Annotated in this window: 104 protein-coding genes and 1 tRNA gene (1 of these 105 cut by a window edge); 49 read left to right on the top strand and 56 right to left on the bottom strand. The window is 60.4% G+C overall.

Translation table 11 applies throughout. The features are described 5' to 3' along the window. The 3 genes in view from QVF59_RS07395 to QVF59_RS07385 are tightly spaced (at most 12 nt apart) and all read right to left on the bottom strand, a layout consistent with a single transcriptional unit that may run on beyond the window. A protein-coding gene (locus QVF59_RS07395; RefSeq protein ID WP_287878466.1) for a complex I 51 kDa subunit family protein crosses the window boundary here: on the bottom strand, positions 1-279 show its beginning. It extends 972 nt beyond the left edge of the window; only the first 279 of its 1,251 coding nucleotides appear in the window; its start codon is at positions 277-279; its stop codon lies off the left edge, out of view. A gap of 12 nt (positions 280-291) precedes the next feature. Beyond that, complete coding sequence (locus QVF59_RS07390) at positions 292-1,914, bottom strand: FAD-dependent oxidoreductase (protein WP_287878465.1); 1,623 nt, start codon at positions 1,912-1,914, stop codon at positions 292-294. Further along, complete coding sequence (locus QVF59_RS07385; RefSeq protein ID WP_287878464.1) at positions 1,911-2,558, bottom strand: 2Fe-2S iron-sulfur cluster-binding protein; 648 nt, start codon at positions 2,556-2,558, stop codon at positions 1,911-1,913. The genes QVF59_RS07390 and QVF59_RS07385 overlap by 4 nt, the downstream gene beginning before the upstream one ends. A gap of 426 nt (positions 2,559-2,984) precedes the next feature. Here QVF59_RS07385 and QVF59_RS07380 point away from each other — a divergent pair, with 426 nt between their 5' ends. Further along, on the top strand, positions 2,985-3,926 hold the full coding sequence (locus tag QVF59_RS07380) for an AEC family transporter (protein ID WP_287878462.1): 942 nt from the start codon (positions 2,985-2,987) through the stop codon (positions 3,924-3,926). A 124-nt stretch (positions 3,927-4,050) separates the two neighbouring features. Here QVF59_RS07380 and QVF59_RS07375 read toward each other — a convergent pair whose 3' ends face one another. Continuing rightward, positions 4,051-4,236 carry a hypothetical protein gene (locus QVF59_RS07375; protein WP_287878461.1) on the bottom strand — a complete coding sequence of 62 codons (186 nt, stop codon included), beginning with the start codon at positions 4,234-4,236 and terminating at the stop codon, positions 4,051-4,053. A gap of 146 nt (positions 4,237-4,382) precedes the next feature. Then, the gene (locus tag QVF59_RS07370) at positions 4,383-5,054 is read right to left on the bottom strand and encodes a GntR family transcriptional regulator (RefSeq protein ID WP_287878460.1); all 672 of its coding nucleotides are present in this window, start codon (positions 5,052-5,054) and stop codon (positions 4,383-4,385) included. A 149-nt stretch (positions 5,055-5,203) separates the two neighbouring features. Here QVF59_RS07370 and QVF59_RS07365 point away from each other — a divergent pair, with 149 nt between their 5' ends. The 3 genes from QVF59_RS07365 to QVF59_RS07355 are packed head-to-tail and all read left to right on the top strand — an operon-like array spanning position 5,204 to position 8,323. Beyond that, positions 5,204-5,944 carry an SDR family NAD(P)-dependent oxidoreductase gene (locus QVF59_RS07365; protein ID WP_287878458.1) on the top strand — a complete coding sequence of 247 codons (741 nt, stop codon included), beginning with the start codon at positions 5,204-5,206 and terminating at the stop codon, positions 5,942-5,944. Beyond that, a complete protein-coding gene (locus QVF59_RS07360; RefSeq protein ID WP_287878457.1) occupies positions 5,937-6,995 on the top strand; it encodes a phosphotransferase in 1,059 nt (352 codons plus the stop codon). The genes QVF59_RS07365 and QVF59_RS07360 overlap by 8 nt, the downstream gene beginning before the upstream one ends. Continuing rightward, positions 6,992-8,323, top strand: a complete 1,332-nt coding sequence (locus QVF59_RS07355; RefSeq protein WP_287878455.1) for an aspartate aminotransferase family protein — start codon at positions 6,992-6,994, stop codon at positions 8,321-8,323. The genes QVF59_RS07360 and QVF59_RS07355 overlap by 4 nt, the downstream gene beginning before the upstream one ends. A 9-nt stretch (positions 8,324-8,332) precedes the next feature. On the opposite strand, the gene mdcH is transcribed toward QVF59_RS07355, so the two are convergent. The 8 genes from mdcH to QVF59_RS07315 all read right to left on the bottom strand — a co-directional run bounded on the left by mdcH (position 8,333) and on the right by QVF59_RS07315 (position 15,437). Continuing rightward, positions 8,333-9,280 carry a malonate decarboxylase subunit epsilon gene (gene mdcH / locus QVF59_RS07350; protein ID WP_287878454.1) on the bottom strand — a complete coding sequence of 316 codons (948 nt, stop codon included), beginning with the start codon at positions 9,278-9,280 and terminating at the stop codon, positions 8,333-8,335. Beyond that, positions 9,277-9,930: a malonate decarboxylase holo-ACP synthase gene (locus QVF59_RS07345; protein WP_287878452.1), complete on the bottom strand. Its 654-nt coding sequence runs from the start codon at positions 9,928-9,930 to the stop codon at positions 9,277-9,279. Before QVF59_RS07345 ends, mdcH begins: the two co-directional genes overlap by 4 nt. Then, entirely contained in the window at positions 9,918-10,742 is an 825-nt protein-coding gene (mdcE, locus tag QVF59_RS07340) for a biotin-independent malonate decarboxylase subunit gamma (protein WP_159876517.1), read from the bottom strand. The genes QVF59_RS07345 and mdcE overlap by 13 nt, the downstream gene beginning before the upstream one ends. Further along, positions 10,739-11,602, bottom strand: coding sequence for a biotin-independent malonate decarboxylase subunit beta (locus QVF59_RS07335; RefSeq protein ID WP_287878450.1), 864 nt, complete (start codon positions 11,600-11,602; stop codon positions 10,739-10,741). The genes mdcE and QVF59_RS07335 overlap by 4 nt, the downstream gene beginning before the upstream one ends. After that, complete coding sequence (locus tag QVF59_RS07330) at positions 11,599-11,895, bottom strand: malonate decarboxylase subunit delta (RefSeq protein WP_287878448.1); 297 nt, start codon at positions 11,893-11,895, stop codon at positions 11,599-11,601. The genes QVF59_RS07335 and QVF59_RS07330 overlap by 4 nt, the downstream gene beginning before the upstream one ends. Positions 11,896-11,908: 13 nt before the next feature. Next, on the bottom strand, positions 11,909-12,766 hold the full coding sequence (locus tag QVF59_RS07325) for a triphosphoribosyl-dephospho-CoA synthase (RefSeq protein ID WP_159876523.1): 858 nt from the start codon (positions 12,764-12,766) through the stop codon (positions 11,909-11,911). Beyond that, positions 12,766-14,427, bottom strand: coding sequence for a malonate decarboxylase subunit alpha (gene mdcA / locus QVF59_RS07320; protein ID WP_287878446.1), 1,662 nt, complete (start codon positions 14,425-14,427; stop codon positions 12,766-12,768). The genes QVF59_RS07325 and mdcA overlap by 1 nt, the downstream gene beginning before the upstream one ends. Before the next feature lie 92 nt (positions 14,428-14,519). Further along, the gene (locus tag QVF59_RS07315) at positions 14,520-15,437 is read right to left on the bottom strand and encodes a LysR family transcriptional regulator (RefSeq protein ID WP_287878445.1); all 918 of its coding nucleotides are present in this window, start codon (positions 15,435-15,437) and stop codon (positions 14,520-14,522) included. 512 nt (positions 15,438-15,949) lie between these two features. On the opposite strand from QVF59_RS07315, the gene QVF59_RS07310 reads away from it, so the two are divergent. Next, a complete protein-coding gene (locus QVF59_RS07310) occupies positions 15,950-16,486 on the top strand; it encodes a hypothetical protein (protein WP_287878443.1) in 537 nt (178 codons plus the stop codon). A gap of 133 nt (positions 16,487-16,619) precedes the next feature. Next, on the top strand, positions 16,620-16,886 hold the full coding sequence (locus tag QVF59_RS07305) for a hypothetical protein (protein ID WP_159876532.1): 267 nt from the start codon (positions 16,620-16,622) through the stop codon (positions 16,884-16,886). A gap of 87 nt (positions 16,887-16,973) precedes the next feature. Here QVF59_RS07305 and QVF59_RS07300 read toward each other — a convergent pair whose 3' ends face one another. The 4 genes from QVF59_RS07300 to ilvA all read right to left on the bottom strand — a co-directional run bounded on the left by QVF59_RS07300 (position 16,974) and on the right by ilvA (position 20,105). Then, positions 16,974-17,432, bottom strand: a complete 459-nt coding sequence (locus tag QVF59_RS07300; RefSeq protein WP_287878441.1) for a hypothetical protein — start codon at positions 17,430-17,432, stop codon at positions 16,974-16,976. 19 nt (positions 17,433-17,451) lie between these two features. Beyond that, positions 17,452-17,691, bottom strand: a complete 240-nt coding sequence (locus QVF59_RS07295; protein WP_287878439.1) for a hypothetical protein — start codon at positions 17,689-17,691, stop codon at positions 17,452-17,454. Between the two features lie 182 nt (positions 17,692-17,873). After that, the gene (locus tag QVF59_RS07290) at positions 17,874-18,521 is read right to left on the bottom strand and encodes an HAD family hydrolase (RefSeq protein WP_287878436.1); all 648 of its coding nucleotides are present in this window, start codon (positions 18,519-18,521) and stop codon (positions 17,874-17,876) included. 54 nt (positions 18,522-18,575) lie between these two features. Continuing rightward, the gene (ilvA, locus tag QVF59_RS07285) at positions 18,576-20,105 is read right to left on the bottom strand and encodes a threonine ammonia-lyase, biosynthetic (protein ID WP_159876540.1); all 1,530 of its coding nucleotides are present in this window, start codon (positions 20,103-20,105) and stop codon (positions 18,576-18,578) included. A gap of 223 nt (positions 20,106-20,328) precedes the next feature. Between ilvA and QVF59_RS07280 the strand changes: the two genes are divergently transcribed. The 4 genes from QVF59_RS07280 (at position 20,329) to lipA (ending at position 23,437) form a co-directional block, all read left to right on the top strand. Further along, positions 20,329-21,477, top strand: coding sequence for a D-alanyl-D-alanine carboxypeptidase family protein (locus QVF59_RS07280; RefSeq protein ID WP_287878433.1), 1,149 nt, complete (start codon positions 20,329-20,331; stop codon positions 21,475-21,477). A gap of 93 nt (positions 21,478-21,570) precedes the next feature. After that, positions 21,571-21,849, top strand: a complete 279-nt coding sequence (locus QVF59_RS07275) for a YbeD family protein (RefSeq protein ID WP_059286389.1) — start codon at positions 21,571-21,573, stop codon at positions 21,847-21,849. 20 nt (positions 21,850-21,869) lie between these two features. Then, positions 21,870-22,493: a lipoyl(octanoyl) transferase LipB gene (lipB, locus tag QVF59_RS07270; RefSeq protein ID WP_045844836.1), complete on the top strand. Its 624-nt coding sequence runs from the start codon at positions 21,870-21,872 to the stop codon at positions 22,491-22,493. After that, a complete protein-coding gene (gene lipA / locus QVF59_RS07265) occupies positions 22,490-23,437 on the top strand; it encodes a lipoyl synthase (protein ID WP_159876546.1) in 948 nt (315 codons plus the stop codon). The genes lipB and lipA overlap by 4 nt, the downstream gene beginning before the upstream one ends. Positions 23,438-23,606: 169 nt before the next feature. Here the strand turns inward: lipA and QVF59_RS07260 are convergent, their stop codons facing one another. From QVF59_RS07260 to QVF59_RS07250, 3 genes are all read right to left on the bottom strand, one after another. Next, complete coding sequence (locus QVF59_RS07260; RefSeq protein ID WP_159876548.1) at positions 23,607-24,005, bottom strand: hypothetical protein; 399 nt, start codon at positions 24,003-24,005, stop codon at positions 23,607-23,609. 80 nt (positions 24,006-24,085) lie between these two features. Further along, a tRNA-Tyr gene (locus tag QVF59_RS07255) sits at positions 24,086-24,171 on the bottom strand. A gap of 77 nt (positions 24,172-24,248) precedes the next feature. Next, positions 24,249-24,917 carry a glutathione S-transferase gene (locus QVF59_RS07250; protein WP_159876550.1) on the bottom strand — a complete coding sequence of 223 codons (669 nt, stop codon included), beginning with the start codon at positions 24,915-24,917 and terminating at the stop codon, positions 24,249-24,251. Positions 24,918-25,303: 386 nt separating this feature from the next. Here QVF59_RS07250 and QVF59_RS07245 point away from each other — a divergent pair, with 386 nt between their 5' ends. Together QVF59_RS07245 and QVF59_RS07240 are read left to right on the top strand one after the other, a co-directional pair. Continuing rightward, a complete protein-coding gene (locus tag QVF59_RS07245; RefSeq protein WP_089083430.1) occupies positions 25,304-25,507 on the top strand; it encodes a cold-shock protein in 204 nt (67 codons plus the stop codon). Positions 25,508-25,644: 137 nt separating this feature from the next. Continuing rightward, positions 25,645-26,232, top strand: a complete 588-nt coding sequence (locus QVF59_RS07240; protein WP_287878423.1) for a cysteine hydrolase family protein — start codon at positions 25,645-25,647, stop codon at positions 26,230-26,232. Here QVF59_RS07240 and QVF59_RS07235 read toward each other — a convergent pair. Then, positions 26,229-26,786, bottom strand: a complete 558-nt coding sequence (locus tag QVF59_RS07235; protein WP_287878420.1) for a phospholipase D family nuclease — start codon at positions 26,784-26,786, stop codon at positions 26,229-26,231. The two genes, QVF59_RS07240 and QVF59_RS07235, sit on opposite strands and share 4 nt — an antisense overlap. Before the next feature lie 151 nt (positions 26,787-26,937). Here QVF59_RS07235 and sbcD point away from each other — a divergent pair, with 151 nt between their 5' ends. Together sbcD and QVF59_RS07225 are read left to right on the top strand one after the other, a co-directional pair. After that, the gene (gene sbcD / locus QVF59_RS07230) at positions 26,938-28,155 is read left to right on the top strand and encodes an exonuclease subunit SbcD (protein WP_287878418.1); all 1,218 of its coding nucleotides are present in this window, start codon (positions 26,938-26,940) and stop codon (positions 28,153-28,155) included. Continuing rightward, the gene (locus QVF59_RS07225; RefSeq protein ID WP_287878417.1) at positions 28,152-31,562 is read left to right on the top strand and encodes an AAA family ATPase; all 3,411 of its coding nucleotides are present in this window, start codon (positions 28,152-28,154) and stop codon (positions 31,560-31,562) included. Before sbcD ends, QVF59_RS07225 begins: the two co-directional genes overlap by 4 nt. Before the next feature lie 8 nt (positions 31,563-31,570). Here QVF59_RS07225 and QVF59_RS07220 read toward each other — a convergent pair whose 3' ends face one another. The 8 genes from QVF59_RS07220 to QVF59_RS07185 form a co-directional block, all read right to left on the bottom strand. Continuing rightward, positions 31,571-32,221 carry a LysE family translocator gene (locus QVF59_RS07220; protein ID WP_287878416.1) on the bottom strand — a complete coding sequence of 217 codons (651 nt, stop codon included), beginning with the start codon at positions 32,219-32,221 and terminating at the stop codon, positions 31,571-31,573. A gap of 66 nt (positions 32,222-32,287) precedes the next feature. Further along, complete coding sequence (locus tag QVF59_RS07215) at positions 32,288-33,043, bottom strand: AraC family transcriptional regulator (RefSeq protein ID WP_287878414.1); 756 nt, start codon at positions 33,041-33,043, stop codon at positions 32,288-32,290. A gap of 99 nt (positions 33,044-33,142) precedes the next feature. Next, positions 33,143-34,672 (bottom strand): catalase, encoded by a 1,530-nt coding sequence (locus QVF59_RS07210; RefSeq protein ID WP_287878412.1) that lies wholly within the window; start codon positions 34,670-34,672, stop codon positions 33,143-33,145. Positions 34,673-34,929: 257 nt separating this feature from the next. Continuing rightward, complete coding sequence (locus QVF59_RS07205; protein WP_287878410.1) at positions 34,930-35,745, bottom strand: alkaline phosphatase family protein; 816 nt, start codon at positions 35,743-35,745, stop codon at positions 34,930-34,932. Between the two features lie 87 nt (positions 35,746-35,832). Next, positions 35,833-36,915, bottom strand: coding sequence for an HD domain-containing phosphohydrolase (locus tag QVF59_RS07200; protein WP_287878408.1), 1,083 nt, complete (start codon positions 36,913-36,915; stop codon positions 35,833-35,835). Positions 36,916-37,007: 92 nt separating this feature from the next. Further along, the gene (locus tag QVF59_RS07195; RefSeq protein WP_287878405.1) at positions 37,008-38,057 is read right to left on the bottom strand and encodes an RNA methyltransferase; all 1,050 of its coding nucleotides are present in this window, start codon (positions 38,055-38,057) and stop codon (positions 37,008-37,010) included. A gap of 96 nt (positions 38,058-38,153) precedes the next feature. Beyond that, a complete protein-coding gene (locus tag QVF59_RS07190) occupies positions 38,154-38,783 on the bottom strand; it encodes a response regulator (RefSeq protein WP_159876574.1) in 630 nt (209 codons plus the stop codon). Continuing rightward, positions 38,780-41,182 (bottom strand): PAS domain-containing sensor histidine kinase, encoded by a 2,403-nt coding sequence (locus QVF59_RS07185; RefSeq protein WP_287878402.1) that lies wholly within the window; start codon positions 41,180-41,182, stop codon positions 38,780-38,782. The genes QVF59_RS07190 and QVF59_RS07185 overlap by 4 nt, the downstream gene beginning before the upstream one ends. 243 nt (positions 41,183-41,425) lie before the next feature. Between QVF59_RS07185 and QVF59_RS07180 the strand changes: the two genes are divergently transcribed. The 3 genes from QVF59_RS07180 to QVF59_RS07170 are packed head-to-tail and all read left to right on the top strand — an operon-like array spanning position 41,426 to position 45,992. Next, complete coding sequence (locus tag QVF59_RS07180; RefSeq protein ID WP_287878400.1) at positions 41,426-42,649, top strand: efflux RND transporter periplasmic adaptor subunit; 1,224 nt, start codon at positions 41,426-41,428, stop codon at positions 42,647-42,649. Positions 42,650-42,658: 9 nt separating this feature from the next. Further along, a complete protein-coding gene (locus QVF59_RS07175) occupies positions 42,659-44,602 on the top strand; it encodes a MacB family efflux pump subunit (RefSeq protein ID WP_502866798.1) in 1,944 nt (647 codons plus the stop codon). Positions 44,603-44,624: 22 nt separating this feature from the next. Next, on the top strand, positions 44,625-45,992 hold the full coding sequence (locus QVF59_RS07170) for an efflux transporter outer membrane subunit (protein WP_287878396.1): 1,368 nt from the start codon (positions 44,625-44,627) through the stop codon (positions 45,990-45,992). Between the two features lie 100 nt (positions 45,993-46,092). Here the strand turns inward: QVF59_RS07170 and QVF59_RS07165 are convergent, their stop codons facing one another. From QVF59_RS07165 to QVF59_RS07155, 3 genes are read right to left on the bottom strand one after another with little or no spacing between them, the layout of a single operon-like run. Continuing rightward, positions 46,093-47,631 (bottom strand): DHA2 family efflux MFS transporter permease subunit, encoded by a 1,539-nt coding sequence (locus QVF59_RS07165; protein WP_287878394.1) that lies wholly within the window; start codon positions 47,629-47,631, stop codon positions 46,093-46,095. A gap of 6 nt (positions 47,632-47,637) precedes the next feature. Next, positions 47,638-48,786 carry an HlyD family secretion protein gene (locus tag QVF59_RS07160; protein ID WP_287878392.1) on the bottom strand — a complete coding sequence of 383 codons (1,149 nt, stop codon included), beginning with the start codon at positions 48,784-48,786 and terminating at the stop codon, positions 47,638-47,640. A 35-nt stretch (positions 48,787-48,821) separates the two neighbouring features. Continuing rightward, entirely contained in the window at positions 48,822-50,243 is a 1,422-nt protein-coding gene (locus QVF59_RS07155) for an efflux transporter outer membrane subunit (RefSeq protein ID WP_287878389.1), read from the bottom strand. A gap of 120 nt (positions 50,244-50,363) precedes the next feature. On the opposite strand from QVF59_RS07155, the gene QVF59_RS07150 reads away from it, so the two are divergent. Then, positions 50,364-50,963 carry a TetR/AcrR family transcriptional regulator gene (locus tag QVF59_RS07150; protein ID WP_287878386.1) on the top strand — a complete coding sequence of 200 codons (600 nt, stop codon included), beginning with the start codon at positions 50,364-50,366 and terminating at the stop codon, positions 50,961-50,963. 70 nt (positions 50,964-51,033) lie between these two features. On the opposite strand, the gene QVF59_RS07145 is transcribed toward QVF59_RS07150, so the two are convergent. Further along, positions 51,034-51,681, bottom strand: a complete 648-nt coding sequence (locus tag QVF59_RS07145) for a GntR family transcriptional regulator (RefSeq protein ID WP_159876593.1) — start codon at positions 51,679-51,681, stop codon at positions 51,034-51,036. A 226-nt stretch (positions 51,682-51,907) separates the two neighbouring features. Between QVF59_RS07145 and QVF59_RS07140 the strand changes: the two genes are divergently transcribed. Both QVF59_RS07140 and QVF59_RS07135 read left to right on the top strand, forming a co-directional pair. Then, complete coding sequence (locus QVF59_RS07140) at positions 51,908-53,245, top strand: glutamine synthetase family protein (RefSeq protein WP_287878383.1); 1,338 nt, start codon at positions 51,908-51,910, stop codon at positions 53,243-53,245. 47 nt (positions 53,246-53,292) lie between these two features. After that, positions 53,293-54,651, top strand: coding sequence for an aspartate aminotransferase family protein (locus QVF59_RS07135; protein ID WP_287878381.1), 1,359 nt, complete (start codon positions 53,293-53,295; stop codon positions 54,649-54,651). A 12-nt stretch (positions 54,652-54,663) separates the two neighbouring features. Here the strand turns inward: QVF59_RS07135 and QVF59_RS07130 are convergent, their stop codons facing one another. Beyond that, entirely contained in the window at positions 54,664-55,242 is a 579-nt protein-coding gene (locus QVF59_RS07130) for a flavin reductase family protein (RefSeq protein WP_287878379.1), read from the bottom strand. A 118-nt stretch (positions 55,243-55,360) separates the two neighbouring features. Here QVF59_RS07130 and QVF59_RS07125 point away from each other — a divergent pair, with 118 nt between their 5' ends. The 3 genes from QVF59_RS07125 (at position 55,361) to QVF59_RS07115 (ending at position 57,455) form a co-directional block, all read left to right on the top strand. Further along, entirely contained in the window at positions 55,361-55,564 is a 204-nt protein-coding gene (locus QVF59_RS07125) for a hypothetical protein (protein WP_045844807.1), read from the top strand. Further along, entirely contained in the window at positions 55,561-56,178 is a 618-nt protein-coding gene (locus tag QVF59_RS07120; protein WP_287878375.1) for a 3'-5' exonuclease, read from the top strand. The genes QVF59_RS07125 and QVF59_RS07120 overlap by 4 nt, the downstream gene beginning before the upstream one ends. A 179-nt stretch (positions 56,179-56,357) precedes the next feature. Continuing rightward, a complete protein-coding gene (locus tag QVF59_RS07115) occupies positions 56,358-57,455 on the top strand; it encodes a linear amide C-N hydrolase (RefSeq protein ID WP_159876604.1) in 1,098 nt (365 codons plus the stop codon). Between the two features lie 28 nt (positions 57,456-57,483). Here the strand turns inward: QVF59_RS07115 and QVF59_RS07110 are convergent, their stop codons facing one another. The 5 genes from QVF59_RS07110 to QVF59_RS07090 form a co-directional block, all read right to left on the bottom strand. Next, a complete protein-coding gene (locus QVF59_RS07110) occupies positions 57,484-59,052 on the bottom strand; it encodes an HD domain-containing phosphohydrolase (protein WP_287878373.1) in 1,569 nt (522 codons plus the stop codon). A 2-nt stretch (positions 59,053-59,054) separates the two neighbouring features. Then, complete coding sequence (locus QVF59_RS07105) at positions 59,055-60,542, bottom strand: HD domain-containing phosphohydrolase (protein ID WP_287878371.1); 1,488 nt, start codon at positions 60,540-60,542, stop codon at positions 59,055-59,057. After that, the gene (locus QVF59_RS07100; RefSeq protein ID WP_287878369.1) at positions 60,539-61,693 is read right to left on the bottom strand and encodes an FIST signal transduction protein; all 1,155 of its coding nucleotides are present in this window, start codon (positions 61,691-61,693) and stop codon (positions 60,539-60,541) included. Before QVF59_RS07100 ends, QVF59_RS07105 begins: the two co-directional genes overlap by 4 nt. 143 nt (positions 61,694-61,836) lie before the next feature. Beyond that, on the bottom strand, positions 61,837-62,394 hold the full coding sequence (locus QVF59_RS07095) for an antibiotic biosynthesis monooxygenase (protein WP_287878367.1): 558 nt from the start codon (positions 62,392-62,394) through the stop codon (positions 61,837-61,839). Between the two features lie 115 nt (positions 62,395-62,509). Beyond that, positions 62,510-64,756, bottom strand: coding sequence for a heavy metal translocating P-type ATPase (locus QVF59_RS07090; RefSeq protein WP_287878364.1), 2,247 nt, complete (start codon positions 64,754-64,756; stop codon positions 62,510-62,512). A 77-nt stretch (positions 64,757-64,833) separates the two neighbouring features. On the opposite strand from QVF59_RS07090, the gene cadR reads away from it, so the two are divergent. Next, positions 64,834-65,265: a Cd(II)/Pb(II)-responsive transcriptional regulator gene (gene cadR / locus QVF59_RS07085; protein WP_159876618.1), complete on the top strand. Its 432-nt coding sequence runs from the start codon at positions 64,834-64,836 to the stop codon at positions 65,263-65,265. Between the two features lie 22 nt (positions 65,266-65,287). Here the strand turns inward: cadR and QVF59_RS07080 are convergent, their stop codons facing one another. Together QVF59_RS07080 and QVF59_RS07075 are read right to left on the bottom strand one after the other, a co-directional pair. Further along, positions 65,288-66,907 (bottom strand): methyl-accepting chemotaxis protein, encoded by a 1,620-nt coding sequence (locus tag QVF59_RS07080; RefSeq protein ID WP_287878361.1) that lies wholly within the window; start codon positions 66,905-66,907, stop codon positions 65,288-65,290. 106 nt (positions 66,908-67,013) lie between these two features. Then, the gene (locus QVF59_RS07075; RefSeq protein WP_353851333.1) at positions 67,014-67,328 is read right to left on the bottom strand and encodes a LexA family protein; all 315 of its coding nucleotides are present in this window, start codon (positions 67,326-67,328) and stop codon (positions 67,014-67,016) included. A 231-nt stretch (positions 67,329-67,559) separates the two neighbouring features. Here QVF59_RS07075 and QVF59_RS07070 point away from each other — a divergent pair, with 231 nt between their 5' ends. Both QVF59_RS07070 and QVF59_RS07065 read left to right on the top strand, forming a co-directional pair. Continuing rightward, positions 67,560-67,835, top strand: coding sequence for an HU family DNA-binding protein (locus tag QVF59_RS07070; protein ID WP_089083341.1), 276 nt, complete (start codon positions 67,560-67,562; stop codon positions 67,833-67,835). Positions 67,836-68,207: 372 nt separating this feature from the next. Then, positions 68,208-70,079, top strand: coding sequence for a methyl-accepting chemotaxis protein (locus QVF59_RS07065; RefSeq protein ID WP_159876625.1), 1,872 nt, complete (start codon positions 68,208-68,210; stop codon positions 70,077-70,079). Positions 70,080-70,198: 119 nt separating this feature from the next. Here the strand turns inward: QVF59_RS07065 and QVF59_RS07060 are convergent, their stop codons facing one another. The 3 genes from QVF59_RS07060 to QVF59_RS07050 all read right to left on the bottom strand — a co-directional run bounded on the left by QVF59_RS07060 (position 70,199) and on the right by QVF59_RS07050 (position 76,632). Beyond that, positions 70,199-71,257: a response regulator gene (locus QVF59_RS07060; RefSeq protein ID WP_287878353.1), complete on the bottom strand. Its 1,059-nt coding sequence runs from the start codon at positions 71,255-71,257 to the stop codon at positions 70,199-70,201. A gap of 20 nt (positions 71,258-71,277) precedes the next feature. Then, entirely contained in the window at positions 71,278-75,195 is a 3,918-nt protein-coding gene (locus QVF59_RS07055) for a response regulator (RefSeq protein WP_287878351.1), read from the bottom strand. Positions 75,196-75,390: 195 nt separating this feature from the next. Continuing rightward, positions 75,391-76,632, bottom strand: a complete 1,242-nt coding sequence (locus QVF59_RS07050; RefSeq protein ID WP_287878349.1) for a DEAD/DEAH box helicase — start codon at positions 76,630-76,632, stop codon at positions 75,391-75,393. A 167-nt stretch (positions 76,633-76,799) separates the two neighbouring features. On the opposite strand from QVF59_RS07050, the gene hflX reads away from it, so the two are divergent. Next, positions 76,800-78,182 (top strand): GTPase HflX, encoded by a 1,383-nt coding sequence (gene hflX, locus QVF59_RS07045; protein WP_287878347.1) that lies wholly within the window; start codon positions 76,800-76,802, stop codon positions 78,180-78,182. Between the two features lie 75 nt (positions 78,183-78,257). Here the strand turns inward: hflX and QVF59_RS07040 are convergent, their stop codons facing one another. From QVF59_RS07040 to modA, 5 genes are read right to left on the bottom strand one after another with little or no spacing between them, the layout of a single operon-like run. Continuing rightward, entirely contained in the window at positions 78,258-79,064 is an 807-nt protein-coding gene (locus QVF59_RS07040) for a TOBE domain-containing protein (protein ID WP_159876636.1), read from the bottom strand. Positions 79,065-79,066: 2 nt separating this feature from the next. After that, on the bottom strand, positions 79,067-79,621 hold the full coding sequence (locus tag QVF59_RS07035; protein WP_159876639.1) for a nitrogen fixation protein NifQ: 555 nt from the start codon (positions 79,619-79,621) through the stop codon (positions 79,067-79,069). Next, positions 79,614-80,321, bottom strand: a complete 708-nt coding sequence (locus QVF59_RS07030; protein WP_287878341.1) for an ATP-binding cassette domain-containing protein — start codon at positions 80,319-80,321, stop codon at positions 79,614-79,616. Before QVF59_RS07030 ends, QVF59_RS07035 begins: the two co-directional genes overlap by 8 nt. A 1-nt stretch (position 80,322) precedes the next feature. Then, positions 80,323-81,009, bottom strand: a complete 687-nt coding sequence (gene modB, locus QVF59_RS07025) for a molybdate ABC transporter permease subunit (RefSeq protein WP_205677534.1) — start codon at positions 81,007-81,009, stop codon at positions 80,323-80,325. Between the two features lie 3 nt (positions 81,010-81,012). Then, entirely contained in the window at positions 81,013-81,762 is a 750-nt protein-coding gene (modA, locus tag QVF59_RS07020; protein ID WP_287878337.1) for a molybdate ABC transporter substrate-binding protein, read from the bottom strand. A 242-nt stretch (positions 81,763-82,004) separates the two neighbouring features. On the opposite strand from modA, the gene alaC reads away from it, so the two are divergent. Continuing rightward, positions 82,005-83,198 (top strand): alanine transaminase, encoded by a 1,194-nt coding sequence (alaC, locus tag QVF59_RS07015; RefSeq protein WP_287878336.1) that lies wholly within the window; start codon positions 82,005-82,007, stop codon positions 83,196-83,198. Positions 83,199-83,267: 69 nt separating this feature from the next. On the opposite strand, the gene QVF59_RS07010 is transcribed toward alaC, so the two are convergent. Together QVF59_RS07010 and QVF59_RS07005 are read right to left on the bottom strand one after the other, a co-directional pair. Beyond that, positions 83,268-84,896 (bottom strand): methyl-accepting chemotaxis protein, encoded by a 1,629-nt coding sequence (locus tag QVF59_RS07010; protein ID WP_287878334.1) that lies wholly within the window; start codon positions 84,894-84,896, stop codon positions 83,268-83,270. Between the two features lie 119 nt (positions 84,897-85,015). Further along, on the bottom strand, positions 85,016-85,621 hold the full coding sequence (locus QVF59_RS07005) for a helix-turn-helix domain-containing protein (RefSeq protein ID WP_287878333.1): 606 nt from the start codon (positions 85,619-85,621) through the stop codon (positions 85,016-85,018). A 43-nt stretch (positions 85,622-85,664) separates the two neighbouring features. Between QVF59_RS07005 and QVF59_RS07000 the strand changes: the two genes are divergently transcribed. The 18 genes from QVF59_RS07000 (at position 85,665) to aroF (ending at position 105,775) form a co-directional block, all read left to right on the top strand. After that, entirely contained in the window at positions 85,665-86,372 is a 708-nt protein-coding gene (locus QVF59_RS07000; protein WP_287878331.1) for a B3/B4 domain-containing protein, read from the top strand. Between the two features lie 521 nt (positions 86,373-86,893). After that, entirely contained in the window at positions 86,894-88,066 is a 1,173-nt protein-coding gene (gene wecB / locus QVF59_RS06995; protein WP_353851332.1) for a non-hydrolyzing UDP-N-acetylglucosamine 2-epimerase, read from the top strand. 34 nt (positions 88,067-88,100) lie between these two features. After that, positions 88,101-89,672, top strand: coding sequence for a glycosyltransferase family 2 protein (locus QVF59_RS06990; protein ID WP_287878329.1), 1,572 nt, complete (start codon positions 88,101-88,103; stop codon positions 89,670-89,672). Beyond that, complete coding sequence (locus QVF59_RS06985) at positions 89,669-90,700, top strand: polymer-forming cytoskeletal protein (RefSeq protein WP_287878327.1); 1,032 nt, start codon at positions 89,669-89,671, stop codon at positions 90,698-90,700. The genes QVF59_RS06990 and QVF59_RS06985 overlap by 4 nt, the downstream gene beginning before the upstream one ends. Then, positions 90,678-91,649: a hypothetical protein gene (locus QVF59_RS06980; protein WP_287878324.1), complete on the top strand. Its 972-nt coding sequence runs from the start codon at positions 90,678-90,680 to the stop codon at positions 91,647-91,649. The genes QVF59_RS06985 and QVF59_RS06980 overlap by 23 nt, the downstream gene beginning before the upstream one ends. A 12-nt stretch (positions 91,650-91,661) precedes the next feature. Further along, positions 91,662-93,527, top strand: coding sequence for a polysaccharide deacetylase family protein (locus tag QVF59_RS06975; protein ID WP_287878322.1), 1,866 nt, complete (start codon positions 91,662-91,664; stop codon positions 93,525-93,527). A gap of 8 nt (positions 93,528-93,535) precedes the next feature. Next, positions 93,536-94,399 carry a YaiO family outer membrane beta-barrel protein gene (locus QVF59_RS06970; protein WP_287878319.1) on the top strand — a complete coding sequence of 288 codons (864 nt, stop codon included), beginning with the start codon at positions 93,536-93,538 and terminating at the stop codon, positions 94,397-94,399. After that, a complete protein-coding gene (locus QVF59_RS06965; protein ID WP_159876670.1) occupies positions 94,396-95,208 on the top strand; it encodes a hypothetical protein in 813 nt (270 codons plus the stop codon). The genes QVF59_RS06970 and QVF59_RS06965 overlap by 4 nt, the downstream gene beginning before the upstream one ends. Positions 95,209-95,494: 286 nt before the next feature. Further along, the gene (gene gyrA / locus QVF59_RS06960; protein ID WP_287878317.1) at positions 95,495-98,194 is read left to right on the top strand and encodes a DNA gyrase subunit A; all 2,700 of its coding nucleotides are present in this window, start codon (positions 95,495-95,497) and stop codon (positions 98,192-98,194) included. Then, positions 98,191-98,658, top strand: a complete 468-nt coding sequence (locus QVF59_RS06955) for a PaaI family thioesterase (RefSeq protein WP_159876676.1) — start codon at positions 98,191-98,193, stop codon at positions 98,656-98,658. Before gyrA ends, QVF59_RS06955 begins: the two co-directional genes overlap by 4 nt. Next, positions 98,655-99,095, top strand: coding sequence for a PaaI family thioesterase (locus tag QVF59_RS06950; RefSeq protein WP_287878314.1), 441 nt, complete (start codon positions 98,655-98,657; stop codon positions 99,093-99,095). The genes QVF59_RS06955 and QVF59_RS06950 overlap by 4 nt, the downstream gene beginning before the upstream one ends. 59 nt (positions 99,096-99,154) lie before the next feature. Continuing rightward, complete coding sequence (serC, locus tag QVF59_RS06945; protein WP_287878312.1) at positions 99,155-100,240, top strand: 3-phosphoserine/phosphohydroxythreonine transaminase; 1,086 nt, start codon at positions 99,155-99,157, stop codon at positions 100,238-100,240. A gap of 129 nt (positions 100,241-100,369) precedes the next feature. Beyond that, the gene (locus QVF59_RS06940) at positions 100,370-101,593 is read left to right on the top strand and encodes an MFS transporter (protein WP_287878310.1); all 1,224 of its coding nucleotides are present in this window, start codon (positions 100,370-100,372) and stop codon (positions 101,591-101,593) included. Positions 101,594-101,722: 129 nt separating this feature from the next. After that, the gene (locus QVF59_RS06935; protein ID WP_159876687.1) at positions 101,723-102,310 is read left to right on the top strand and encodes an O-methyltransferase; all 588 of its coding nucleotides are present in this window, start codon (positions 101,723-101,725) and stop codon (positions 102,308-102,310) included. Between the two features lie 4 nt (positions 102,311-102,314). Continuing rightward, complete coding sequence (gene pheA / locus QVF59_RS06930; RefSeq protein WP_159876690.1) at positions 102,315-103,388, top strand: prephenate dehydratase; 1,074 nt, start codon at positions 102,315-102,317, stop codon at positions 103,386-103,388. Between the two features lie 67 nt (positions 103,389-103,455). Next, positions 103,456-104,037: an LOG family protein gene (locus tag QVF59_RS06925; protein WP_159876693.1), complete on the top strand. Its 582-nt coding sequence runs from the start codon at positions 103,456-103,458 to the stop codon at positions 104,035-104,037. A 37-nt stretch (positions 104,038-104,074) separates the two neighbouring features. Continuing rightward, positions 104,075-104,653, top strand: coding sequence for a hypothetical protein (locus QVF59_RS06920; RefSeq protein WP_159876696.1), 579 nt, complete (start codon positions 104,075-104,077; stop codon positions 104,651-104,653). A 102-nt stretch (positions 104,654-104,755) separates the two neighbouring features. After that, entirely contained in the window at positions 104,756-105,775 is a 1,020-nt protein-coding gene (gene aroF / locus QVF59_RS06915; RefSeq protein ID WP_287878306.1) for a 3-deoxy-7-phosphoheptulonate synthase, read from the top strand. A 60-nt stretch (positions 105,776-105,835) separates the two neighbouring features. On the opposite strand, the gene QVF59_RS06910 is transcribed toward aroF, so the two are convergent. From QVF59_RS06910 to dapF, 3 genes are read right to left on the bottom strand one after another with little or no spacing between them, the layout of a single operon-like run. Further along, positions 105,836-106,405: a hypothetical protein gene (locus QVF59_RS06910; protein ID WP_159876703.1), complete on the bottom strand. Its 570-nt coding sequence runs from the start codon at positions 106,403-106,405 to the stop codon at positions 105,836-105,838. After that, the gene (locus QVF59_RS06905) at positions 106,402-107,049 is read right to left on the bottom strand and encodes a DUF484 family protein (RefSeq protein WP_287878303.1); all 648 of its coding nucleotides are present in this window, start codon (positions 107,047-107,049) and stop codon (positions 106,402-106,404) included. Before QVF59_RS06905 ends, QVF59_RS06910 begins: the two co-directional genes overlap by 4 nt. Positions 107,050-107,088: 39 nt before the next feature. After that, positions 107,089-107,919: a diaminopimelate epimerase gene (dapF, locus tag QVF59_RS06900; RefSeq protein WP_159876709.1), complete on the bottom strand. Its 831-nt coding sequence runs from the start codon at positions 107,917-107,919 to the stop codon at positions 107,089-107,091. 119 nt (positions 107,920-108,038) lie between these two features. On the opposite strand from dapF, the gene QVF59_RS06895 reads away from it, so the two are divergent. From QVF59_RS06895 to QVF59_RS06885, 3 genes are read left to right on the top strand one after another with little or no spacing between them, the layout of a single operon-like run. After that, complete coding sequence (locus tag QVF59_RS06895; RefSeq protein WP_287878299.1) at positions 108,039-108,629, top strand: TetR/AcrR family transcriptional regulator; 591 nt, start codon at positions 108,039-108,041, stop codon at positions 108,627-108,629. 44 nt (positions 108,630-108,673) lie between these two features. Further along, a complete protein-coding gene (locus tag QVF59_RS06890; protein WP_287878296.1) occupies positions 108,674-109,153 on the top strand; it encodes a DUF4442 domain-containing protein in 480 nt (159 codons plus the stop codon). 12 nt (positions 109,154-109,165) lie between these two features. Then, complete coding sequence (locus tag QVF59_RS06885; protein ID WP_287878293.1) at positions 109,166-109,978, top strand: crotonase/enoyl-CoA hydratase family protein; 813 nt, start codon at positions 109,166-109,168, stop codon at positions 109,976-109,978. A gap of 63 nt (positions 109,979-110,041) precedes the next feature. Here QVF59_RS06885 and QVF59_RS06880 read toward each other — a convergent pair whose 3' ends face one another. Continuing rightward, positions 110,042-111,244, bottom strand: coding sequence for a branched-chain amino acid ABC transporter substrate-binding protein (locus tag QVF59_RS06880; protein ID WP_287878291.1), 1,203 nt, complete (start codon positions 111,242-111,244; stop codon positions 110,042-110,044). Between the two features lie 279 nt (positions 111,245-111,523). Beyond that, entirely contained in the window at positions 111,524-112,738 is a 1,215-nt protein-coding gene (locus QVF59_RS06875; protein WP_159876720.1) for a branched-chain amino acid ABC transporter substrate-binding protein, read from the bottom strand. Positions 112,739-112,885: the final 147 nt, after the last annotated feature.

The raw sequence follows: 112,885 nt of genomic DNA, 5'->3' as shown, positions 1-112,885 counted from the left end.
GGTGCGGTCCTTGAAGGTGCCCGGTTCGTCCTCGTTGCCATTGCACACCACGTATTTGTTGTCGCCCACGGCATTGGCGGCGGCTTCCCATTTGCGCCAGGCGGGAAAGCCAGCCCCTCCCATGCCGCGCAGGTCGGCATCGGCAATCTGGCGGATGATGGTGGTGGGTGCCTGCAAGGCAGCCTGCAGGCCAAGGCCGCCGCCCTGTTGCAGCCAGGCGGATAGATCCGGGCCTACCTGTAGCGCGGGGTTGAGCAGAACCTGATTGAGTTTTTCCATGATGTTGTTCTCCTAGACGCGCGGTCCGGCGGGGCGGTGCAGCTTGAGCCGGGCTTCGCCGGGGTAGAGCAGCGGGGCTTGCTGGCTGCTGTCCAGTCCGGCAAGGGCCAGCTGGCGTTGCCAGCGGTAGACGTGTTCGATGCCGCCACGTTGCGGTGGCAGGGTGGATTTGTGACGGGCAGCCTGTGCCTGGCGGGCGGCCTGACGACCGGCGCGACGACCAAAGGCCAGGATGTCCAGCAGGGCATTGCCCATCAGCCGGTTGCGGCCATGAATGCCGCCAGTGATTTCACCGGCACACAGCAGGCCGGGGACGCTGGTCTGGCCATTGCCGTCGATGATGACGCCGCCGTTCTGGTAGTGCAGGGTGGGGTAGATCAGCATGGGTTCGCGGGTGGGGTCGATGCCGCATTTGTCAGCCAGGTGCTGCAAGGCAGGCAGGCATTGTGCCAGCTCCGGCCCCAGTGCGCGGGTGTCCAGAAACACGCCGATCTGGCCATTGCGGTCGATGCCGCGCCCGGCGGCGCATTCGCGCAGGATGGCGGCGCTTACCACGTCGCGCGGGGCCAGCTCTTCGACAAAACGCTCACCCAGACCGTTGACCAGCAAGGCCCCGCCGGAGCGGGCGGCTTCGGAAATCAGCCCGCCACGCAGTCGCGCCGGCCAGGCCACGCCGGTGGGGTGGTACTGGAAGGCGTCCATGTCACGCAAGCCGGCACCCAGCCGGTAGGCCAGCACCAGCCCGTCGGCGGTGGCGCCGTAGTGGTTGGAGGTGGGAAAGCCTTGCAGGTGCAGCCGGCCGCAACCACCGGTGGCCAGAATGGTTTGCCGGGCTGATACCACCATGAAGCGCTGGTATTCCAGGTCGTACAGCACGGCCCCGGCGCAGCTGCCGTCCTCGTGCGACAGCAGTTCCACCACCGGGCAGCGGTTGAGCTGGGTGATGGCCGGGTCCAGTTCCACGGTTTCGCGCAGCACGCGCATCATCTCCAGCCCGGTGTAATCGCGGTAGCACAGGATGCGCGGCTGACTGCAGCCACCGGCCTGCTTGTAGCGCAGCTTGCCACCATCTTCCAGCGGTTCGTCCAGGTCAAAGTGCATGCCCAGTTCGATCAGCCAGCGAATCACCCCCGGCGCATCGCTGGCCATCTGGGCCAGCAGTTGCGGGTTGGCGGCGTCGTGGCCACCGCGCATGGCATCGTCAAAGTGCTGCTGCGGGCTGTCGCTGGCAGCCAGTGCCGCCTGGATGCCACCTTCGGCCATGACGGTATTGCTGTCGCCCAGGCGCAGCTTGCTGGCCAGCATGACTTCTGCGCCGCTGCGGGCTGCGGTCAGAGCGGCAGCTGCGCCGGCACCGCCACCGCCTATCACCAGCACGTCGGTGCTGCGTTGTTCGGCTCCGGCCAGATCAAAACCGTCGATCAGCGCATTGCTTTGCAGCAGTGCGGCCAGGCGCGGGTGGCAGGGCTGGCCGCGGCTGGGGCCGATCTGCAGCAGGGTGCTGGCATTGCCGGCATTGTCGGGGTGGTATTGCGCCAGCAGTGCGCTGCGTGACAGATCGGCCGGGCGTAGTGGCGGGCGGTCATGCGCGGCCAGGTTGGCCAGTGCCTGCAGGTAGTGAATCGCGCTGCTCATACCTCGCTCCTTGTGTTGTCTGTCTGTGTGTTGATGGCCATTTCGCCACGGGCTTGTTGTTCCAGTCGGCGTAGCAGATCGCCCGGTCGCAGGTTCTGGATGGCCTGGGCGCGCCGCAGGTAAAGGCCGACATGATTGGGGCGGATGTTCTCCGGGCAGGCCAGCGTGCACAGATTGCACATGATGCAGGGATCAAACAGTGCTGCCGCTGCTTGCAGCTGGCCACTATTGGCCAAGGCAATACCTTGTTGCACCGGGATATGGCGCGGACAGGCGCGGTCACAGCCGCTGCAGTGCCGACACTGGGAGATTTCGGGGAAGGTTTGCTGTAGCTGTGGCAGTGCCTGCCAGCCGTCGCGCAGGTCGTGCGGGCGGTATCGGTGCAGGTGTTCTGGCAGGTAGTAGTCGATAAAGCTGACCTGCATGCCGTCTTCCACCACGGTTTCACAAGCCAGGCGCGTTTCGGCGCTGCGCTCGCCGGCCTTGCGGACCAGGCAGCGACAGGAGCCGCACACGCCCTGGCCCATGCAGCCGATATTGGCGGTGAGTGGCGTATCGCCTTCCAGGCGGGTATGCAGGATGGAGTTGCCGGGTGTGGCGTCCACCACCTTGCCATCTATGCTGATGCGGATGGTTTCACTCATGGGATTTTCCTCAAGCTTGGGTTGCGGCCTGCGGCGGCATGGTGTGCTGCCACTGGCCGGGCCGTTGCCTGTGCTACTGCAAGGAGCGTGCCACGCAGTGAAAATCAGCCAATACATTGAATGTAAAGAAGAAAGTATCGCTACCCGCTTGCCCGGTGGCGCGGGATCGACGGAAAACCGTGCGTCAGCCGGGCTGCGGTTTACGGAAAACCTTACGCCGGGTAGTGATTTGTGCGGTTTGGCTGCCTGAGCGGCAAAGTGCGGATTTCCGTACCTGATTGGCCGGTAATTCGCGGCTGGCCGTACTTTCAGTGTTTTGCCAATGGCATTGTTCATTTAAATCAATGACATGCAGTGACTATTGCGTGGCACGGGGCTTGCTCTGAGGTGGGCGGGAGACACATTACAGAGACAAGGAGCAAGACCATGTGGGGAACCATGAGTACAGCACTGCTACCGGTGGTGCTATTGATGATGCTGGGCTGGTTTGGCGGTCAGCGCGGCTATTTCCGTCAGGCGGATGTGGGGGTGATGGCGACCCTGGTCATGCGCTATGCCTTGCCGTGTTCGCTGTTCATCGGCGCACTGAAAACGCCGCCAGAGCGCATCCAGAACCTGCCGTTCATTCTGTGCATGACTTTCGGCTTTGTCGGCACCTATGTGCTGGCCTTGCTGGCCGGGCGTTATTACTACCGGCAGGGTCTGAAAACCAGTGCCATCCAGGCCCTGGTGTGCACCTTTCCGGATATGGCCTACTTTGGCGCGCCCATCCTGCAGCAGGTGTGTGGTCCGCAGGGTTTCATCGCCGTGCTGATTGGCAACCTGATCACCAGCTTTGTCATTCTGCCGCTTACCATCGTGCTGTGCCGCTGCGGCGAGATGTCCGATGCCGGTGCAGATGACGGCGTGGTAACCATGCTGAAGCAAAGCCTGGTAAAAACCCTGTCCAACCAGATTGTCTGGCTGCCGATTCTGGGGGTGATCCTCAGCTTCAATCACCTGCATCTGCCTGCTGCGGTACAGGAAAGCGTGGACATGCTGGCCAAGGCGGCCGGTGGGGTGTCGCTGCTGGCACTGGGCCTGATGTTCTGCGGTGAAAAACCCAGCTTCAACGGCCATGTGGTGGGCAATGTGGCGATGAAGAACTTCCTGCAACCGGCCCTGATGCTGCTGGGCATCTTCCTGTTTGGCGTGGATGCGGAATTTGCCAAGCAGGCGCTGATTGTCGGGGCGGTGCCCACCGCCATTGCGGCCTCGATGTTTGCCGTACGCAACCAGACCTATGCGCTGCATGCCTCGCACTCGGTGCTGGTGGGGACGGTAATTGGCGTATTTGGCGAGGCGGCGCTGATTTACTTCATGGTGTGATTGGCGGATGGTGTCACGCAGGCGGGCCGGCTGACTGCTCGTCATGCGTGTGCCACTGGCAGCAACAAGGCCCGGCAATGCCGGGCCTTGTCATGTGTGCCGCGCGGGAAGATGGCCGGGCCGCTTAGTGTTGTGGTGACAGCCGGATGAATAGCAAGCGCACCAGCAGGTAGGTGGCGGCATTGCCCATGGTCATCAGCAGCAGCACGGCAGGCAGCGACAGGGTGCCGATGGTGGCCAGCGGGTTGCTGCCCAGTTGGCGGGCCAGCAAGGAGGAGCAGATCAGGCTGAGCAGCAGTTTGAAGGTCATGGCAGCAGCTTTCCGTAATACAGGTGCCGCCTGTATTGCAAAAGCTGTGCCTGAAAATATTTTTTCAAGTCATTGAAAAACAAGGGTTTGTTTTGGGGTGGTATGGCGATGCGTCGGGTTTTCGTATTTGCAGGTACGGAAATCCGTCAATTTGGCGCTGGCCGGGCTTGCAGATGCAGCAGGATGCTGTGACCACCATGCAGGATGTCGTCGCCAATGGCTGCCGCCGCTGCCGGGCCGTCGTGCTGGCGGATGGCAGCCAGCACCGGGTAGTGGTAGTCGATCATGTCGCTGCCGCCTTCACGGTACACCGCCGAAATCAATGGTCCCATCTGCAGCCAGATGCGGTAGAGGATGCCTTGCAGGAAGGGCAGGCCGGCAATCTCCACCAGGGCAAAGTGAAACTGCTGGTTCAGCTCGCAGCCCTGGGCAATGTCCTGGGCGGTCATGGCCGCAGCATTGCGGCTGATGATGTGTTCCAGTCTGGCAATGGCGCTGGCGTCCGCTTTGCTGGCGGCGGTTTCGGCGGCCAGCCCTTCCAGCCGGATGCGAATGGCGCGGATTTCCAGATAGCGCTCCACTGTCATGTGGGGTACGCGGATGTCGCGCGGCGACTGCATGGTCAGCGCCTGTTCCTGCACCAGTCGCAGGATGGCATCGCGCACCGGGGTGACGCTGGTGCCCAGCTGTTCGGCCAGATCGCGGATTTTCAGCCGTGCTCCCGGCTGCAAACGGCCCTGTATCAGCGCATTGCACAGCAGCTGGTATACCGTGCTACCCAGATTGTCGTGTTCCAGTGTGTCCAGTTGGTAGTCCATGGGGCGGGGGTGCAAGTGACGGCAAAGCCGCATGGTAGCACTGCACTTGCCAGATTGAAATGCAGCAAATATGATGCATCATAAATCCGACTGACCAGGGTAGGGCTGACGGTGCTTGCCGGTTCTGCCCTCGATACAGGAGTGCCATCATGTCCCATCCCACTCGCTACATGCTGCTGACTGGTGCCAGCCGCGGTATTGGCCATGCCACGGTCAAGCTGTTCCAGGAAAACGGTTGGCAGATTTTCACCGTGTCGCGCCAGCCGTTTTCCGAGGCCTGCCTGTGGCCATCGGCCCGTCAAAGCCATGTGCAGGCTGATTTGTCCGACCTGTCCTGCCTGGACAGGCTGATTGCCGAGGTGAGAAGCCGGCTGCCAGATGGTCAGCTGCATGCCCTGGTCAATAATGCCGGCATTTCACCCAAGGGCGCGCAGGGAGAGCGGCTGGGCATACTGGCCAGCAATGCCGACGACTGGAGCCGGGTGCTGAATGTGAATCTGGTGTCTACTGCCTTGCTGGCACGCGGCTTGTTTCCCGAGCTGAAAAAGGCGCAGGGCTCCATTGTCAATGTCACCTCGATCGCCGGTTCGCGCGTGCACCCGTTTGCCGGCGTGGCCTATGCCGCCTCCAAGGCCGGGCTGGCAGCGCTCACTCGCGAACTGGCGCATGAGTTTGGCCCGCATGGCATCCGCGCCAATGCCATTGCGCCGGGTGAAATCGACACCGCCATCCTGTCGCCGGACACCGCCAGCATTATCGAGCGCGATGTGCCCATGCACCGGCTGGGGACACCACATGAAGTGGCGGAGGCTATCCATTTTCTGTGCTCCGGCCATTCTTCCTATATCAATGGCTCGGAAATCCACATCAACGGAGGGCAGCATGTCTGAAATGATGATCGACCAGCTGTTTTCCACCATGGCGGCACCGGTGGAGTGTAGTGAAGCCACTGTGCTGTTGTGGCAGCATTATGGCCTGCGTGGGGTGGCCAGCCCGCTCAATAGTGAACGGGACGCCAATTTCCACATCCGCGGTTACGATGGCCGCGAATATGTGCTGAAGCTGACTCATCCGGCTGAAGACCGGGCCGTTACAGATTTCCAGAGCCGGGCGCTGTTGCATGCGCTGGCGCGTGACCCGACCCTGCCGGTGCCGCAGCTGCTGCCACGCAGCGATGGCCAGCCTTATGCCGTGGTGAATATGGCAGATGGCAGTCAGCGCGTGTTGCGCCTGCTCAGCTATCTGGGCGGTCAGCCGCTGCATCAGCTGGTACGCAGCGCGGCGCAGCGCCGCCATCTGGGCGAAACCCTGGGCCGGCTGGACAATGCACTGCGGGATTATGTGCATCCGGCGGCGCATCATCCGCTGTTGTGGGATATCCAGCATGCCGAGAGGCTGCAGCCGCTGCTGGCTGAAACACCGGACGGGCCACAAAAAGCCGTGCTGGCCGACTGGCTGGTGCATTTCATCCAGCAGGTGCAGCCGGTACTGGGCGGCCTGCGGCGGCAGGTGATTCATAACGACCTCAATCCGCACAATGTGCTGGTCGATCCGCAAGACCAGATCACCACCGCCGGCCTGATCGACTTTGGCGACATGGTGGAAGCCCCGCTGATCAACGAACTGGCGGTGGCCTGCTCCTACCAGCTGTCTTCCAGCGCCAATCCGCTGGACACTGCCGGTGAGCTGATTGCCGGCTATCACGCAGTTTGTCCGCTGCTGGCCGAGGAAGTCGCCATCCTGTACGAGCTGATTCTTACCCGGCTGTGCATGACCGTGACCATTACTGGCTGGCGTGCAGCACGTTACCCGGAAAACAGCAGCTACATCCTGCGCAACAACGGTTTGAGCTGGGACGGCCTGCAGCGCCTGTCCGCGCTGGGGCGCGCCCGGGCCACCGACTATCTGTTCCAGCTGTGTCAGATGAAAGGACAAGCATGAATCCGCCCGATCAACGCATGGTGAATGCCTTCGACCCCGCCATGGCCCGCAGTCTGCCGGAGCGAGAACAGGCGCTGCTGCACCGCCGCCAGCAGGCGCTTGGCCAGGCCTACCGCCTGTTCTACCAGCAGCCCTTGCATGTGGTGCGCGGTGAGGGGGTGTGGCTGTACGACGCCGACGGCCAGCCGTATCTGGATGTGTATAACAATGTGGCTTCGGTGGGCCACAGCCACCCGCAGGTGGTGGCGGCCATTGCCCGTCAGGCTGCCGTGCTCAATACCCATACCCGTTATCTGAACGACGGCATCGTCGATTATGCCGAGCGCCTGCTGTCCACACTGGCCATGCCCGGCTATCAGGCCATGTTTACCTGCACCGGCAGCGAGGCCAACGACCTGGCCTTGCGCCTGGCGGGCAGCTTCACCGGCGGGCAAGGGGTGATTGTCACTGCGCATGCCTATCACGGCGTCACCAGCAGTATTGCCGCTTGCTCACCAGCCTTTGGCGATGGCGTGCCGCTGGGGCCGAACGTACGTACCGTGGCGGCACCGGATGGCTATCGCGGCAATCCGCAGCAAGTGGCCGAGCAGTTCACGCGCGATGTACAGGCTGCCATTGCTGACCTGCAGCGCCACGGCATCCGTCCGGCGGCACTGCTGGTGGACACGCTGTTTACCAGTGATGGGGTGTTTGCTGACCCTGCCGGTTTCCTCCAAGGTGCGGTGGATGCCATCCACGCTGCTGGCGGCCTGTTCATCGCCGACGAGGTGCAGGCCGGTTTCGCCCGCAGCGGCAGCCATTTCTGGGGCTTTCAGCGCCATGGCGTGGTGCCGGACATCATCACCATGGGCAAGCCGATGGGTAATGGCCACCCGCTGGCCGGGCTGATGGCGCGCGCCGACATCATCGACTGCTTTGGCGCTCAGGTACGTTACTTCAATACCTTTGGCGGCAATCCGGTGTCTTGCGCTGCCGGGATGGCGGTGCTGGATGTCATCGAGGGAGAAGGGCTGCAGCAGAACGCCCACGCTACCGGGGCTTATCTCAAGGCCGGCTTCGAGGCACTGGCAGGCAAGCATGCGCTGATTGGCGATGTACGCGGCACTGGCTTCTTTATCGGCGTGGAAATGGTGAGCGACCGGGACCACAAAAAACCGGCAAGTGCGCAGACCACTCGCATCGTCAATGCGCTGCGCGAGCGGCGCATCCTGATCAGCGCCACCGGCCCGGCAGGCAATATCCTGAAAGTCAGGCCGCAGCTGCCGTTTGGCCGGGAGCATGCCGACATGCTGCTGGCCGCGCTGGACGAGGTCTTGGCCGGGCTGTGAGGCCCGTATTCAGCCATGCTGGCCTGCATCATCCTGGCTTAGCCGGCGGGCTGCGTGTTGCAGGCTGTCCAGCCGACTGTCCGCCACCGCCATGGCTTCACCCGGTGTGAATACCGGGTGTAACAGGTGGGTGAGGGTGGAGCCGGGAGGCATCTCCAGCGCCAGCCGTGCGCCGCGCTCCCATGCCAGCCGGGCAGTGTCATGCCAGTGCACCGTGCGCGCCATATTGCCGGCCAGGTCGTCACGTATCTGCGCGGGTGTGCGCAGCACCCGTGCGGCATTGGCGCTCAGATAATCCAGCGCGGGAGCTTGCAACGGAATGTCACGCAGCGCCTGCTGCAATTCATCCGCGGGCTGCGCCAGCAAGCAGCAATGCGATGGCACGCTGATGACCAGGCGCTGACAGCGGGCCGCACCGGCTTGCAGACTTAGCTGGCTTATGCGGGCCAGCCCGTCATCGGCACCGGCTACCACCAGTTGGCGCTCGGCATTTATATTGGCCAGATACACCGGAAAACCTTCGGCCTGCACGCGGTCCAGAAGGGTTTGCAGTGCTGGCAGTTTCAGTCCGGTGATGGCGCTCATGCCATAGCCGTGCGGATAGGCTTGCTCCATCAATTGTGCGCGCAGCCGTACCAGCCGCAGTGCATCGGCAAAATCCAGCACGCCGGCACAGACTGCTGCTGCAAAAGCACCGATGGACAGCCCGCATACCATCTGCGGCCGGATATCCTGCTGTTGCAGCCAGCGCGCGCTGGCAACGCCGGCAATCAGCAGGCAAAGCTGTACTGCCACGGTGGATTGCAGTGCCGTGGCACTGTCCAGCGCTGTAGGGGGTTGTTCCAGCACGGTTGCCGCTGTCTGCAGGGTGGCGTGGCAGGCCGGATGATCAGGTAGGTGGTGCAGCATGCCGGCTTGCTGGCTGCCCTGGCCGGGAAAGGCAAACAGTACGCTCATTGTGCGGACTCCACGTTCCAGGGCATGTGCAACAAGCGAGGTCCGCTCCCGGTTTTTACCATGACCTTGCCGCCGCGCAGCCATTCCTGCAGGGCGATGCCGCCGGCTGGTGTTTCCAGCTGTATATCCACCCGGCAGCCCAGTTTTTGCGTGCGCCTGACCAGCTGGTGCAACGCTGTCATGGATGGCGGGTGTGGCGTGCGCAGCAGCAGGTCCAGATCGCTGCCCGGACCGAGTGCAGGCCAGCCGCTGGCCAGTTCGTAGCCGACACCACCGGTAATTCCCCAGTCCATCTCCAGATCATCCAGCCAGGGGTGCAGCTGCTGCAGGGCTTGCAGCGGTGGCAGTAGCCGGTAGCGCGGGTGCCGCTGCCAGTCCTGTCTTGCCGCCAGCTGTTCCGGGCTCAAGCTGCGGCAGATGGTGGCCAGTTCCACCCACAGGGCCTGACGTTGGCTGCGCAGCCGACCGCGGATGCCCACGGGAATGCGCTGGCCAGTTGCCTGATCGCGCCGGACGACAACCGGCCGGGACGGCTGCCAGTCGTCCCTCAGCCACTCCGGCAGGGCAGGGTTGTCCAGCCAGGGCCAATCGCCAGTCAGCCACAGCAGGTCGTGAGCTTGCGGCGTTGCGGGCGGACTCAGTCTTGCCATTGCTGCTGCAGTAGCTGACGCACCCGGCGCGACATGCTGCGGTTTTCCCCATGCAGCCTGTTTTCCAGCCCGCACGAGCTGTCGCTGGCGATTTCTGTCAATGCAGCGGTCAAGGCGGTGTTGACCAGATCGACATCGGCGGCATCCGGCTGGTCGGGCCGGTTTACCTTGAGCAGCCGCCACAGCATGCCCAGGCTGGCATAGCTGTGGATGTCGTAGGCCATGGGCGGGATGCTGGCGGCCAGGTTTTCCAGCGCGGCCACGCTGCGCAGGGTGATGCGCGCAGCAGCTTCCTTGCCCATGGCATGTACCATCACGTCTTCATCATCCAGTGCCAGCAGGCGGTTGGCCTGGTAGCCATGGGCCAGAAAACCGCCGGACATGGCCTTGCCGACAATCAGTCCGATGACGGCATGGCCGGCCAGCCTGGCTTCGGCATAGGCCGCTGCGGCACTGGCCAGCGACTGGTGGATGCCGTAGGCCTCTTCGCGCCGGCCATAGGCCTGGCTGGGGACGTCGATGATGGCAATGATGGCGCGTTTGTGCTGCAAGCCTGCGTCGGCCTGTACTGCATCGCGTACGGCATGCGCCAGCGACCAGCCTTCCAGCAAGCCCACTTCACCATGGCGGGCACGGGGCAAGGGGTTGTCCGGGTCTGTTACCACGGCAAGGTAGCGTGCCGGCATGCCGTTCAGGCTGGAATCGCATACTAGCAATGACGGCGGATGGCCGGCTTGCAGTGGGCTGTCACCACATAATGCGTGCAGCCAGATGTGGCCGCGCTGGCTAGGTCGGCTAGGAGTTTGTGTCATGCTGACCTCTCGGGCAGGAAGAAATGGCGGGCAGTGCTGGCATCGGCCTGTTGTGTGGTGTCCATGGCTGCCAGTCTTTGCAAATACCAGTCATGGCGCTGATGGCGTGGCGTGGCAGGCAGTCCCTGTGCCAGATATCGCTGCACCTGATCGCGGATAGTGTCGCAGTCATCCGGCAGGCAGGCATCGGCTAGGTCGCAGTGTTGGCGCTGTTCGCCACCGCTCAGGCTCCAGATGAAGGGGCGGTCGCGGCTGTCGTACTCATCGGCGCCAGCTTCCTGCTCTATCACCTGTGGACCGTTCAATCCCAGCCTGGCTTCGCGGGTGACGACAAGATAGCTGCACAGGCCGGCCGCAATCGACATGCCGCCAAAGCAGCCTACGGGGCCTGCAATCACGCCGATGACTGGCTGATAGCGGCCGAGATCCACGATGGCAGCATGGATGTCGGCAATGGCGGCAAGTCCCAGATTGGCTTCCTGCAGGCGGACGCCGCCTGTTTCCAGCAACAGCACGGCGGCGGTAGGAATGCCATGCCGGTTGTCGGCAGCAGCCTGTTCCAGCGCTCCGGCCAGCTTGGCACCGCCAACTTCGCCCATGCTACCGCCCTGAAAGCCGCCTTCCACGGCCAGTACCACCACAGGCTGGCCAGCCAGCCGGCCCTTGGCAATCACTACGCCATCATCTGCCTGCGCTACGATGCCTTGCGCTGCCAGCCAGGGGGAGTACAGCCGCTCGAACGGTCCGGCCAGCTCGCGCCAGCTGTCAGCATCCAGCAATTGGCGGGTGCGCTCGCGTGCAGTCAGTTCGATAAAGCTCTGATAGTGCAATAACTGTTCAATGGTCTGCTGGTGATTCATGCCTGCAAGCCCTCCATGGCCTGGGCCAGCCGCAGGCCGATGACGCCTGGTGTGGCACCGAAGTCGTTGATTTCCATGTGCATGGCCGCCTGCTCTCCAGTGGCAAACAGACGCTCCAGTTGAGCTTGCCAGCGGGTATGGCTGCCATCGCTGCTGCTGTTGACCAGAATCTCGATGTGGCCCGCCGGGCCGGGTTCCAGCAGGATTTCCAGATCGCCGGAGGCCACTACCCCCACCATGACGCGTTGTTTTGCCGGTGCGCTGGCCGGGTAGTGCAGATGTAGTGTTTCCATGTTTTCTCCTTGCTTAGATGCTAGCCAGCAGCGGCAGCCGATCCAGCAGTAGGGTGGCTGCCAGCAAGTCGGCGGAACCGCCGGGGGACAAGCTACGTGCCAGCATGTCGTTTTCCAGTTGATACAAGCGGCGGCGTCCGTCCAGGGTGGCTGCCCCGCCGGCATCCAGCACTGCGCTCGCACCGGTCTGCACCAGTTGCAGGCCTTGCCGGCCACCACGCGCCAGCAGGCAGGTATCATCCAGCTGGCTCATCAGCGCCAGCAGGGTGTTGATCCGGGCGGTGTTTTCGTGGTCGCCTCGGGCCCGGTGGGCGTGCAAGGCGGGCAGGGCCAGTCCGGTGAGATGAGGGAAGGCCTGTTCTGCCTCTGCCCGTGCGCCGCCAACACCATAGGCTTGGCAGGCCAGGCTGCCTTTGAGCAGCGCCACCGGCTGACTGTCATCCGGAATGCATGCCAGGGTGCTGGCGCGACTGCAGACCTGTTCTGCCTGCAAGGTGCTGCCATTCATGGCGGCAGCCGATAACAGCAGGCCCAGCGCCCAGATGGCACCGCGGTGGGTATTGATGCCGGCGGTGACGTTGAACATGCGTTGCTCGCCTTGCCGACCGATACTGCCCAGCCGTGCACGTAGTGCAGGCGTGGCTGTCTGTTGCCATGCGGCCTGCGCCATGGAGAAAAAAGCCGCTTGCAGGGTGCGGGCAGAGCGGCACATCAGGGCGAGTGTCATGTCGCGGTGCGCACCGCTGCCGCGGCGATCTACCAGGCCGGGCTTGGGGGTGAGCATCACCTCATCCAGCAGTGACTGACAGGCCAGTGCTGCCAGCTGGCTGGCAAACTGGCGGGCAAGGTCCGCTTGCGCTGATGGCTGCATTACCAGCTCCTGAAGCGTGCTGGTGGCTGATACAGGCCATCCGACCAACTGACAAGATCAGCCATGCTTTTGGCCGCCAGCAGCGAGCGGCTGGCATCACTGCGCCGTATGCCCAGGTCTTCCGGCAGTGCGATGAGGCCGGCCTTGCGCATGGCTGTGGTGGTGGCTGGCTGGTGCTGCAGGCCAATGGGTGTGACCCCGGCTATTGCGGCAAGCATCTGGCGGCGTTGCTCCAGCGACTGGGCTTTGTAGAGATAGGCAATGCCCACTTCGGTCAGGACATGGCTGACGTCGTCGCCGTAAACCATGACCGGGGCCAGTGGCATGCCGGTGTCGCGGGCGACTTGTACGGCGTCCAGGCTTTCGACAAAAGTGGGGGTCTGGCCGGATTGGAAGGTTTCCACCATCTGTACCACCAGCTTGCGGCCACGCGCCAGCAGGCTGTCGGTCTGGATCAGATCCAGCCATGCCGGAGTGGGATGGCGGCGGCCATGCGGGTCGTGTCCCATATTGGGTGCGCCACCAAAACCGGACAGTCGGCCATGGGTGACGGTGGATGAGTTGCCATCGCCGTCTATTTGCAAGGTGGAGCCGATGAACATGTCAACCGCGTATTGTCCTGCCAGCTGGCAAAACGCCCGGTTCGAGCGCAGCGAGCCATCCTTGCCCGTGAAAAAGACATCCGGCCTGGCTGCTACATAGGCTTCCATGCCCAGTTCGCCGCCAAAGCAGTGCACGCTGTCCACCCAGCCGCTTTCGATGGCCGGAATCAGTGTGGGATGGGGGTTGAGCGCCCAGTGGCGGCAGATTTTTCCCTTCAGCCCCAGTTGCTCGCCATAGGTAGGCAGCAATAGTTCGATGGCTGCGGTATTGAAACCCAGGCCATGATTGAGCGATTGAACCTGATGGCGTTCGTAGATGCCACGAATGGCCATCATCGCCATCAGCACATGTACCGGCTTGATATGGCGTGGATCGCGGGTAAACAAGGGTTCCATGAAAAAGGGCCGGTCGGCTTGAACGACAAAGTCCACCCAGTCGGCCGGAATATCCACCCGGGTGAGTTCGGCTGGGTCATCAACGATTTCGTTGACCTGCGCAATGACGATGCCGTTACGAAAAGCGGTGGCTTCCACCAGCGCTGGCGTGTCCTCGGTACTGGGGCCGGTGTACAGATTGCCGTGGCGATCGGCCTGGTAAGCGGCCACCAGCGCCACATTGGGGGTGAGGTCGACAAACAGGCGGGCATACAGCTCGATATAGGTGTGGATGGCACCAATTTCCAGGCAGCCATCCTGCAGCAATTGACCGATGCGCAGGCTTTGCGGGCCGGAAAAGGAAAAATCCAGTTTGTGGGCAATGCCGCTTTCGAAGATGTCCAGATGTTCCGGCCGGCTGATGCTGGGAATGATCATGTGCAGATCGTGTATCCGGGCCGGATCCAGCCGGGCCAGGGTGCGGGACAGGAAGTCTGCCTGTTTCTGGTTATTGCCTTCCAGTACCACCCGGTCGCCCGGGGCCAACAGCAGGTGCAGCGCATTGAGCAGCTGGCTGGCAGGCAGGATGCAGCCATCGGTCAGGGGCTGGACCAGTGCCAGACGGCGCAATTTTTCATGGCGGCGGGATTGCCAGTCGGGGCTCCGGGGAAGAGGGGCGTTCATATTGGCTCCGCATCGGTATCGGGAAGCCTTGCACGGTAGTGAGAGACTCACGGCTGATCAATCAAGCTGCTGGCTGATTTGTTAGCCTCAGGCTAATGGTGCGCGCTGGCACGGGTCAGCATGCGGGCTTCTGCCACCAGTGCCAGCAGGTTGGGGTCCCGTTCGCGGTAATCGTGAAACAGCAGTTTGATGTGCTGTGTGCTGCGCCAGGCGGGCAGTAGCGGGGTGAAGCGGATGCGCTCGGCCAGCAGGGGGCGAACCCGGCCAGGCAGCAGGCTGTAACCAATCCCGCCAGCTACCAGGTTCATCAGCGAAAAGATGTCGCCCACCCGCATCACCACCCGTGGTTCAAAGCCCGCACGCTGGCATAGCTGGTAAAAATGCAGACTGGTAGCAAAGCCGTCGTGAAGGGTGACAAAGCGTTGTTCGCGCAGGGAAGTCGGATCGAGTGGCGCGGCCCCTGGGGCTGGCAGGCTGGCGGCGCTGGCGATGAACAGTTCGTCCTGGTACAGCGGCAGGCTTTGCGTGCCGGCGGGCTGGGCATCATCCGGCATGGCAATCAGCAGGGCATCTACGGTGTGTTGCTGCAACTGGCTCAGCAATTCCCGGCTGGAACCCAGCTGCAGCTCGATATCCAGCTCCGGACGACGCAGCTTGATACCCATGATCAGGCGTGGAATGGTTTCGCTGGTGAGAGAGTAGATGGCACCTATCCTGAGTTTTTTGGTGGCCACGCCTGCCTGTTCCCGGGTGTGTCTAATGCCTTCCTCCAGCTTGTTCAGCACTTCGCTGGCAGTTTCGGCCAGTGATAGCGTGGCTGGTAGCGGGGTGAGGTTGCGGCCTTGCGGGCGGAACAGCGGGCAGCCTATGGCATTTTCCAGCGAGTGCAGGGCGCGGTGCACACTCACCGTACTGAGCCCGGTACATTCGGCAGTGCGCGCCAGATTGCCCGCGGTAACAAAGGCAGTCAGCACCTTCAGTTTCTTGAGTGTGATTTCATCATTGATCATGGTGTTTGGCCTGCTTGCTGCGATGAGGGGGGAGCCGAAGCAAGACTGCCAGATGGCGGAAGGGGGTGGCCAGTGCTCACGGTAAGGTGGCAAGGACGGCTGTGCTGCAGTGTGGAGATGGCTGACCGGAGGCAGAATAAAAATTGCCCACCCAGCAAGGGGTGGGCACAAGTTCCATAGGGATGGAGGAGGATTAACGCAGGCAGTATCCCGGTGGGCAAAAACCACGTCCAGTGCGACTTGGGTAGAGTTTGTGCCATATCAATACCGGCATGTCACATCGGCAGCCGCTGGCGGGCTGTGATGGATTTATGCAGTCGATATCAGATAAATGCATACCGATTTGAAGATTGATGATTTTCCTCGGCTCCATGGCAGCGCTACAGTGCAGTCTGGGTCGGCGCTGCCGATGTGTCCTTGTCACTTGCTTGTTGTATTGCCTGCCGCTGGTCAGGTTTGCTATGAATTCATTGCTTGCCCGTTTTTTACAGCAGGTGCATCCGGCCTATTTCATGGAATTTCCACTGTGGAGCACTGCTGCAGGGGAAATCGAGGGTGAATTCCTCAAGGTGCGGCTGGCCAGCCGTTTTGTGCCGGTGGCGGATGAAACGGGCCAGGCGCTAGGCATGCTGGCGCAGCTGCACGCTATTGCGCCGGGCGGAGAACCGATAGGCGGTGAAGTGCTGACGCGGCTGACCGGGGTGAGTGAAACCCCCGTGGTGCTGGACCGCTTTATCCGTTGCCTGCATCTGCTCAACTTCCTGCAAGGCCCGCATGTGGGAAATGGTTTGTTGCTGCCGGTATCTGCTGCCTTGCTGGTGCGGGTGAGCCAGGATCACGGACGGGTGTTCCGCCAGATTGTCGATCAGCTGCTGCTACCAACTCCACGCATAGGCTTTGTGCTGCCGCTAGCGATGAGTTCTGCGGCAGAAGCCGTGGGCCAGTTGCAGCAAAGCTATGCCCGCTATGGCTTCGAGACCTATCTTGCCCTGCAGCCAGAGGCGGGTGACCGTTGCATGAGGCTCCGCCCGGTACTGCGTTCTGTGTGATTTTCCCGGCATTTCCAGCAGGCTGGCTGGTCTGGATGGGTGTTGAGCCTGCAGTCATGGCTGCATCGGGGTATACTACCCGGCTGCGTTCGCGTCATTTCGACATGACAAGCCATGGTAACGGGAAGTGAAGATGACTGAAGATCAAATCAAATGTTGCTGGTGTGACGAGGTATCCAGCCGGGATCAACTGACAGGGCCGGCGGGCAATCTGTGTCCGCACTGTGAGGAACCGGTACTGCCGTCAACGTTTGGTGAGTTGGAACTGGGCCAGGATTTTGCCTGCAGCCTGGGTGGTTCATGGAAGAAAATTTCTGACAGCAAGGCTGAAATGCACGATGCGGCTCCGTCCGACAAGCCTTGCGAGTTCAAGCCGGCAGAAGTGGTTTACCCCTTCTGATGCCGGCATGGGGCGGCCGATACAGCCTGCCTGATATGCAGCCGCCGCCAGCTTTCTGGCGGCGGTTTTTCTTTGTCCACAGCGTTTTCAGCTGGCGGCGCGCTCCAGTGTGATGGCTGCAATATCCAGATGGTGCATCAGCTCACGCAGAATCAGCAGGCTGCCGACAAAATCCACTGCATCCGGCAGGCCGGCAGCCGAACCACCTTCCACCGCATTGGCCAGGCGCGAAAACAGGCTTTCCACGCTATGTCGCCCAAGCTGGCTGCCAGGCTGTAATGGCAGGCCGCATTGTGTGGCGATCTGGTAAAGGGCCGGGTCGCTGCCACTGATGGTGTTAAGCGCCAGGGACTGAGGCCAGCAGGTGCTGATGGCATCTTCCACCTGCATGATAGCCATCTCCAGTGCTGCCGGACTGGGGAGACGCTGTGGGCCTGCGGCTAGTACCGATTGCCAGCCGATCGGCATGCTGCTTGGCTGCTGTGCCGGGTGTGCCTGCGCCAGGCTGGTGTGTCCGGCACCGATATGCAGATGAAGATGGCTCATGCTGTGTGGCCTCGCTGTGTCAGTGATTGATGCCGGCGTTGTGCTGGTTTTTCTGCAGCAGGGCGGCCTGCCAGGCCGCATTGTCGCGAGCAATTTCAGCCTGCCGTTCTGCAGGGAGGCGGGCATCGGCTGCCTTGATGGCCGCTTGTTCCGCCTGCCAGGCGCTGATGTCGTTGGCGCTGGGGTAGTTGCTGTGGTGTGCGGCCAGTGCGGCGGTGCTGAAGCTCAGGGCCAGCAGGGTGAGGGCGAGGTGTTTCATGGTTTGCATCCTTGTCGGGTTTGCGCTGTCAGTCAGCGGATGGATGCAGTGTATTGATTACCCATGATGTGAAAAATACCAGTATGTTCAAGAAATTGTTTCTTATTGGTGTTTAATCGTGCAAAAGAAAACCCGCATTGCCGGAGGCAGCATGCGGGTTGCGGCGCTTGCTCGCTGCCGGCTTACAGATGCTGCAGCAATTCCAGCGGATGGTTGATGCTGATGTCGGCACCCCATTGCTCCGGCTGGTCTTGCTCCGAGATATACCCCCAGTTGGCCAGTACGGTTTTCATGCCCACCACGCGGCCGGCCTGGATGTCGCGCTCGGCGTCGCCCACATACAGGCAGTGCTGCGGGGCAATGCCGATCTGGCTGGCCGCATGCAGCATGGGAGCCGGGTTCGGCTTGGGTACACCCACGGTATCGCCGCTGACGGTGACGGCCGGTCGGCTGGCAAAGGGCAGGGCAGGCACCAGCCGGTCGGTAAAACGCATCGGCTTGTTGGTGATGATGCCCCAGGTCAGCCCCTTGGCCGCGATGCCGTCCAGCATGCTGTTGATGCCGTCGAACAGTACGGTTTCGTCGGCAAAGCTGTGCTCGTAGTGGTCGAGAAAACGCAGGCGGTATTCTTCGAAACGTGGATGCTCGCGATCAATGCCAAAGCCCAGGCTCACCAGCCCGCGTGCGCCATGGCTGGCAATCGGGCGGATGGCGGAGTAGGGCTGCGGGGGCAGGCCTTCTTCGGCCAGCAGACGGTTGAGGGCGGCGCCCAGGTCGCGTGCGGTGTCGGCCAGGGTGCCGTCCAGATCGAACAATACGGCTTGAATCATGTGCAATGCCTGTAGCAAGAGTCTGCTGCCGGCTGGGTGCGCCGGCAGGCAGGGTTAGCGGATGGTCTTGCCCAGGAACAGCTTGTAGGCCGGGTTGTCGGTTTCTTCCACATAGGGGTAGGCCAGACCATCCAGGAAACGCTGGAACTCGGCATTATCGCTGGATGGCACCTGAATGCCTACCAGTACGCGGCCGTAGTCGGCACCGTGGTTGCGGTAGTGGAACAGGCTGATGTTCCAGTTGGTCTGCATGCCTTCCAGGAAGCGCATCAGCGCACCCGGACGTTCCGGGAATTCAAAGCGCAGCACGCGCTCGTCCTTCAGCTGCGGGGCATGGCCGCCCACCAGATGGCGGATGTGCAGCTTGGCCAGCTCGTTGTCGGTCAGGTCCAGCCCATCCAGATTGCTGGCCTTGAGTTCGTTGATGATGCGCTCCGAATCCTGCTTGCCGCTGATCTGCACCCCGACAAACACATGGGCGGTGCCGGGGTCGGCAAAGCGGTAGTTGAATTCGGTGATGTTACGGTTGCCGATCACCGCACAGAACTGCTTGAAGCTGCCCGGTTTTTCCGGAATGGTGACCGCGATGATGGCTTCGCGGCGCTCGCCCAGCTCGGAGCGTTCCGAGACGTGACGCAGGCGGTCGAAGTTCATGTTGGCGCCGCAATTGATGGCCACCAGCGTCTGGCCGGTACAGCCTTCGCGCTCGATATAGGCCTTGGCAGCTGCCACGGCCAGTGCACCGGCTGGCTCCACGATGGAGCGGGTGTCTTCGAAAATGTCCTTGATGGCGGCGCACATGGCGTCGGAATCCACCAGCATGATTTCGTCCAGCAGCTCGCGGCAGATACGGAAGGTTTCCTCGCCCACCAGCTTCACCGCCACGCCATCGGCAAACAGGCCCACGTCTTTCAGTTCTACGCGCTCGCCTTTTTCGATGGACTGCTTCATCGCGTCCGAATCCACCGGCTGCACGCCGATGATCTTGATTTCCGGTTTCAGGCGCTTGATGAAGCTGGCCACGCCAGCAGCCAGACCGCCGCCGCCAATGGCGACGAACACGGCATCGATATGGCCGGGGTGCTGGCGCAGGATTTCCATGCCTATGGTGCCCTGGCCGGCAATCACGTCCGGGTCGTCAAACGGCGGGATATAGGTTTTGCCGGTTTCGGCCACCAGTTTCATTGCATGTTTGTAAGCGTCGCTGAACGATTCGCCATGCAGCACTACCTTGCCGCCACGGCTGGTGACGCCGTCAATTTTCACCTGTGGGGTGGTCACCGGCATCACGATGATGGCTTCACAGCCAATCTTCTTGGCGGACAAGGCCACGCCCTGGGCATGGTTGCCGGCGCTAGCGGTAATCACGCCGTTGGCCAGCTGCTCCGGTGTCAGCTTGGCCATCTTGTTGTACGCGCCACGCAGCTTGAACGAGAACACCGGTTGCAGGTCTTCGCGCTTCAGCAAAATGGTGTTGCCGGTGCGGCGGCTGAGGTTGTTGGCGGTTTCCAGCGGAGTTTCCACTGCGACGTCATAGACGCGGGAGGTGAGGATGCGCTCCAGATAGTCTTGCTTGTCTTGCATGGTGATGCCGATGTCCTTGTCGTTCTTTCTTATTGAACTGTCAGAGTAGCAGGAACTCCAAGCCGCCGGGAAGCCGTGTTGCCATTTTCATGCTGCATTGCCGCAATCAACCGTCTGCCATCCGCAGATTGCTGCAAAAATCGGCCATTTACGGTCAACGCAGCGGCGTGGACGTGTATAATCAGCGGCTATTGTTTGTACCCCTCACCCGTTGTCGATCCTAATGAAAACCACCATCACCCGAATTCTGCTGGCCGCCAGCCTGGCCATGCCTGTTGCTGCGTCTGCTGCCGCTGCCTTTGTTCCGCCGGTGCCGGAAATTGCCGGCAAGGCGTTTTATCTTGTCGATTTCAACAGTGGCCAGGTGCTGGCCGCACAGGATCCGGATGCCCGCGTCGAGCCGGCCTCGCTGACCAAGCTGATGACGGCCTACCTTACCTTCAAGGCGGTGAAGGAAAAGCGCCTGTCGCTGGATCAGATGCTGACCGTATCCAGCCGTGGCTGGAAAACCGATGGTTCGCGCATGTTCCTGGACCCGAAAGTGCCGGTCAAGGTGGATGACCTGATCAAGGGCATGATCGTGCAGTCCGGCAACGATGCCTGCGTGACCCTGGCCGAAGCCATTGCCGGCAGCGAAGACGTGTTCGCCCAGCTGATGACCCAGCAGGCGCAGAAACTGGGCATGAAGAATACCCAGTTCCGCAATGCCACCGGCCTGCCGCATGCCGATCACTACACCACCGTGCATGATCTGGCCATCCTGTCCGCCGCGCTGATCCGTGACTTCCCGGAGTTCTACCCCACGTACTCCATCAAGTCCTTCACCTATAACAAGATTACCCAGCCCAACCGCAACCTGCTGCTGTACCGTGACCCCAACGTCGACGGCATGAAAACCGGTTACACCGATACCGCCGGCTACAATATGATTACCTCCAGCCATCGTGATGGCCGTCGGGTGATTTCGGTGGTGGTGGGTACGGCCAGCCCGGAGGCGCGCGCCAACGAAAGTGCCAAACTGCTGAATTACGGCTTGCAGTTTTTCGAAACGCCCAAACTTTACAGCGCATCCAAGCCTGTTTCCGAAGTGCCGGTCTACAAGGGCGCAGCCAAATCGGTACCGGTTGGCTTTGCCCAGGATGTATTCGCCACGGTGGCCAAGGGTCAGTCGGCCCAGCTGAAGGCGGACATGTCCACCATGCAGCCGCTGATCGCACCGATCAAGGCAGGTCAGACGGTGGGCAAGCTGGTGGTAAGCCTGGATGGCAAGCCGCTACTGGAGCGCCCGGTGGTTGCGTTGCAGGCGGTGGAAGAAGGTGGTTTCTTCAGCCGCCTGTGGGATAGCATCAAGCTGATGCTGGGCTGGAAGTAAACCGGCTTTTGATTGACGCCCCGCCTGCCGGGGTTCGGCAATGGCCTGCATCGGGTGATGCGGGCCTTTTGCCTTTGCAGAATCGAGTTGAACATGGCTGAAAACAGCACTGAAAAGCAGGAAATCATTGAATTTCCCTGTCGCTTCCCCCTGAAGGTGATGGGCGAGCGTCACGACGAATTTGTCCTCACCATGACCGAAGTGGTGCGTGTGCACGCGCCGGACCTGGCCGAGCATGATGTCACCCTGCGGGAAAGCTCGGGTGGACGTTTCTACGCGCTGACCATTACCGTGAATGCCACCTCGCGCCAGCAGCTGGATAATATCTACCTGTCGCTCACTGGCCACCCCATGGTCAAGATGGTGCTTTAAACCAACGTGGAGCCAAGCGCGTGCAGCGTCTGATCAAGCATTTGGGCCTGGTGGACTACGAACCCACCTGGCGGGCCATGCAGGCCTTTACCGATACCCGCACGGCCGAAACGCCGGATGAGCTGTGGGTGGTGGAGCACCATCCGGTATACACCCAGGGTCTGGCCGGCAAGCCGGAGCATCTGTTGCGCCTGACCGACATCCCGGTGGTAAAGACCGACCGGGGTGGCCAGGTCACTTATCATGGCCCCGGCCAACTGGTGGTGTATCTGCTGATTGACTTCAAGCGCATGCACATTGGCGTGCGCGAACTGGTGCGTCGCATCGAGCAGTCGGTGATCGACATGCTGGCCGGGCAGGGCATTACCGCCAATGGCGACGTAAACGCGCCGGGCGTGTATGTGGACGGCGCCAAGATCGCCTCGCTGGGCTTGCGCATCAAGAATGGCGCGGTGTATCACGGCCTGTCGCTGAATGTGGACATGGACCTGACGCCGTTTGGCTGGATCAATCCCTGTGGCTATGAAGGCCTGCGGGTGACGCAAATGAAGGATTTGGGGGTGGATAAAACCCTGGCGCAAGTGGCCGAGCTGCTGCTGCCCCAGCTGGAAAAACACCTGACCGTGGTGAAGGAGACAGCATGAAGTTGGACAACGAGGCAGGGGTCAAGCATAAAGGCGCCGCCAAAACCGCACGCATTCCCATCAAGATCGTGCCGCTGGATGAAAAGCTGAAAAAACCGGAGTGGATTCGCGCCAAGCTGCCCACTGGCCAGCGTTTTCATGAAATCAAGCAGATTCTGCGCGACCAGAAACTGCATACCGTGTGCGAAGAAGCCACCTGCCCGAATATCGGCGAGTGTTTCAGCAAGGGCACGGCCACCTTCATGATCATGGGTGATATCTGCACCCGTCGCTGCCCCTTCTGTGATGTGGGTCATGGCCGTCCCAATCCGCTGGACGAAAACGAGCCCAAGCACCTGGCCGAGAGCGTGGCCGCCATGCGCCTGAAGTATGTGGTGGTGACTTCGGTAGACCGTGACGACCTGCGCGACGGCGGTGCCCAGCATTTTGCCGACTGCATCAGCGCGGTGCGCGCGGCTTCGCCGAATACCCAGATCGAAACCCTGGTGCCGGACTTTCGTGGTCGACTGGATCTGGCAGTGGATATTCTCACCACCACGCCGCCGGATGTGATGAACCACAATCTGGAAACCGTGCCGCGCCTGTACAAGCAGGCCCGTCCGGGTGCTGATTACGCCCACTCCTTGCAGTTACTGAAAGACTACAAGGCCAAAAACCCCGAAGTACGGACCAAGTCCGGCCTGATGGTGGGTCTGGGCGAAACCGACGAGGAAATCCTCGAAGTGATGCGTGATCTGCGCGCCCATAATGTGGACATGCTGACCATTGGCCAGTACCTGCAACCGTCCGACGGACACTTGCCGGTATTGCGTTACGTGCACCCGGACATCTTCAAGATGTTCGAGGAAAAAGCCTATGAAATGGGCTTTGCCCATGCTGCAGTCGGTGCCATGGTGCGCTCCAGCTACCATGCCGATGTGCAGGCGCACGAGGCTGGCGTGTAATCAGCAGCAATGCCCGCGTTCTTGCTGATGCGGCTGGTGTAATCAGGGCTGCGTGCCTGTCGATATATCCTGTCGGCAGGCGCGCAGCCTTTTTGTATTGCTCTGCCCTCCGGCAGGCAGGGCGGGGTCATCCGCTGCAGACTGCAAGAAGGCGCAGCAGGTTTTAGGCTTACTGGCCTGATTTTAGCTGCTGATAGTCGGCCAGCACGCTGTCGATCAGTGGCAAGGCTTCCTGCAGGGCGCTGCTGTCGGGCAGACCGTCGAATGTCAGTCCGCTGTCCAGTTGCTGCAGGCAGCGCCGTGCCGCGGTACAAACTTCCACTGCGGCATTGAAGTCGGCAGCACCCAGTACCTTGCCATTGCGGATCTTGCGATAGTGGATGCCGGCCATGATGGCGTATTTGCCTGCCAGTTCTTCTTCGTTAAAGCGTTCGGCGCGTTGCATGCCAAACAGCAGGTCCATGATGCGGCGGCAAGCGTCTTCCGTGCGTTGAAAACGTTTTTGCTCGGCCAGACGCGCCGGCTGGGCTGTCTTGGGCTTGCTTGCTTTGCTGTTTTTGCTGGCCATGGACGTGTCTCCTGCTGAGTGGCACCGCTGCTGGCGGCATGAAAAAGGCCCGAACGCGATGTCGGGCCTTTTCGGAATGCTGGTGGAGGGAGAAGGATTCGAACCTTCGAAGGCTGAGCCGCCGGATTTACAGTCCGGACCCGTTGACCGCTGGGGTAACCCCTCCAGAAGAGAGCGGCATGATAGCGAGGCTGTTTTTTCTCGTCAAGAGCCTGCTCGGAATTTTCTGCCCGCACTGCCTGATCAGGCATAAGCGTAGGGCCCACCTTGCTGCAAGGCGGCCTGATAGGCTGGTCGGGCATGGATGGTTTGCAGGAAGGCGCGGATATGCGGCTGGCTGGCTGTTACCAGCCCGACAGCATTTGCCGCCTCCAGCGGAAAGCTCATCTGGATGTCGGCTGCGCTGAATGCATCGCCGGCAAACCAGCCAGTCAAGGACAGTTGTGCTTCGATATGATCAAGGTGCATCTGTAGTTGTGGTTGCAGATAGCTTTTGCGTACGCCATTGGCAATCAGGCGCGCCAGTGGGCGTAGCAGGGCGGGCATGGGGGGAGTGTCCAGACGCGAAAACACCAGGCTCATTACCAGCGGTGGCATGGCCGAGCCTTCGGCGTAGTGCAGCCAGTAGCGGTAGTCCAGTAGAGCCTTGCTGTCGGCTGCCGGTTTCAGCCAGTGAGCCCCGGGTTTGTCAGTAAGGTATTCGATGATGGCTCCGGATTCCGCCACTACGACATCGCCATCGCTTATGACCGGCGATTTGCCCAGCGGATGAATGGCTTTCAGTGCGGCAGGTGCCAGCATGGTTTTGCTGTCGCGCTGGTATCGGGTAATTTCGTATGGCAGTTGCAGTTCTTCCAGCAGCCAGATGATGCGTTGCGAGCGTGAGTTGTTCAGATGATGCAGGGTAATCATGGCTGCTCCGCAGCGGTGGAAGATGTTGCGATGATAGAGAGCAGCTGCCCAAAACAGAAGGGTTTTGTATTGCCGGGCGCGGTCTTTGGTTGCTGGTGAGGCAAGCAGCCGGGTGCGTGTGGCATGAGGTCGGCATTTGTTTTTTTGAGTGGCTGATGCATGCCTTTGCCATTACCGGAATTTATTTTGGGGATTTGGCAGATAATGTTTGACCAATGGCCGGCAGATGCGTATAACGGTCGGGCAGGATTTCAAGAGTTGTGCCTATTTCGTTACAGTGGTGTCCCTCCCAACAGAGTGCCTAATTGTTCAAATATCTATCCCTTGAATGTCTTGTTTGTGAGCATTTGCTCTGTTTTTAATTTGTTTTATGTCAGGGATATATCATGGAAACCGGCACCGTAAAATTCTTCAATGACGCCAAAGGCTTTGGCTTTATCACTCCGGACGCAGGCGGCGACGACCTGTTCGTACACTTCTCCGAAATCAAAGTAGACGGCTTCAAGTCGCTGCAAGACGGTCAGAAGGTAAGCTACGTTAAGGCTGCTGGCCAAAAAGGCCCGGCTGCTACCAACGTTCAGCCGCTGTAAGCCATAGATACTGACTGGCTTGCCTGCCACATGGCAGGAACTGGTTCTGTACAAGAAACCCACCCGACTTTTGTCCGGTGGGTTTTTTCATGGCCAGTGCTGTTATGCTGTTGTATTGACTTGACGAAAGTGCCTGCATGCCTGCGAATCCAATTACCCTGCCCGAAAATGCCTTGTTGCTGCTGGTGGATTTGCAGTGCGCAGTTGATGATCCCTGTTGGGGCGAGCGCAACAACCCGCAGGCCGAACAGCTAGCGGCAAGACTGCTGGCCTTGTGGCGCAGCCAGCAACGGCCGATCTGCCACATCAGGCATGATTCGCAGGAAGCCGGGTCGACTTATCGTCCAGGCCAGCCCGGTCATGCCTTCAAGCCACAAGTGCTGCCGAAGCCTGACGAGTGGGTGTTGCCGAAACAGACCAATTCTGCCTTTATCGGTACGGACCTTCATGCGCAGCTGCAGGCTGCCGGCTGTCGTACCCTGGTGGTGGCGGGCGTGGCCACCAGCAATTCGGTGGAAGCCACGGTACGCATGGCCGGGAATCTGGGCTATGTGGTGTATCTGGTGGAAGATGGCTGCTTTACCTTTGCCCGGCGTGACTGGGCAGGGCGCTGGCGTAGTGCCGACGATGTGCATGCCATGTCGCTGGCCAATATGGATGGTGAATATTGTCGGGTTTGTCTCGCGGCGGAAATCATCAGCGCCTGCCTGCAGGATGCTGGCTAGTTTGCCGTGCCGCCACTGCCTTCCAGTGGGTCCGCTTCCTGCCACAGCTGTTGCCATTGCGCTTCATAGCGTGCGGCAAGCTCTGGTGCATTCCAGATGATCAGCACGTTTTCTGCATTCTTTGACGCCGCCGCCGCGGTGTAATTGAAACTACCGGTCTGCACGTGCAACTGGTCGATAATCATGAATTTGTCATGAAGAATCGCATATTTTCCGTTCAGTCTTACCGGCAAGTGCTGCTTGGCCAGAAAGCGCGTGGCACTGTAGCCAGTCGAGTTTTCCTTGCTGTCGGCTACCAGCGCAACTTCAACACCGCGCTGGCGGGCATCCAGCAAGGCGAGGGCCACCGGCTTGCTGGTGAAGACATAAGCGGCCACGTGGATGGAGCGGCGCGCATTGCGGATGCCTTTCAATACCAGCTCCAGTGCGGTCGGGTCGGGCGAAAAGGCGGCCTCGCTGCGCATGGTGCTGGCGAGGGTGTTATTGGAGGCCGCGCTTGCCAGCGTGCTCACCAGCAGCAGGCATGGCAGGAATAAGCGTAATGGTGTGGTCATGGCCTTCATTCTGGCAGAGTGGTGCTTGCGGCGCGCTGCGGCGCTTGGGCAGGTATGCTGGGTTGACATGCCGTCTGTGCCGACGTGAGAGGCAGGCAGGAAGGCTCCGCTCTTGCTAGAATGCGCGCTGATTTCCGGCTAAAGCGATGGCATGCGCATACTTCACACATCAGACTGGCATCTGGGCCAGCATTTCATGGGGCGTAGCCGTCAGGCCGAGCATCAGGCCCTGATTGACTGGCTATTGCAGCAAGTGGCTGCGCTGGACATCAATGCCGTGCTATTGGCCGGGGATATCTTTGATACCGGCGCACCGCCCAGCTATGCGCGCGAACTCTACAACCAGCTGGTGGTGCGTCTGCACGAGGCCCGTTGCCAGCTGGTGCTGCTGGGGGGCAATCACGACTCGGTGGCCACGCTGGAAGAAAGCCGTCCCTTGCTGTCCTATCTTGGTTGCACCGTCATTCCCGCCGTGCAGGAAGATCTGACGCGCCAGTTGTTGACGCTGCGCGATGGTAAAGGCAAACCGGCGGCGCTGCTGTGTGCCGTACCCTTTGTCCGGGCTAGGGATGTGATGCAAAGCCAGGCCGGGCAGAGTGCTGAAGAAAAACAGCTTGGTTTGCAGCAGGCAATTACCAGGCACTACCAGGATCTGTATCAGCTGGCCGTGGCACAGCGTACGGCACTGGGAGAAGCGCTGCCCATTCTGGCGACCGGGCATCTCACTACCGTGGGTGCCAGCAGTAGCGAATCCGTGCGCGAAATTTATGTTGGCGCACTGGATGCCTTTCCCAGCAACGCCTTTCCACCATTTGACTACATTGCGCTGGGCCATATCCACCGCCCACAACAGGTGGGTGGCCAGTCACATATCCGCTACTGCGGCTCGCCGCTGGCCCTGAGTTTTGATGAGCTGGGCCAGAGCAAGCAAATGCTGCTGCTGGAAACCGCCGGCAGCGTTCCGCTCAGCATTACGCCGCTGACCGTACCTTGTTTTCAGCCCTTGTGCAGCCTGCGCGGCACTCTGGCTGAATTGCAGCGCAGCATCCCGGTGGCTCTTGCTGGCATCGCAGACGGACAGTTGCTGTGGCTGGAAGTGATTGTGGAGGGGGATGATTACCTGTCCGATCTGCAAGCCCGCATCCAGCAGCTGCTGGAAGGACAGCCGGCCGAACTGCTGCGTCTACGCCGCGCCCGCAGCCAGCAGGCGGCTTCTTTAGCAGCCGAACGCAGCACGCTGGACGAATTGACGGCGGAAGAGGTCTTCGAGCGCCGACTGGAACTGGAGCAGATTGATGATACTCAGGCGGCAGACCTGCGCCAGCGCTACCGTCAGATACTGCAGGTGTTGCAGGAGGACCAGGCATGAAAATCCGCACCTTGCGACTGAAAAACCTCAACTCCCTGCAAGGTGAGTGGAAAATTGATTTCACCCTGCCACCGTTCTGCGACAACGGCCTGTTTGCCATTACCGGCCCCACCGGTGCCGGCAAGTCGACCCTGCTGGATGCCATCTGCCTGGCGCTTTATCACGAAACACCACGGCTGAAGACCATATCGACCAGCAGCAACGACATCATGACCCGCCACACTGCCGACTGTCTGGCCGAGGTGGAATTCGAGGTGAAGGGCAAGGTTTACCGGGCGTTCTGGAGCCAGCGCCGCGCTCGTGACAAGGCCGATGGTGCCTTGCAGCCGGCGCGGGTGGAGCTGGCCGACGGCGATGGCACCATCCTCACCACTCATAGCAATGACAAACTCAAGCGCATTGCCGCCATTACCGGGCTGGATTTTGCCCGTTTCACCAAATCCATGCTGCTGGCCCAGGGCGGTTTTGCCGCTTTTCTTAATGCGAGTCCCAATGAGCGCGCCGAACTGCTGGAAGAGCTGACCGGCACCGAACTATATGGCCAGATATCCCAGCGCGTATTCGAACAGGCCCGTGACAGCCGCCAGGCATTGCAGCAATTGCAGGCACGGGCAGGTGGCGTGGAGCTGCTGGATGCAGCCGAGCGCGGCGTCATGCAGCAGCAACTGGATGCGACAGGCCAGCAACAACAGGTGCTGGCGGCACAGCTACAGGATGTAAACCGGGCAGTGCAACTACAGCAGCAGCTGGCACAGGCACAACAACAAGAGCAGCAGGCCAGCCAGCGGCTGGAGCAGGCAAAGGCGGCACTGCAACAGGCGGCACCCCAAATGCAGCAACTGGCTACCAGCGAAGCTGCCAGCCGTCTACAGCCCTTGTACCGGCAATGGCAGGCCATGCGGCAACGCCTGGTGGAAGGAGAGGCCGCATTGCAGCAGTTGCAGCGGCAGCGGCAGGACAGCGAACAGCAGTGGCAGCAACTAAACTGGCGGGGCCTCAGCCTGGCGCAGCAGCAGGCAGATGATACCGAGCAGCAATTGGCTCAAGGCCAGGCGCAGTGGCAGCAATGGCAGTTACAGCAGCAGGCAGCTCCAGCGCTGGCCAGGCTGGGCGAGCAACTCCCGCTCTGGCGCAGCCAGTTTGCCCAACATGCGCGGGCTCAACAGGAAATTGCCCGTGCCGTTCAGCAACGCGGCCAACTGAGTCAAGCGCTGTTGGCCCGGCAGCAGGGCATGATTCAGCAACAGGCACTGTGCCGGCAGGCAGAGGCCGACTGGCAACGGGCAGCACAGGCCGAGCAGGCCGCTGCCCCCGGCCTGCCGTTGGATGTGGCTAGCTTGCGCCAGCAATGGCAGGCCGCACAGCAGTACCAGCAATACTGGCAAACCGCCACGCAACTGGCCGGTCAGCTGCGGCAGTCATCACAGGCGCAGCAAGCGCTGGCACATGCCATGGCCGGGCGGCAGGCGCTGCTGCCGGAGTATGAACAGACCCTGAGTGTTTTGCGGGCGCAGTACCGGCAATTGCAGGAACAACTGGTCGACAAGCAGCGGCTACTGGAGCTGGAGTTGCGTATTCACGGGCTGGAAGCGCAACGTGCCCTGCTGCAGCCTGGCCAGCCCTGTCCGCTGTGCGGTGCCAGCGAGCACCCGCTGGTGCAGCAATACCACGCCACGGACAGCTCGGCTGCCCGACAGGCAGTGCAAGACATGCAAGCCAGGCTGGACGCCGTGCAGGCCCAGGGACAGGATGCCAGGCTGCAGCTGGCCGCCCTGCAGCAGCAACTGGAAGGGCTGCAAGAGCAGTGGCAGGCACAGGACGACAGTCAGCAGCAATTACAGCAACAGTGGCAGGCAATGGAGCCGGTACTGGGTGTGACCGCCACCGCCTGGCAGGATGCCACGGTATTGCATGCCGGTGCGCAGCAGGCCGCACAGCGACAGGCGCTGGCAGAACAGCAATGGCAACAGGCTGAGGCTACCGCGCAGCGCTGGCAACAGGCGCAGCAACGCAGCCAGCAACTGCAGCAGTGCTGGCAGGCTGCACAGGCCGAGCTGGCCTTGCAGCAGCAGGCGCTGGACAACCTGCAACAGCAAGGCAGCCAGGCAGATGCCGAGCTGGCCGCACAGCAAGAGCAGGCCACCAATCAGTGGCAGCAGCTGGAACAGGCGCTATCCGTAGCCGGCCATGCCATGCCGGAGGATGCTGCCGGCTGGCTGGCGGCACGCGAGCAGCAATGGCAATACTGGCAGCAGCAACAACAGGCCATGCAGCAGCTGGAGCAAGTGCTGGCACGACAGGAGCTGCAGCTGACGCACGCCCGCGGCCAGCTACAACAGTGGCAGCAATGGTGGGGGCAACTGGCTCTGCCGGATCTGCCCGCGTTGCCGCCGGCAGTGGATGCCGCACGGGAACTGGAAAGCTGCCAGCAACAGCGCGCAGACCTGGCGGCTGCGCTGGCACAGCTGCAAGGGCAGCAACAGCAGCGGCAGCAGGATCAGACCGAGCAACAAGCGCTATTGCACAGTACAGACTCCCAGTGGCAACAGGCGCTGGCCAGCAGTCCTTTTGCCGATGAGACGGTTTTTGTTGCGGCCTGTTTGCCGGATACGCAACGCGAGGCCTTGCAGTCTATGCGGCAGCAGCTGGAGAGGGCGGCACAGCAGGCCGAGGCATTGTTGCAGTCCGCCAGCAGGCAGCGCCAGGCGCTGGAAACCGCAAACCACAGCCCGCAGCCGCTGGGGGAGTTGCTGCAGCAGCAGGCAGAGCTGGATGCCGGACGGCAGCAGTTGAGCGCCCAGTGCGGGGCGCTGCAGGCCTTGCTGGCCAGTGATGATGAACGTCGCGCCAGCTTGCAGGGCCTGCTGGCGCAAATCCTGCGACAGCAAGAGGATTGTGAATCCTGGCAGCGGCTGGACGGTTTGATCGGCTCGGCCAAGGGTGACAAGTTCCGCCGCTTTGCCCAGGGCCTGACGCTGGATCATCTGGTGTATCTGGCCAACCGCCAGCTGGCGCGCCTGCAGGGACGCTACCAGTTGCGGCGCAAGCTGGAGGGCGAGCTGGAGCTGGAAATTGTCGACAGCTGGCAGGCCGATGTCTGCCGCGACACGCGCACGCTGTCGGGCGGGGAAAGCTTTCTGGTCAGTCTGGCACTGGCACTGGCGCTGTCTGATCTGGTCAGCCACAAAACCTCCATCGACTCGCTGTTCCTGGACGAAGGCTTTGGCACCCTGGATGCGGAAACATTGGAAATTGCGCTGGATGCGCTGGACAGCCTCAATGCCAGCGGCAAGATGATAGGCGTGATCAGCCACGTGGAAGGCATGAAAGAACGCATTGCGGTGCAGATACGGGTGCTGCGCGCCGGTGGCGTGGGCCTGTCGGCGCTGGTGGTCAGTGGCGGCTGAACGCGCTATTACAGCAGGGTCTGGTAGCCATTGACGATAACGCCCAACGCCAGATAGACAAACAGCGCGGCAGAGGCGGCGTTGCAGTACAGCAGCAGGCGATGGCCGACCAGTTTCTGGCCGTGGCTGGCCAGCCAGGCCAGAAAGGACGACCACACCAGCCCGCCCAGAAAAAAGCCGGACAGGAAGATGCTGGCCGATAGCGAGCTGCCGTCGGTGGACTGGGCAATGATGCTGCCACCCACTGCGGCGAACCACAGCAAGGAAGAGGGTGAGGCCAGCGCCATCAGCAGGCCGCGCCAGAATTCCGCCTGGCTGCTGCGCGCGCTGACTGCATCGTTGCCGGTAAGCGCCTGGCTGCTGGGTTGATGAAACTCCCGCCAGGCTGCACGTGCCATCTTCCACGCCAGCCACAGCAGTACGGCACCACCACCCAGCCACATCACCCAGCGCACCGGAGTAAAACTGAACAGCAGGGTCATGCCCAGCAAGGACAGCAGTGCATAGAACAGGTCGCCAAAGCAGGAGCCCAGCCCCATCAGCAGTGCCGGTCGCAGGCCCTTGCGCAGGCCGGTATTGATCAGCGCGGCATTGACGATGCCGATGTCCAGGCACAGGGAAATGGACAGTAAAAAACCCTTGGTGGCGATGGCCAGCATGACAGCGAATCCGTAGATGCTAAGAAAACAGCCCCGATGATACGGGGCGGAATGGCAGGCGTCTTGTCAAAAATTGATCTGGCGATAGCGGCCGGGTGATATGCCGCAAAAGCGGCTGAAGGCTTTGCTGAAGTGTGCCTGGTCGGCAAAGCCGGTAGCCAGCGCCACTTCGATAATCGGCTGGCCGCTACGCAGCATGCGGCGTGCGGCGGACATGCGCTGTTGCATCTGCCAGGCCAGTGGCGGCAAGCCGGTGGCCTGCTGGAAGCGCCGCACCAGATGCGCCGGTGTTACGCCGGCTTCCTGCGCCAGCTGTTCCAGTGTCACGGGCTGGGCCAGATCATCCAGCAGCTGCTGGCGTGACCGTTGCAGCAGCGGACTGTCCTGCCGGCAGTGGCGTGGTGAAGTGTGGCCGCCCTGTGTCAGCAACTGCCCCAGCAAGTGGATGACGGCTTCTGCGCGCAAGCTGGTTTCCAGTTGGGCGATGTGTTTCAGGCGGATGGCAAACTCCGGCTGCGCCAGATGGCTGGGCAGGTTGGGCGGGGTGCAGTCAAACAGTGTGGGAAAGGCTGCGGGAGCGACATACAGCGATAGACATTCCCAGCCGCTGCCGCTCAGGCTGTGGCTGGCCTGTACCGCTTGTGGCGGGTAGATGGTGAGCATGTCCGGGCTGACAGTAAACGATTTTCCATCCAGCCATACCTCTTCCAGTCCGCCCAGATTGGCGCTGATGACGAATTCGTCGTGGGTGTGACGGGGAAAACCCTGGGCGCTGGCGCTAAGGCGTGCCAGTTCCAGCAGCGGAGTGCGAAGCAGGATCATGCTGCGACTATAGCCATGTCATGGCATGGCTGCCAGCGGTGTGTTGTCCACCGGCAGCCGGTTTATCCCTACTTGCCCGCCGGGGTGGGCAAGGCTGGCTTAGTCGTGCAGCTGGGCGGCCAGTTTGGCAACTTCTGCCACATTGGCATTCAGTACCTTGCTGATGGCCTGGCCGTAGCCGCTATCTGCCTTATAGAAGTAGGACAGCATGGTATAGCGTGTGGTCTCGTTACGTACCTGGCCCAGGTCGGCGGCGAGGTTGGCAATCAGCCTGGTCTGTTCGCTCTTGCTCAGGCTGCGATAGTAAGTCCCGGCCTGATGGAAGTTCTGCGTTTTGGCAATGCCAGCCTGCTGGGTAGTGCCGGCCAGCGGCAACTGGCTGGCACGTGCACTGGCGTCCTGCTGCAGCAGGGCAAGGCGGGAAGGTTCGTAATTGACGCTGCCACTGCGGTGGCCCCCATTCATGGCACCGTCCTGATTATTGTTGTCTACCTTTGCCAGTGGGCGATTCACCGGCAGTTGCAGGCCATTTGTCCCCACCCGGTGCAGCTGGGTGTCGGCATAGGCAAAAATGCGGCCCTGCAGCAGGCGGTCTTCGGATGGTTCGATGCCCGCTACCAGGTTGGACGGGGCAAAAGCGCTTTGCTCGGTTTCCTGGAAGACATTCTCCGGCAGGCGGTTGAGCGTCATGGTGCCGATCTTGCGCTCGGGGACGCCGGGCCAGATCTTGGTGGCGTCCAGCGGGTTGTAGTCGAGTTTTGCCATGTCCTCTGGCTGCATCACCTGGATGTACAGGTCCCATTGAGGGTATTGCTTGTGCTGGATGGCATCCATCAACGAACGGCTGGCATGGTTGAAATCCTGTGCCTGTATCGCGGCGGCCTGCTGCATGGTGAGATTGTGCTGGCCCTGGCGACTGGCCCAGTGGAATTTCACGTACACGTATTTGCCCTGGGCATTCACCAGCTTCCATGCGTGCACGCTATTGCCGTCCATGTACTGATAGCCCTTGGGGATGCCGTAGTCCGAATACAGCCGGGTAAGCATGTGGGTGGCTTCCGGCTGGTGGGAGAAAAAGTCGAAAAAGCGGTTCGGATCTTGCAGATTGGTATTCGGTGCAGGCTTGAGCGCGTGCACCATATCCGGAAATTTCATGGCATCCCGAATGAAGAATACCGGCAGATTATTGCCTACCAGGTCCCAGTTGCCTTCGCTGGTATAAAACTTGGTGGCAAAGCCACGCGGGTCGCGCAGGGTTTCCGGCGAGTGCAGGCCATGAATTACGGTGGAGAAGCGCACGAAGACCGGGGTTTTGCTGCCCTTGGCGAATACCTTGGCGCGCGTCAGCGCCGAAATGTCGGCACTGGCTTCAAACGTGCCGTAAGCGCCGGCACCACGGGCGTGGACTACTCGCTCCGGTATGCGTTCGCGGTCGAAGCGCTGCAGTTTCTGGATCAGCTGCACGTCTTGCAGCAATACCGGGCCATTGGGGCCGGCAGTTTGTGAATTCTGGTTATCGCCCACCGCTGCGCCATTGTCGCGGGTAAGGGGGGCTGCGGTAGCCGACAGGCTCAGTAACAGGCTGAGGGTGCTGATACAGAGCGTCAGCGAGGATGTTTTCTGCTTCATCACGGAGGGTCCTTAAGGTAAAAAGGACCCTCAGTCTAGGGATGCAGGCAGTGGGCTTGAATTTAGAAAATCCTATGGCGAGGATGGATGCTGGCTATTAATGCAGGTGTGTCGCGCCGTGAATGAAAAGTCTATTTGATTCAGCTGCTTATTCTTTTTGTGGTGGGTGTTTTTTTGCTGGAATCGGGTTGTGTTTCCATGGCAATAGGCCAGAGCCAGTCCAAGGGATGGTTGCCATTGGACTGGTACGACAGCCCTCAGCCCTTGTTTTGCAGCAAGGCCGGATTGTCCGCCTTGGTATGCGTCAGGCCCAGCAGCGTTGCTATCAGGCCGCATAGTTGGGTCTGTTTTACCCGCGTGGTGCTGTCATGGTTGAAGCGGCTGCCCAGCAGGTATAGCGGCACCAGCCTTTCTTCTGGCAGTACGCCGCCGTGACTATGGTCGGCATTCATGCCGTGGTCGCTGGTAACCAGTACCTGATAGTCCAGTTCCAGCCAGTGCGGCAGGTAGTGGGACAGCAGCTTGTCGTTGGCGCGGGCAGCATTGCGGTAGTGCATGCTGTCGCCACCAAAGCGGTGACCGGCATCATCCACGCCCATCGGGTGGATCAGCAGGAAGTCCGGGTCGTGGCGGCGGCGCAGTAACTCACCATCGATATACAGGTGGTCGTCGGGGTAGTGATCCTGGTGGTAGAACAAACCATGCTGGATGGGCAAGGTGTCATCCTCGGTCAGCCGGTCGCGCACTGCATCATAGGGTGAGCGGTTATACAGCTCGCTGACCCAATGATAGGCGGCGGCAGCGGTGCGCAGGCCGGCGGCCTGGGCCAGGGAAAAGATGCTGGACTGGCTGGATAGTCGCACTACATCGTTGTGGACTACACCGCTATCCACCGGCGGCGTGCCCGTGAGTATGCATTCATACAGCGGGCGCGACAGCGAGGGCAGCTCGCAGCGCAGCTGGTGCAGGCTGGCCTGTCCGGCTTCGCACATGGCCTGCATATAGCCCATGCAGTCCTGGCCGGCTTGCCAGCCAAGGCCGTCCACCACCACCAGAATCACCTTGCTGCGCATCTTGTCTCCCCAATATTGCAGTCTGAATATCGTTTGTCAGTGTGCCATGACTTGATGACAGGCTGGTGATGAGATCAGGGCCTGTGTTCAGCAGCTTTCTTCGGCGTAGCGGCTCTGAATGGATTCAATTTCCGGCACGATGCGCAAAAAGGTTTCCACCAGATGTGGGTCGAAGTGATGGCCACTTTCCTGTTGCAGGAAATCCAGAGCGGCTTGCTGGGTCCAGGCCGGCTTGTAGGGGCGAGCTGATACCAGGGCGTCGTAGACATCGCAGATGGCGGCAATACGGCCTTCCAGCGGAATTTCCTCGCCGCACAAGCCGGCCGGGTAGCCGCTGCCATCCCACTTTTCGTGGTGGGTAAGGGCAATGCGCCGCGCCATGCGGATAACCAGGGCCGGGTGCTCCGGGATGATGGTGCCGCCAATACGCGGGTGTTCACGCATGATCTGGTATTCCGCTTCATCCAGTCGGCCAGGTTTGAGCAGTATGCGATCCGGCACGCCGATCTTGCCGACATCATGCAAGGGGCTGGCCATGCGCAGTGCATGGGCCCAGGTGGCATCCTTGCCCAATGCCAGCGCCATCTGCTCGCACATCTTGCTCATGCGGGTGATGTGCTTGCCGGTTTCGTTGTCACGGTACTCCCCGGCGCGTGCCAGGCTGAGGGTGACTTCCTGCGCCATGTCTTCCAGCGCATTGAGCAGGGTGTCGTAATAGGCATAGGTGGCCAGGCCCATGTCCAGAAATATTGCACGGTTGATGGCGGTCAGGTAGCGGGTGCGGGTGGCATTGTCATCCAGCAGCTGGCTTAACAGCGCCACCACCTGATTGAGCACGACGACATAGGCACCGGAATAAAAGCGCAAATCCACGCCCAGGCGCTGGTGGGTGCGGCCGATGGCCAGCGTGGCTTCCAGATAGGCCTGGTTGAAGTTGCCGGCGAATACGTGCTCCTGCCAATGGTGTTTTTGATGGGCGCGAGCCCGTTGCAGGGCGGCTGCATCGGTAAAGGTGGCACTGGCGGCGGCATTGGTGTGGATATAGGCGTATACCGCATCCATCAGCGTATCCATGTGCGGGCGGATCAGCCCGGAGAATTCCCGCAGAGTGTTGATGCTTTCGGCATCGATATCGAGAAAGTCACGCCATTGTTCAAAGCGAAGCCGCACGCTGATTCTTTCTAGCTGTCAGGGTTGGCCGGATATTGTCCGGCAAATAACCATTCTAGCAAAAAGGCCAAATATGATGTCAACGTAATCCGCTATGACTGGATGCCAGTCTTGCGGCGCAGCCGGCTCAGATCAATGCTGTCGGCGGCACGGGCGCGCAACTGGCCACAGCCGCCGTCGATGTCCTGTCCGGCGGAATCGCGGATCTTGGTCAGTACACCGTTTGCATGCAGATAATGCTTCATGTACTGGATGTATTCGGCATCCGGGCGCTGGAAGCTGTCGTCTTCCATGCTGTTGTAGGGAATCAGGTTCAATACGCCGTACTTGCCCTTGAGCAAGGCGATGGCGGCATCCATCTCCTGCTGGCTGTCGTTGATGCCCTTGAGCAGTGTCCACTGGTACTGGATGGGGTAGCCCACCTGGCGGGCATAGCGCTCGCCCATGTCTACCAGTTCCTCGGGGCTGATGCGTGGTGCGCGCGGTAGCAGGCTGGCGCGCAAGTCGGCCCGCGTGGTGTGTAGCGACAGCGCCAGTGCCGGTTTAACCTGCATGGCGGGCAGGCGTTCGAATACGCGCGGGTCACCCACGGTGGAAAACACCAGATTCTTGTGGGCGATATTGCCCTCGCGTCCGAGAAAGTCGATGGCTTCCAGCACATTGTCCAGATTGTGGGCCGGTTCGCCCATGCCCATGAACACTACCTTTTTTACGGGGCGAATACGCCGAGCCAGCACCACCTGCGCCACGATCTCGGCACTACCCAGCTGGCGCAACAGGCCGGATTTGCCGGTCATGCAGAAGGTGCAGCCCACGGCACAGCCTACCTGGCTGGAAATGCACAGGCCGTCGCGTGGCAGCAGCACGCTTTCCACCATCTGGCCATCAGCCAGCTCTACCAGCAGGCGTTGCGATGCATCCGCTGCCTCATGTTGGGTGTGGATGCGCGCCAGTGCTTCCAGCTGCTGGCTAAGCCCGGGCAGGCCCTGACGCACGGTCAGCGGAAAATAGTGCTGGCTTTGCTGATGACGGGTGCCGTGATCCAGCGCCAAGCCTTGCAGCCAGGCGCGGTTGATGCGGCCGATGTGGCAGGGACGGGCACCGAGGCTGGCCAGTGCGTGGTGAAAATCCTGAATGCGCATGAAAACGGATAAGGCGGGCGGTAGTGGGAAGGCGGCTAGGGTAGCGCAACGGCGCGCCGGGGGACAGGGTTTTGTCTGCCGCTCGCGCGCTCTGGCTCAGATCAGCTTGTGGTCGATGGCGTAGCGCACCATGTCGGCCACCGAGTGTGCTTGCAGCTTCTGCATCAGCCGCACTTTATGGGTGCTGACTGTCTTGGCGCTGATGTTGAGCTGCTGGGCGATTTCGTTGACGTTGGTGCCGTGCACCAGCCGCTCGAACACCTGGTATTCGCGTTCGGACAGCTGGGTGTGCGCCGGGCGCGAGTCGGTCAGGCCCACTTCGAACACCATGCGGTCGGCCAGTTGCGGGTCGATATAGCGTCCGCCACCAGCGACTTTGCGGATGGCGGTCAGCAGCAGTGCCGGGTCGCTGTCCTTGGTGCTGTAACCGGCGGCACCGGCCTTGAGGGCACGGGCGGCAATCTGTACTTCGTCGTGCATGGACAACATCAGGATGGCAGGCGGATTGTCCAGCGCCCGGATGCGCGGAATGGTTTCCAGCCCGTTGGTGCCGGGCATGGAAATATCCAGTAACAGGACATCCGCACTGATCTGGCGCAGTTGTTCCAGTAACTGGGTGCCATTGGTGGCTTCTCCCACCACGCTGATGTCTTCGGCCAGCGAGATCAGCTGCTTGATGCCCTCGCGGACGATTTTATGGTCTTCGGCAATGATGACGCGAATCATGCGACTTCCCTTCCTTCTTCTACCGGCAGGCGGATGGTCAGGGTGCAGCCCTGTTCCGGTTGGCTGTCGATATCCAGTTTGCCGCCCAGCAACAGCACCCGTTCGCGGATGCCTACCAGGCCGAAGGAGCGCAGCTGGCGATGGGCTTGCGGGTCGAAACCCTTGCCATCGTCGGCAATGCTCAGAGTGATGATGCCCTGCTGACAGGTAAGGCCAACGCTGACGGTGCTGGCTTCGGCATGGCGCAGCACATTGGTCAGCGCTTCCTGCAGAATACGGAACACGCCGATGGCACGGGCATCGCTCAGCGCAATGGGGCTGTCCGGTACCGATACCAGGCAGGGAATGCCGCTGCGCTTTTCAAAACGACGTGCCTGCCATTCAATGGCCGAGCCGATACCGGCATCCAGCACTGGCGGGCGCAGTGCGGTGGCGACATCGCGCACGATCTGGAAAGTCTGCTCGATCAGCTTTTTCATGGCTTGCAGGCGCTCGGCCAGCTTGCTGTCGCTCTGGCCGAAGCTCAGCTCGCACATGGAGGTTTCCAGCCGCAGTACGGTAAGAATCTGGCCCAGCTCATCATGTACTTCGCGGGCGATGCGGGCTTTTTCTTCTTCTCTTACCGATTCCAGGTGGCCGGACAGACTGCGCAGCAAGCCGCGCGATTCGGCCAGCTGCAATTCATTGTGCTTGTTTTCCGAGATGTCCCAGACAATGCCGTCCCACACCACGTGGCCATCGTCAAAACAGCGCACAGCTGCCTTGATGTCCACCCAGCGCATGTCACCGTCGTGGTGCAGCATGCGGCCCTGCCAGGCCAGGTTGTGGTTGTTGTCGGCGGCATCCTGCCAGGCTTGCTGGTAGCTGCTGCGGTCCTCGCTGGCCACCACGTCCAGCCAACCTTCCGGCATGCATATCAGGTCCAGCGGGCTGTAGCCCAGCATGGTCTGGCTGGCGTCACTGACAAAGGCCAGCCGTACCGGGTGCTGCGCTGCCGGACGTTCCAGCCGGAATACCATGCCCGGCACATTGCTGGCCATGCCCTTGAAGCGGGCTTCGCTTTCTTCCAGCGCGGCCCTGGCCTTTTGCCGTTCGGTAATGTCATTGAGGTAAACCACCAGGTATTCGGTACGGCCAAACTTGAGGAAACTCAGGGTGACGCCTACTGGCAGAAACTGGCCGTCGGCTTTCAGGCTGCTGGTTTCAAAGCTGCTCAGCGCCTTGCTGCTGCGCAGCTGGTTCCACAGGTCCAGCCAGCGGTTGTTGTCCAGCGAGGGTTGTAATTCCGGCAGTGACAAGCTGAGCAATTGTTCGGCCGGGTAGCCCAGCATGCTTTCCACTGCGCGGTTGGCATACTGGATGCGGCCATCCCAGTTCACCCACAGGATGCCCACGGTGCTGTTGTCGATGGAGAACTGTGTCAGCCGCAGCGATTCTTCTGCCAGATCACGTGCTTCCAGCTCGAGTCTGGCGGCGAGCAAGCGCTTTTCCGCCCAGCGGCGTTGCTGCCGCTGGTGGCCAAACAGGCCGGCCAGCAGCAGCGTGGCCAGCAGCAAGGCCAGTGTCATGCGGTGCCAGAAGCCCAGCGAGTCGATCAGCCGGGGGTAGCTGGGCAGCATCCAGTGCGCATATAGCTGTTCCATGCGGATGCCGGGGATGTCCTGCAGCTGGCGGTCCAGTACGGCAGGTAGCTCGGGCCAGTCACGCCGTACGGCGATGCGCAGCAGATGGGTGTAGCCCAGATCACCCACCACGGCCAGGCGCGAGAATTCAGGTTCCTTGAGCAGGGTGGCCAGTTGGGCTTCGTCGACAATGGCGTATTCGGCGTACTGCTGCTGCACGGTTTGCAGGGCGGTGCGGTCGTTGGCCACTTCCACCCGTGGCAGCTCGGGATAGTTGCGCCGGACAAAACGCAGGGCGTCGCTATTGCCATCCAGTGCCAGCCGCTCGCTCAGCGACAGCCGGTCCAGATCCACCGCATTACCGCTGCCATCCGGGAAGCCGACGATCTTGTGTGGCACGCGCAGATAGGGTTGGGAAAACAGCCAGTGGCGCAAGCTGGCCGGGGTCTGCAGCATCCCGGGCGAGATGTCCACTTCCGCATTTTCCACCGCTTTGTCCAGTGCTTGCCGGGTGGCAAAGGTACGCCAGCTCAGCTGCACGTCCATCTTGTTGGCCAGCAGCAGCATCACTTCGACATCGGCCCCTTCCAGCAGGTGGCTGCGTGGATTGATCTGGGCATAGGGTGCTTGCAGCACCACGCCAACCCGCCAGTTGCGATGAGCGGCCAGCCAGTTGCGGGGTGCAGGGTTCGCCGCCATGGCCAGCGTGCAGAACAGGCTTGCCAGCAGGGCTGTCAGGGAGAAAAGCAGAAATCGGTGGCGAAGGGCCGGCTGCATGTGAAGCCTGTATGCGATGTGGTGTTGGTAGGTCATGCCATCTCGTAGCAGGAAGCGGCTGGCATGAGTGCGGCATACTTTACCCTGTAGTGCGGGTTTTGCCAAAACAGTTGCCGGAAGTTTCCTGATACGGGCAGTTGGTGTGATTACAATTATTGACACTAATTTACATGGCATTAACCGCGACAGCCGGGGCAAACCGCAATACTTCAGCATTAAAACAGAAACAGTCCCTGCACCTTCATGCCCCGCTTTATTTCCCTGCACCGCCGCAGCCTGATGGTGGCTGCCGTATTGCTGCTGGCCGTTGCCGTATATCTGCTGTATCCACGTCCGCCAGCCAGTCACTATCTGACCGCCACCGTCAGCCCGATGAATCTGGAAGATACCGTGCTGGCCACCGGCACCATCAAGGCCCTGCGCGAAGTCAGTGTGGGTGCCCAGGTGTCCGGCCAGGTGAAGTCGCTCAAGGTGGTATTGGGGCAGAGCGTGAAGAAGGGCGATGTGCTGGCGGAAATCGACCCGCGCACCCAGGAAAATTCGCTGGAAGATGCCCAGGCATCGGTCAGCAGCTATCAATCCCAGCTCAAATCCAAGCTGGCGGCCTTGCTGAAGGCCAAGCAGGATTTTGCCCGCCAGCAGCAGATGCTGGGTCAGCAGGCCACTTCGCAGGAAAGCTATGACAGCGCCAAGGCTGCGCTGGATGGTGCCGATGCCGACGCCCAGCAATTGCAGGCGCAGTTGCAGCAGGCCCGCATCAGCCTGAAAACCGCCCAACTCAATCTGGGCTATACCCGCATCCTGGCCCCGATTGACGGGGTGGTGGTGGCCTTGCCGGTGGAAGAGGGCCAGACGGTGAATGCCAGCCAGTCCACCCCCACCATCGTCAAACTGGCGCAACTGGACACGGTGACGGTAAAAGCAGAAATATCCGAGGGTGATGTGGTCAAGGTCAAGCCCGGTCTGCCGGTGTACTTCACCATCCTGGGCGAGCCGGATCGCCGCTATCAGGCCAGCCTGCGCTCCATTGATCCCGCGCCGCAGTCCTATAGCGACTCCAGCGACAGCACCAGTACCAGCAGCACCTCTACCAGTTCTACCTCCAGCAGTTCTTCGTCCACCGCCATTTATTATTACGGCCTGTTCGACGTACCCAATCCGCAGCACAAGCTACGTATCAATATGACGGCACAGGTTACCGTGGTGCTCAGCCAGGTGAAGGGCGTACTGGCCATTCCGGCCAATGCACTGGGTGTGGCGGGCAAGGATGGCTGCTACGCGGTGCGGGTGTTGCAGGCGGACGGCAAGATCCAGCCGCGCCAGGTGAAGATCGGCCTGAACAATAATGTGCATGCCCAGGTGTTGTCCGGCCTGCGCGCTGGCGAACAGGTGGTGCTGGGCGAAGCCAGTGCCACGGCCAGCAGCAGTAGTGGTGGTCATAACGGCCCGCCGCCGATGGGGATGTAAGCGATGAGCATTCCCTTGCTGGCACTATCCGGCGTGTGTCGTGACTTTGCCTCCGGCGAAGACACGGTCACGGTGCTGGACGATATCCATCTGCAGATTCAGACCGGTGAAATGGTGGCCATCATGGGTGCCTCCGGCTCTGGCAAATCCACGCTGATGAATATTCTGGGCTGTCTGGATGCGCCCACACGCGGCAGCTACCGCGTGGCCGGTCAACCGGTGGCAGACATGTCACCGGATCAACTGGCGCAGCTGCGCCGTGAGCATTTCGGCTTCATTTTCCAGCGCTATCACCTGCTGGGCGAACTCAATGCCCTGCAAAACGTCGAGCTGCCAGCGGTGTATGCCGGCAGCCCGGCACAAGAGCGTATTGTGCGGGCCGCCAGCCTGCTGGCACGACTGGGCCTGGCCGACCGTGCCGGCCACAAGCCGGGCCAGTTGTCCGGTGGTCAGCAGCAGCGGGTGAGTATTGCCCGTGCGCTGATGAACGGCGGCAAGGTGATTCTGGCCGACGAACCTACCGGCGCACTGGACAGTGCCAGCGGCCAGCAGGTGATGGCCATTCTGCGCGAGCTGCATGCCGAGGGCCACACCATCATTCTGGTGACGCACGACAGCAAGGTGGCCGAGCATGCCGACCGCATCATCGAGATCGGTGACGGCAGGCTGGTGGCCGATACCCGTCGTGAATCCGTCACGCCGCCAGCGGTGCAGGCCCAGGCTGTCGATCAGCCAGCGGCTACCGGCTGGCGCATGCTGCGCGAGCACTTTACCGAGGCATTCGGCATGGCTTGGCGGGCGCTGATGGCACACCGGCTGCGCTCGGCGCTGACCATGCTGGGCATCATCATCGGCATTGCCTCGGTGGTATCGGTGGTGGCGCTGGGTACCGGCTCTAGCCAGCGCATTCTCAGCGATATCAGCTCGCTGGGCACCAATACCATCAATATTTATCCCGGCAAGCATTTTGGCGACCGCAAGGCCGATGCCATCCACACGCTGACCCCGCGCGATGCCGCGGTGCTGGCCGAGCAGCCCTTTGTCGATAGCGTCACCCCGGAAGTCAGCGACAGCGTGACCCTGCGCTACCGCAATGTGGCGGTCACTGCGCAGGTGAAGGGTGTGGGTGAGCAGTATTTCCGCGTGCGCGGCGTATCCATGGCGCAAGGGCGTGCCTTTGATGCCAGCGCCGTCAGTCAGCAGGCGCAGCAGGTGGTGATTGACGAAAACAGCCGCAAGGCCCTGTTTGCCGACGGCGACGACCCCATCGGCAAAGTCATCCTGCTGGGCAAGCTGCCCTGCCGGGTGGTGGCGGTGACGCAAACCCAGAAAAGCGCCTTCGGCACCGACGAAAACCTCAATCTATGGCTGCCCTACAGCACGGTGATGTACCGCATGCTGGGGCAGGATTACCTGAAAGCCGTCACGGTGCGGGTAAGCGATAACGTATCCACCGATGCTGCCGAACAGAGCCTGGTGGCCTTGATGACACGTCGGCACGGCACGCAGGATTTCTTTGTGATGAACACCGACAGCATCCGCCAGACCATTGCCAGCACCACCGCCACCATGACGCTGCTGGTGTCGATGATTGCGGTGATTTCGCTGGTGGTGGGCGGTATCGGCGTGATGAACATCATGCTGGTATCGGTGAGCGAACGTACCCGCGAAATTGGCGTGTGCATGGCGGTGGGCGCGCGGCAGCGCGACATCATGCAGCAGTTTTTGATTGAAGCCGTGCTGGTGTGCCTGCTGGGCGGCGCGCTGGGCGTGGCCTTGTCGCTGGGCCTGGGGGTGCTGGTGGCCCGCTTGGCCAGCTTCAATATGGTTTACTCGCTCACCTCCATTGTGGCGGCCTTTGCCTGCTCCACCCTGGTGGGGGTGTTGTTTGGCTACCTGCCGGCACGCAATGCGGCGCGGCTGGACCCGGTAGTGGCGCTGTCCCGCGAATGAGCGCCATGCGAATGAGAATGCAATGAAAGCAAGTTTTTCCATCCTGCTGGCCGGCTGCAGCAGCCTCAGCGGCACGCCTTATCACACCCCGTCAGTCAATCTGCCAACGCAATGGCAGGCGACCAGCCAGGACAAGGCCGTCGGAGTGTCCATGCCGGCCGATCAGGCGTGGTGGCAGCAGTTTGGCGATGCCGAACTGGATGCCCTGATCAAACAGGTGCTGGAACGCAATAACGATCTGGCCGCCGCCGCCATCAAGGTACGTCAGGCCATGCTGAAGGCGGATCTGGCGGATACCGATCTGGCACCTACGCCGTCTTTCAGCCTGTCCAGCACGGCCAGCCGGCGTGTAGGTGGCGATGCCATCAGCAGCCAGAGCCATTCGGCCAGCTTGTCGGTCAGCTATGAACTGGACTTGTGGGGCAAGCTGGCACACCAGAGCGATGCCAAGGCCTGGGAGGCGCGTGCCACGGTACAGGACATGCAAAGCAGCCGGCTCAGCCTGATCGGCAGCACCATCAAGCTGTACTGGAAACAGGCCTGGCTACGCCAGCGGCTGGCGCTGGGGCAGGCCAGCATCGATTACCAGCAACAGGCGCTGCGGCTGGTGCTGGCCAAGCAGCAGGCCGGTGCCGCGGCCGAGCTGGATGTGCTGACCGTGCGGCAAAGCCTGGCCAGCCAGCAAGCCAGCCTGCACGACTATCAGCAGCAACTGGCCGAAACACAGAACGCCCTGGCGATATTACTGGATGGCCCGCCCAAGGGTGATATCGCCTTGCGCGCCAGCCTGCCGGCGGCCAATCTGCCGGACGTGCCTGCCGGTCTGCCGGTGGTGCTGCTGGGCCGTCGGCCAGATTTGCGCGCCGCCGAATTGCGCTTGCGCGAAACACTGGCAACTGGCGATGCCACCCGTGCATCGTACTATCCCGATTTTTCCCTGACCGGCAGCCTGGGCAGCAGCAGCGCCCGGCTGGCGCAGGTGCTGAGCAATCCGCTGGCCACACTGGGCAGCGGCATCACCCTGCCTTTCCTGCAGTGGCGGCAGATGAAGCTGAACAACAGCATCAGCGAGGCTGACTACCAGCTGGCGGTGGTGAACTTCCGCCAGACTTTGTATTCGGCACTGGCTGACGTGGACAATGCCTTGTCCGCCCGCCAGCAGTACCGGCAGCAGGGCGAACGGCTGACCCAGGCCGCCGTGCTGGCGGCGCGGGCGGAAAAGCTGTACCAGCTGCGTTATCAGGCGGGTGCAGCTCCGCTGAAAGACTGGCTGGATGCGCAAGAAACGCGCCGTACCGCCGAGGTAAGCCTGCTGGAAAACCGTTATAACCGGCTGGTGAATCAGGTGACGCTGTATCAGGCCTTGGGTGGTGATATCGGCGTGCAGTAAGGGCGAGCTTGCAGCAGGAATGTGGTAAGCCACTCTTGGCAAAATATGGAATGAAAAAGCCCGGTGCATGCACCGGGCTTTTTGCTGCGTGTAGAACTGTTCAGTGTGCCTGACTGGTATCCGCCACGCGGCTGGGACGGGGTGCCAGCCAGATGGCGCAGGCGGCCACCACAAAGGACAGGCCGGTCAGCCAGAAAATCTGGTTGGTGGACAGCATGATGCTTTGCGACTGCAACAGCTGGTTGAGCTGGTTGCTGGCTGCATCCAGGCTCATGCCGCTACCCTGCAGGGTGCGCAGGGTGTCGCCACCGGGGTCGATGCTGCCTACCAGGTCGGCATGGTTGTAGCTGGCCTTGTCTTCCCAGGCGGTAGTCACCAGCGAGGTGGCAAAAGCCCCGGACAGCGTGCGCATGAAGCTCATCAAGCCTGCCGCCGAGGCCATTTCCTCCGGCTCCACGCTGGCCATGGCCAGGCCAGTGAGCGGCACAAAGAAGAAGGGCATGCCCACGCCCTGGAACAACAAGGGTAAGGCCACCTGCCAGAAGCCCATGTCGGTGGTGGAGAAGCTGCGATACAGGGTGACGCCACCCAGCCACATCACCCCCATGAATACCAGCGGGCGCGGGTCTACACGGGTGGACAGCTGCGCCACCAGCGGGGCTACCAGCACGGCCAGAATGCCGCTCATCGCCGTGGCATGGCCTGCTTCGGTGGCGGTGTAGCCCATATAGCTTTGCAGCCATTGCGGGGTAAGCACCGTTGCGCCAAAAAAGGAACCGAAGGCCAGTGAAATGGTAAGCACGCTGGCCCAGTAGCCGCGGTGACGGAATACCCGCAGGTTCACCACCGGGTTTTTCTCGGTCAATTCCCAGATCAGGAAGGCAGCAAAGCCGATGGCAGCGGTCACTGCCAGCGCGATGATCTCGGCGGAATTGAACCAGTCCAGGTTCTTGCCTTCATCCAGCATGATTTGCAGCGCCGCCACCCACACCACCAGCAGGCCAAGGCCAACGGCATCCACACGGATGTTCTCGCGCAGGCTTTCCTGGCTTTTCAGCAATTGCCAGCCGGCATAGCCGCACAGCATGGTGATGGGGACGTTGATCCAGAAAATCCACGGCCAGCTCACCTGGTCACACAACACGCCGCCCAGAATCGGCCCCATGATGGGCGCAATCAGCGTGGTCATGCTCCATAGGCCAATGGCTGCGCCGGTTTTTTCCTTGGGGAAAATCCGCAGCAGCAGGGTTTGCGACATCGGCATCAGCGGGCCGCCGGCCAGGCCTTGCAGCACGCGGAACAGCACCAGCGTTTCCAGCGAGCCGGCCATGCCGCACAGCAAGGAAAACAGGCCGAACAGCACCATGGAGCCGATGAACAGCCGCACCGTGCCCAGCCGCGCAGCCAGCCAGCCGGTGAGCGGCACGGTAATGGCCTCGGCCACCGCATAAGACGTAATGACGTAAGTCCCCTGACTGGAAGATACCGCCAGGCCGCCGGCGATATTGGGCACCGACACATTGGCAATGGTGGTGTCCAGCACGGCGACAAAGTTGGCGGCGGCCAGCACCAGGGCGGCCAGCCACAGGGTGCCGCCTTCCAGTGGCTTGGGTGAAGCAGTAACGGAGCTGTCAGTCATGATGGCTTACTCGCTGGCGGTATCGATGGTCACTTCCATCGACAGGCCCACTTGCAAGGGATGGGCGCGCAGTTCGGCCGGGTCCAGTGCAATGCGTACCGGCAGGCGCTGTACCACCTTGATCCAGTTGCCGGTGGCGTTCTGCGCCGGGATGGTGGCAAAGGCCGCGCCAGAGCCGCCAGCCAGGCCGGCCACCTTGCCGTGGTAGCTGATGCGGCTGCCGTACAGGTCGGCGGTCAGCGTGGCCGGCTGGCCGATACGCACCTTGTCCAGCTGCACTTCCTTGAAGTTGGCATCCACGTGCGCTTGCTGCAGCGGCACCACCGACAGCAGCTGGCTGCCGGCCTGCACGCGCTGGCCGACTTGTGCCTGGCGCTTGGCCACCACGCCGTCCACCGGCGCGCGGATGATGGTGCGGGCCAGGTCCAGTCGCGCCTGGTCACGCTTGGCGCGGGCCAGGGCCACTTCCGGGTTGGTGTCCACCGTGGTGTTGACGGTGAGGGTCTGGTTGGCCTTGAGCGAGCCTTGCGCGGCGCGGGCATTGGCTTCGGCCTGTTTGGCGGCGGCTTCGGCTGCGGTCAGGTTGGCGCTGGCGGTGCTGAACATGTTCTGCGCATTGCTCAGCTCTTCGCCGGATACCGAACCGCTCTTGGCCAGCGCCTGACGGCGCTTGAGGTCCAGTTCGGCGCGTTGCAGGTCGGCACGGGCAGAAACCAGCTGGGCATTGCTGCGCGCCTGGTCGGCAATGCGGGCCTGCACTTGGGCCTGCAAGCCTTCGTCGCTGGCCAGATAGCCCTGCACGCGACGCTCGGCGCGCGCCAGTTCGGCTTCGGCCTGCGCCAGATTGAGGGCTGCATCCTTGTCGTCCAGCTTCACCAGGATGTCGCCGCGTTTTACCTGCTGGGTGTCCACGGCCAGCACTTCACGCACGGTGCCGCTGACTTCCGGGGTGATCTGCGCCATTTCAACGGCGACATAGGCATTGTCAGTGCTGACATGGTGGGAGGCCACCAGGGTCCAGTATGTGCCGGCACCAATGGCGGCAACGCCGACGACTGCGCCAAGCAGGGTAAACAGTTTCTTGCGCTTCGCCAGGCGCAGGCTGTCGCTGTGCGGGGCATCGGAGGCGGGAAGGGCTTGGATATTTTCGCTCATGATGGTTCTCTGCAATTGTTGTATTCGACAGGGGCTCAGGCTTGCTGATAGCCGCCGCCCAGGGCTTTGATCAGGTTGACATCCAGCAGGAACAGCCGGGTTTCCAGGCTGGTGCTGCTGCGACGACTGGCAATCACGTTGTCTTCGGCATTCAGCACGTCCAGATAGCTGGCCAGACCGCCCTGATAGCGGTTCTGCATCACCTGGTAGGACTCCTCGGCGGTTTTCAGTGCCAGGCGGCGCTGTTCCAGCTGGGGCCCCAGTTCCTGTTGCTGGGCCATGACATCGGCCACCTCATGCAGGGCCTGGGTAAGGGTCTGGTTGTAGCTGGCTACGGCGGCATCGTATTCGGCGCGGGCAACACGGTAGTTGCCTTGCAGGGCGCCACCACGGAAAATCGGCAGCGAAATGGCCGGGCCGACCCCGCCGATGTCAGAACCGTTCTTGGTCAGGTAGCTCAGCCCCAGCGACTGCACCCCCAGATAGGCAGACAGATTCACATTGGGGTAAAACGCTGCGCGGGCGACATTGATGCGGCTGGCGGCGGCTTCGGCACGCAGTCTGGCGGCGGCCAGGTCCGGGCGACGGCCCAGCAAGTCCGCCTGCAAGGTGGCGGGCAAGCCTTGCGGGTGCAGCAGGCTGGCAGCTGGGCGACGCAGGTTCAGGCCCCGGTCCGGTCCGGCACCCATCAGTGCGGCAATGCTGAGCTTTTGCTGGGCAATGGCCTGACGTGCGGCGCTGAGGTCGGCGCTGGCGGTGGCTTCGCGGGACTGGGCCTGACGCAGGCTGCCCATGGTTTCCAGGCCATTGTCAAAGCGTTGTTGCAGCAGCTGGGCGCTATGCTGGCGCACGCTCAGGGCCTGTTCGGCGGCATCCTGTTCGGCATACAGGCGGGCCAGTTCGGCATAGGCGGCGGCAATGGCACTGGTCAGGGTCAGGCGGCTTTGGGCTGCCTCGGCCTGCGCTGCGGCCAGTTCCGAACTGGCTGCGGCAATGGCGGAGCGGTTCTTGCCCCAGAAGTCGAACTCGTAGCTGAAGTTCAGCTCTACGCTGGCAGAGTTGTTGTAACCGTGCGGAACAAAGGCGGCCGGAAAGCCGTTGTTATAGCTTTGCTTCATCTTGGTGACAGAGGTATTCAGGTCGAGGCTGGGCAGATTGCTGGCGCCAGTCTGCTCCGCCTGACCTGCAGCTTTGGCCAGACGGGCCTGGGCGGCTGCCAGGTCCGGTGACTGGCTTAACGCTTCCTGCATGATGTCGTTGAGCTGGCCGTCCTGATAGCTTTGCCACCAGTTGCTGTTCATCCAGTCAGCCGAGCTGGCTTGCAGGGTTTGCTGACTGGCCATGTCCTGCATGGTCTTGCTGCGGGGCGTGGGGCCCAGGTCCGGCACGCTGGCACAACCGGCCAGCAGCAGGCTGCCTAGCAGGGTCAGTTGTAGCAGAGTGCGCCGTGGGTGCATGCTTGATTGGGTATCCATTATTTTGACAGGGCCTTTAACTATACTGTACGGTACGGTTATAATGTGCGGCGATGATGCCGTCAAGAAAAACCGTACAGTTCGGTACAGTTTGGAGCAAAAATGCGAACAAAAAGTGAAGAACGCCGTCAGGCAATGGTGGCAACGGCTGCGGAGTTATTCCTGCAGCGTGGTTATGAAGCGACCTCCATGGCAGAAATCTGCAGCCGGGTGGGGGGCTCCAAGGCCACTTTGTACGGTTATTTCAAGTCCAAGGAGGAGTTGTTCCTGAGCGTGATGAAAATGCTGGCCGAAGAACGCATGTCACAAGCCTATGCACGGCTGGTGCCGGGCGGGGATATTGCGGCGGCTTTGCAGGCATTCGGCGAAAACTACCTGCAGGTCATTCTGGGGCCGGACTTGATGGCCATGCGCGGCATCATCGCTGGTGAGCTGGTGCGTGCTGGCGCAGCCCAGCAGTTTTATGAAGCGGGCCCGCGTCAGGGCTGGAACAAGGTGGCGGTTTATCTGGAGGCGGAAATGCAGGCCGGTCGCCTGCGCCGGGCGGATGGCTGGATTGCTGCCATGCATGTGTTGTCCCTGATCCAGGCGGAATATCAGCAGACTTTCCTGATTGGTGTGGTGAGCGAGGACGATCTGAAACTGTTGCAAGAGCGCGTGGCCAGGGGCGTGGAGATATTCATGGCCGGATATGGGGTGTAGCGTTTTGCTGCTGTTGACCAGAAAAAAACCGGGCCTCGGCCCGGTTTTTTTCATGCTGCCAGCGTGCGGCTCAGTTGCACAGCGTTTTCAGGTACTGGCCGGCATTGAACAGGTCGCGCTCGATGGCGCGACGGACGGCTGACGGATCCTTGCGGTGCAGGGCACGCATCATGTCTTCGTGGCAGTCGTTCATGATGCTCCACACGTGCGGGTCCTGGTGCAGCTGGTTGGAAATGGGGCCGACGTGCAGCCATACGCTTTCAATCAGCGACAGCAGCATGGCAGAGCCGGAGGCGCGGTACAGCGTGACGTGGAAGTCTTCGTTTGCTGTCAGATAGCCTTTGACATCGTGATTGCGGATGGCTTCGTCCATGGTGGCGGTCAGCTCTTCCAGCAACTTGAGGTCGGTGCTGCTCAGATTGCGTGCCCCTTTTTCGGCGGCTTCGCCCTCCAGCAGCATGCGCGTTTGCAGGATGTCGTCAAACTGGGTGCGGCTTAGTTGCGGAACGGTGACGCCGCAATTGGGAATATTGGCCAGCGCCTTCTCTGCCACCAGACGTTGCAGTGCCGTGCGCACCGGCATTTCCCCTACCTGCATGTCCTGGGCCAGCTGTTTGATCTTGAGACGTTCACCCGGCAGCCAGCGGCCCAGCGACAGCCATTGGCGCAAGGTGGTGTAGGTTTCGTCCTGTAAGGTAGAGGAGGCGGGAGTCTTCATTGTAGGCGAGTCGTCGGTATTTGAGTTTGCCACAAGGATACCATAGCAGGGGTATTGCTGTGATGCTTCACTTTTGCGGATTTATTTGATCATAAATTGACATCAATTTTTGTGATTACTATGATTGATACCAGCTTTTGTTCCGGTATTTGCATTTTAATTCATTCGGGTTGGTGCGGTGTTGGAATGCTGGCTTTTTTGCATTTTTGATCATAAAGGAGAAATCATGCATGAGCATTTGCAGCAATTCATTCGCGAGCACAACATTCACGAGGTGGAATGCGTCATTCCGGACATGACCGGTGTGGCACGTGGCAAGATCGTGCCCAAGGATCTGTTCCTGGCAGAAGAGAGCATGAAGATGTCCAAGGCGGTACTCACCATTACCGTGAACGGTGAGTTTGCCGAGTTTGAACGTTTTGTCGGGGCCAATGATCCTGACATGGTGTGTGTGCCGGACGCATCTTCCATCCGGCTGGTGCCGTGGGCCATCGAGCCGGTAGCGGTGGTGATACATGATTGCGAGGATTTCGACAGCCAGCCGGTGGGAATTTCACCGCGAGCGGTACTGCGCAAGGTGCTGGCCCTGTACGCGGCACGCGGCTGGCAGCCGGTGGTGGCGCCGGAAATGGAGTTTTACCTGATCCGTCAAAACAGTAATCCGCACGAGCCCTTGCGTCCGCCCACTGGTCGTGCTGGCCGTTCCGAAGTAGGGCGGCAGTCCTTTTCCATTGACGCCGTCAACGATTTCGACCCTTTCTTTCAGGAGCTATCCACATTCTGCCAGCAAGCCCGGCTGAATGTGGAAACGCTGATCCATGAAGTGGGTGCCTGCCAGATGGAAATCAATTTCGCCCATGGCAATGCACTGGAGCTGGCCGATCAGGTTTTCCTGTTCAAGCGCGCTGTGCGCGAAACCGCCTACCGTCACAATATCTTTGCCACCTTTATGGCCAAGCCGATGGAAGACGAACCCGGCAGTGCCATGCATATCCATCAAAGCATTGTCAGTACTGCAGATGGTCAGAACATCTTTTCCGCAGCGGATGGCAGCGCAACACCCTTGTTCTTCCACCATATTGGCGGCATGCAGAAATACCTGCCGCTGGTGATGCCGATGCTGGCACCTTACGTCAATTCCTATCGCCGGCTCAGCCGCCATGCCGCCGCACCCATCAATGTGCGCTGGGGTTATGACAACCGCACCTGCGGCATCCGCATTCCGCCTTCCGGCCCTAATGCGCGCCGACTGGAAAACCGGGTGCCGGGGGTGGATGTGAACCCCTATCTGGCCATGGCGGCCACGCTGGCCTGCGGCTATCTGGGCATGGTGCAAGGTTTGAGTCCCAGCGAGCCGATGGCCGACAGTGCCTACGACCTGGATTTCGAGCTGCCACGCAGTCTGGAAGACGCGGTGGTGCTGATGCAGGACAGCCCCGAGCTGGCCGAGATTCTGGGTGAACAGTTTGTGCAGGCTTTTTGCGCGGTGAAGGAAAAGGAGTTCGAAACCTTCAATCGCGGCATTACCGCCTGGGAACGCGAACACCTGCAATTGCACGTATGACATGCTGCGGGCTCATGTCCGCACAGAACAAGATCAAGGAGAAATGGATGAGCACACGTCACGGCATCAACTGGGACAAGGCACTGCAACTGCAGGCCGCCGAGCGCGAGCGCTTTATCGCGGTGCGTCCGCAATCACAGCAACTGTCGGCCCGTGCCGACCAGCACCTGCTGTTTGGCGTGCCGCTGCACTGGATGGATGACTGGTCCACCCCCTTCACCCTGTATGTGAAGCAGGCACAGGGTGCCAGTTTTGAAGATGTGGATGGCAATCTGTATGTCGACTTTTGCCTGGGCGACACCGGTGCCATGTTCGGCCACGGTCCGGCCCCGGTGGCCAGAGCGCTGGCCGAGCAGGCGCAGCGCGGGCTGACTACCATGCTGCCGTCCGAAGATGCTGTCTGGGTGGCCGAAGAGCTGGCGCGGCGCTTTGGCTTGCCGTACTGGCAGTTTGCCATGACCGCCACCGATGCCAACCGCTTCGCCCTGCGCTGGGCGCGGGCCGCCACCGGTCGTCAGCAGTTATTGGTATTCAATGGCTGCTACCACGGCACCATTGACGATGTGTTTGTCGATCTGCTGGATGGCAAGCCGGTACAGCGTGCCAGCCTGCTGGGGCAGGTGTACGACCTTACCCAGTACACCCGTGTGGTGGAATTCAACGATCTGGCCGCGCTGGAAGCGGCATTGCAAGACGGACAGGTGGCCTGCCTGCTGGCCGAACCTGCCATGACCAATATCGGCATGGTGCTGCCGGAGCCGGGCTTCTGGGAGGCGGCGCAGGCGCTATGCCGCCGTTATGGCACGCTGCTGATCATGGATGAAACCCATACCATCAGCACCGGCATGGGCGGCTATACCCGCGCCCATGGTCTGGAACCGGACATGATGGTGCTGGGCAAGCCCATGGGCGGCGGCGTGCCGTGTGCGGTGTACGGATTTTCCTCAGAAATGGCCAAGCGCGCCCAGCAGGCCAAGCGCGAAGCGGTGCCTGGTCACAGCGGCATCGGTACCACCCTGACAGCCAATATGCTGGCCATGGCGGCGATGCGCGCCAATCTGGCCGAGGTGATGACCGAGCAGGCCTATGCCCACATGTTTGCCCTGGCGGAGCGGCTGGCTGATGGCCTGCGCACGGTGATTGCCCTGCACCAGCTGCCGTGGTGCGTCACCCAGGTGGGGGCGCGTACCGAGTTCCAGTTCACCGCCACGCCGCCGCGCAATGGCAGTGAGGCAGATGCGATTCTGGACAGTGACATGGAGCACATCATTCATCTGTTCCTGCTCAACCGCGGCCTGTTGATCACGCCATTCCACAATATGCTGCTGATTTGCCCACAAACCACGGCGGCTGATGTGGACCGGTTGGTTGCTGCTTTCGACGCTTTTGTCACCGCGGTGCGTTAAGGTCGGCAGCCTTTACTGAGGCGGTGTGGCGGACACGGAAAACTGTTCGCCAATACTGAAAAAGCTGCCGCCGGCAATATAGTGCAGGCTGCGTTTGGCATCGTGGCCATCAAACTGCCAATGGCCGTCGTGCCAGACATCCGCGTCCGCCTTGGCGGCCAGCACTTCGCCGATGAACAGGTCGTAGTGCTGCTGGTTGTGCGGCTCGCTGATGATGCGGCATTCCAGATAAGCAATACAGTCGGCGACATGCGGTGCGTTTACAGCCTCGCCCGGCAGTGCCGTCAAGTCGCAAGCGGCAAACTTGTCCACTTCCTTTCCGCTGCAGCTGCCGGCCCGGAGCACCTGTTCGGCCTGCGCGCGGCAGGGGACATTCAGCACAAACTCACCGGAAGCCTCCATCAATTCACGGGTATGCGTGGCCTTGTCCACCACCACCAGCACCTTGGGCGGGTCGAAATCCAGCGGCATCGCCCAGGCGGCGGCCATTACGTTTTGCTGGCCGTCATGGGCGGAGGAAACCAGCACGGTAGGGCCGTGGTTGAGCAGGCGATAGCTTTTGGCCAGATCGACGGCAACTAGCTTTTGCATCGGACAGTCCTTCAGGTTGATCAGGCGCTGATTCTAGCAATATCCGTCACTGTGTGGCTTGCAAGCCGCTTTGGGCGTGTACAATGCCGCCAGTTAAACATTTAGCGGAAACAAAACCATGTCCAAGCGTAAGGAAGACGAACTCGATCCGGATACCATCGCCCTGTTGCAGTGGTGTGCCGAAGTGGAAGCCCTGTTTGTTGCCGCCGGTGCCAAGCCGGATGAGGCCCAACAGCAGATTGAGGAAAATGCCGAGTGGTTTACCGATATGTTCTTTGACGGCCTGAGCCCGGAAGAGGCAGCCAAGGCGGCGCTGAATTGAGTCGCGCCGCACCTTGTTATGCGGTGCTGGACTTTGAAACCAGCGGGCTGTCGCCAGCCGTGGGTAGCCGGGTGACCGAAGTGGCGGTGGTGCTATGGCAGGACGGGCGTGAACTGGACAGCTACCAGAGCCTGATGAATGCCGGCGTGCGTGTGCCGGCAGAAATAGAGCGCCTGACCGGTATCAGCAATGCCATGCTGCGCACTGCACCGCCGGCCGCTACCGTGATGCGGGAGGTGGCTGACTTTGTCGGCAATATCCCGCTGGTGGCGCATAACGCTGCTTTCGACCGCAAGTTCTGGGATCACGAACTGAGCCTGCTGGGCCGGCAACGCCAGCAGGACTTTGCCTGCACCCTGCTACTGGCACGCCGCCTGTTGCCACAGGCACCGGATCACAAGCTGGGTACGCTCACCCGCTGGGCCGGGCTACCGGATGCTGGTCGTGCTCACCGCGCACTGGCCGATGCACGCATGGCGGCCCATCTGCTGCAGTACCTGCTGGAAACGGCCAGCCGCAAGCATGGAGCGCGCAGCTTGAGCCATCAGCAGCTTTGCCAGTTGCAGAAGGTAAGTGCCAGCAAGGTGGGTGACTTTTTTCGCCAGTCCGCATGAATGCTGGCTGCAGAGTGCCGCAACCCTTCAGGCTGAATTGACCTGTGGCCAAAACGAATTTTCCAGCAAGCAAACCGGACGGGATGAGATTGTCGGGCGGCAAGCCGAATCCCTAGACTGACGACCTGTATCGCCGCGCTTGTTTTCCTGAGCGATACGCATCTCATCCGGGAGTCTTCATGTCAAAAGGTATTGCAAAAGCCGTTCTGGCCAGTTATCTGACGCTTTCCTTGCTGTCATCTGCCGAGGCATGTACCCGTGTGCTGTGGAATACCCAGCCCGGCTATCTGCTCAGTTCTCGCAACCTGGATTTTTTCGGGCCGGTCAGCCCCTCGCTGGTAGTCAGTCCGCGTGGTGTCAGCCGTGTTGGTGCCAGTGGGGATAATGCCGGGCAGGCGGTGCGCTGGACGGCACGTTATGGCAGCGTAGCCATCTACGCTGACAATGTCTTCCCCATGGATGGCATGAACGAAAAAGGCCTGGCGGCACATACCCTGTACTTTACCGGCGGGGCCGAGCAGCCCCAGCCAGGCAAGCCGGCCAAGCCGGTGCTGGAAAGCAGCCATTGGCTTAGCTTCATCCTGGATAACCACGCCACGGTAGCCGAAGCGGTCGCCGCCATCCGTGCGGTGCGGCTGGATCCCAAGCGCCTGCCCATCGACTATGCTTCGGATACCAAGCACATCGCCATTGAAGATGCCTCGGGTGATTCCGCCATCATCGAGATCGTCAAGGGAGAGACGGTGATTCACCATGGCCGGCAATTTACGGTGCTGACCAATCCTCCGGACTACGACACCATGCTCAAGGAGGAGAAGAAATACGCGGCGGCCAATTCCGATACCATTCCCACCGGCTGGCAGGCTGATGCCCGGCTGGTGCGGGCCAACTGGCTGCTCAAGTCACTGCCGCGCGCGGACAATGTCGAAGAGGCACGTGGTTTTTTGGCGTCCATCATGCACAGTGTGGCCATGCCTGTCGGCCTGATGGCAGACCCGCTAGACCTGGCCGTGGAAAAAGCTTATGAGCCTTATTCGCGCTATCCGGCAGAAAACCGCGGCGTGGGCACCTACTGGACCACTACCGCTGATCTCAGGAACCTGCGCTACAGCTTTCAGTCTGTTTCATCCCTGAGTCCGGTATGGCTGGATCTGCGGCAGTTCAACTTTGACAAGCTCAGGCAAACCAAGTCGATTGCACGCCTCAATCTGTATGGCAGCAAGGGCTGGGCTGGCGATGTGCGGCAGCAACTGCAGGTGGTTCCCGCCTTCAAGTAGCCAGGTGCCGGGCTGGCGCGGGCAAGGACTAAGCCTGCGCCTCAACTGTCAGCAGGTGCGGTGTGAACATGCCTTGTTCCAGTATCCTGATGCAGGCATCCACCACCGCGGGATCCAGCTGCCGGTCACGCATCAGCTGAATCTGGGCAATGGCCTGGTTGATGCCCAGTGCCGCGCGGTAGGGTCGGTCAGATGACATGGACTCGACAATATCGGCTACGGTGAGAATACGCGATTCCAGCAAAATGGCTTCGCCAGACAGGCCCAGCGGATAGCCGGAACCATCCAGGTATTCGTGGTGCTGGCGGATGATGTCGGCAATGGGCCAGGGGAAGTCGATGTTCTTCAGGATGTTGTAACCCACCTCGGGGTGGCGCTTGACCAGGGCAAATTCCACCGGATGCAAGCGGCTGGGCTTGCTGAGGATTTCCGCTGGCACCTCGATCTTGCCCAGATCATGTACCACGCCACTCAGATACAGACCGCGCAGGCGCTGTTGCGGCAATCCCATTTCCTGGCCGATCAGCACAGCCAGTTCGGCCACGTGCTTCTGATGGCCGGCGGTGTAGGGGTCGCGCTGTTCCAGTACCGAGGCAATGGCAGCCAGCGCATTTTCCAGCGCATTCTCCAGTAGCTGTGCCTGGCTGGCTTGTTCCTGCAGCGATTGCTGGTAGGCCACGCGAGTGCGGCGTGACTGAATGCCAAACTGGACATTGCGGGTGAGTTCCTCGAACACCTGCACTTCGACGGGGCTGAAGGAGTGGGTTTCGCCGGCATACACCGCCAGTGCGCCGATCAGGTCTGGCCCGGCTATCAGCGGAATGGCCACGATGGCCTGCAGGCCAAAGGACCGGGCTGCGTCCTTCCATGGCTGGAAATCATGACTCTTTTGCAGCTGACTCAGTGAGATGGTGCTGCCCAGACGGATGCAGCGGGCAATCGGGCCTTGTCCTTCTGCCGTATGTTCATCCCAGTTGATTTCCAGCTGGCTGGCGTATGCCCTGGCATTACCGGCTGAAGATAGTATCTGCAGCCGGCTTTGCCGCACATTGTTCAGGCCGCAGATCAAGGCCAGCGGGTAGCGCTGGTCTGCCACGATGGCATCGCATACGGCCTGCAGCAGCTCCTGCTCTTCGCTGGCCTGTACCAGGGCCTGATTGGTACGGCTGTTTGCCTGCAGCGCCCAGGCACGGCGCTGCATTTCATCATGGTCCTGCTTTTGCTGGGTGATGTCCTTGAAGATGGCAGTCAGCCCTATGCACTGGCCTGCTGCATCGAAAATGGGTGACTTACTGGTTTCCAGCCAGTGCGGCTGGCCGTCCAGCATATAGGGCTCTTCCACGCGGATGGCCTTGCCACTGAGCATGACCTTGCGGTCATCTGCCTGATAGCAGGCGGCCAGCTCGGCCGGGAAGAAATCGTAGTCGGTCTTGCCGGCAACCGATTCGATGGCAATGCCCAGGTCATCGGCAAAGCGCTGATTGCAGGTGATGAAAGTGGAATTCAAGTCCTTGATGATGACCCGGTCGGGCAATTGACGGATGACGGCCTGCAGGGTGTAGGCAGAGTGGGGTAGTGATGTGACGGGTGCATCCATGCTCAGTTTTTTCTTTTGCTGTCCGGCAATTCGTAGCCGTGCTCGGTAAAGAGCGCGAGGCAGGCATCCACTACCTGGCTATCGTAAACGCTGCCGCGATACTGTTTAAGTTGTGTCAATGCCTGCTCAAGCCCCAGCTGTCGACGGAAGGGGCGGTGTGACAGCATGGCTTCCATGCTGTCTGCTACGTGGATGATGCGCGCTTCCAGCAGGATGTCGTTGCCTGATAGCCCGCGCGGGTAGCCGCTGCCATCCATGTTTTCGTGGTGCTGCCAGGCAATGTCGGCAATCGGCCAGGGGAAATGAATGTCCTTGAGAATCTCATGACTGGCTTCGGCATGCATTTTCACCAGTTCGAATTCTTCATGATTCAGGCGGCGCGGGCGGGTGAGGATTTCCGACGGAATCTGGATCTGGCCGATGTCATGCACCATGGCAGCCAGCCCCAGACCTTCCAGTTGGTGTTCGTCCAGTTGCAGTTTGCGGCCAATGGCAACGGCCAGGTCACTGACGCGGACCTCATGGCCTGCGGTGCTCAGGTCGCGATGCACCATGGCCGCGGACAGTGCGCTGATGGCCTGGATCAGTGACTGGCGCAAGGACTCTTCGGCCGACTTGCGCGCGCTGATGTCGATGAAGGCCCCGATGATGCCGCCGATGCTGTTGTCTTCGTTGTAGAACAGGTCTTTTGCGTAAACGACATCCATCAGCTGCCCCTGCTTGCTGCGGATGACATATTCAAACAGCAAGGGCTGGCGGCTGGAAATCAGTTCGCCATCATTCTGGGTAAACATGCTGGCCAGTTCTGCCGGCCATACCTCAGCCGGGGTCTTGCCAATGATTTCTTCGGCCTGCATGCCCACCGTGCGGGTGAATGCCGGATTGCAGCCCAGATAGCGGCCAGTGGCGTCCTTGTAGAACACAGCAATCGGCATGGCATTGAGCAGGGCGGTGCTGAAGCGCTGCGCCCGGTCGAGTTCTGCCTTGGCCTGATTGCGCTCGCGCTGCAGGGCCTCGGCCAGTTGTTCGCTGTCCTGGCAAAGTTTGATGGCGCGGGCCAGATTGGACAGGATGGGCGGAAAGACATGTTCCAGCGGCAAGTGCTGCAACATGGCCTCCGGTGCCAGCAGCAGGATGGTGTAGTGCTGTTCCAGCGGCAGGCGCAAGCCGTACTGATAGCGTGACTGGCCGGTAAGTATGGCGAGCAGGGCTGGGTCGCAGGCTGCGTGTATATTGCGTCCCAGCAGCCCGGGCGGCAGGGCGATGTCTTGCCCGGCCTGTTGTTGCAAGTGATGGTCGCCAATGACTTTCAGTAGTTGTCCGCTGCTGGCATCCGGGCCGTCAGCATGACTGATTACCAACCCGACCGGGCAGCCGGTATGAAACAGCAACCGTTGCAGGACTTTGGTCAGCAGGCTGTCCACGGTCACTTCACGTCCGATGGTGAGTGACAGGTCGTAGAGCACGGCAAGCAGCTGGTCGCGGTTCATGACTGCTTCCACAGGCTGCAGATGATGCTGGCGTTGTGAAACAGCGGGTAGCCCCACTCCTGCAGACTACCGATTTCGCCCAGCGTCAGTGCGCCAAGCAAGGGTAGAGCCTGGCTGTTGGCTTGCAGCAAGCGGATTTCCGCCAGGGCAGCCGGGCCAAAGTGCATGTTACGGCCCGCGCAGTAAAAGGTAAGCAGCGGCTGATTGCTGATGTCACCATGGCGTTGCCGCAAGGTACCGAGCAGGTTGTCTACGCATTGTGTGCCAGGCGATTGCGGTGCCTGCAGCATGATCAGCATGGCGTTTTCCGGCACTTCGCCCACGCAGAACACCGAGCCGTCATCTTCCAGTGCCACCGGAATGCGGATCAGCACCTGCTGGTTGGCCAGCATGATGCCCAGCGGAAAGTGCACGCCGAATGAGTAGAAATTATCCCGCGTCAGCTCCGCGCCAAACTGTTGTTTTACGATGTCCTGATAGGCAGTGAATGCGGGTTTCCAGTCGATCTGGAAAATGCGGTTGCTGGCAGTTGCCGTGGCGGTCATGCACTGTGCCGGCATGGGGTAGCCATGATTGAGCACCGGGTTGGTGCTTCCGGGAAGCAGCAGGCACAGTACGCCATGACCCAGGGTCTGGTATTGATCGAACAGGCAGTCTATGGGCTGGAAGCTTTCGCTGCCTGCATTGACGCCGCCATAAAATACCTGATCGGCCAGTTGCAGGTAGAGCTCGTCCAGAATGGAGGCTATGTCTGGCAGCATGCCGTCAAAAATCATGAACAGCGTCGGCTTGCCTTGTTTGGCTGGCCAGTGCTGCAGCATCTGTTCCACTCGCGTTGCCATCTGCCGGGCGGTGCTGGCAACGCCATGCTCCGGATTGACGCGCAGCAGCGCCGGCTTGCAGGCATCTGCGTGGGGAAGCAACCAGGCACCGTTGTTCAGAAAGCCTTGCTCGCCCAACAGTCTGGGGAAAATGCCGCCAGCCAGCGCTATGCCCAGGTGCAGGCAACTGGTTTGCAGTTGTTGCAGCTTGTCACTGTCGGATTCGGCCAGCAGGGCGAGCAGCTGCTGATTGGGGTTGGCTGTTTGCCATGCCTGCAGTTGCGCTTCCAGTTGTGTTGTTTCCAGCAGACTGTGCCAGGGTGGGGACATCAGCATTACTCTCAGTCATCGGGCGCATACGGTGCGCGATACCCTCATCATAAACGAGGGTATCGCGCATGCGGACCATTCCTGAGGTAAAAATTCCGCCAAATCTTGATCTGTGCCGCATTAAGCGCGGCCAACGGTCAGATTCAGGGTTCGCCGTGCAACTGGCCGGAGCGGGAGGGGCTAGCTTGCAGCCAGTTACGCAATAGCCGACTGCTGAGCGGGATGAACAGGAATACCATGACCGGCGTCAGCAGCAGGGTGCTGCACAGCACGCGCAATACCACCGGCAGGGTGGCCAGCGTATCACCCAGCAGCAGACTGAAGCACAGGGATACCGGGAAAAACACCAGCCAGATCATGATCGCCTGTTTCCAGCGCGGCGGTGTTTTCAGGCCAAACCAGTTATCCAGCCCAGCGGCGCAATGCACATGGCTGTGCTGGATCAGTCCGGCACCTTCGGCTAGCCAGGCCTGACGTTCCGGGCTGGCCGCCCAATGCTCCAGGCTGGCCTGGTCGACAAAGCGGAACAGGATTTGCCAGTTGTCATCGCCGGCAGGCGGCTGTAGCAGACCGGAGCCCAGAAATCCGTGGGCCTGACTGGCAAGAGCCTCACCACGGCGTATCCACAAGTGAAAGTCGGCATGGCGTGCCGGGTTGATGCGTCTGCTTATCAGCAAGGTAAGCGGGGTGCTGGGTGTCATGGTCTGGCTCCTGCAGGCAAGTTCTGCTCACCCGGGGTGAGGGCGGCAGCTACGCCTCCGGGGTGCTGGAGGCGCTTCTGTCCTTATCAAAAAGCAAGTGTCGTGCCTGGAATCATTATTTGCGCAGCAGCCGCAGGCCGTTGCCCACCACCAGCAGGCTGGCACCGACATCGGCAAATACTGCCATCCACATGCTGCCCATGCCCAGCAGAGTCAGCAGCAGGAAGATGGCCTTGATGCCCAGTGCCAGGGCAATGTTCTGCACCAGAATGGCGTGCGTGGCACGTGACAGGCGAACAAAATCGGGCAGCCGGGCCAGATTGTCTTCCATCAGCGCGACATCCGCTGTCTCGATGGCGGTGTCCGAGCCCATGGCCCCCATGGCAAAGCCGATATCCGCCTGCGCCAGCGCCGGCGCATCGTTGATGCCGTCCCCCACCATGCCGACCAGGCCTTCACCGGCCAGGCTGGCCAGGACATCGGCCTTGTCCTGCGGCAGCAGCTCGCCACGAGCCTGGTCCATGCCCACGCTGGCGGCCATGGCGCTGACCGTGTGCTGGTTGTCGCCGCTGAGCATGATGGTGCGAATGCCAAGCTGCTGCAAGGCGGCAATGGCGGCACGGCTATCCGGGCGCACGGTGTCGGCAACTGCAAACAGGGCCAGCACCTGGTCCTGGTCCAGCAGCAGCACCACGCTGTTGCCGCGCATTTGCTGTTGTTCCAGCAGGGCTTGCAGGCTAGCGGAGCCAAGTCCCTGCTGCTGTGCCAAGCGGTAATTGCCCAGCCACAGGGTGTGGCCGCTAATGTCCCCGCGAACGCCCAGGCCGGGCAGAGCAGCAAAATTGCTGACCTGTTGCAGGGTGATCTTGTCTTGTGCGGCGGCGCGCGCTACTGCCCGTGATGCAGGGTGGTCGGAGTGGCTGGCCAGGCTGGCGGCCAGGCTGCGGGTGTGGGCGGCATTCCCTTCCGCCAGCTGCTGCCAGCCGGTTTGCTCCGGCTTGCCATGGGTGATGGTGCCGGTCTTGTCCAGTGCCAGCCACCGCAGGCGACGCCCCTGCTCCAGCCAGATGCCGCCCTTGATCAGGATGCCACGCCGCGCTGCCGCTGCCAGTCCGCTTACCACGGTGACCGGGGTGGAAATCACCAGCGCGCAGGGGCAGGCAATCACCAGTAATACCAGTGCTTTGTAAATCCAGTCCTGCCAGTTGCCAGCTGCCAGCAGGGGGGGGAGTACGGCCACCGCCAGGGCCAGCAGGAAAACCAGCGGGGTATAGATGCGGGCAAAACGGTCGACAAAGCGCTGGGTGGGTGCCTTGGCGTCCTGCGCCTGTTCCACCGCGTGGGTAATGCGTGCCAGCATGGTGTCGGCAACCAGGGCGTTTACCCGGTATTCAAAAGAGCCGCTTTCATTCAGGGTGCCGGCAAACACGGTATCTCCTGGTTGTTTTTCCACCGGCATGCTTTCGCCAGTCATGGCGGACTGATTGACACTGGAGTGGCCGCGGATGACTTCACCATCCAGCGCAATACGCTCGCCCGGTGCTACGCGGGCCATGCTGCCGATGCTGATATCTGCCAGCAGCATGGCCCGCCAGCTGCCGTCTGCCTGCTGCACGGTTGCCAGTGGCGGGCTCAGTTGCAGCAGGCTGTCGATGGCATGACGGGCACGGTCCAGTGAGCGAGCCTCTATGCGTTCGGCCAGGGTAAACAGCACCATCACCATGGCGGCTTCCGGCCATTGCTGCAGCAGCAGCGCACCAGTGACGGCGATGCTCATCAGCGCATTGATGTTGAGGGTGAAATGGCGCAGGGCAATCCAGCCTTTTTTATAAGTGCTGATACCGCTGCCCAGAATGGCTGCCAGTGCCAGCGATGCTGCCAGCCATGCCGGAGCCTGCAGCCAGCCGGCAATTTCAGCTGCCAGTGCTGCGCTGCCGGCCAGTACCAGCGGCCACCACGCACTAGTCGGTTTGGTTGCCGAGGCAGGCTGCGTTTGCTTATCGGCTGTTTCTGGGGTGAAGCCCAGGCTGCTGATGGCAGTAAGAATGGCGGGCAGGGCGGCGGGCTGGTGCGTTACGGTAAGCAGGCGCTGCATCAGGCGGAATTCCAGCGCCTCCACGCCGGGCAGGCTGGATAGCTGCTTGCGGATCAGCGCTTCCTCTGTGGGGCAGTCCATCTGCAAGATGCGGATAGGCGTATGCTGCAAGCCATCTCTGGTTTCAGCGGCAGCAGGAGCCTGCGCCGCATCCGGCATAGCCGTGCTGCAGCAGGCGGTGCCGGTTTCATGCGCGTGCGTTTTCTTGCGATAAGCCGGACCGGTTGGTGCTGGCTTGGTCTGAGCATGCTGGTGCGAGTGCTGCATATTGTTCTCCTGTGCGGCTTTGGCTTACAGTAAACACCTTGAAGCAGCTACAAGGTCAAGCGCGAAGAGGAGTAAACATGAAAATTGGTGATCTGGCCCAGCAGGCAGGCTGCACCACGGAAACTGTCCGCTTTTATGAAAAGGCAGGTTTGCTGCCGGCGGCAGACCGTGAGGCCAATAATTATCGCAGTTATGGTAGTCGGCATCTGGAGCGGCTGCGTTTTGTGCGCAATTGCCGGGCACTGGATATGACGCATGAGGAAATCCACCAGTTGCTGGAGCTGATGGCGGCTCCGGCAGCGGACTGTGGTGGGGTGAATCACTTGCTGGACGATCACATTCACCATGTCGATGCGCGCATTGCGGAGTTATTACAGCTCAAGCAGCAACTGGACGCGCTGCGTCAGCGCTGTCAGCGCGAGCAGGCGGTGGATGCCTGCGGCATCCTGCAGGGCTTGGTAGAAATGGAAACTGTGTCCAGGCCGGAGCGTCACACCCATCTTGGTTGAGGGTGACGTCCTGTTTGCTGACTCATACCTGATACTGCGCCACGGTGTGCAATATCATTCTGGCTTGCTGATGCAGGTCGCGGGCGGCATCGGCTGAGCTGCCTGCGGCGGATGAGTTCTCTTCCGCCATCTGGGCAATCTGCTCTACACGCTGGGCAATGGTGGTACTGGTACTGGTCTGTTCGGCTATGCTGCTGGAAATGTCATGCACCAGCCCCATTGCCTGATGGGTGTTCGACTGGATCTGGTCGATAGCGGTGTTGGCCTCGCGTGCGCTGTCGGCTTCCCGGTTTGCGCGTTCCACTACTTGCTCCATGCTGCTGACAGCATTTTCCGTACCCTGCTGCATCTTGCTGATGACGCTGGAAATTTCGGTGGTGGACTTGGCTGTACGCTCCGCCAGCTTGCGTACCTCGTCAGCCACTACGGCAAAACCGCGGCCCATTTCACCGGCACGGGCAGCTTCGATGGCCGCATTGAGTGCCAGTAGATTGGTTTGCTCAGCAATGTCCTTGATGATCCCCATCACCGTGGCAATGGTCTGACTGTCCTGTTTCAGTTGGCGGATATGGCTGGCCGCATCCTGCACCGAGGCGGAAACCTGGGTGATGCCTGCGACCGTAGCCATGATGACCTGACCCCCCTGGGTGGCCATGCTGCCTGCGGTGCTGGTCTGGTTGCTGGCTTCGGTTGCACGGTCGGAAACGTGGTTGATGCTGACGGTCATTTCCTCTATGGCGGCTGCCATGGCGGAGGCTGCCTCGCTTTGTACTTCGGAGCTGCGGGCGATCTGGGTGGTGTTGGCCGCCATGCCTTCTATGGCTTGATCCACGGTTTCCACGCTGCGGCGTATGTCCTGGAAGCTACTTTGCAGTTGTTGCAGCAGGGCATTGAATGCCTCGGCTGTTTCGCCCACTTCATCCTTGCGTTCCACTTTGACCCGCAGACGGAAGTCCAGTGACTGGCGCACATTCAGCATCACGTCACGTATTCCCAGCAGGCTGCTTTTGATGTGGCTGAACAGGCGTCCGCCCAGAATGGCGCATACCAGCAGGCAGGCCGCGATAATGGCAATGGACATGGAGATGGCTTGCTTGTAGGCCCTGGAGTTGTCGTCGGACAGCGTGGCGGCGAGATGGTAGTTGAACTGCATGTGATCGGCCAGGTTCTTGCTGAGTGCCGCGCTAGTGCTGCGCATCGGTCCGTTGAAAATGGCCTGTTCCGCCTCTTGCGTCTTGTGCTGGCGGGATAGCTGAAGCAAGGCATCACGGGAGATGCGGTAGTCCTGCATCAGCTTGCGGTCCTGCTCCAGCAGTTTGCGGTCTTCCTCACTGCCGATCAGGTCTTTCTGATAACGCGCCACCGCATCGTCAAACCGCTTGTCCTGGGTGCTGATGGCCTGCTGGTCTTTTTGCTTCTGTGCATCATCCTGGGCAATCACATGGCGGTAGGTGCCAGTGCGCATCAGAGTGAGTGCTTCCTGCATTTCGTCCAGTGCCGTAATGCTGGGGAAAGTATTTGCGTTCAGATACTCGAAACGGGTATTTGCCTGTTGCTGTTCATACAGGCCGAAGCCGCCGATTCCCAGCAGCGCCAGCAAGGCAATGCCCAGCGTCAGTGCCAGCCTTTGAGAAATGTTCATGATTACCCTCCCCGGTTTGATTACGTCCACCAAGCTTTTGGTTTGTTGATTTATAGCTTGGATGCATGAACAGGCAAGGCAGGGTGTGGAGGGGCGGGCATCGTGTTCAGCTGGCGGTGGCGCTGGCTACACCCCAGATGGCAAAGCCTTGAGCGTAGTGTGGGTCGATGTCGGGATAGTCCGGGTGGGCGGCCAGTAGACGCAGGCGCGTGCCACTGCGCTGCAGGCGGCGAACCAGCAACTCGCCGTCCAGAGCGGCCAGCACCAGGTTGCCATGTACCGGACTTGCCTGGCTGTCGATGTTCAGCAAGTGGCCGGCGTAGATGCCGACACCGCTCAGTGCGTGGTCCGGCATGGGCAGGGTAAAGTGGCTTTCGCAATTGACGGGGCAGGGGGCTGGCATGGCGGTGTGGTCCTGTATTGAACGGCTAAGTGATTATTTGAAATTGTACGTAATCAAAATAGCATAAGCAAGTTCATTGTTGACCGCTTGTCTTTCATGTCACGCGCCTATGGCCGCAAGATTGCGTGTGCCGGCCGGAAGCGCCCGGTTTGCCATGCGAGCGCAAATTTCCCTTGCTGGAGCAGGTGCTGGCTGGTTACCCTCTTGGTTTAACGCCATTTTTCATCATTTGCGGCGCAGGAGCCATGTATGACCAAACAACAACTCATTGCCATCCTTTCTGAAAAAACCGGTAGCAGCAAAGTCGATGTCCTGCGTTTCATGGACGCCCTGGAACAGACCATTCGTGAAGAACTGGTCAATGGTGGTGAGCTGACTCTGGCCAGCACCGGCAAATTCAAGGTGAAAGACACCGCTGCCCGTAATGGGCGCAATCCCAAAACCGGCGAAACCGTGCTGATTCCGGCCAAGCGCAAGGTGGTATTCACGCCGATCAAAGCCCTGAAAGATGCGGTGGCGGGCTGATTGCCAATGTCGTACGCCGGCTGAATGCTGAAAAAGGATGCCAAGGCATCCTTTTTTTATGCATAAAGTATAATTTGCTTGTAAAGCTGGATTGTTGACTGAAACTGTTCAATAAATAAAGCGTTGTAACGTGGTCTTTCCGTCCAGGCGACCTTTTGATATTTCGGGGAGGGATATGAAGAGATTGAGGCCAGAATCTGTCTACCAATGCCGATATTGTGCAAGTTTCATTTTAAAATGCTCGTTGCATTTAAAATGGTATTGACGTGTCGTGGTGAAGCCGGGAACATGGCAGCCTGCCTGTGATGGTAAATTTCTGTCATGCCGGGCAGCAGTGTAGGGTTTTAAGCAATTATAAGAATAGGATTCTCCATGCGTACTCTCCGTTCCAGAATGCTTGCATTCGTCCTGATGATACTGGTGGCCATCTCGCTGCTGTTCTGCGGTGTGGCTTACTGGAAGATGAAAGAAGCCCTGCTGTCTTCCATTAGCGACCAGATCAGCCAGACAGCCAATAACAAGGTCAGTTTCATTACCGAATGGGTAAGCACCCGTCAGAATATCGTCGGCTCCGCCCTGCTGCACTTTACCGAGGGGGACATGAAGCCCATCCTCGATCAGTCGCAAGTAGCCGGCAAGCTGGATGATATGTATGTCGGCGAGCCCAGTAAGAAAATGACCCAATTCACCGGTTCCACTCCGGTGCCGCCGGGCTATGATCCGACCGGTCGCCCGTGGTACCTGGCAGCCAGCAATTCGCAGGAAGCCATTGCTACCCCGCCGTATATCGATGCAGCCACCAAGAAACCCATCATCACTTTCGCCAAGGCACTGCGCAAGGATGGCCAACTGGTGGCTGTGGCCGGTGGTGACGTTTCCCTGGCGCGTGTTGCCGATGAAGTGGTTTCTTCCAAGCTGCCGGGTGACGGTTTTGCCTTCCTGGTGACCGGAGATGGCTCGGTGATTGCCCATCCGGCCAAGGATTCGGGCATGAAGAAGATCGGCGAGGTGATGTCCGGCTTCGACCTTAACGGCATCAGCAAGGACGGTGCACTGCAAACTGTCACCATCAATGGCGAATCCAGCATGACCGCACTCTACCCGGTAGGCAAGACCGGTTGGTTGCTGGGCGTGGTGGTGCCGGTGGCTGCGGCAACTGTGTCCGTTACCCACCTGATCGAGCTGATGATCGGCGTGCTGATTGCCGGTGTGGTGGTTGTGGCCCTGCTGGCAACCGTTGGGGTGGCCCGCATGCTGTCCGGTCTGACCGAGCTGCGTGATGCCATGCGCAATGTGGCCAGCGGCGATGGTGACCTGACCCTGCATCTGCCGGTTCGCTCGCACGATGAAGTCGGTCAGATTGCCGAAGCCTTCAATGCCTTTGTGCACAAGCTGCACGGCATGTTTGTTTCCGTGCGCAACGACGCCGAAGCGCTGGCGCGTGATACTTCCGCCCTGCATCAGGCAGCCGAGAGCATTGCTTCCGATTCGCGCGTGCAGTCCAACGAGCTGTCCGCTACTGCGGCTACCATTGAGGAAATCACCGTCAGCATCAACCATATCGCCGATAATGCCGGCGAGACTGAAGTGCTGGTGGCCACCACTCGCGAAAACTCGGAAGACTCCTATCAGGCCATGGAGAAGGTGGCCAGCGAAGTGCAGTCCATCGTCCAGACCGTGGATGCGCTGCAAAGCGCCATGGGTGATCTGTCCTCCCATTCCGAGCAGATTCGCGGCATTGTCGCCGTGATCCGTGACATCGCCGACCAGACCAACCTGCTGGCACTGAATGCCGCCATCGAGGCCGCCCGTGCTGGTGAGCAGGGTCGTGGTTTTGCGGTAGTGGCCGACGAAGTGCGCAAGCTGGCGGAACGTACGGCCTCGGCAACGGTGGAAATCGCGCAGATGATCAATAGCGTGATGAGCCAGACCGAAGTGGCCATCGGCCATACCAGCAAGACCAATGAGCGCGTAGCCACCGGCGTGGCGCTGTCGCGAGAAGCTGCAGACAAGGTGGGCAAGATCAAGGCCAGCACCCACGATATCGCCGGTCGCATGTCGGAAATCACCAGCTCCACCAAGGAGCAGAGCACGGCTACCACAGTGATGGCGCAAAGTGCCGAGCGCATCAATGCCAAGGCGCTGGAAAGCGACGAGAACGTGCAGCGCATTCTGACCATCATCCAGGATCTGTCCCGTCGTGGCGGCGACCTGCGTGCGCTGGTGTCGCAGTTCAAGCTGTAAACGCGCAAACAGCACGCTGGTGCTGTAGCCCGCAACAAAAAGCCCCCGTTTTTCGGGGGCTTTTTCGTGGTTGCCTGTGACAAGGGCGGTGATAGGAAGCTGAGTCAACTGCGCCGGTTTCATCCCGGATGTGCCGGCGGCAATTGATTGTCGTCGGCGTAAGCCTGGTGGATCTTCAGAATTTCCGGTAGTGCTTTCTTGAAGGCGGGAATCAGTTGCGGGTCGAAATGCGATCCTGCCTGGGCGTACATGTAATCCAGTGCTTCTTCCAGCGGCAACGCCAGCTTGTACGGACGCACCGACAGCAGGGCGTCAAATACATCGGCAATGGCCACGATGCGGCCTACCAGCGGAATGGCCGCGCCACGCAGGCCATAGGGGTAGCCGCTGCCATCCCAGCGCTCATGGTGAGTCAGGGCGATGGTGCGGGCGGTTTGCAGCAGTTCGTCTTCATGGTTGCCGATGATGTCAGCCCCCATCAGTGGATGCTGTTTCATCAAATCCCACTCGCTGCTATCCAGCTTGCCCGGCTTGAGCAGGATGTGATCGGGGATGCCGATCTTGCCGATATCGTGCATCGGCGCCGCCAGCTGCAGGATTTCCTGTGCCTTGTCACCCAAGCCGGCTACTTCGGCAATCAGGCGCGAGGCGTGCGCCATGCGGATGACGTGATTGCCGGTTTCGTTGTCCTTGAATTCGGCAGCACGGCCCAGGCGCTGGATGATTTGCTGGCGCGAGGTCAGCAGCTCGCGCGTGCGCTGCGCCACCATGCGTTCCAGTTCGCGGGTCTGGTCGTACAGTGCCAGATGGGTGCGTACCCGGGCTTTTACCACCGGTGGGCTGATGGGTTTGGTGATGTAGTCTACCGCTCCGATTTCCAGCCCCAGTCTTTCATCATCCACCGAGCACATGGCGGTGACGAAAATCACCGGAATATGCTGGCGATCCGGGTTGGCTTTCAGCCGGCGGCATACTTCGTGGCCACTGAGCCCGGGCATCATCACGTCCAGCAGGATCAGGTCCGGCGGCGCATCGGAATACGCTATCTTCAGCGCCTTCTCGCCGTTGGGGGCCACCTTGATTGCATATTCGTCTTCCAGGATGGCGGCCAGCAGTTCGATATTTTCCGGTACGTCATCGGCAATCAGGATGCTCTGGCGCTGTCTGAGATCGGCCATGGTGGTGTGCTTTCTGGTGGCTACTGTATTGTCAGGTTCAGTTGCAGGCGTGTGGCCAGCTGCTCCAGCTGTTGCAGCGCTGCATCGTATTCGTATTGTGCTGCCAGACGTGATACTTGTTGCGCGGCATCAGCCTCTGCATGGCCGGCCAGGGCGTGGTAGAGCAGGGTGGCAGTGCGGCTGGCCTTGATGTCGTTGTCTTGTAGCTGAGCCGCCAGGGTGCTGATCAACTGTCTGCTGTCTTCCGGCGGCGTGCTGCTTGCAAGCTCCGTCGGGGCTTGTTCTTCTTCCAGATGGGCCAGCAGCAGTTGCAGTTGTTGTTGCAGGCGGGTAACGGCCTCTTCCTGCTGAACGGCATCGCCATCAAGGTGATATTCCAGATGACGGCAGGCCGCGGCCAGCGCGTCAGCCCCGATATTGCCGGCCAGCCCCTTCAGATTGTGGACAATGCGTCGAGTGCTGTCGCCTTCTCCTTTGGCCATTGCCTGCTGCAGACGCAGCACGGCATCGCGCTCGCGCTCCTGGAAGCGGCTTAGCAGGCGGGTGTACAAGGTTTGGTCGCCCCCCATGCGCAGCAGGGCGGTATTGCGATCCAGCAGGGTGCTGCCGGGGGGGTGTGGCTGCAGATTATTGCCGCTGCCGGGCAAAGCTTGCGGCAATCCTGGTCGCAGATGGCGCAGCAAGGTGGCATAGAACACCTGGATGTCGATGGGCTTGGCAATGTAATCATCCATGCCGGCATCCAGGCAGCGCTGCTCTTCGCCTGCCATGACATTGGCGGTCATGGCCACGATCTTGCAAGCGGCATGCGCCGGCAGACGGCGCACCTGGCGGGTGGCTTCCAGTCCGTCCATTACCGGCATCTGGCAGTCCATCAGCAATAGCTGGTAGTCCTGCTTGCCTGCCATTTCCACCGCTTCAGCGCCGTTCTCTGCCAGATCTGCCTGAATGCCAACCTGACGCAGCAGTTCCAGTGCCACTTCCTGATTGGTCTGATTGTCTTCCACCAGCAGTACGCGACAGTTTTGCAGCAACTGCTTTAACTGTGGCAGATCCAGCCGCGGAGCGCTGCTGCTGTGAGTGAGTGCCGGCTGGTGACGGCAGGCAGTGTGGATGGCATCCAGCAGCGTGGAAAAAGTGGCGGGCTTGTCGAGAATGCCGTCAACCGGGGTTTGTCCTAGCGCCTGTGTCAGGCTATCGCTGTCGTGGGCGGTGGCCAGCAGGCAGGCGGGGGTAGGCAGTGCTGTCCGGGCCTGGATGTATTGCAGTGTTTCCACGCCGTCCATGCCGGGCATTTTCCAGTCTATCAGTGCCAGCTGGTAGGGCCTGCCGGCATCATGCGCCTGCTGCAGGGCCAGCAGGGCGGCCGGGCCACTGTCCACCGCGTCGGCTTCCAGCTGCAGGGCCTGCAGCATGTGGACAAATACTTCGCGGGCGGCGGCATTGTCATCCACCACCAGCGCGCGCATGCCGCGAATATCCGGCAGGGTACTGAGCTGCACGGGCTGCGATTGTGCCTTGCCAAGCCTGCAGGTGAAGCTGAAGCTGCTGCCTGCGCCGGGAGTGCTGCTGACCGTGATGTCGCCGTGCATGAGTTCGACAATGTGTTTGCAGATGCTCAGCCCCAGCCCGGTGCCGCCGTAACGGCGGGTGGTGGAGCTGTCGGCCTGGGCAAAGGCATGGAAGACGTTTTCCTGCTCGGCCTGACTCATGCCGATGCCGGTATCACGTACTTCGAAGCTTAACAGCAGCTGTTCAGCGTCTTCGGCTTCCAACCGTACGGCAAGCGTGATTTCGCCGTGTTCGGTGAACTTGACGGCATTGCCTACCAGATTGTTGAGTACCTGCCCCAGCCGCAGCGGGTCGCCGATCAGCCGTGGCGGCACATCGGTGGCAATGTCAAACAGCAGTTCCAGGCCCTTGTCACGCACCCGCAGCGCTACCAGATCGGCCACTTGGCTGATGACATCTTCCAGCATGAAGTCGGTTTGCTCGCAACTGAGCTTGCCGGCCTCGATCTTGGAGAAGTCCAGAATATCGTTGATCAGGCCCAAGAGACCGTTGGCGGCAATATGTACTTTGTCCAGATAATTGCGCTGCTGCGGGTTGAGGCTGGTTTGCAAGGCCAGTTGGGTCATGCCGATGACGGCGTTCATCGGGGTGCGGATTTCATGGCTCATATTAGCCAGAAAATCTGCCTTGGCACGGGTGGCAGCCTCGGCAATGCGGCGCGCTTCGCGGGCATCCTGCTCTGCGGTCTTGAGTGCGCTGACATCTACGATCATGCCGATCAAGCCGCCTGGTGTGCTGTCCTGATGGCGAAAGCCGGTAACCGAGTACAGCACATGATGTAGCTGACCATCGGCAAAGGGCAGCTGTTCTTCGCGTGCGATCCGGCTGCAGTTGGCAATGACGGCTTCGTCTTCCTGCTGGTAGTGCTGGCGGTCAGCCAGTGGCAGATAGTCGAGGTCCAGTACGCGCTTGCCGATGAAGTCGCGCCGATTAACGCCAAATGCCTGCTCGTAAGCCTGGTTGCAACCAATGAAGCGACCGTCTTCGCCCTTGTAGAAAATCGGGTTGGGAATGATGTCCAACAGGGCTTCGACCAGCGCCACCTGGTGCAGCAGGGCGCTGGTGCGCTCGGAAACCTTTAGCTCCAGCTGGCTGCGTGCATGCTGCAACTCGGTGGTGCTGGTTTGCAGTTGCTGGCGCATCTGCTCCTGGGCGGCAGCCAACTGGCTGATTTCCTGCCATGGGGCCTGCAGTGCTGCCTGGCTGACCGGCACGGCCAGTTCCAGCCGGCCAATGCGCGCACTTTCATCCGCCAGTTGCTGCAGTGGCAGGGCAAAACGCCGGGCCGTGCGCAGGGCGACCACACCGCCGCATACCAGTGCGGCAAGTGTAATCAGCAGCAATAGCAGGATGTCGCCAGTGCTGCCGGGCAGAAAGGCAGATTGTGGAGCAATCACCCCTATCCACAGTGTCTGCTGGCCAAAGCGCATGGGCTGAAACAGGCTGAACCAGTCCTGGTCAGTCGCATTTTGCCGGCTGGCATGGCCGGTCTGCTGCTTGCGTCGCTGCCAGTGCTGGTAGCCATGTGACAGCGGGCCATCCTTGATGGTGGCCAGCGGCCGCAGCAGCAGTGCACTTTGTTGCTGTCTGTCGGTAAAGGGCAGGGCTAGCAGACGGCCATTGTCATCCAGCAGGGCCAGGGTTTTCTGGTGCTCGGCGGGCAGGCTGCCGGCGTAACTGGCGAGGCTGCTGAGGTTGACATCATGGCCGATGACAAAGCGGCTGCCGTCGCTGGCAGTCCAGCGGCTAACGGCTGTCAGGCCGGTCTGGCGAGTGGTGTAAAAGGTATATGGTGCGGTCCAGTACAAGCTGCTGTCGCTAGCAAGCGCCATGGCTCCCCTGAACCAGGGCCGCTGGCGGGCATCGTAATCCTGCTGCCGGGTTTCATGGCGGATCAGCCTGCGCTGGCGGTCCCAGTAGAACCAGTAGGTGGTGTGGCCCCAGTGGGCCGGGTCGCTCAGGCGGTTTACCCAGCCGCCATCGGCATTGTGCAGCAACAGGATTTCACGGCCCGATTCATGTGCCATGTTGACCGAGGCGATCTCGCCATGGTTTTCGATGATGGGAAAGAAGAACTCGTTGAAGCGTTGCAGCTGCTGCTTGTCTGTCAGCCACTCGGTGTTGCTGTTCCATTGGCTGCTACGGCCCCAGGCCTGGCTGGTGCGCAGCGTGTCTTCAACGCTGCCCAGCAAATTGCGGGTACGGGCTTCCAGTTGCTGGGCGGAAACCTGCATTTCCGATTGGGCCAGGCTGTCGACCGTGCTCTGGACTATCAGGTGGTAACAGCCAAAGGCAAATACGGTCAGTGACAGCAGGATGAGTCCGCACATGCGCAGGACCATGCTGCTGGCGAATGTCTTTTTCAATCAGCGCTCCAATACCGGCGTACTGTGCTGTGCTGCTGTGGGGGAATGTTTCTTGCTGACCTGGTTTGGTCCGGAAAGGCTTGAGCTGGCGACTTCCGGGCAGGTTGAATGATATTAACATGCTGGAAATCGCAAACTCAATTGTCATTGTTGCTTGATGCCCAGCCCCATGTGGAGCCGCGGTCAGGGCTGCAGTCAGGACTGAATGGCTTGTGCGGCCCGCAGCTTGTCCTTCTTGCTCATGCGCTTGCCTTTGATGCCGCCGTTGCCATCACTCAGCGGTGCTGCTACGGGTGCATTCTGCGGTTCGAAACCGGCAATGCGCTCACGTTCAAGTTGTTGCTGTTGACGTTTTTCAATCAGGCGGAAATGGGCGGCGCTGTCGGCGCAGACAAAGCTGATGGCGACGCCGCTGGCACCTGCGCGACCGGTGCGGCCGATGCGATGGGTATAGTCAGCGGGCGAGCGCGGCAGGTCGTAATTGATCACCATGGGCAGGCGGGCAATGTCGATGCCACGGGCCGCTACATCGGTAGCGATCAGTACCTGCAATTGTGCAGACTTGAAGTCGGCCAGGGCTTGGCCCCGCTGGCTCTGGCTGCAGTCGCTGTGCAGGGCTGCCGCACGTATGCCGGCCTGTTGCAGCTTGCCGCTGACGCGCTCTGCCGTGTGGCGGCTGGCTACAAATACCAGCACCCGTTCCGGATTCTCGCTTTGCAGCAGATGGCGCAGCAGCATGGTGCGGCGGGCTGCATCCACTTCGATGGCACGCTGGCGGATGGCCGGGGTGTTGTCCGGCGTGGCCGGGATGTCGATAGTTTGTGGCTCACGCAATAGCTGCTGTGCCAGTGTGCGCAAGGCGAGGGGGAAGGTGGCGGAAAACAGCAGGTTCTGCCGGTAGGGCGGCAGCAAATCCAGCAGCTGGCCGATTTCGGCGGCAAAACCCAGATCCAGCAGCCGATCGGCTTCGTCCAGTACCAGGGTGCTGACGCCGGACAGGCGCAGGGCATTGTGCTGCAGCAAATCCAGCAAACGCCCCGGCGTGGCTACCACGATATCGGCACCACCGCGCAGGGCCATCATCTGTGGATTAATGGAAACGCCGCCATAAGCCACCACCACCTTGGGATGGCGCGGCAGACTGTCGCCCAGTTCGCGCAGGGTAGCACCCACCTGGATGGCCAGTTCCCGCGTGGGCAGCAGAATCAGCCCGCGCAACTGGCGGCGGGGGGTGCCATGGTCGCTCAGCCATTGCTGCAGCAGCGGCAGGCAGTAGGCGGCGGTCTTGCCCGATCCTGTCTGTGCGGTGGCCAGCACATCGCTCCCTTGCAGGATAAGGGGGATGGCGGCGTGCTGGATGGCACTGGGGGTGGCATAGCCTTGAGCGGCGGCGGCATCGGCCAGCGCGGGCTGCAGGCCCAGGGAGGTGAATGGCATGAGGGGGCAGACCGTGAAGAATGGAAGAAGCGGCAAAGCCGCCAGAGGCGCGCAGTATCAGCCTGTCAGCCTGCAGGGTCAAGCTTGCTGCAATCTGGGCGGCAGGCGGGGACGTTTAAGGGTAAAATCCGGGCTCGCCAGCCAAAGTAAAGTGAAGCAATCAGCTCATGGAAGAAACAGAAGTCAAAGAAAAACCCAGATATGCCATCGTGGCGTCGGTTCAATTGCCGGAAGTCAGCGATATCGAATTTGCCTCCTCGCTGGCCGAGCTGAGCGAACTGGCCAAGACCCTGGGTTTCCAGGTGGTGCATACCTTTGTGCAGAAGCGTAACGGCTTTGACCGTACCGCCTATCTGGGGGTGGGCAAGCTGGAAGAAATCCACATGTATGTCAATCGCGGTTTGCGCGCTGACGAGCTGGCCGATGCGCCGCCGCAGCTGGACCCGTCCGCCATTGAGATTGATGTGCTGCTGGTGGATCACGAAATTTCCCCGTCCCAGGCGCGCAATCTGGAGCTGGCCGTTGGTTGCGAAGTGATGGACCGCACCATGGTGATTCTGGAAATCTTCCATCGTAATGCTCGTTCGCGCGCGGCCAAGGCGCAGGTGGAAATTGCCCGGCTGGGTTATATGGCACCGCGCCTGCGCGAGGCGGCCAAGCTGGCCGGTCCGCAAGGCCGTCAGCGCAGCGGCATGGGTGGCCGCGGTTCGGGCGAATCGCATACCGAGCTGGACCGCCGCAAGGTGCGCGACCGCATTGCCGAACTGCAACGTGAAATCCTGGCCATGGAACTGGAACGCAAGACCCAGCGTGCCCGCCGTCTGGAACGGCAGGGGCAGGGACTGGCCGGGGTGTCGCTGGTGGGTTACACCAATGCCGGCAAGTCCACCCTGATGCGGGCGCTCACCGGCAGCGAAGTGCTGGTGGCCAACAAGCTGTTTGCCACCCTGGATACCACGGTGCGTGCCATCTACCCGGAAAGCGTGCCGCGCGTGCTGGTGAGCGATACCGTGGGTTTCATCAAGAACCTGCCGCACGGCCTGGTGGCTTCGTTCAAATCCACGCTGGAAGAAGCGCTGGATGCCGGTTTGCTACTGCATGTGATCGACGCCAGCGACCCTGGCTTTGAACGCCAGCTGGAAGTGACCGACACCGTATTGCAGGAAATCGGTGCAGATGAAGTACCGCGTATCCGCGTGTTCAACAAGATCGACCATGTGGCAGACGAAAGCGCATGGCGGGCCGAGCTGGAACAGCGCTACCCCGGTTGTGTGGTGATGAGCGCGCGTCGCCCGGACGATGTTTCCGCCTTGCGTGCGCGCATCGTGGCTTTCTTCCAGCAGGATCTGACCGAGGATGAAATCCTGCTGCCGTGGTCGGTCCAGCAATTGCGCGGTGAAATCTACAGCCACTGCCAGGTGCTGGAAGAGCGGGCGGATGAGGAAGGCTGCTGGTTCCGTGTGCGTGGTGAGCCGGAGCAGCTGCGCCGTCTGCACGAAAAGCTCAATCCCGGCTCCGGCGGGCGGGAAAAGGAACACTGGGAAGTCTGACGCTGCGATTCCCCAAACATGGCAAGGCCCATGCTGCAATGGCATGGGCCTGTTGTTTTATCAGCGCGGGGGCGCTTAGCCCGGCACCCCCAGAATCACACTGGATGCCTTGAAAATGGCGGTGGCGCGGCTGCCGGTCTGCAAGCCCATTTCCACGGCGCTGCCATTAGTGATGATGGCGGCAATGCTGACGCCGGTGGCCACTTCGATAACCACCTCGCTATTGACTGCACCCGCAATCAGCCGGCTGACCGTGCCGCGCAGCTGATTGCGCGCCGATAGGCGGATGTCATCGTCTTCGGTGCCGACAATCACCGATGAAGCCTTGATCAGCGCATAGGCGGTGACCCCGGGCTCCAGTCCCAGATTAAGTACGCTGTCACGGGTAACTACGGCCACCAGCCGCAGGCCGTCGGTGATTTCCAGCTCCACTTCATCATTTACTGCGCCGGTCTTGATGGCGATGACCTTGCCCATAAACTGGTTGCGCGCACTGGTTTTCATGCTCATGCCTCCCAAAAGCAGCAGATCGTCGGCCATGCCGCTGGCCTGGCGCTGCAGGTTACGCAGGAATTGCTGATGTTCCCGCTCGATGATTTGATAGTTTTCCACTAGCTGCCGCCCGCGTGCTGTCAGGCGGGTGCCGCCACCGCCCTTGCCGCCGGACAGACGTTCCACCAGCGGTTCTCCTGCCAGATTATTCATGTGATCGATGGCATCCCAGGCAGCCTTGTAGCTGAGCTTGATGTCTCGTGCCGCCTGGCTGATGGAACCGCAGACATCGATTTGCGCCAGTAAGGCCAGATGCTGCGGACTGCCGAATTTTTCCCCGGCCAGATTCAGCCATAATGCGCCTTGTAAGGTGATGTCCGGTTGTTTCATGTCTACTGTCCAGAAAGTGTGGGCAGGCAGGCGGCATGCTCGCGGCAGCGCCCGCACTCCGGCGGTTTGAGATCGGGGAGGCCCAGTTGCTCGCCCAGCTCTGCATACAGGAAGCGTTTCCACTTGATATCACCCTGATTGCGCGCATACAGCGGGTACAGGTAGTACTGCAACAGCTGGTTTACTTCGTGACGACCCGATAGCCCCATGTCCTGCCACAGGTGGCGGCTGCCCAGGCTGGCCACTGCTACGGCATGTGCCAGCCAGCGGCCATGTTGCGGGTTTTCTGCTGCCGAACGGTTGGCCAGCAGCATGGTCAGCAGGGCCTTGTTCAGGGGTGGTCGCTGTGACAGTAGCTGCTGGTATTGCACGTCCGCCAGAGCCTCCATGCAGCCAAGCTCCGGCGCGCAGGCGGACAGCACCTCCAGCAGTTCCTGCTGCGGCAGGCCCAGTGTCCAGGCATACAGGGGCAGCTCGCCATCCTGCGCATTGCGCAATACGCCCAGCATGGCGCGGGTGAGCAGGCGGAAGGCTTGCTGCTGTTGGAAATCATCCATGGGAAGTCTCCGTCAGGCCGGCAGGCGGCTGGCCAAGCCGGCCATCCTGCAGGTAAAGGGTTTGCTGGCCGAAGGCGCGCACATCTTCGGCATCGTGGGTGATCAGCAGCATGGGAATGGACAGCCGCTGTAGCAGTTCGGCAAGCTCGCTGCGTAATTGCTGGCGCAAGGCTGGGTCCAGTGCCGAGAACGGCTCGTCCAGCAGCAGCGCCCGTGGCTCTGCCACCAGTGCGCGCGCCAGTGCGGTACGCTGACGCTGGCCGCCGGATAGGGTGGCCGGCAGCTGGTCGGCCAGCGCTTCCAGTCCAAAGGCATTGAGCCAGTAATCCACTGCCACCAGTTGGCGTCGCCGCCCAGGGTTGAGCCAGCCACGCTGCAGGCCAAAACCGATGTTCTGGCGCACGCTCAGGTGCGGAAATAGCGCGTAATCCTGAAACAGATAGCCCAGCTGTCTTTGCTGCGGACTCAGGCAAATGCCTTGGGTACTATCGAACAGGCTGCGGCCATCCAGCCGGATGTGCCCGGCTGCGGGGTGGTGCAGACCGGCGATGGCCTTGAGCAGCATGCTCTTGCCTGCGCCGGACGGACCATAGACCACCAGTTGCTGGCAATCACTTTGCAGTGCGATATCCAGCGAGAAGCTGCGGCTGCCGCTGGACAGGGTATGGCGGATGGCCAGATCGAAGCGTGGTGTGTTCATCTTAGCGCTCCGCCAGTCGGCCGGGGGCCAGTTTGCCCGCTAGCAGCAACACCAGTATGCAGACTACCGAAGTCACCAGCACCAGCCGGTTGGCGCTATCGTCCTGTCCGGCCTGTACTGCCTCGTAGATGGCCACGGACAGGGTTTGTGTCTTGCCGGGAATGCTGCCGGCCACCATCAGCGTGGCACCAAACTCGCCCAGCGCGCGGGCAAAGGCCAGCAGCAGGCCAGCCAGAATGCCGCGCCAGGCCAGGGGCAGGGTGATGCGAAAGAAAATGCCGATTTCGGAAATGCCCAGCACCCGGCCAGCCTGCTCCAGCTGGCCGTCCACAGCTTCGAATGCAGCGCGCGCCGGTTTGTATACCAGCGGAAAGGCAACCAGCGCAGCAGCAATCACCGCGCCCTGCCAGGTAAAGATCAGGTTGATGCCGAAGTTGTCCAGCAACCAGCCGCCCAGCGGGCCGCGCCGGCCCAGCAGGGTGAGCAGGTAGTAGCCCAGTACGGTGGGCGGCATCACCATGGGCAGGGTCAGTACAGTGTCCAGCAGGTTGCGGCCGGGAAAGCGCCCACGGGCCAGTAGCAGCCCCACGCCAACTCCCAGCAGCAGGTTGAGCAGAGTGGCAAAACCGGCCACTCGTAGCGATAGGCCCAGGGCAGTCCAGGCCGGGTCATTCATCCAGTCAGGCATGATTCAGGGCTTGTGGAATCCGTAACGGCTCAGAATGGCTTGTGCGGCAGGGGACAGCAGGTAGCTGACAAAGCGCTGCGCCTCGGTGGCATTGGCCGCCGTGGCAGTGCGGGCAACCGGGTAGCTGATGCTTTCATCCAGCGGCACGGTAAACGCCACTTTTACCTTGTCCGGCATGATGGCGGCGTCAGTCTGGTAGACAAAGCCGGCTTCCACCTCGCCGCGGGCAACATAGTCCAGCGACTGGCGTACGTTCTGGGTATTGATGGCCTTGGCTTCCACTGCCGGCCACAAACGGGCGGTTTCCAGCGCATGCTTGGCATAGCGGCCCACCGGCACGCTGGCCGGAATACCCAGAGCCACATGCTTGATGGCAGCCTGTTGCAGGTCGGACAACTGCTGCAGTTTCAGCTTGCTGTCGGCAGGAACGATGACCACCAGCGCATTGCGGGCAAAATCCTTGCGGTCGGCACTGTTGACCAACTTCTGCTTGACTGCGCTGTCCATGGTTTCCTGATCGGCCGAGGCAAACACATCTACCGGCGCACCCTTGGCCATTTGCTGCAGCAAGGCACCGGAAGCGGCAAAGTTGAAGTTGACCTTGCTGCCGGGGTTTTTCGCCTCAAAGCCTTGGGCGATGTCCTTGAAGGCGTTGGTAAGGCTGGCAGCGGCGGAAACGGTGATTTCCCCGGCCAGCGTGTTGCCTGCCAGCGCCATGCTGCACAGGGAAAGGGCAATCAGCCTTGCTTTCATGGATGAGCTCCAGTCTTAAGGTATCAGGTCGTAATATACCCTGTTATATAGCGCGCAGAAATAATCCTTCTGGGGAATGGGCAATCGGCTGATGTCGGTAGTGCTGCAGCTGGCGGGTCGGGTGGGACAAGTGCCGCTGGCAAAAAAACCTTGTGCGCCGCAGCAAGGCGGACTAGGATCATGTCAGCCCCTCATGGGCAACGTCGCTCGGACGGTTCCGGGCGCTTACGTGAAAGGTTCACATGGCTTCTTCTGCAGGCAAGCGCCGCTTTGCGCGCATCGATCGTCTCCCTCCCTATGTATTCAATATCACCGCCGAACTGAAACTGGCTGCCAGACAGCGCGGCGAGGACATCATCGACCTGAGCATGGGCAACCCCGATGGTGCTACGCCGCCGCATATCGTGGCCAAGCTCAACGAGGTGTCGCAACGTCCGGATACCCACGGTTATTCCGCCTCCAAGGGCATTCCGCGCCTGCGCCGCGCCATTTCCCGCTGGTACAAGGACCGCTATGCGGTGGACATCGACCCCAACAGCGAGGCGATTGTCACCATCGGTTCCAAGGAGGGCCTGGCCCACCTGATGCTGGCCACGCTGGATGGCGGCGACACCGTGCTGGTGCCGGACCCCAGTTACCCCATCCACATTTACGGCGCGGTGATTGCCGGGGCGCAGATTCGCTCGGTGCCGCTGGTGCCCGGCATCGACTTTTTTGCCGAGCTGGAAAAGGCCATTCGCGGCAGCTACCCCAAGCCCAAGATGATGGTGCTGGGTTTTCCGTCGAATCCCACTGCGCAGTGCGTGGAGCTGGATTTCTTCGAAAAAGTGATTGCGCTGGCCAAGAAGCACGACATCTTTGTGGTGCATGACCTGGCCTATGCCGACATCGTGTTTGATGGCTGGAAAGCGCCGTCCATCATGCAGGTTCCGGGTGCCAAGGACATTGCCGTCGAGTTCTTCACCCTCAGCAAGAGCTATAACATGGCGGGCTGGCGCATCGGTTTCATGGTGGGCAACCCCGACCTGGTGGCCGCGCTGGCGCGCATGAAGAGCTACCACGATTACGGCACCTTCACCCCGCTGCAAGTGGCTGCCATTGCCGCGCTGGAAGGCGATCAGCAATGCGTACGTGATATTGCGGCCAAATACCAGCAGCGCCGCGACGTGTTGGTGAAGGGGCTGAATGAAATCGGCTGGGAGGTGGAATGCCCCAAGGCCTCCATGTATATCTGGGCGCGCATTCCGGAACAATGGCGCGACCTGGGTTCGCTGGAGTTCGCCCGCCTGATGCTGGAAAAGGCCAAGGTGTGCGTATCGCCCGGCATCGGTTTTGGTGACCAGGGTGACGAGTATGTCCGTTTTGCCCTGATTGAAAACGAGGCGCGCATCCGCCAGGCGCTGCGTGGCATCAAGCAGATGTTCAAGGAGCAGTAAACGGCAGGCGTATCACACCAGAATACAAAACGGCCACGCGGCAAGGCGTGGCCGTTTTTTTATAGCCAGTCACACCTGGAAGCGGGCGACCAGCTTTTCCATGTCCACGGCAATGCGTTCCACCGCATCGGCAGATTGCGCGGTGTTGTGGGCGGTGGCACTGGCTTCTTCGGCATGCTGCACGATGGTTTCGATTTTCTGTGCCACTTCCGTTGCCGCTGCCGCCTGTTCACGTAGCGCGGTATTCAGTTCGTCCACAATGCCGGCCACATGGCGGGCGCTATCACGCAGGGTAGATACGGTGCCGCCGGCGGCATTGGCATTGCTTACGCTGCTGGCCACCAGCTGTACGCCCTGATCCACGCCATTAACAACATCCACGGTGGATTGCTGGATGGAGGCCACCATCTTGACGATTTCATTGGTGGACTGCGCGGTGCGCTCCGACAGCTTGCGCACCTCGTCGGCCACTACGGCAAAACCGCGGCCCTGTTCGCCGGCGCGGGCGGCTTCAATGGCGGCATTGAGCGCCAGCAGGTTGGTCTGGTCGGCAATATCCTTGATTACCGCTACGATGGAGGAAATCTGCGCCGATTCGGTTTGCAGGCGGGCAATGCGCTCGGCGGCGGTGCCAACCACCAGCGAGATGTCATTGATTTGACTCACCAGGGAGCGTAGCGAATCCAGGCCATTGGCTGCCTGCTGGTCGGACGATGCGCTCAGGCTGGCGGCCTCGGCTGTGCCGTCGGCAACATGGTTGATGGAAACGGTAAGCTGTTCGGTATTGGCGGCAATGGCCGATGCGGCCTGGCTTTGCAGGCTGGCCGATTGCTCCATCTGCTGTACCGAACGGTTAAGCTGGCGCGAGGATTCCAGCAAAACCTCGGCATTGCGGCGTGAATCCTGCATGGCATCGCGCAGGGCAGATTGCATGTTTCCCATGGCCACGATCAGCTTGCCTACCTCGTCCTGGCTGGCCGGTGGCAGTGTGCCGCGCAAGTCGCCACTGGCAATGCGGCGGGCGGCATCCACCGTATTGTCCAGCCGGCTGGCAATGCGCCGCGCCACAATCAGCGACAGCGCCAGCGACAGGACAACGCCGGCAATCAGCGCCACGGTGCCGCCGGCCACGCCGGCGGTCACGCTGTGGTCAGCCCGTTCCGCCGCCTGGCGTGCGCCTTCGGCATTGAGTTTGATGAGCGAATCGGTGAGGTCGCGCAGGCTATTGGCTTTTTTCACCCACTCGCCCTTGCGTAAGGCCTGGGCTTCGTCTTCCTTGCCAGCCTTGATCAGCCCGACGGCCTTGTCCACCGCAGCGCGATAGGCGGCCGCTGCGGCCAGCGCCTGCAGGTAGGCAGCCTTTTCCTCATCCGAGCTGAGCTGCGATTCGTAGCGCTTGAATGCATCCTGCAGTTGCTTGTCCAGCTCGCTCATCGAGCTTTCCATCTTGCTGCGCTCGGCTGGGGTATTGGGCAGCATGTATTCCAGGCTGCGCACCCGGTAGCGCAAGCGCAGCTGGCTGATTTCACCAACAGACTGCACTGAAGGCAACCAGTTTTTGGCAATTTCGTGGGTTTCGTGGCCAACGGCCTTGATCTGCCAGATGCAGAACAGGATGGCGGCAATGAGTACGCCACCGCTTAACAGGAAGTTGACGAGAAATTTCTTGGTCAGGCTGATATTGTCGAGAAAATGCATGGCTGCGGCTCCGCCGGGAAATTGTTATATCCGTCTACTGCACTTATCACCAGTAAAGGACATTTTCCCGACATCAGCCATGCAAATATTGCAGTGGAATACTAAAGGGTGAGTGTGGCTCAGTGTTGGCCTGGCTCGGCCACCGTCATGCTGAACACCACCCGTGCCGAAGTGTGGTTGGCATAGTGGTGCGGCTCGGCGGTGCTGGCCACGGCGGCGCTGCCGGCTGGAATCTGCAGTTCCTGCTCGCCCACCTTGAGTGTCAGCTCGCCTTCTGCTACATGAAACAGCTCCACCGTCCCCGCGCCATGGCCGGGTGATGCAAACAGTTCGCCAGGTTGCATTTCCCAGTGCCACAGTTCCACCATGTCCGGGCCACTGCTGCCTGCCAGCAGCCGTGCGCTGCCGCCTGCCGGGCCGTGCCACAGTACGGGAATTTCATCTGGCCTGATCAGGTGTACGGCTGGGGTTTTGGCAACATTAACGATGTCTGCCACCGACACCCCCAGTGTGGCCGCCAGCTTGCACAGAATGGCAATGCTGGGGTTGGCACTGCCTTTTTCAATTTCCACCAGCATGCCCTTGCTGACGCCGGAGCGACGCGAGAGCTCGTCCAGCGACAGCTTGCGGTCTTTACGGTGTTGTTTTAGCTGCGCTGCCACCGCGGCGCTGACTTGGTGCACATCGGAACCGCTGTCGGTCGATATATTGACTTTATTGGTCATTGGTCACTATCATGGAATGAAACAGTCAATATAGGATTCTGCAATGTTCCTCGTTCAGCCGTCAATTCATCCCGCCATTGCCACGCTTGCACCTGGTTTCAGAGCGCTGAGTCTCAGCGTGGAGGCCGCCGCCATTGTGCGGCCAGATGTCGCGCCTGCCATGCTGGAAGATGCTTGTCGCCATGTGCAGGCCGGGGGCCCGTTCTGGGCAGAGGCTCATCTGGCAGCGTGGGCAGACACGTTCCGTGCTTTTGGGGCCAAGCCACAACGCACACCCTGTTCGGCAGAGGCCTTGCGCAAGCGGGTGCTGCGGGATGGCGGCATGGATGCCATCGACCCGCTGGTCGATTTGTACAATGCCATCAGCCTGCGTTATGCCGTACCGGTGGGAGGAGAAAACTTCGCGGCCTATATCGGTGCGCCAAGACTGCTGCGGGCAGATGGCAGCGAAGCATTTGACACCATGAAACAGGGCCTGCCGGTGAATGAGCCGCCGGAAGCCGGTGAGGTGGTGTGGTGCGATGATGCCGGTGTCACTTGCCGGCGCTGGAATTGGCGCCAGGGGGTGCGTACCCGGCTGGATGCCAGCGCCAGCCGCATGTGGTTCATTCTGGAAAGCTTGCCGGTCATGCCTCTGTCGGCATTGCTGGAGGCGGGCCATGCTTTGCGGGATGGTTTGCTGCAGATGATGCCGGATGCGACGGTGGATTTGCGCCTGCTGGAGTGCCCGGTGCAGGGCGAAGCGACCTGATGTTGCCCTGCTTTCCTTCCGCCGGGGGCGCTGCTGCAGCTGTCGCGCGGGCACAGGCGGGGATTCGGCATGATGTCGAGCTGAGGTCTGGTTGGAAGTGTAAAGGGGCGCAAGCCCTTTTTTTACGCATTGCTCATGTTGATGTTTAAAATGATGATGAATAGTGTTGTAAATGTAGATGTCATCAGGTAAAGTGACGGGGCTTTATTATTCTCAGGACTTGTTCTGATAAATTTAAAAATAATGCGTTATTTTTAAACACATATTTTATGTTTACTTTTCTTTAGAAAAATAAACATTGTGCGAATAAAATAGCGAAAAATTCATGCCGAGCTCAGAGTGAGATGCCATGCCTTTTCAGGGTGGCTTTCCAAGAGGCGACAGAGAAAAAATGATAATCGGCACGCAGGCAAACAGGCCTGGCGTGACCGTAAGCGGCCGGGCAGGCAGTTTGTGCGCATCAGTAAAAAACAACGTGCACAATTTGTGTAGACAAAGAATCATGCAAACGGGGTAGTGATGTGATCAAGGTTTTGACTGTGTTCGGGACACGGCCGGAGGCCGTGAAAATGGTGCCGGTAATTCAGGCGTTGGCGAGTTTTCCCAATATTGAATCGCGGGTATGTGTAACCGGCCAGCACCGGGAAATGCTGGATCAGGTTCTGGATTTCTTTGAGGTCGAGCCGGATTTCGATCTGCAGCTGATGCAGCAGGGGCAAAGCCTGGCATCGCTGACCGCGCGGCTGATCGAAGGCATCGACAAGGTGCTGGAGCAGGAAAGACCGGACGTGGTGCTGGTGCATGGTGATACTGCCACCACGCTGGGGGCCAGCCTGGCGGCGTTCTACCGCAAGGTTCCCATCGGCCATGTCGAGGCCGGCCTGCGTACCGGCGATCTTTACTCGCCGTGGCCGGAGGAGATGAATCGCCGGGTAACCGATACGCTGACCAGCTGGTACTTTGCGCCGACTGAAGAATCCTGCCGCAATTTGTATGCCGAAAAAATCGATCCTTCCCGCATCTTCATTACCGGCAACAGCGTGGTGGATACCCTGCTGCTGGCGGTAGACAAGCTGGAGAAAAACGCCAGCCTGCGCGCCGACATGGAGCAAACCTTTTCCTTCATTCGTACAGATGCGCGCATGATTCTGGTAACCGGCCATCGGCGCGAAAATTTCGGCGATAAATTTGCCAGCTTCTGCAATGGCCTGCTTAAACTGGCCCAGCGCTACCCTGATGTGGATATCGTTTATCCGGTACATCTGAATCCCAATGTACGCAAGCCGGTATTCGAGCTGCTGTCCCGTGTCTCCAACATTCACCTGATAGAGCCGCAGGAATACCTGCCTTTTGTCTACCTGATGAACCGTTGCCACCTGATCATCACCGACTCGGGTGGTATTCAAGAGGAGGCCCCGGCGCTGGGCAAACCGGTACTGGTGACGCGCGACACCACCGAGCGCCCCGAAGCGCTGGCTGCCGGCGTGGCACGACTGGTAGGGACCGAGGCTGAGAACATCGTGCGCTGCGCCAGCGAACTGCTGGATGATGCCATGGTGTACGCCAATATGTCGCAGGCGCACAGCCCGTATGGCGATGGTTCGGCGGGTCGTCGCATTGCCAGCATTCTGGCGTCGCTGCCGCAATTGCGGCATGAGATGGCGACGGAGGCATCCCTTGTCGCTGCGGTTTGATTATTGCCGCGCAGCCAAAGCCGGATTGCTGACTATGCTGTTGATGCTGGGGGGCGCTGGCCATGTGCTGGCGGCCAAGCCGGCAGCTGCTGCAGTCAATCAGTCGCAGGCGGCCCTGGCGGCGCTGCCGATTGAAGACAAGGCTGATTTGCCAGCGCAGGCCAGCGTTCCTGCGGTCCAGATGCATCACAGCCCGACCGTACACCTCAAAGGGGCAGCCAGTGAGGCGGCCCTGCGTCAGACGCAGGCTGTGATCCGCCAGCAGATCGAGGAGTCTCGCAGCAGTACCAATCAGCTGGATGATCCGCCGCACCGTTCGCAGCAGTCGGCACCAGCGCTGTGGTTCCTGCGCGTGCTGGCCATCATCCTGTATGTGATCGTAGCCTTCATCATGGTGTATGCCGTGCGTCACATGGCGTTTACCCTGAACCGACTGTTTGGCAAACAGCGCCATCCCTATCTGGATATCGAGACTGCCGAGTGGCCGCGCGTGACGGTGTTCATTGCCGCGCACAACGAAGAAGCGGTAATTGCCGATGCGATGGAGGCCTTGCTGGAGTCCGATTATCCGGACGGGCGCATGATCATCATGCCGGTCAACGACCGGTCCAGTGATGGCACGCGGGAAATCATCGACCAGATTGCCGCGCGCCGACCTGACATCATCCGGCCTTTTCATCGCAGCGAGGGTAAACCGGGCAAGGCAGCCGCGCTGAAAGATGCTACGGCCATGATCGATACCGATATTTTCATCGTGTTCGATGCCGACTATGTGCCGGGTCGCGGCTTGCTCAAGCAATTGGTGGCTCCGTTCTTCGACCCGGAAGTGGGTGCGGTGATGGGCCGGGTGGTACCGCTTAATGCCGGTGCCAATCTGCTGACCCGCATGCTGGACATGGAGCGGGCCGGTGGTTATCAGGTGGACCAGCAGGCGCGGATGAACATGAAGCTGGTGCCGCAGTATGGTGGAACCGTGGGCGGCATTCGCGTGGCCGCGCTGGAGAGCGTGGGTGGTTGGCATGATGATGTGCTGGCCGAGGATACCGACCTGACCTACCGCCTGCTGATAGGTGGCTGGCTGACAGCGTATACCAACCGTTCCGAATGCTATGAGGAAGTGCCGGAAAGCTGGCCGGTACGTATCCGCCAGCTGATGCGCTGGACGCGTGGCCACAATCAGGCGCTGGCGCGTCACGTAGGCCGCTTGCTGCGTACCAAGGGCGTGCCTTTTCGCGAAAAATCGGATGGTCTGCTATTGCTGGGTACCTATGCCATGTCCCCGTTTTTGCTGGTGGGCTGGCTGATTACCCTGATCCTGTTCTATTTCGACAGCGTGCTGCCATCTCCGGGCTTTTTCCTGATCCTGGGTCTGGTGTGTTACAGCGCCATGGGCAATTTTGCCGCCTTCTTTGAAATTGGTACCGCCTGCTATCTGGATGGCAGTGGTAACCGGCTGCGCATTCTGCCGTTTTCCATCTTCGGTTTCATTGTCAGCCTGGTGACCATCTCGCATGCCACCATCTTGCAATTCATTATCGAACCCTTCCGCAAGACGCAAAACCTGCACTGGGACAAGACCAAGCGCTACCGGGGGCAGGCTAAATGATGCTGTTGATATTTGTGATTGGCGTGTTGTCGCTGATGCTGCTGCCACTGCTGCCTGCCATGCTGGAACTGGTGCGCAAGACCGACGTTACCTCGCTGGGTATCAATCGGCTGCATACCGGCTCTTCCAATGTCTTTGCCGAGAACTATCGCAAATACCTGGAAAGCCATGGTTTGCTGAATCAATTACAGAATTACTGGAATTCGCGCCTGTCAGCATGGAGTCCCCTGCTGGAAAAGAAGGTAGAAGAAGAAGTTCTGGCCACTGCCGGGCTTGCTATCCCGGCTGATTTCAGCTGCCTGAAAGAGGTTTACTGCGCCGGTGACGTGGAAACCAGAGGCAGCGTAATCCTGCGCAGCATTCTGGCAGAAGGCGATCTGGTTCTGGGGGAGCAGAACTCCGTGGTGCGCTGGGCCAGTGCCCGCAATATGCTGATCGGCCGTAATGCCACCCTGTTCGGACGCATGGTGGCCCAGCAGGAAATGTGCTTTGCCGGCCCGGCCAGCTTTCAGCGCATCCAGGCCGCAACCATTCGAATGGGCAAGCCATGGCAGCGGGTCTCGGCCATGGGGCCGTACCGTGTCTTCGATATTCTGCAGCTGGAACATACGATATTTTTCAATGACGACATCCGGCGTGTGGTCGTGGAGGGTAATCTTTCCCTGCCTGATCACAGTTTTATCAGTGGCCATCTGGTGGTGCATGGCACGCTCAAGATTGGCCATGGCTGCTACATACAGGGCAGCGTCAAAGCCAGTGGCAATGTGCATGTGGGCAATGCGGTGACCGTGGAAGGCTCCATGGTGTCCGATATGTCGGTTTCCTGTCTGAGCGACTGCGTTTTGCTGGGGCCGGTGGTGGCGGAACGTTTTGTCTATCTCGGTAGCCGCTGCGTGCTGGGCAGTACCGATAGCCCGATCAGCGTCTCTTCCAGTTCCATTCGTCTCAAATTGCCCATGCTGGTGCATGGCACGGTGTGGGCACGTTCGCGTGGGGCCATTCGGCATGAGCGTGCCAGCGGGGTGTAAGTGGCATTGGCTGGCCAGTCTGTTGCTGGCGCTTTGGGCGGGTTGCGGTATGGCGCGTGAGGCCATCGACCTGCATGCCTATCAGTCGGCAGATGGTGCCATTCGCTTGCAGATCGATGGCGATCTGGTCGATCCGTACTTTGCCATGAAAGCCCTGCTGCTTGCCGATGAGATGGGCTTGCCGGTCAAGCCGGCTGCCGAGGCCTGGATTGCCTGGCTGCTGCCACGGCGAGAGGCGGGTGGCAGTTTTCCCCGCTTTGTCGCACAGCCCGGTGGCGGCTGGAAGCGCTTGGCCAATGCCGATGCCGACGACTCCTCGCTGGCCTTGTGGATCTCGCTGCTGTACCGCGTGCATGGCGACAGTGCCGGCATGTCGCCCGAGCTGCAGCAGTCGTTGCGGCAGGCGCGGGCTGATTTGCTGCAGCTGCGTGTTCAGCCCGCCGGTATCTATCACTATGCGCGCGGGGCGGATGTCGGCTACCTGATGGACAACGCCGAGGTGTACGAAGCGCTGCGCGATGACTGCCAGCACGGCGGAAAAAGCTGCAGGCTGGCCCGTCAACTGGAGCTTGCTGTCGGCAAGGTGTTCTGGGATGCCCGGCGGCGGGTGTGGCGCACCGCCTCGCACGGGGAGCCGGCTGCTGCATTCTATCCGCGTACTGCGGCGCAGCTGTTTCCGCTGATGGCCGGCATGCAGCTGCCACGCGGACAGCGCACATACGATGACTGGTTGGCTGGTGAGGGGCTGCCCTGGTTGCTGCAGGATGCCGAGGTGCTGGATTACGCCTGGGGCCTGCTGACTGTGGCGGCCATTAAAAACAAGCGGGATGACGTGGCGCAGCAATGGATGGCTCGCGCTGCGTCATCCCGTGATGGACAGCGCTGGAATGTGCTGGAAGAAGCCGTTTTTCAGGGGCTGGAGCAACGCTTCGGTCCGCTTGCAAAATAAGGGGTAGGCAGTTTGATAAAAGTACAGCAGTGGCCCAAATGGGTCTGGCTGGTGGTGATTCTGGTGCTGGCTTTGCTGGTCAGTCTGGGCTGGCATTGGCAGCGTAGCCGCAATATGCCGGCACCTGCCGTGGGCATGGTGTTATTGCTGCCGGATAATGCGCCGTCGCAAAAGTATGTACTGGCCTGGCAGGATGCTGCCGCCGAAAGCGGCGTCTTGATGTCGCAGATGCGTGCCAGTGACTTTGTCGGGCTGGATGCGGCACAGCGGGCGCAGATTCGTGGCGTGGTGTTGCCGGACAGCATCCATCGCTACATCAGCCCGGCACTGGGCAGTGTGCTGGAAGAGTATGTGCGCCAGGGTGGCGCGTTGTGGCTCAATTACGATGCCGCTACCGAAAATGCAGAAGGCCGCTTTCTGGAGCGAGCCGAGCTGACCCGCTTGGTGGGCGTGGAGTACCTGCTGTTCCAGGAAAGGGGCAAGGGCATGATCCATAACGATGCCCTGCTGGTGCCGCCATCGACGCTGCAGGATCTGGGCATTGCCCCCGGTCGTTTCCAGCCCTATACCGCCAGTGGCAGCGGTTGGCTGCAGGCCACGACTTATGGCTATGACAATGCGGCGTTCAGCTACTTTGAAACCCGCGGCCGCTTTCCTGGCAAGTTGATGGCAGAAGGGCGCGACGGTTCGGTGCTGGCTGGTCTGCGTAGCTATGGCAAAGGCAAGGTGCTGTTTGTCAATTTGCCAGTGACTTATCTGGCCGTGCGCACGGATGGCCTGTGGCTGCATTCCTTCCTTGCCTTCTTCAATCGTCAGGTGCTGCATCTGCCCCGGCTCTCTGCGGTGCCGGACGGTATTGGCGGCCTGGTGATGAACTGGCACGTGGATGCTGCCAATGCGCTGCCTTATATCGACATGCTGGAGAAGATCGGCTTCCTGAAGCAAGGTCCGTACTCCATCCACTTTACGACTGGCCCGGATACCAATCGCCCTGGCGATCATCTGGGCATGGATCTGGCAAACAATGCCAAGGCGCAGGCTGTGGTAAGCCGGCTCAAGGGAATGGGGAACGAGATTGGCGCACATGGCGGCTGGGCGCATAACTACTTTGCCTTCAATGTGAACGAACACAATGCGGCGGAGTGGACACCTTATCTGGAGCACAACAAGCAGGATCTGGAAAACGTCATTCACCAGCCGCTGACCGAATACTCGGCACCAAACGGCAACCAGCCTTCCTGGGTGACCGACTGGCTGCGCAAGCATGGTGTGATTGCCTATTACCAGGTAGCCAACCTGTCCATGGGGCCTACGCGCTCTTATGTAGACCCGGCCAATATGCACGACCGTCCCTGGTCATTCCCGGTTTCGGCTGATGGCAGCGTGGCTTCGTTTGAGGAAGGAGTGCGCAACGATTACGGTCAGCCGCGCATGCAAGCCTGGCTGCAGGCCATGACCCGTTTCGTGGTGGATCAGGGCGAGGCGCGTCTGGTGTATTTCCATCCGCCGGGGGTGTATTTCTACCAGAATGCTGCCGCCAGCTGGCTGGCGCAGACCGCCAGCCTGCACGCCAGTGGTCAATTCCGCTGGTATACCATGACCGGTCTTGCGCGCTTCCTGTCCCGGCGCGAACTGACCACGTGGCAAGCCCGTCCGCTGGCAGGTGCCACTGATGGACGCCTGCGCATTCAGGCGCACAATCCGCAGTCGCTGGCCGAGCAAAGCTGGCTGCTGCCCAAAGATAGCGTGACGGGGCGACCGTTGTTGACTGCCGGCGATGCCCGTCTGGAAGAAACTCCGCAAGGATGGCGTGTGACCGCGCGTTCCGGCAAGGATTTACAAATCGATTACCTACCGCCAACAGGCAATTCTCAGTGAGGGGAAGAATGAAATTCAAACAAAAACACTATGCACTGATGCTTGCCAGCGTACTGTGCAGCGCTGTCGCCGTTGCGGAAGATGCAGCCCCGGTGGCGGCTCCGGTTGCCAGTGAGGCTGCTGCGGATGCAGCGGCCCCGGAAGTGGCAGGGCCATATTCCATGAGTCGCAGTATTGAAGTGGGCGGTGGCGGTCATCATGTCAGCGGTGGCAACGGCGACTGGAACAGCGCGTTTGTTTCCGGTGTGTGGCAAACCGATACCGCCAATGTGTTTGACTGGATCGTGCAGAACGACCACCGTTTTGGTGAGTCCGGGACAGCCTTCAATGGCGGTTGGAATCACGACATCAATCCGGACTGGTATGGCCGGCTGGAGTTTGGCAAGAGTAGTGCCGGCACTTTCTGGGCGGACAAGCACTACGGCGCAGCCATCAACCGCAAGTGGCTGCCGGAGCGCAATCTGGTGTCCACTTTTGGCTTTGCCTACAACGACAATCGTCAGGGCTATAGTGATCGGGTCTACACCCTGGGCTTTGTCTATTACTTTGACGGCCCATGGGTGGTGGAGGGCGGCATTCACCGCAATCTGAGTAATCCGGGTAGCGTCATTTCCACCCAGGGCTACGGCGCGGTGACTTATGGCCGCGACCGCTGGCGTCAGATCGTGCTGTCGGTGAACTCCGGTAGTGAAGGTTATATGCCGATTGGTAACAGCACTACCCAGCAAGTGTTTGACAGCCAGTATTACAGCCTGGGCTGGAAGGAGTGGGTTGGCCCGCACTGGGGTGTGCATGCCACGGTGGATTATTACCATGGCACCTACTATCAGCGCTCCGGTGGTTCCATGGCGGTATTCTGGGATCTGCCATGAGTCTGAAGCCACGTCTGGCCTTGCTCAATGCGATGCGCACCACCGGCTATGCCGGTGGCGTCATTCAGAGTCACCGCGCCATGCGTACCGAGCGTTTCACCCGGGTGCGCTGGGTGGAGATCATCGGCCTGCCGGTACTGTTTGATCTGATCCTGCTGCAGTTCCTGCCGCAGGTGATGCAGTTCTGGCATTGGTTGACAGCGTGGAGCATAGGCATAAGCAGTGTGCCGGCGGATTTGTCCAGTCAGGTGATTGCCGGTTGGCCATTGCATCCGATGATTGCCTTGCCCTGGCTGGAGCTGTCTGCCACGGTGCCCAGCTACTGGCAGTGGTGGCTCAATTGCGTGGCTTGTGTGGTGTTGCTGGTGCTGTCTTTCCTGATCAACAAGGAAAACACGCCCATGCGCTATGTGCTGCGACTGATTGTCATCGTGCATGGCAGCGCTTGCCTGTTCTTTGCGCTGTATCCGGCCGGTTTCAGCCACTCTCTGCCGGAATACCATCACACCTGCCTGGAAACGGTGTTGATCCTGACCTTTCTGGTGCCGTGGATTCACAGCATCACCTTCAACATCCTGAATAAGCCCATCGTGGAGAAGATTCTGCTGACCGCGATTTCCATGGCTTATCTGCTGGTGGAGGCACCGCTGCATTACTTTCTGGCGGCGCTGGTCATGCACTTTGGCTCGCTGATGTTCATGCCCTTGCTGTTCATCCTGTTCAGCCTGATGCTGAACGTGATGATGCTGATTGCCTTCTATGCCTGGGCGATGAGCTGGGAATTCGGTAGTTCGCACCAATCATCCTGAGCTGTGACTGGTTCGGGTCGGACGGGTCGCTTGCGCAGGCAGGCGGCCCGTTTTGCATGCGTATGGCGTTTTGTTGCATGCGGGCCGGTGATTTTCCCAGCTGCTTTGGGGGTGTCGCAGCGGACACTTTTGCATGCTAAGTGCCTGACGCAGCAGGTGCTGCCTGCCGGGATGGGGGAAATGGCTGCCGCAGCAGGTGGGCCGGCTGAGACAAGGCATGCGCTGGCGGGGTGGACGTGGTAGAATCGGGCTTATTTTTGATTCCTGAAAAGATAGCCATTTACCCATGACAGATCAGCTTTTCGCCAAGGAAACGATCCCAATCAGCCTCGAAGAGGAAATGCGCCGCTCCTACCTGGATTACGCCATGAGCGTGATCGTGGGCCGGGCGCTTCCCGATGTGCGTGATGGCCTCAAACCGGTACATCGTCGCGTGCTGTTTGCCATGCACGAACTTTCCAACGACTGGAACCGCGCCTACAAGAAATCGGCGCGTATCGTAGGCGATGTCATCGGTAAATATCACCCGCACGGTGACTCGGCTGTTTACGACACCATCGTGCGCATGGCGCAGGACTTCAGCCTGCGTTACCCGCTGGTGGATGGCCAGGGCAACTTCGGCTCGGTGGATGGCGATAGCGCGGCTGCCATGCGTTACACCGAAATCCGCATGGCGCGCATTGCGCACGAGCTGCTGGCGGATATCGACAAGGAAACCGTGGATTTCGGGCCCAACTACGACGGCTCCGAACACGAACCGCTGATCCTGCCGGCCAAGATCCCCAACCTGCTGATCAACGGCTCCTCCGGCATTGCCGTGGGCATGGCCACCAACATTCCGCCGCACAACCTCACCGAAGTGGTGGATGCCTGTCTGGCGCTGCTGGCCAATCCGGAACTGACCATCGATGAGCTGATCGACATCATTCCGGCACCGGACTTCCCCACTGCCGGCATCATCTACGGCACCGCCGGGGTGAAAGAGGGCTACCGTACCGGTCGCGGCCGCGTCATCATGCGCGCCCGCACCCACTTTGAAGACATCGGCAAGGGTGACCGTCAGGCCATCATCGTCGACGAGATTCCGTACCAGGTGAACAAGTCGCGCCTGCTGGAACGCATTGCCGAACTGGTGCGCGACAAACAGATCGAGGGCATTTCCGATCTGCGCGACGAGTCGGACAAGTCCGGCATGCGCATCGTGATCGAGCTCAAGCGCGGCGAAATGCCGGAAGTGGTGCTCAATCACCTGTTTAAGCTTACCCAGCTGCAAGACAGCTTCGGCATCAATATGGTGGCCCTGGTCGATGGCCAGCCGCGCCTGCTGAACCTGAAGCAGATCATCGACGAATTCCTGCGTCACCGCCGCGAAGTCGTTACCCGCCGCACCATCTACGAACTGCGCAAGGCGCGCGAGCGTGGCCACATCCTGGAAGGCCTGGCCGTTGCGCTGTCCAACGTGGATGACATCATTGCCCTGATCAAGGCCTCGGAAACCCCGCCGGCTGCCAAGGTGGCGCTGATGGCGCGCCCGTGGCGCTCGGAGCTGGTGGAAGAAATGCTGTCCCGCGTGGACCAGAGCAAGGCACGCCCGGACGGGCTGGATGCCGAGTTCGGCCTGCACCCGGATGGCTACCGTCTGTCCGACGCGCAAGCCCAGGCCATTCTGGAAATGCGTCTGCAACGCCTGACCGGCCTGGAGCAGGACAAGATCGTCGGCGAATACCGCGACATCATGGCCATTATCCTGGACCTGATCGACATTCTGGAACGTCCGGAGCGCATCAACCAGATCATCGGCGACGAACTGCTGGCCATCAAGACCCAGTTCGGCGACGGCCGTCGTTCGGAAATCGAACCGTTTGGCGGCGACATCAATATCGAGGACCTGATCACCCCGCAAGACATGGTGGTGACCATCTCCCACACCGGCTACATCAAGACCCAGCCGATCGACGATTACCGCTCGCAGCGCCGTGGCGGTCGTGGCAAGCAGGCTGCCGCCACCAAGGATGACGATTTCATCGACACCCTGTTCGTGGCCAACACCCACGACTACGTGCTGTGCTTCTCCAGCAAGGGTCGCTGCTACTGGATCAAGGTTTACGATCTGCCGCAAGGCGGTCGCAACAGCCGCGGCAAGCCGATGGTGAATGTGCTGCCGCTGGCCGATGGCGAGAAGATCAACGCACTGCTGCCGATCAAGGCCTTCACCGATGCTGATGCCGTATGCGACGACAACGAAGATGATGAAGCCGCCGCCCTCAAGGCCAAAGGCCCGTTCATCTTCATGTGTACCGCCAACGGCACCGTGAAGAAAACCCCGCTGGAAGCCTTCTCCCGTCCGCGTACTGCCGGCATCATCGCCGTGCGCCTGGATGAGGGCGACAACCTGATCGGCGTGGCACTGACTTCCGGCAACGACCAGATCATGCTGTTCTCCGATGCCGGCAAAGCCGTGCGCTTCAGCGAAACCAATGTGCGCGCCATGGGCCGTACTGCCGGTGGCGTGCGCGGCATGATGCTGGGCGAAGGCCAGCAGGTGATTTCCCTGCTGGTGACCAATTCGGAAGAGCAGCAAGTGCTGACTGCCAGTGATGGCGGTTATGGCAAACGTACCCGCACCGGCGAGTTCCGTCATACCAGCCGTGGCACTCAGGGTGTGATTGCGATGGACCTGACCGACAAGACCGGCCTCAAGCTGGTGGCCGCCAGCCTGGTGGAAGACAGCGACGACGTGATGCTGATCACCACCGGCGGCGTGCTGATCCGCACCAAGGTATCCGAAGTGCGTGAAACCGGCCGTTCGGCACAGGGCGTGCGCCTGATCAACCTGGACGAGGGCGAGAAGCTGATCGGCCTGGAAAAGGTGGCAGAAGGCGAATCCGACGAGGAAGTCGAGGTTGTCGATGGCGATGCAGCCAACGGTGAAGATGTCGCCGCACCGGCAGCCGACGCCGCCAGCGCAGGGGATGCCGAGGCATGACGGCAACACCTGCCAATCCGCAGGTGCTGGAGACGATGAGCAAGCTCTTCGTCTCCCTGCCGCACTGTGCCACCCTTGGTTTCCAGTATCTGGGCACCGAGGGTCGCCGCCCGGTGCTCAAGGTGGAGTGGCGGGAAGACCTGGTGGGCAACCCTGCCAGCGGCACCATCCACGGCGGGGTGATCACCTCGCTGGTGGATACCACCAGTGCCGTTTCGGTCACCGCCTGCCTGCCGGATTTTGAAACCATCGCCACGCTGGACCTGCGCATCGACTACCTGAAGGCAGCCACACCGGGCAAGGCCATCCACTGCCGTGCCGAGTGTTACCGCCTGGCCAGCCAGATCGCCTTCACCCGTGCGGTGTGCTATCACGACGACCCCGCCGACCCCATCGCCCATGGCGTAGCCACTTTCATGCGTGAATCCAGTCGCGCCTCGATGTTGCAGGAACCAAAACCATGAGCGATTTCATGGAAAAGCTGGCCGCACTGCGCGACGCCAAGGACTTCACCGCCCTGATTGACGCCATTCCCTATGCCCGACTGATGGGGGTGGAAATGCTGGAAGACGAAGCAGGCGAGCTGCTGTTCCAGTTACCTTTCGCCGAGCGCAATGTCGGCAACACGGTTCTGCCGGCACTGCACGGCGGGCTGATTGGCGGCTTTCTGGAGAATGCCGCGCTGCTGCATCTGATCTGGCATCGTGAATCGCTGGAAGCACCCAAGATTGTCGATTTTTCCCTCGACTACCTGCGTTCCGGCCGACCGCAAACCCTGTTCGCCCATTGCGAGATCACCAAACAGGGCAAGCGCGTAGCACATGTATTGATAGAGGCCTGGCAAGAAGACCGCCGCAAGCCGGTGGCTGTGGCACGGGCCCACTTTCTGCTGACGCAGTGACACACAGGCATGGCCTGCCGGGTCATGCCGCAAGTTTGAAGCAATGACTGAGGACAGACATGGCCAAGGTGTATAACTTTTCCGCCGGACCGGCAGTTTTGCCCCACGATGTTCTGGCGCAAGCCCAGAGTGAAATGCTGGACTGGCACGGCTCCGGCATGTGCGTGATGGAAATGAGCCATCGCGGCAAGGAATTCATGGAAATCATCCATGATGCCGAGCAGGATCTGCGCGAGCTGATGCACGTACCCGCCGGTTACAAGGTATTGTTCCTGCAGGGTGGTGCCTCCATGCAGTTTTCCATGGTGCCGCTCAACCTGCTGGGCGGCAAACAATCAGTCGACATCGTCAATACCGGCCACTGGTCCAAGCTGGCCATCAAGGAAGCACGCCGCTATTGCAGTGTCAACGTGGTGGCTAGTAGCGAAGACCGCAACTTCTCCTACATCCCGGCAGAAAATACCTGGCAGCGCGACCCGAATGCCGCCTACCTGCACTACACCTCCAATGAAACCATCGGCGGTTTGCAATTCCCCTTCGTACCGTCTGACGAAGGCGTGCCGCTGGTTTGTGACATGTCGTCCGACTTCCTGTCACGTGAAGTGGATGTCAGCAAGTTCGGCTTGATCTATGCCGGCGCGCAGAAGAATATCGGCCCGTCCGGCCTGGTGGTGCTACTGGTGCGTGAAGACCTGCTGGGTCGTGCTCGTGCCGACCTGCCCACCATGCTCAACTATCAGGTGCATGCCGACGCCGACTCCATGTACAACACCCCGGCCACCTATCCCATCTATATCGCCGGCCTGGTGTTCAAATGGCTGAAGCAGCAGGGCGGGGTAAAGGGCATGGAAAGCCGCAATGCAGAAAAGGCCGGTTTGCTGTATCACACCATTCAGGCCAGCGAAGGCTTCTATACCACCCATATCGACGAACCCTTCCGTTCGCGCATGAATGTTGTGTTCCGCCTGAAGGACAATGCGCTGGAAGAAAGCTTCCTGATGGAAGCGCGCAAGAACGGTCTGATCCAGCTCAAGGGCCACCGCGTGGTGGGTGGCATGCGCGCCTCCATCTACAACGCCATGCCGATTGAGGGTGTAAAGGCGCTGGCCAGCTTCATGCAGGACTTTGCCCGCCAGAACGGCTGACGACGATGTGATAGGGCAGATTGTTCTGCTATCGCTACACTGTGTGCAAAAACCCGTGGCCAACACGGGTTTTTTCTTGTGCGCAGCGGTTTTATGATGGATGACCATAACAATATCGGAAATCATTCCATGGACCGCTCCATTCAACGCTTGCTGCTTGCGGGCGGCCTCATCGTGTCACTGGCCATGGGCATTCGCCATGGCTTCGGTTTTTTCATGCCGCCCATGACCAGTGCCTTTGGCTGGACCCGCGAAAGCTTTGCCTTTGCATTGGGCATGCAGAACCTGATCTGGGGTCTGGCCCAGCCGTTTGCCGGCGCACTGGCAGACCGTCATGGCCCAGGCAAAGTGCTGCTGGGCGGTGGTCTGCTGTACGCACTTGGCTTGTTGCTGATGACGGTGTCGGCCAGCCCGGTTATGTTCTCCCTGTCGGCCGGTGTGCTACTGGGGCTGGCGCTGTCCGGAACCACCTATAGTGTGATCTTTGGCGTACTGGGCCGTACCGTGCCGGCAGCCTATCGTTCGCGTGCCATGGGCCTGACCGCCGCTGCGGGTTCTTTCGGTCAGTTTGCCATGGTGCCGATCGAGCGCTCGCTGATCGACGGCATGGGCTGGATCCCCGCCTTGCTGGTGCTGGGGGCTTGTGCCTTGTTGATGCTGCCATTGGGACGATCACTTACCCATCAGGCTGCGTCACTGCCGCAGACGGCGCAGCCACACACCCATCCGCACTTGCTGCAGGGGATGTTGCATACATTCAGCCGCGCCTGGACCGAAAAGGGCTTTCGATTGCTGATGGCTGGTTATTTCGTTTGTGGTTTCCAGGTCGTGTTCATTGGCGTGCATCTGCCCGCTTATCTGCGCGATCACGGCATGGGCGGCAATATCGCCAGTCTGGCACTGGCGCTGATCGGCCTGTTCAATATTTTTGGCACTTTCATTTTCGGCGAAGCTGGCAGCCGCTATGCCAAGCCGCCGCTGCTTGCCGGTATCTATCTGGCGCGCAGCATTGCCATCGGCCTGTTCCTGCTCTTGCCCTTATCAGTACCTTCAGTCCTGGTGTTTGCTGCTGTAATGGGCTTTTTGTGGCTATCCACCGTGCCGCTGACCAATGGCGTGATTGCCAGCCAGTTTGGTGTGCAGCACCTGGGCATGCTGTCCGGTGCGGTATTTTTTTCCCATCAGGTGGGTAGCTTTCTTGGGGTGTGGCTGGGTGGGAAACTGTACGACCTGAATGGCAATTACAACATCGTGTGGGGCATTGCCATTGTGCTGGGCGTTCTGGCTGCCCTGGCTAACCTGCCGATTCGCGAGCGTGCCTCTGCGGCCTTTGCCGACAAGGCTGCGGCATGAAAACCGTGCTCGGTGTGGCGTTGGCGCTGCTTGCCTTGCTGGTTTTGCTGTTGATGTATCAGCAGCCACGCTTCGTTATGGCCTTTGCTGATCTGATTACCGCCTGTTTCTGATTTTCTAGGAGAACTCATGCTGAGTAGTGAGATGTTTGCGCGTTTGCACGCCATTTGGGAGCAGGGTGAGCATCATGATGCCGTCACGACCGAACGCGCATTGAAAAACCTGTTCATCACGCCGGATACCGGGCGCTTCCTCTACCAGCTATTGCGGCATGCCAATCCGCAGCATGTGCTGGAGATCGGCACATCCAACGGTTATTCCACCCTGTGGCTGGCGCTGGCCTTGCGTGATCGTGCGGGCCGCATCAGTAGTCTGGATATTCTGCCGGCCAAACAGCAACAGGCGGCGCGGCATTTGCAGGATTTTGCTCTGCAGCACAAGGTGGATCTGCATTGTCTGGATGCTGCCAACTATTTGCAGACAGCTGAAGCTGGCAGCGTGGATCTGGTGTTTCTGGACGCAGATCGCAGCCGATATACCGATTACTGGCCAGATCTGTGCAGGATTCTGCGTCCGGGTGGGCTGATCGTGGTGGATAATGTCCTGTCGCATGCAAGCGAATGTGCAGATTTCATTCGACTGGTGCTTGCGACGGAAGGCTATCTCGCGGAAACTTACCAGATTGGAAAAGGCCAGTTTGTCATAGTGAAAGATTGATTACGTGTCAGAAGAACTGCTGAAGCAACACCGCGACGCCATCGACTCCATCGATGCCCAGATTCTCCATCTGCTTAACAGCCGTGCCAGTCATGCTCGCGAGATCGGTGAAATCAAGGGTGGTGGCATCATCTATCGCCCGGAACGTGAAGCCCAGGTACTGCGCCGTATCCAGCAGCTCAATCCCGGTCCGCTACCCAATGAAAGCGTGGCACGGCTGTTCCGCGAGGTGATGTCCGAATGCCTGGCGCTGGAAAAACCCTTATCCATTGCCTACCTGGGACCGGAAGGCACCTTTACCCAACTGGCTGCCATCAAGCATTTTGGCCATGCCGCACGCACCGTGGCCTGCGCCTCGGTGGATGAGGCTTTCCGGCTGGTGGAATCCCGCGCGCTGGATTATGTGGTTGCCCCGGTGGAAAACAGCACCGAAGGCGCAGTTGGCCGTACGCTGGACCTGATGGTAAGCAGCCCCTTGCGTATTTGCGGTGAGGTGGTGCTGCGCATTCATCATCACCTGCTGCGCAAGGAAGACGGCATGGCTGGCATTACCCGCGTGTATGCTCATGCCCAGGCGCTGGCGCAATGTCACGAATGGCTGAACAAGAACCTGCCGGAAAATGTCGAGCGCATGTCGGTGGCCAGCAATGCCGAGGCTGCACGCCTGGCCGGTGAAGATCCGCAGGCTGCAGCCATCGCCGGGCAGGCCGCTGCCGAGCGCTACGGGCTGGTCAAACTGGCTGAGAACATTGAAGACGAGCCCAATAACACTACACGCTTTCTGGTGCTGGGCAATCAGCAGGTTGGTGCAACTGGTCAGGACAAGACTTCCATTGTGGTGGCCGCGCCCAATCGTCCGGGTGCCGTCCACCAGTTGCTGGCACCAGTGGCCGATAATGGTGTTTCCATGACCAAGTTCGAATCGCGCCCCTCGCGTGCCGGTTTGTGGGACTACGTGTTCTTCATCGACATGGAAGGTCATCACGACGACGCCAATGTCGCAACCGCGCTAGCCGGGCTGTCCGAGCGGACCTCCTTTGTCAAAGTGCTGGGTTCTTACCCGCAAGCGGTTTTGTAAGCAAGCATCATGTCCTGTGCAGCCGGGTCGGAAGCTTCCGCCCGGCTGTTCTTATTTGGAGAGTTTCATGAAGTCGGTTTGTCTGTTTTGTGGTTCCAACAAAGGGGCGCGTCCCGAGTACGTGGCGGCGGCCGCCACATTTGGTCGTACGCTAGCCGAGCAGGGCATCACCTTGGTGTATGGTGCGGGCAATGTCGGGCTGATGGGTGTTGCTGCCGATGCGGCGCTGGCAGCGGGTGGCAAGGTGGTCGGAGTGATTCCGGAGTTTCTCAAGGCCAAGGAAGTAGCGCACTTGGGCCTTGACGAGCTATATGTCACGGAAACCATGCACCAGCGCAAAGCAAAAATGGCCGAGCTGGCCGATGGCTTTGTCGCCTTGCCCGGCGGTTTTGGTACCTTCGATGAGTTGTTTGAAATTCTGACTTGGGCACAGCTGTCGGTGCACGACAAGCCGGTTGGCCTGCTGGATGTAGCCGGCTTCTACCAGCCACTGCTAGCACTGACGCGCCATGCAGTGGCGGAGGGGTTTGTGCCGGCCAGCAATATGGAACTGTTTTCTCATTCCCCGGATGTGGAGCACTTGCTGGACGCCATGCGTGCCTATCAGCCGCGCCAGACGTTGAAGTGGCTTGATCTGGCCAGGACCTGACCCCATCTGGCAAGTTATTGCCCCTTGGGAAATCGATATGGCCGATGAGCGCTGCACAGGCAGCAAGACATGGCGCTGGCGCATGCGTCGCCTGCTAAGCGGACCACTGGTGCTGCTGGCCGCCCTGTTGATTGCATTCGAGGAATTTGCCTGGGAGGAACTGTCCGCCTGGCTGGCGCAGCTTGGGCGCTTGCCGGTGTTGCGCCAGATCGAGGCCGTCATTGCCCGGGCATCGCCACCGGTGGCGCTCAGCCTGTTCCTGCTGCCGGTGCTGGGTCTGCTGCCGGTCAAGCTGGCCGCGGTGTTGTTGATCAGCCGTGGCCATGCGGTATCCGGCCTGCTTGTAATTCTGCTGGCCAAGTTGCTGGGAACTGCAGTGGCCGCACGTCTGTTTGCCCTGACGCGCAATCAGCTCATGTGTGTGGGCTGGTTTGCCCGGTCATACCAGCTGTTCATGCGCCTGAAAGCCTATGTTTACGGCCGTCTTGCCGCTTCCCGGGCCTGGCAGGCGGCACGGCGCGTGCTGGCCTTGTTGCGCAGCCGTATGCGGCGCTCGTCGGTGTGGTCGCGCCTGGGGCGGCGCATGTCCCGGCAGTGGCAGCATTTGCGCAAATAGCTGACATCGTTCGCAGTTGGCTTCTGATAAAATTGGTGTCGGCCTGACAATCTGATTGTCATGTCGGCATGGCCGCCCCAATCCCTTTCGCAGGAATACAGCATGATTATCGTGATGACCCGTTACGCACAGGATGAGCAGATTCAGGCCGTAGTCGACAAGATTCGCACCGCCGGTCTGAGCGAGCATGTCTCCCGTGGTACCGAGCGAACCATCATCGGGGCGGTGGGGGATGAGCGGGTATTCAGTCCGGATGCCTTTGCCCTGATGCAAGGTGTGGAGCGGGCCATGCGGGTGGTAAAGGAATACCGCATCGTGTCAAGGGAAGTGCATCCTGCGGATAGCGTGGTGCAGGTGCGCGGCCTGGCCATTGGCGGGCCTGCCATTCATATCATTGCTGGCCCGGCTGCGGTAGAAACACCGGAACAGATGGCGCAGTCTGCGCAGATGGTGAGGCAGAATGGTGGCAGATTGCTGCGTGGTGGCGCTTTCAAGCCGCGCACCAGCCCCTATGCATTTCAGGGGGTGGGGGTGGAAGGGCTGGAGCTGTTGCAGCAACAGGCCCGCCAGCATGGTTTGCCCATGGTGAGCGAATTGCTGGACGTGCGGTTGCTGGATACGTTTCTGGAGTACGACGTGGATGTCATCGAAATCGGTGCCCGCAATATGCAGAATGTCGGTCTGCTCAAGGAAGTTGGTCGTATCAACAAGCCTGTCATTCTCAAGCGCGGCCCGTCTTCCACGCTGACCGAGTGGCTGATGGCCGCCGAGTACATTGCTGCCGGTGGCAATCACAACATCATTTTCTGCGAGCGCGGCATCCGTAGCTTCGAGTCGGCCTACCGCAATATGCTGGATCTCTCGGCCATTGCCGTGATGAAGCGTGAGACGCATTTGCCAGTAATCGTCGATCCCAGTCATGCAGCCGGCAAGGCGTGGATGGTGCCGTCACTGGCCAAGGCGGCGCTGGCAGCAGGAGCGGACGGATTGATGCTGGATATTCATCCGGACCCTGCCAATGCATGGTGTGATGGTGAGCAGGCGCTCAACCCGGCGGAATTCGGCCTGCTGATGCAGCAGCTGTCTGCGCTGGCAGCTTCGCTGGAGCGTGTCCTGGCTTGATGCCATCGTGTGCGACCAATAAAAAACCGGCTTGCGCCGGTTTTTTATTGCCATATTGGCTCAGGTCCAGCCTAGCAGGACAGGGGCTAACCAGCCCCCCAGCAGACTGCAGAGCAATGGCGACAGCAATGTACTGGCCAGCAATAGGCTCCATGAGAGTCTGCCTTGCTTGCTGCGCAGCAGGGCTAGCAGAAACAAGTGATAGAGCAGGTAGCTGATCACCACGATCATCGGCGGCAGCATGATATAGGCAGCCATTGGACGCCAGTCCAAAAACGGTGAGGTTAGCAGGCAGCCCAAGCCAAGCGTGAGTTGCGAGGCAAGCAGCGCAGTGATGCGGGGTGATTCTCCGGGAAAGCGTAATCCGCCGCGGCTGGCGCTGGCGGATGCCGGCAGCCAGATGGCAGCTGCAATCGCCAACCAAGCATAACTGTAGACCAAAGGGAGCCAGATGGGGCGCAGCGCTTGGTAGGGCTCGGCAAGGCGGATCATTGCCGCCAGCAGGAAATAACCGGCAACAAAAGCTGCAATCGCTACCGGGCTGCGGGCTGCAATCTGCCGCCACAGAATGTGCAACAGATACGCAGTCAGCAGCAGGATGAGAGCCCAGCCCCCGATTGTTGCCGTCATGCCTGTCCCAGTACACGCAGCAATGCTGCAGAAATGATCTCGCCCATTTGCGCCAGATAGTGCGTGTGCATGTCGAAGGTGAAGCGCTGGGCGTCATCGCTGGCCAGCACCAGCAGGCCGAATGTAGTGCCACTGGCATCGGTCAGCGGTATCTGGCTGAATGATTGCAGTACCGGTGTGGCCGGGAACCAGCCCAGCACCTCATCATTGACATAGGGGCCGCAGTAGGGGGCTGACAGATTGCGTGCCAGCGCCTGAACCTCATGGCGGGCATTGTATAGCGGGGAGGATTCCGCCGCCGGATGCCACAGGCGCAATGCGATGCGATCCAGGGCGAAGTCCTGATGAAAGCAACTGGCCAGTCCATCGGCTACCTGTTGCAGGTTCAGGCAGCGTTGCAGTACCAGCGACAGACGATGGGCGCTATGGATGATCTGGTCATTGGCTTCGCCGTGGCGGATGAGTTGATGCAGGCGTGCTTCCAGTTGCCGGTTACGGTCTTTCAGTTCCAGCATCTGGCGGTCGGCCAGTGAAACCACCACCCGGTCTTGTGGAACCTGGCTGCGCAGGCCGAAGCGGTCGGCATGGTGCTGAAGGAAGTCCGGATGGCTATCCAGAAAGGCCAGAACCTCTTCGCTTTGCATCAACATTCTCCTTGTGCGGCGCATGTGCGCATTGGCAATTCAGACTTCGATTTCGCCCTGGAATACAGTCATGGCCGGGCCGGTCATGCGTACCGGGTGGCCTTCGCCATGCCATTCAATCTGCAGGTCGCCACCACGGGTATGTACCAGTACCTTGCCATCGAGCAGGCCACGGCGAATGCCTGCCACAACTGCCGCGCAGGCACCCGTGCCGCAGGCCAGGGTTTCGCCGGCTCCGCGTTCGAAAACACGCAGGCGGATTTCATGACGCGAAACGATTTGCATGAAGCCGGCATTCACCTTCTCGGGGAAGCGGTGGTGGGTTTCGATCAGCGCGCCCAACTCCTTGACCGGCGCGGTATCGACACTATCGACTACCTGGACGGCGTGCGGGTTCCCCATGGATACCACGCTGATGTCGCAACTGTAGCCGCCGGTATCCAGCGGATAGGTAATGGCTTCACCTTCGGCGACAAAGGGGATGTCCACCGGACGGAAGCGCGGCACGCCCATGTCGACAATGGCTTGGTTCTGGCCCAGGTATTCCGGAATGATGACGCCCTTGGCGGTTTCAACCCGGATGGCCTTCTTGTTGGTCAGTTTCTGGTCGCAGACAAACTTGGCAAAGCAGCGTGCACCATTGCCGCACTGTTCCACTTCACTGCCGTCATTATTGAAAATGCGGTAGCGGAAGTCGTTGTTTTCTTCCAGGGGAGATTCCACCAGCAGCATCTGGTCAAAACCAATGCCGAAGTGGCGGTTGCCTAGCTGGCGGATTCTGTCGGTATCGAGGGAGACGGTTTGTCTGACACCGTCAATTACCATGAAGTCATTGCCCAGGCCATGCATCTTGCTGAATTTGAGTCGCATCGGAAAAGGTCCGGTCTCAGGGTTGGCCAAATGCCTTCCATCATAACTGATATGCCATGCCTGTCCAGCGTTGGAGCCATTCGATTGACACCTTACTAACCAGTAAGTAAAGTTTCCTGATGAAACCTGCCACCGAAGCCAAGAGCGATACAAGCAAGCGCATCCTGGACATCGCCGAGGAGCTGCTGCTGACGCGTGGCTACAATGCCTTCAGCTATCAGCACATCAGTTCGGCTCTGGGGGTGCGTAATGCAGCCATTCATTACCATTACCCCAAAAAGACTGATTTGGGCGTGGCGCTGATCCAGCGTTACCGCCGTCGCTTCCAGCGTTTTGTCGAGGCGCAGCTTGCCCTGACTCCCGCCCAGCAGCTGGAACGTTATTACACCCTGACCGATACCTATTTCGCGCGTGACCAGCAAATCTGCCCCAGCGGTATCCTGACCACCGAATACCAGACCCTGCCAGAAGAAATGCAGCAGGAAGCCAATGCCTTTGTCGATGAAATGCGTGACTGGGCGGTCAGCATTGCCGCACGCGGACGCGCTGATGGCAGCATGCGCTATGCCGGCACGCCGGAAGCCATGGGCCTGCTGATGCTGGCAGCCTTGCAGGGCGGCCTGCAGCTGGCGCGCACCGACCAGGCGGTGATCGAGGTATTGAAAATCCAGATTCGGGCCTTGCTGGGCCTGGATGTTCCACTTCCATGACATAAAACAGAGGGCTAACACGCATGGATTATCAGAAAAACAGCATGAGTCGCATTGCCGACAAAGTGGGCAGATTGCCAGTCGGCCTGCGCAGCAAGGTGCTTTCGCTGCTATTTGGCCGTTTTGTGCCGTTCCTGGCCACATCCGGCATCCGCTTTGAACAGGCAGGGCATACCAGCCTGACCGTTTCCATCCGCAACCGACGCAAGGTGCAAAACCATATCGAGGGCGTGCATGCCGCTGCCATGGCGCTACTGGCCGAAACGGCTACTGGCTTTGTGGTGGGCATGAATGTGCCGGATGACAAGCTGATGCTGCTCAAGTCGATGAAGGTGAATTACGTCAAGCGCGCGCAGGGTGACATGCGGGCGGTGGCCACGCTGACGGACGAGCAGATTCGCAGCATGTACACCACGGACAAGGGTGATGTACAGGTTGACGTCACCGTGACGGACGAATCCGGCGAATCCCCGGTCATCTGTGAAATGGTGTGGGCATGGGTGCCCAAAAAACGCCCCCAGTAAAGGAGCCCAATCATGCAATGGCAGACTTTTGATGTTGAGTTGCAGGATAAGGTGGCTCTGGTGCGCTTCAATCGCGCAGACAAGGCCAATGCATTAAATCAGACCATGTGGCAGGAGCTGCAGTCGGTCATGGAGTGGGCAGATGCCGAAGCTGCGGTGCGCGCGGTAGTGTTGGCCGGGCAGGGCAGGCACTTCTGCTCCGGTATCGACCTGTCCATGCTGTTGGGCATTCAAGGAGCCATTGCCGACGAGTGCGAAGGGCGTCAGCGCGAGAAGCTGCGGCGGCTGATCCTGCAGTTGCAGGACAATGTGTCCAGCCTGGAGCGTTGCCGCAAGCCGGTGGTGGCAGCGATTCATGGTGCCTGTCTTGGCGGCGGGCTGGATATTGCTCTGGCGGCAGACTTCCGCTTTGCCGCAGCAGACGCGGTATTTGCCGTGCGCGAGGTGGATATCGGCATGGTGGCCGATGTCGGTACGCTACAGCGCCTGCCCACGGTAGTCGGGCAGGGCATTGCGAGGGAAATGGCACTGACCGGCCGGGATGTCACGGCAGAAGAGGCATTGCGCTTTGGTCTGGTAAACAGCGTCTTGCCCGATGCCAATGGCGTGCTGGCCGCAGCACTGGAAACGGCGGCGCTGATGGCAAGCAAATCGCCGCTGGCACTGCGTGGCAGCAAGGAGATGCTGAACTACTCGCGTGATCACAGCGTGGCGGACGGCCTCAATCATGTGGCCACCTGGAATGCGGCCATGCTGCTGTCGGAAGACATCCAGAAAGCGGCCATGGCATCCATGACGCGACAGACGGCAAGCTTCCGCGACTGAGTGTTGGCGGCAATGCAAAAACGGCAGCTTGTGGCTGCCGTTTTTGTTTGGACGAAGCTGCGCTTATTGTGCTGCGCTGGCTGCCGCTGCGGTGGGCTTGGCCACCGATTCCCACTTGCCGTTCTTCAACTGGTACAAGGAAACGGTACCGTTGACGATATTGCCCTTGGGGTCAAAGGCGATATCGCCGGTCACGCCTTGCAGCTTGGTCTTGGCGATTTCCGGCAGGTACTTGGCCGGGTCGGCAGAACCGGCACGTTTCATCGCCTCGATCATCACGCGGGTGGCATCGTAGGTATACGGTGCATAGGCCTGGATGTCGGCATTGAAGCGCTTCTTGAACTTGTCGTTGAAGGCAGCAAAGCCAGGCATGCTTTCCTTGGGTGCGCCGGCGCTGGAGGCATAGCTGCCTTCTGCGTCCTTGCCACCCAGCTTGGCAAATTCAGCGGTGTTCACGCCGTCAGCGCCCATGTAGTCGGCAGTAATGCCCAGCTTGCGCATCTGCTTCACCATCGGGCCGGCTTGTGCATCCATGCCACCGTAGAACACCAGATCCGGCTTCTCACCCTTGATGGAGGTGAGGATGGCCATGAAGTCGGTGGCGCTATTGGTGGTGTATTCGTGCTTGATCACCTTGCCGCCAGCTGCTTCTACCGACTTGGCAAAGTCATCGGCCAGGCCTTGGCCATAGGTGGTGCGGTCGTCAATGATGGCGATGCGGGCGCGCTTGAGATCACCCACGGCAAATTTGGCCAGCGCCTGTCCCTGCTGCTGGTCGTTGGCAATGATGCGGAAGGTGTTCTTGAAGCCTTGCTCGGTGAATTTGGGGCTGGTCACCGAACCGGCAATCATCGGAATGCCTGCGTCCGAGTAAATCTTGGAAGCCGGAATGGCTGCGCCGGAAGTCAGGTGGCCGATTACGCCGGCAACCTTGTTGTCAACAAAGCGCTGCGCCACCTGGGTGGCGGTTTTCGGGTCGGCCTGGTCGTCTTCGGAAACCACTTCGAACTTGACCGGCTTGCCGTCCAGTTTCAGGTTTTCAGCGGTGGCTTCTTCGGCGGCCAGCTTGACGCCATTGTCGGCATCGCGGCCCCAGTGGGCAAACGGGCCGGTCAGCGGATTGGCAGAGCCGATCTTGACGACCACGGCATCGGCGGCACCGGCGGCAGCGGATGCATTTTGTTGCGGGGCGGCAGCTTCCTGCTTGCTGCAGGCAGTCAGTGCCAGTACGGCAGCGGTGATAAGGGTAATACGTGGGAGATACATGGAAATGCCCTGGTCTAATTAGAATTTGATGAGGGTCATTCGCCACGAAAGCTTTTGGCATTTCATGTCAGCATACCCCGGGGGTGGTGGGGTCTGTTGATGGCATTGAATGGATACAATCGACGCCACTGACCCGGACATTTTTGTTGTTCTGCAGCATTTCGTCAACCTCTGTGGCTGATCCAGATCAGATAGCGGTCACTGCGCGCTTGCATTTGTGCCGGCAAAAATGAAAAAAGCGCAGCCTAAGCTGCGCTTTTACCCACGGTGAAGCAGGAATTACTGGGCTGCGCTGGCAGCAGCAGGAGCGCCGCCGACAGTGGATACCACTTCCCACTTGCCACCCTTAACCTGATACACGGTAACGGCACCGTTCTTGATGTCGCCCTTGTCATCAAAGGTGATCTTGCCGGTTACGCCTGTGTAGTCGGTCTTGCCCACTTCCGGCAGGTACACCTTCGGATCTGTGGATTTGGCACGCTTCATGGCATCAACCAGTACGCGTACGGCATCGTATTCATACGGTGCGTAGATCTGCACTTCGGTGTTGAACTTGGCCTTGAACTTGTCGTTGAAGGCAGTAAAGCCCGGCATCTTGTCACGCGGTACGCCGCAGCTGGAGGACAGTTGGCCTTCAGCCGCTTCACCTGCCAGCTTGATGAATTCCGGAGTCTGCCAGCCGTCACCACCCATCAGTTTGGCCTTGATGCCCAAACGGTTCATCTGCTTGGCCAGCGGGCCTGCTTGTGCGTCCATGCCGCCGTAGAACACGACGTCCGGCTTGGTAGCCTTGATGGAGGTCAGGATGGCGTTGAAGTCAGTCGCGGTGTTGGTGGTGAATTCACGCTTCACCACGTCCAGGCCTTTGGCTTTGACGGCTTTCTCAAACTCGTCTGCCAGACCCTGACCGTAAGCGGTGCGGTCGTCGATGATGGCGACCTTTTTGGCTTTCAATCCATCAGCGGCAAACTGGCCCAGCGCAGTACCTTGCTGTACGTCGTTGGCAATTACGCGGAAGGTGGTCTTGAAGCCTTGCTTGGTGTAGTCCGGGTTGGTGGCGGACGGGGAAATTTGCGGCAGGCCGGCGTCGGAGTAGATCTTGGAGGCCGGGATGGTGGTACCGGAGTTCAGGTGACCAACCACGCCAACAACGCCAGCATCTACCAGGCGCTGAGCAACCTGGGTACCGATTTTCGGATCACCCTGGTCATCTTCGGAAACCAGTTCGAATTTGACTTTCTTGCCACCGATCTCAACGCCTTCGGCGTTCAGGTCTTCAATGGCCAGCTTGGCACCAAATTCATTGTCTTTGCCCAAGTGCGAAATCGGGCCGGACATGGGGGATACTTGGCCGATCTTGACGGTGACGTCACCGCCAGCAGCTGCAGCCGCAGGAGCGGAGGCAGCACCGGCAGCCGGTTGCTCTTGTTTGCCGCAGGCAGCCAGGGTCATGGCAGCAGCAGCGATGAGGCTCAGACGAGCATACTTATTCATATTTTATTTCCCCTGATCTTATCTATGTAGACTTGGCGATCTCTGCGGGCAGTCTGATTAAAATTCAGACTTTACCCATTACTGATTCAGTCCATTCTTTTGGAATGGCCACCAGCTGCGCTGATTATGGGGAGCAGTTTGCGCGGG

Origin of the sequence: Aquitalea sp. (genome assembly GCF_030150775.1) — a bacterium.
In the GTDB taxonomy this organism is placed as follows: Bacteria; Pseudomonadota; Gammaproteobacteria; order Burkholderiales; family Chromobacteriaceae; genus Aquitalea; species Aquitalea denitrificans.
Note: the sequence above shows the minus strand (reverse complement) of the source record. Positions and strands in the feature narration are given on the sequence as shown.

What these genes read in the sequence shown, in the direction of transcription:
- QVF59_RS07390 (WP_287878465.1), bottom strand. Translation starts at nt 1,914, where the DNA reads ATGAGCAGCGCGATTCACTACCTGCAGGCACTGGCCAACCTGGCCGCG.
- QVF59_RS07385 (WP_287878464.1), bottom strand. Translation starts at nt 2,558, where the DNA reads ATGAGTGAAACCATCCGCATCAGCATAGATGGCAAGGTGGTGGACGCC.
- QVF59_RS07380 (WP_287878462.1), top strand. Translation starts at nt 2,985, where the DNA reads ATGTGGGGAACCATGAGTACAGCACTGCTACCGGTGGTGCTATTGATG.
- QVF59_RS07375 (WP_287878461.1), bottom strand. Translation starts at nt 4,236, where the DNA reads ATGACCTTCAAACTGCTGCTCAGCCTGATCTGCTCCTCCTTGCTGGCC.
- QVF59_RS07370 (WP_287878460.1), bottom strand. Translation starts at nt 5,054, where the DNA reads ATGGACTACCAACTGGACACACTGGAACACGACAATCTGGGTAGCACG.
- QVF59_RS07365 (WP_287878458.1), top strand. Translation starts at nt 5,204, where the DNA reads ATGTCCCATCCCACTCGCTACATGCTGCTGACTGGTGCCAGCCGCGGT.
- QVF59_RS07360 (WP_287878457.1), top strand. Translation starts at nt 5,937, where the DNA reads ATGTCTGAAATGATGATCGACCAGCTGTTTTCCACCATGGCGGCACCG.
- QVF59_RS07355 (WP_287878455.1), top strand. Translation starts at nt 6,992, where the DNA reads ATGAATCCGCCCGATCAACGCATGGTGAATGCCTTCGACCCCGCCATG.
- mdcH (WP_287878454.1), bottom strand. Translation starts at nt 9,280, where the DNA reads ATGAGCGTACTGTTTGCCTTTCCCGGCCAGGGCAGCCAGCAAGCCGGC.
- QVF59_RS07345 (WP_287878452.1), bottom strand. Translation starts at nt 9,930, where the DNA reads ATGGCAAGACTGAGTCCGCCCGCAACGCCGCAAGCTCACGACCTGCTG.
- mdcE (WP_159876517.1), bottom strand. Translation starts at nt 10,742, where the DNA reads ATGACACAAACTCCTAGCCGACCTAGCCAGCGCGGCCACATCTGGCTG.
- QVF59_RS07335 (WP_287878450.1), bottom strand. Translation starts at nt 11,602, where the DNA reads ATGAATCACCAGCAGACCATTGAACAGTTATTGCACTATCAGAGCTTT.
- QVF59_RS07330 (WP_287878448.1), bottom strand. Translation starts at nt 11,895, where the DNA reads ATGGAAACACTACATCTGCACTACCCGGCCAGCGCACCGGCAAAACAA.
- QVF59_RS07325 (WP_159876523.1), bottom strand. Translation starts at nt 12,766, where the DNA reads ATGCAGCCATCAGCGCAAGCGGACCTTGCCCGCCAGTTTGCCAGCCAG.
- mdcA (WP_287878446.1), bottom strand. Translation starts at nt 14,427, where the DNA reads ATGAACGCCCCTCTTCCCCGGAGCCCCGACTGGCAATCCCGCCGCCAT.
- QVF59_RS07315 (WP_287878445.1), bottom strand. Translation starts at nt 15,437, where the DNA reads ATGATCAATGATGAAATCACACTCAAGAAACTGAAGGTGCTGACTGCC.
- QVF59_RS07310 (WP_287878443.1), top strand. Translation starts at nt 15,950, where the DNA reads ATGGAATTTCCACTGTGGAGCACTGCTGCAGGGGAAATCGAGGGTGAA.
- QVF59_RS07305 (WP_159876532.1), top strand. Translation starts at nt 16,620, where the DNA reads ATGACTGAAGATCAAATCAAATGTTGCTGGTGTGACGAGGTATCCAGC.
- QVF59_RS07300 (WP_287878441.1), bottom strand. Translation starts at nt 17,432, where the DNA reads ATGAGCCATCTTCATCTGCATATCGGTGCCGGACACACCAGCCTGGCG.
- QVF59_RS07295 (WP_287878439.1), bottom strand. Translation starts at nt 17,691, where the DNA reads ATGAAACACCTCGCCCTCACCCTGCTGGCCCTGAGCTTCAGCACCGCC.
- QVF59_RS07290 (WP_287878436.1), bottom strand. Translation starts at nt 18,521, where the DNA reads ATGATTCAAGCCGTATTGTTCGATCTGGACGGCACCCTGGCCGACACC.
- ilvA (WP_159876540.1), bottom strand. Translation starts at nt 20,105, where the DNA reads ATGCAAGACAAGCAAGACTATCTGGAGCGCATCCTCACCTCCCGCGTC.
- QVF59_RS07280 (WP_287878433.1), top strand. Translation starts at nt 20,329, where the DNA reads ATGAAAACCACCATCACCCGAATTCTGCTGGCCGCCAGCCTGGCCATG.
- QVF59_RS07275 (WP_059286389.1), top strand. Translation starts at nt 21,571, where the DNA reads ATGGCTGAAAACAGCACTGAAAAGCAGGAAATCATTGAATTTCCCTGT.
- lipA (WP_159876546.1), top strand. Translation starts at nt 22,490, where the DNA reads ATGAAGTTGGACAACGAGGCAGGGGTCAAGCATAAAGGCGCCGCCAAA.
- QVF59_RS07260 (WP_159876548.1), bottom strand. Translation starts at nt 24,005, where the DNA reads ATGGCCAGCAAAAACAGCAAAGCAAGCAAGCCCAAGACAGCCCAGCCG.
- QVF59_RS07250 (WP_159876550.1), bottom strand. Translation starts at nt 24,917, where the DNA reads ATGATTACCCTGCATCATCTGAACAACTCACGCTCGCAACGCATCATC.
- QVF59_RS07245 (WP_089083430.1), top strand. Translation starts at nt 25,304, where the DNA reads ATGGAAACCGGCACCGTAAAATTCTTCAATGACGCCAAAGGCTTTGGC.
- QVF59_RS07240 (WP_287878423.1), top strand. Translation starts at nt 25,645, where the DNA reads ATGCCTGCGAATCCAATTACCCTGCCCGAAAATGCCTTGTTGCTGCTG.
- QVF59_RS07235 (WP_287878420.1), bottom strand. Translation starts at nt 26,786, where the DNA reads ATGACCACACCATTACGCTTATTCCTGCCATGCCTGCTGCTGGTGAGC.
- sbcD (WP_287878418.1), top strand. Translation starts at nt 26,938, where the DNA reads ATGCGCATACTTCACACATCAGACTGGCATCTGGGCCAGCATTTCATG.
- QVF59_RS07225 (WP_287878417.1), top strand. Translation starts at nt 28,152, where the DNA reads ATGAAAATCCGCACCTTGCGACTGAAAAACCTCAACTCCCTGCAAGGT.
- QVF59_RS07220 (WP_287878416.1), bottom strand. Translation starts at nt 32,221, where the DNA reads ATGCTGGCCATCGCCACCAAGGGTTTTTTACTGTCCATTTCCCTGTGC.
- QVF59_RS07215 (WP_287878414.1), bottom strand. Translation starts at nt 33,043, where the DNA reads ATGATCCTGCTTCGCACTCCGCTGCTGGAACTGGCACGCCTTAGCGCC.
- QVF59_RS07210 (WP_287878412.1), bottom strand. Translation starts at nt 34,672, where the DNA reads ATGAAGCAGAAAACATCCTCGCTGACGCTCTGTATCAGCACCCTCAGC.
- QVF59_RS07205 (WP_287878410.1), bottom strand. Translation starts at nt 35,745, where the DNA reads ATGCGCAGCAAGGTGATTCTGGTGGTGGTGGACGGCCTTGGCTGGCAA.
- QVF59_RS07195 (WP_287878405.1), bottom strand. Translation starts at nt 38,057, where the DNA reads ATGCGCATTCAGGATTTTCACCACGCACTGGCCAGCCTCGGTGCCCGT.
- QVF59_RS07190 (WP_159876574.1), bottom strand. Translation starts at nt 38,783, where the DNA reads ATGATTCGCGTCATCATTGCCGAAGACCATAAAATCGTCCGCGAGGGC.
- QVF59_RS07185 (WP_287878402.1), bottom strand. Translation starts at nt 41,182, where the DNA reads ATGCAGCCGGCCCTTCGCCACCGATTTCTGCTTTTCTCCCTGACAGCC.
- QVF59_RS07180 (WP_287878400.1), top strand. Translation starts at nt 41,426, where the DNA reads ATGCCCCGCTTTATTTCCCTGCACCGCCGCAGCCTGATGGTGGCTGCC.
- QVF59_RS07170 (WP_287878396.1), top strand. Translation starts at nt 44,625, where the DNA reads ATGAAAGCAAGTTTTTCCATCCTGCTGGCCGGCTGCAGCAGCCTCAGC.
- QVF59_RS07165 (WP_287878394.1), bottom strand. Translation starts at nt 47,631, where the DNA reads ATGACTGACAGCTCCGTTACTGCTTCACCCAAGCCACTGGAAGGCGGC.
- QVF59_RS07160 (WP_287878392.1), bottom strand. Translation starts at nt 48,786, where the DNA reads ATGAGCGAAAATATCCAAGCCCTTCCCGCCTCCGATGCCCCGCACAGC.
- QVF59_RS07155 (WP_287878389.1), bottom strand. Translation starts at nt 50,243, where the DNA reads ATGCACCCACGGCGCACTCTGCTACAACTGACCCTGCTAGGCAGCCTG.
- QVF59_RS07150 (WP_287878386.1), top strand. Translation starts at nt 50,364, where the DNA reads ATGCGAACAAAAAGTGAAGAACGCCGTCAGGCAATGGTGGCAACGGCT.
- QVF59_RS07145 (WP_159876593.1), bottom strand. Translation starts at nt 51,681, where the DNA reads ATGAAGACTCCCGCCTCCTCTACCTTACAGGACGAAACCTACACCACC.
- QVF59_RS07140 (WP_287878383.1), top strand. Translation starts at nt 51,908, where the DNA reads ATGCATGAGCATTTGCAGCAATTCATTCGCGAGCACAACATTCACGAG.
- QVF59_RS07135 (WP_287878381.1), top strand. Translation starts at nt 53,293, where the DNA reads ATGAGCACACGTCACGGCATCAACTGGGACAAGGCACTGCAACTGCAG.
- QVF59_RS07130 (WP_287878379.1), bottom strand. Translation starts at nt 55,242, where the DNA reads ATGCAAAAGCTAGTTGCCGTCGATCTGGCCAAAAGCTATCGCCTGCTC.
- QVF59_RS07125 (WP_045844807.1), top strand. Translation starts at nt 55,361, where the DNA reads ATGTCCAAGCGTAAGGAAGACGAACTCGATCCGGATACCATCGCCCTG.
- QVF59_RS07115 (WP_159876604.1), top strand. Translation starts at nt 56,358, where the DNA reads ATGTCAAAAGGTATTGCAAAAGCCGTTCTGGCCAGTTATCTGACGCTT.
- QVF59_RS07110 (WP_287878373.1), bottom strand. Translation starts at nt 59,052, where the DNA reads ATGGATGCACCCGTCACATCACTACCCCACTCTGCCTACACCCTGCAG.
- QVF59_RS07105 (WP_287878371.1), bottom strand. Translation starts at nt 60,542, where the DNA reads ATGAACCGCGACCAGCTGCTTGCCGTGCTCTACGACCTGTCACTCACC.
- QVF59_RS07100 (WP_287878369.1), bottom strand. Translation starts at nt 61,693, where the DNA reads ATGTCCCCACCCTGGCACAGTCTGCTGGAAACAACACAACTGGAAGCG.
- QVF59_RS07095 (WP_287878367.1), bottom strand. Translation starts at nt 62,394, where the DNA reads ATGACACCCAGCACCCCGCTTACCTTGCTGATAAGCAGACGCATCAAC.
- QVF59_RS07090 (WP_287878364.1), bottom strand. Translation starts at nt 64,756, where the DNA reads ATGCAGCACTCGCACCAGCATGCTCAGACCAAGCCAGCACCAACCGGT.
- cadR (WP_159876618.1), top strand. Translation starts at nt 64,834, where the DNA reads ATGAAAATTGGTGATCTGGCCCAGCAGGCAGGCTGCACCACGGAAACT.
- QVF59_RS07080 (WP_287878361.1), bottom strand. Translation starts at nt 66,907, where the DNA reads ATGAACATTTCTCAAAGGCTGGCACTGACGCTGGGCATTGCCTTGCTG.
- QVF59_RS07070 (WP_089083341.1), top strand. Translation starts at nt 67,560, where the DNA reads ATGACCAAACAACAACTCATTGCCATCCTTTCTGAAAAAACCGGTAGC.
- QVF59_RS07065 (WP_159876625.1), top strand. Translation starts at nt 68,208, where the DNA reads ATGCGTACTCTCCGTTCCAGAATGCTTGCATTCGTCCTGATGATACTG.
- QVF59_RS07060 (WP_287878353.1), bottom strand. Translation starts at nt 71,257, where the DNA reads ATGGCCGATCTCAGACAGCGCCAGAGCATCCTGATTGCCGATGACGTA.
- QVF59_RS07050 (WP_287878349.1), bottom strand. Translation starts at nt 76,632, where the DNA reads ATGCCATTCACCTCCCTGGGCCTGCAGCCCGCGCTGGCCGATGCCGCC.
- hflX (WP_287878347.1), top strand. Translation starts at nt 76,800, where the DNA reads ATGGAAGAAACAGAAGTCAAAGAAAAACCCAGATATGCCATCGTGGCG.
- QVF59_RS07040 (WP_159876636.1), bottom strand. Translation starts at nt 79,064, where the DNA reads ATGAAACAACCGGACATCACCTTACAAGGCGCATTATGGCTGAATCTG.
- QVF59_RS07035 (WP_159876639.1), bottom strand. Translation starts at nt 79,621, where the DNA reads ATGGATGATTTCCAACAGCAGCAAGCCTTCCGCCTGCTCACCCGCGCC.
- QVF59_RS07030 (WP_287878341.1), bottom strand. Translation starts at nt 80,321, where the DNA reads ATGAACACACCACGCTTCGATCTGGCCATCCGCCATACCCTGTCCAGC.
- modB (WP_205677534.1), bottom strand. Translation starts at nt 81,009, where the DNA reads ATGCCTGACTGGATGAATGACCCGGCCTGGACTGCCCTGGGCCTATCG.
- modA (WP_287878337.1), bottom strand. Translation starts at nt 81,762, where the DNA reads ATGAAAGCAAGGCTGATTGCCCTTTCCCTGTGCAGCATGGCGCTGGCA.
- alaC (WP_287878336.1), top strand. Translation starts at nt 82,005, where the DNA reads ATGGCTTCTTCTGCAGGCAAGCGCCGCTTTGCGCGCATCGATCGTCTC.
- QVF59_RS07010 (WP_287878334.1), bottom strand. Translation starts at nt 84,896, where the DNA reads ATGCATTTTCTCGACAATATCAGCCTGACCAAGAAATTTCTCGTCAAC.
- QVF59_RS07005 (WP_287878333.1), bottom strand. Translation starts at nt 85,621, where the DNA reads ATGACCAATAAAGTCAATATATCGACCGACAGCGGTTCCGATGTGCAC.
- QVF59_RS07000 (WP_287878331.1), top strand. Translation starts at nt 85,665, where the DNA reads ATGTTCCTCGTTCAGCCGTCAATTCATCCCGCCATTGCCACGCTTGCA.
- QVF59_RS06990 (WP_287878329.1), top strand. Translation starts at nt 88,101, where the DNA reads ATGCTGTTGATGCTGGGGGGCGCTGGCCATGTGCTGGCGGCCAAGCCG.
- QVF59_RS06985 (WP_287878327.1), top strand. Translation starts at nt 89,669, where the DNA reads ATGATGCTGTTGATATTTGTGATTGGCGTGTTGTCGCTGATGCTGCTG.
- QVF59_RS06980 (WP_287878324.1), top strand. Translation starts at nt 90,678, where the DNA reads ATGAGCGTGCCAGCGGGGTGTAAGTGGCATTGGCTGGCCAGTCTGTTG.
- QVF59_RS06970 (WP_287878319.1), top strand. Translation starts at nt 93,536, where the DNA reads ATGAAATTCAAACAAAAACACTATGCACTGATGCTTGCCAGCGTACTG.
- QVF59_RS06965 (WP_159876670.1), top strand. Translation starts at nt 94,396, where the DNA reads ATGAGTCTGAAGCCACGTCTGGCCTTGCTCAATGCGATGCGCACCACC.
- gyrA (WP_287878317.1), top strand. Translation starts at nt 95,495, where the DNA reads ATGACAGATCAGCTTTTCGCCAAGGAAACGATCCCAATCAGCCTCGAA.
- QVF59_RS06955 (WP_159876676.1), top strand. Translation starts at nt 98,191, where the DNA reads ATGACGGCAACACCTGCCAATCCGCAGGTGCTGGAGACGATGAGCAAG.
- QVF59_RS06950 (WP_287878314.1), top strand. Translation starts at nt 98,655, where the DNA reads ATGAGCGATTTCATGGAAAAGCTGGCCGCACTGCGCGACGCCAAGGAC.
- serC (WP_287878312.1), top strand. Translation starts at nt 99,155, where the DNA reads ATGGCCAAGGTGTATAACTTTTCCGCCGGACCGGCAGTTTTGCCCCAC.
- QVF59_RS06940 (WP_287878310.1), top strand. Translation starts at nt 100,370, where the DNA reads ATGGACCGCTCCATTCAACGCTTGCTGCTTGCGGGCGGCCTCATCGTG.
- QVF59_RS06935 (WP_159876687.1), top strand. Translation starts at nt 101,723, where the DNA reads ATGCTGAGTAGTGAGATGTTTGCGCGTTTGCACGCCATTTGGGAGCAG.
- QVF59_RS06925 (WP_159876693.1), top strand. Translation starts at nt 103,456, where the DNA reads ATGAAGTCGGTTTGTCTGTTTTGTGGTTCCAACAAAGGGGCGCGTCCC.
- QVF59_RS06920 (WP_159876696.1), top strand. Translation starts at nt 104,075, where the DNA reads ATGGCCGATGAGCGCTGCACAGGCAGCAAGACATGGCGCTGGCGCATG.
- aroF (WP_287878306.1), top strand. Translation starts at nt 104,756, where the DNA reads ATGATTATCGTGATGACCCGTTACGCACAGGATGAGCAGATTCAGGCC.
- QVF59_RS06910 (WP_159876703.1), bottom strand. Translation starts at nt 106,405, where the DNA reads ATGACGGCAACAATCGGGGGCTGGGCTCTCATCCTGCTGCTGACTGCG.
- QVF59_RS06905 (WP_287878303.1), bottom strand. Translation starts at nt 107,049, where the DNA reads ATGCAAAGCGAAGAGGTTCTGGCCTTTCTGGATAGCCATCCGGACTTC.
- dapF (WP_159876709.1), bottom strand. Translation starts at nt 107,919, where the DNA reads ATGCGACTCAAATTCAGCAAGATGCATGGCCTGGGCAATGACTTCATG.
- QVF59_RS06895 (WP_287878299.1), top strand. Translation starts at nt 108,039, where the DNA reads ATGAAACCTGCCACCGAAGCCAAGAGCGATACAAGCAAGCGCATCCTG.
- QVF59_RS06890 (WP_287878296.1), top strand. Translation starts at nt 108,674, where the DNA reads ATGAGTCGCATTGCCGACAAAGTGGGCAGATTGCCAGTCGGCCTGCGC.
- QVF59_RS06885 (WP_287878293.1), top strand. Translation starts at nt 109,166, where the DNA reads ATGCAATGGCAGACTTTTGATGTTGAGTTGCAGGATAAGGTGGCTCTG.
- QVF59_RS06880 (WP_287878291.1), bottom strand. Translation starts at nt 111,244, where the DNA reads ATGTATCTCCCACGTATTACCCTTATCACCGCTGCCGTACTGGCACTG.
- QVF59_RS06875 (WP_159876720.1), bottom strand. Translation starts at nt 112,738, where the DNA reads ATGAATAAGTATGCTCGTCTGAGCCTCATCGCTGCTGCTGCCATGACC.